Here is a 115,343-nt window from a genome sequence, read left to right on the forward strand (position 1 = left end):
GCCGAGACAGTTCGTAGCGCGTCATGTCGAACGTCCGGAAGTCCCGATTGGACACGTGGCGGTACTGCCACGCCGGGTCATCCCCGGGCTTGACACCCTCGGTGAAGCAATGGTGGCTGAAATGCACCCACACCGGATAGGTCACAGGTGGTTTGCCGTCCTTGCCGGGCTGCACGAAGTCGCACTCAAAGGGGTCCAGATGCCCCAGATCAAAGGTGGTTCCATCGTGTTCGAAAGCCCGCCAGCGCGTCACGCGCCTTACCATAGCGCGGGCTCTGCGAGAGCTGGAGAACCCACAGGCGGCTTGTGGTGAGGACGCGCTGGGGCTGCTGCTCCAGCCGAGCCTCACGTTGCGGTAGGGCTTATGTGCCTGAACACACCTGGACCACCTCGGCCGTCCTCTCCCCTTTTTATCTTGGTCGAAGCGCCATAGTCCTCTGTTGTATATATTCAGATGTGGACCTCTCCTCTCTTCTTCGGCGGACACTGGGGCGCGGGGATATCGAAGCGTTTCTGGATTTGATCGCGGATCACCTTCCAGGACAGCCCGGCAATGCCACCCGCAAGAACTACCTCTCCAGCCTGAGGGTCTATCTGCGCTGGGCGGCGGCGGAAGGTCGCCCGGTGCTGCGGGCAGGGCCAGCCGACGCACAAGCGTACCGAGCCGTGCTGCTTCAAAAGCACCCCGCGACCCCGGCAACGGTTCACAATCACCTCGCGCGAGTGCGCACGCTCTATGACGTGCTGGCAGCGCAGGGTGCCCACCCTGGGCCGAATCCCTTCCTGGGCCTCCTGCTCCCCAGCAACAAGCCCGAGGAGCACCGTGACCTCTACACCCCGGCGGAAATCAATCGCCTCCTGGCCCACGGCAACACGCAGGAGCGGGCGCTCGTGCTGTTGGGTGCCCATGCCGGGCTAACGGGGCCGCAGACCGTCAACCTGCGCTGGGAGCACCTCGACCTCACGCGGGGAGAGCTGCGGGTTGGGGGACGAAGCCTAGAGCTCAGCTCGGAGCTGGGGGACGCGCTGCACGCCTACGGGCGGGAACAGGGGCAAACGGAACTGTTCAGAACTCCAGGGCCCATGTTTAGGCTGGAAAACGACCATCAGCTGCGGGCCGTGATCTACGCCCTCTGCCGGCAGGCCAATGTTCCCTACAAGGCGTGGCGCGCCCTTCGAAACGCCGCTGGGCTGCGCCTCCTGCTGCAAACCGGGAACCCGCAGGTGGTGGCCGACCGGCTAGGCCTCACCACCCTCAAGGCGGTCGAGGTCTGGCAGAAGCTGGCGGCGGACCGACCTCCGCAAACATGACTGAACCCTTCACGGCGCCGTCAGCCCCAGCTGCGGGGCAGCGCGCAGACTGGAGCCATGAACCGAGTTCTGGCTCTGCTGCTGGGCGCACTGCTCGTGGGCTGCAGCTCCCCGACGCCGAAGACACCCACCTACACCATTCGCGGACACGTGCTGCTGCCCGGTGACACGCGCGCGGTGACCCTCGACACGGCGGCGCTGTGGGAGCTGCCCCATGTGCCGGGAGAGGTGTTGCTGGAGACCCCGCCAGCGGACAGGCTGAGTGCTCAGGCGCTCGGGCTTCTCTCCAAGGTGCAGCGGCAAGCGGTGCCGGGCACCAACCTGGCCCTGGCACGGACGCCTGCCGGGCAAACAGACGCGGCCTTCGCGCAGCGGCTGAGGGCCACAGGTGTGCGCGCACAACCCAACCTGATCTACCAGGCGCTGTCCGTGCCCAACGATCCGGGGTTCCCCGGTGCGGAGCGGCCGGGTGTGGTGGTGCGGGGGGTGGCCTACGATCAGGACTACCTCACGCGCATCCGGGCGCTGGAGGGCTGGAACCGGCTGGAGGCGCTGGGCAAACCCGTCGATGGCGCCCTGACGGCAGTGCTTGATACAGGGGTGGACGCCGGTCATCCCGAGCTGCTGGGGCGTTTGCACCCGGGCACTGACTTCTGCTCGCGGCTTGTAGGCCAGAGTTGCCAGGGCACGGACACGGACCCGGACGAGGTCACCGCCGGCGACGTGGGACACGGCACCAGCACGGCAGGGCTGATTGTGGCCCAGACCCATAACGGCGAGGGGCTGGCCAGCCTGACTTGGCGGGGGACTGTCCTTCCCGTCAAGGTGTTTGGGACGAATGGCTCCATCTCCGGCGCAACCAGTGCGAGTGTGATCGCGGGTCTACGGTACGCGCAGGCCCAGGGCGCCAAGGTGGTGAACCTGAGTCTAGGCTTTCGGGGCAGCAGGGGGCAGGCGGCGCCGGCTGACCCCGCGCTGGCAGCCGCCATCGCAGACGTTGCAGCCGCCGATATCGTGCTCGTGGCGGCGGCGGGCAACACCCCGGATGAGGGGCTGTACTATCCGGCCAGCGACCCCAACGTGCTGGCGGTAGGAGCAGTGGCCCGTGAGGACCAAGCGCTTGCGCCCTACAGTGCGCGGCCCCTGCCCGGTCAAAAGCCCCTGGACCTCGTGGCGCCGGGAGGAGTCAGCGGCAGCAGCCCAGACGATATCCTGACGCTCGCGCCCCGCGCCCAGGGCGGGTACACCCTGCGAGCAGGAACAAGCGAGGCAGCTCCCCTGGTCAGTGGCACGGCAGCACTGCTGCGCGCCGCCTTTCCGCAGCTGAGGGCAAGTCAGATTCGGCAAGCCTTGAAGGAGGGAGCCACCCCCACCGCCGCGGGAGCACTCCTCAACGTCGAGGGGGCAGTCAACCGCGCCGCCAGCCTGCCCCTTCCCCCACCGTACACGCTCAAGGTCGAAGCCTGGCGCAGCGGACGGGCGGTCACCAGCACCACATTCACGGGAACCCTTGACCCCGAGCAGGCTGCCGTCCCCTACACCTTGGGTGGACTGCCTGCCGGAACGTACGAACTGCGCGCCACCCTGCAACGCGCCGGGGAGATCCTGAGCGGCAGCGCGGCCGCCACCGTTCCTGGGAGTGACGGCACAGACGCTGTGCAAGACATCCAGACCCACCGCTGACCCCATAGACCTGGGCAAGCAGGATGTGAATGGGGTGAAGCCGGCTTCAGCGCTTTCATGAACAAGCGTCATCCTCAGCGCAGGAGCGTTCACAGTTCTTTGGGGGCAAACGGCAGAGCTGGACAGGAGAATCTGGTCGCCCAACGGCACGAGCATCTGCTGGGGGGCAAACAGCAGGAAACGTGAGCGACGAGCGTTTCCGGGGAGGAAAGAGCATGACAACCACCAGCAAGAGCACGGCGCGGCGCGGCTTTGCCGCAATGGATCCAGCCCGGCAGCGGGAAATTGCCCGACTGGGAGGCCAGGCGGCACACCGCAGCGGCAACGCCCACCGATTCACGTCGGAAGAGGCCCGGGAAGCGGGGCGCAAGGGCGGCCGGGCCGCTCGCGGCTCCACCCGGCAAAGCCGCGAGCAGTAAGGTCCCCACGTGCCCCTACCGGGGCGCTTTTCCAGCGGAAGCCTAGCACTCGGCCAGCCGGAAAGGAGAATTCATGAAAAGCGCGCCCGCCTTGCTTGTGTTGTCCCACCTGAGATGGGACTTTGTCTTCCAGCGGCCGCAGCACCTGATGACGCGGGCAGCGCGGTCACGGCGGGTGTACTACATCGAGGAGCCGGTGTACGGGGCACCGTCTGACCAGCTGGCGGTGCGCCGTGACGCCAGTGGCGTCACGGTCATCACGCCCCAGCTTCAGCAGGGCCGCAGCGCCGACGAGGGCCGCGCGAGCACCGCGCGGCTGCTGGCCTCCTGGGTCCAGGCCGAACACCTCCACGTGTACGACCTGTGGGTGTACACCCCGATGGAGTTGCCCGTCACCGCTGGCCTCACGCCCCGCGTGACGATCTACGACTGCATGGACGAACTCGCCAACTTCAAGGGCGCTCCCCCCGAGCTGCGCGCTCGTGAAGCCGCCCTGTTTCGCCGTGCCGACGTCGTCTTTACCGGCGGCTACCGCCTGTACGAGGCCAAGCGCGACCAGCACCCCAACGTGCACTGCTTTCCCTCCAGCGTCGATACCGCCCACTTCGCCCAGGCCCGCCAGGCTCTGCCTGATCCCGCAGACCAAGAGCCGCTTCCCCGTCCCCGCCTGGGCTTTTACGGCGTGATCGACGAGCGCTTTGACATCGCGCTGCTCGGCGAGCTTGCTCGCCGCCGTCCGGCGTGGCACTTCGTGCTGCTGGGTCCGGTTGTCAAGATCGATCCCGCTTCCCTGCCGCGGGGCGAGAACCTGCACTACCTGGGCATGAAGCGGTATACCGAGCTCCCGGCCTACCTGGCCCACTGGGACGTAGCGCTGCTGCCCTTTGCGCGCAATGCGGCAACCGAATTCATCAGCCCGACCAAGACGCCCGAGTACCTGGCGGCCGGGGTGCCGGTCGTGTCGACCGGCATCCGTGACGTGGTGCGGCCCTACGGCGAACGGAACCTGGTGCGCATCGCCGACGGTGTAGATGCCTTTGAGGCCGCCTGCGCCGCGGCGCTGGACGAACGCGACACCCCGGCCGGCGAGGCGCGCCGTCAGCGGGCGGATGCCTTCCTTGCCACCCTCTCCTGGGACCACACCTGGGCTGAAATGAGCGCCCTGATCGAGCAGGCGGCTACGAGCGTCTCCGCCGCCGCAGACTGAAGGGGACCTTGCCGGAGCTTTAGCCAACTCACGACAAAGCCGCCCTCTGCCCCCCGAAACTCGGCTCTGGGAGGACCACGTGAACCTCAAACCCCTGAACGAGCAGGTTATGGTGATTACGGGCGCGTCGAGCGGCATCGGCCTGAGCACCGCGCGGCTGGCGGCGCGAGCTGGTGCACGGCTGGTGCTGGCCGCACGCAGCGAGCAGGCCCTGCGGCGGCTCACCCAGGAACTCACGGACGCGGGCGGGCACGTTGTCTTTGCGGTGGCCGACGTGAGCCGCGAGGAGGACGTGGCGCGGGTCGCTGAGCTGGCACAGGAGACCTTTGGCGGGTTCGACACCTGGGTGAACAACGCGGGTGTCGGTATGTACGGAGAGCTGATGGCGTCGGACGTGGCGGACATGCGCCGCGTCTTCGACATCAACTTCTGGGGCGTGGTGTACGGCTCACGGGTGGCGGTGAGGCACCTGCGGGAACGGGGAGGAGCGCTGATCAACCTGGGCAGCGTAGCTTCCGAGCAGGCCATTCCGCTGCAAGCGCTGTACTCCGCCTCCAAGCACGCTGTCAAAGCCTTTACAGACGGCCTGCGGATGGAACTCGCTCATGAGGGCGCGCCCATCTCCGTCACGCTGATAAAGCCCGGCCCCATCGACACGCCCTGGCCGCTGAACGCGCGCAGCGTTCTGGAGGACGAACCGCAGCATGTGCCGCCCGTCTATGCGCCGCAGGCCGTCGCACGGGCGATTGTGCACGCTGCGACGACTCCTACCCGCGAGGTGTATGTCGGCGCAGGCGCCAAATGGATGGCGGCGTCCGGGCAGTGGGCTCCCGGGCTGACCGAACGGCTGATGGCCGCCCTGGTGATCCCCCGCACCCACAGCCGCCGCCCGCCGCAGCCTCCCGGACAGGATATTCTCAACCACCCTTCCGAGCGCCTGGCAGAACGGGGCGACTATCCCGGGGTGGTGCAGCCCGTGAGCGTCTACACCGAAGCTGTCCTGCACGGCAAGTGGCTGGCGGCGGGGCTGTTGGGAGCGGGATGGGCTGCGGCTCTTTGGAACCGCCGACGGCGAGCGGCCACAGGTCGCCCCTCTTAACCCTTTGTTGAGGTAAGGGGGACAGCTTCCCCACACGGGCCCAAGCGGTGTAATCTTCCGCGAAGGCGTGAACCGAGACCCTTCCCTTGTTCCTCCACTCGACGCCCTGGCTCTGCTCGACGGGCTGCTTGATCCATTTTTTATCGCCGATGGGGAGGGCCGCTGGACGTACGTCAATGGGCCTGCCGCCGCCCTGCTGGGAACCACACCGCCAGAGTTGCTGGGCCGTCCCCTGCTGGAGGGTTTTCCAGGGACGATAGGGGCAGCTCTGCACGAGGTGTGCCGCTTGGTCTTCCAGACCGGGCAGGAGCGGCGCTTCGAGGTGGGTTGTTCCCAGACGGGCCTGTGGGTGGAGGGCCAGGCCCGCCCCTATGCGGATAGCGTGGCCGTTCAGTTGAGGGACGTCACCGAACGCCGACGAACCGAGGAACGGCGGGAGGCACTCCTGGCGATCACGCGTGCGCTGGCGGCGGCCGGCTCCCCGGCACAAGCTCTACAGGCGACGCTGGAGCTTATCCGTGAGGCCCTGGGGGCAGCGGGCGGGGTGTTTTGGCCCCTGCCCCAGGAGGGCAAGGGAACCCTCCCGGTCCAGCGGGTAGGCCTCAACCTGCAACTGGCAGACGCGGTGCTCACCGCGCTCGTGCAGGAGGCAGGAGAGGGGCCGGACGGCCTGTTTCTGCGGCAGGAGGACGCGGCTGCCCTCGCTCCGAAACCGTCCGTACAGGCCCTGGCGGTTCTCCCGTTGGGACCGGAGGGGGAAAGGCGGGGGGGCCTCATCCTGCACTTCTCCCAAGACCGTTCCTTCACGGCGAGCGAACAGGAGTTTCTGCGCTTTCTGGCGGGACAACTTACCCAAACCCTGCGGCGCCTCGAGGCTATCGAGGCGAGCGAGCGGGTGAGGCAGGCACTCGACCAGGAACGGGCCCGGCTATGGGCCATTCTCGATCAGATGCCCGTTGCCATCTGGATCGCGGAGATGCCCACTGGCCGCCTGATCGCGGGAAACCGGGCCATCGAGCGCATCCTGCGCCATCCCTTCCGAGCGAGCCAGGACACCGAACACTACAGCGAATACGTGGGCTTTCACCCAGACGGCCGGCGGTACGAGAGCAGCGAGTGGCCGCTGGCCCGCACCGTTCGTACCGGCGAGCGTGTCGAGTGCGAGGAAATCGAGATGGAGCGGGGAGACGGCACGCGCGGCTTCGTGCAGTACGCGTCCACCCTGATCGAGGACGAGCACGGGAACGGCCCTGCCCTCGCAGTGGTGACCGGCGTGGACGTGACCGAACAGCGGGAACTCAGCGCCACGCTGGAGCAGCGGGTGACCGAGCGGACCCGTGACCTGCTGCGCCGCAACGAGGAGCTGGCCGCCGAGACTGCCGCCCTCCAGGCTTTTGCCCGCTTCACCGAACTCACGGGCCACGAGACCAACCTGGAGGTGCTCACCCAGGCTGCGGCCCAGCTGCTGCACCGGGCGCTGGGAGACGGCAGCACCGGGTACTACGAACTTCAGGGAAACCTCTGGAAGCAGGGGCCCTGGGACGGCGATATGGAACCCGCGACCCTGAACGCCGCGCAGGCGGGGTTCCCGGCGGATCTTCCGCTTTTTGCCCAGCCCGCCGCGACCCGTGAGCCGCTGTTTGTGGACGAGTGGCGGCAATCAGAGCACGCGCTTGCCGCGCACACGCCCGAGTATGGGGCGCTGGCTGTCTACCCGGTCACGGTGGGCGGAAAGACCATCGGACAACTGGCGGCGGGCCTGCGCGGAAAAACCCGCTGGAGCGAGCGCGACAGGGCGGTGTTTCGGGCGGTGGGCCGGGCGCTGAGCCTGGCGGCGGAGCGAGCGGACCTGACCCGCACCCTCAACGCGCAGAAAGAAGAGCTCGCGGCCCGCTCCCGCACGCTGGAGGCGTTCGCGGAACTGGGCCGCGACCTGCGAGATCCTGAGCTGCAAGCCGATCCGCTGTGGCTGGTGCGGCGCGCGCAGGAGATTCTGCTCGCCACGCTGCCCGAAGGATACGTGGTCTATGCCGAACCCGAAGACGGCCTGTGGCGCTTCAAGGTGCAGGTGGGTGACCTGCGGAATTCTGAACTCCAGGCGGCGGTCGAAGCCGGACTGCCCTTTGAAAGCACCCGAAACCTCTGGTTGCCTTGGCACACCCAGCAGCCCTTCTACCAGGACAGCTACGACACGGGTACCGACGGGCTGGAGCAGCTCACGGGGCACATCAGCGCTACGGCGACCCTTCCCGTGCTCGTCAACGGTGCACCACGCGGGGTGCTCGCGGTCGCCCTCTTTGGGTCGCCCAACGGAACGCCGCGCCACTGGTCGGGCACAGACCGAGTGGTGTTGGAGACGGTCGTGCGCAGCCTCGGCTTGGCTCTAGAGCGCAGCGAGGGCGCGCAGGCGCTCGCGGCCAAGCAACGGGAGCTGGAGCAGGCCAACCGCGACCTAGAGGCCTTCTCGTACAGCGTCTCGCACGATCTGCGCGCGCCCGTACGGCACATCAGCAGCTTTGCGGGCCTGCTGCGCCGGGCGGTCGCGGATCAGCCCCGCGCCCTGAAGTACGCGGATGTGATCGAGGCCAGCGCCGCCAGGATGAATACCCTGATCGACGGCCTGCTGACCTTGGCCCGTCTAGGGAGCGGTGAGGTGCGAAAGACCGAGGTCGCCCTGGGTGACCTGGTGGAGGCTGTACGGGTCGAGCTCGCTCCCGAAGCCGGCGAACGGCAGATTGAGTGGCAAGTCGCTGACCTGCCGACCGTCCGCGGGGACCCTACGCTGCTGCGCCAGGTCCTTCAGAATCTGCTGGGCAATGCGCTGAAGTATTCCCGGCCGCGGGACGTGACCCGCATCGAAGTCTGGGCCGAGCGGACAGGGCACGAGCACGTCATCCACGTTCGTGACAACGGGGTGGGTTTCGACCCCGCCGGAGAGAGCAAGCTTTTCGAGGTCTTTCAGCGCCTGCACACCCCGCAGGAATTCGAGGGGGACGGCATAGGGCTAGCCAGTGTGCAGCGCATTGTCAGCCGGCATGGGGGGCGCGTCTGGGCAGAGGGCCGCCTCGGGGAGGGCGCCACCTTCAGCTTCACGCTGCCGGCCTAGCTATCCGCCCAGAGCGCTGCGGGCCAGGTTGCGAAAGCGCAGGAGTTCCTTGCTGGAGGGGTCAGTCTTCAGGGCCAGCTGCGCGAATTTCAGCGTCTTGTCGTGCTGACCTGCTTGCGTCCACGCCTCAAAGGCTTCCTGCCGGTACAGAAAGTACAGGGTTGGGACCCCTAGAGCCACCGCGCGGTCAAAGTTTGCGGCAGCCGCCTGTACGTTACCCAGCCGCAGATTCGCCTTGCCCAGGCCCCACCAGTTGTAGGGGTCGTTGGGCCGGGCCTTGACGCTACGCTCGCCGATCCGTTTGAGCTTCTGCCAGTTCGCAGCTGCTCGGAAGTCTTCGCCCAGGGCGGCCCGGACCTCACCCTCCTTGGCGGGTGGGTAGGCGATCAGGTACTCGCCATTGTAGTAGTGCCACAGGTCCATCAGCTCGGCGGTGCTCAGCCACAGCCTGGGACCACGCAGGGGATCACTGGTCAGGAAGTCGCTGCCGCGGTAGCCGTACACCGTGCGAAAGTGCGCGACCGAGCTCCCCGCGCGCAGCCGCTGCTGCACCACGACCGGGATACCGCGGGCGAGCAGGTCACGCAGCAGCTCCGGCGTTCCGGCGTAGCGAATGACCGTGCGCAGGCCAAAGCGGTCGAGGTAGCGGGCGAGCTCCACGCTGGACACCTGCGGGTCACGCGGCGAGTCCTTGAGGGCCTGCGCCGCCTGCGCCTGGGTCACCCGCGTGCCGTAGTACCCCAGGATCGTCAGCGCCGTCACGGGTCCGCAGTTATCCGGTCCCTGCGGCTCATGGCGAATGTTCTTCAGCGTGATGCTCGGCGGCAGCGCCGCTGCGCCGGACAGCAGCAGGAGCGCCAGAGGAAGGACCAAGGGGAGCGCCATACCGCAGGGTAGGCTCCCGGCCCCCTGCCTCGGAAAGGGGGGGATAAAGAAACCATGATGTCCGCTTCTGGTTGGATTTGCCAGACGCCGGCAGCAGAGCTCTAGCGGCTCCCTTCCACAGACACGCGGGGGGGTGCCGTCAGTTCTGCCCCCAGCCAGGCGGCCGCCCGGTCGAGCAGCGCGGCGGCGGCGGGCGAGAGAGCCGTCATGTTGGCAAAGCCGTGGATCATGCCGGGACCAGGGAGGTGTTCGGCACGAACACCCGCCTGCCGGAGCGCCTCGGCGTACGCTGCCCCCTCGTCGCGCAGGGGGTCAAACTCAGCGGTCATCACAAGGGCGGGGGGCAGACCGTGGAGCTCGGCGGCATGGAGCGGGGACACGTGCGGATGGGCCGCGTGGGCCGGATCAGCGAGGTACATCTGCCCAAAAAACCGCATGCGTTCCTCGGTGAGGAAGAAGCCCTCGGCGTTCTCGCGGCGGCTGGGGTAACGGTCCACGTTCACGAAGTCGGCGGCGGGGTAGATCAGCAGCTGCGCGCGAAGCGGAGGACCGCCCTCGTCACGGGCGCGCAGGGTGCAGGCCATCGCCAGGCTGGCCCCCGCGCTGTCCCCGGCCACCGCCAGACGGCTGGTGTCTGCGCCGAGTGCCTCACCGTTCGCGGCGGCCCAGCACAAAGCGGCGTAGGCATCCTCCACAGCCGCCGGAAAGCGGTGTTCGGGGGCAAGACGGTACTCCACGCTGAGAACGGCGCTCCGGGCTCCCGCGCACAGCTCACGGCACACGCTGTCATGGGTCTCGATGGAGTACGCGACAAAGCCGCCCCCGTGGAAGTAGACGGTGAGGGGATGCGGCCCCTCCCCTTCCGGCGTGTACAGCCGTGCGGGCAGGTCGGCCGCCGGACCGGGAAGGGTGAGGTCCCGCGTTCCAGCGATGCGCACCGGGCGCTTCGGCATGCGAGCGGCGTTGGCGATCACGGCGGCGCGCATCTCCTCCAGGCTGCTGGGCTGGGGCGCTGCGGCCAACTGAAGCAGGATTTCTTTGAGGTGGGGATCGAGGGAGGGCATACGTTCTCCTTTCTCCTTTACCGCCAAGACGAGAGTTCCCCGGGCAGATGGGCCGTCTCGTTGAAGCTGTCGAGGCTGGCCCGCCCGCGGCCGTAGGTCAGGCGGGTGATGCTGCCATTTTTGACGCGCCAATTCAGGGTCAGGGCCGTCTCATCGGGGGCGCCCAGCACGGCGGCCACCGTCACGCCAATCACGCCGCCGGACGTAAAGGCCAGGACGGTGCGGCCCGCAGGCCCTGCGAGCAGCTCCCCCAACAAGGCGTGAACGCGGGTGCGAAAGTCCGCCCAGGCTTCCACCTCCGCGTGGGTGACCTCGCCACGTAGGTAGGCCGCCGCCAGGGGCTCGAGCATTCGCTGGAGGTGCCGGTTCCGCTCGGGGCCGTGTCGCTCCTCCTCCCAGGCGCGCAGCAGAGCGTCAAAGCGGGCGTCGCGGGCCGCGAGCAGCGGCGCGAGCGTGCGAATCAGGCCGTCGCCGTCGTACTCGGCCAGGCGGGCGTCCGTGACGGGCTCCGGCCAGGTGCCGCCCGCCGCTTCCGAGGCGAGGCGGGCGCTCTCGCGCTGACGCACCAGCGGCCCGCACAGCACGTCGGTCGGCTCTCGCCCGGCCTCCGCCAGGAAGCGCCCCACCGCGCGGGCCTGCGTCTCCCCCAATGCGGAAAGGCGGTCGGTATCGGCCTCAAAGGGCGTGGCCTGCCCGTGGCGCACGAGGATGAGTTCACTCATGTGCCGGGGCGTCCTGAATTCGCCGCCACGCCTCCCCGATCAGCCAGGCGGCCTGCTCCCCCAGCGGCGCAAAGCGCGGGTCTTTCGTCTGCCCCGCGCGGTAACGGGCATAGATCTGCTGAACGATCACGGCGAGCTTGAAGTGTCCCAGCACCTCGTACCACGCCACACCCCCCACGTCCCGTCCGCTGCGCGCCGCATAGCGGGCCAGAAAGTCCTCGCGCGACAGAAAGCCCGGCGCGTTCGCCCCGATGCGGTTTTCGGCGCCTCCCGGCTGCTGCGGCATCGTCCAGTACGTCAGGGTGAGGCCCAGGTCTACCAAGGGGTCACCGACCGTTGTCATCTCCCAGTCGAGGAGGGCCACCACCCTGGAGGGGTCCTGCGGGTCCAGCATCAGATTGTCGAGCTTGAAGTCGTTGTGAACGAGCGTGTGCGCCGACTCGTGGGGGGTGTGCTCGCTCAGCCAGGCGATCACGTCCTCGTCGTGCAGGGCACCGGGGGGAGGCAGGTCGTCGGTGCGGGCACGGCGCCACCGTTCGGCCCAGCCCTCCACCTGGCGGGTGTTGAAGCCCTCGGGCTTGCCGATGGCCCGCAGCCCCGTCGCGTCAATATCCACCCCGTGCAGGTCCGCAAGGGTGTCAGCCAGCGCCTCCGAGAGCTGGCGGGGGGCACCAGGCAGGGCAGCGTACTCCGGGGGCAGCCGCGTCCGCACCACCGTGCCGCGCCGCCGCTCCATCAGGTAGAAGGGCGCGCCGATCACAGAGGGATCCTCCACCAGCAGGACGGGCTCGGGTGCGACGGACAGCACCGGATGCACTTTTTGCAAAAGCCGGTACTCGCGCGGCATATCGTGGGCCCCGCGCGCCACCGGGCCGAGGGGTGCGCGGCGCAGCACGTACTCCTGCTCGCCCAGCCGCAGCAGGTAGGTCAGGTTGGAAAATCCTCCGGGGAACTGCTCGACCGTCAGGGCGTCCACGTTGCCGGCGACCTTTCCACGCAGAGCCTCTTTCAGCGCGTCCAGCGGCAGCTCCTCGCCGGGACGGACGGGGGCGGTGTCGGGGCCGGTCACGCCTGACTCCCCTCACGCGGGGTGCCCAAGGCCTGCCGTTCCGCCAGGAGCGCCATCGCCTTTTCGCGCAGGCGGCGCATTCCGGCAATCCAGCCGTCGTAGTCGGCGGCCTTTTTCTGGAAAGACGGGAGGGTGGTGGGGTGCGTGGTGATGAGAAAGCCGTCACGCCGCAGCACCTCTAGCGTCTTTTCCACCAGCTCATCCGTCGTGATGGCCGTCTGCTGGAGGATGGGCGCGTTCTGGATCATGGGCGTCCACACCCCTTCGGGGCAGAGGGCCGACACCCGGATGCCCCGGTCCGCGTAGGTGATCGCCAGCCACTCCGCAAAAGCCAGCGCCGCGTGTTTGGTCACCGCGTAGGGCGCGGAGTGCAGTTCGGTAAGGAGACCCGCGGCCGACGCCGTGTTCAGGAAGTAACCCTCGCCGCGCGCGAGAAAATGCGGGAGCAGGTGCCGAGCGGCCCAGACGTGGCTCATCACGTTGACCCGCTGAATCAGGTCCCACTGCGAATCCGGCGTCTCCGGTCCCGCGCCGATGGCGATGCCCGCATTCGAGCAGAAGAGGTCGATGCGGCCTTCTTCGCGCAGCACGTCGGCAATCAGGGCCTGGATGTCCTCTTCTTTCGCGACATTGGCGGGCACGAAGCGCGCGCCGATCTCAGCGGCCTTCTGTGCCCCGGTCTCGGCGTTGAGGTCAGAGGCGATGACGGTTGCGCCTTCCCGCACGAAACGCGTGGCGAGCGCAAGACCGATTCCGGAGGCGGCTCCGGTCACGACGATGATCTTGTTGGGGAAGTCCATGAGAGCACTCCTGTTGGACGGTCAAAACGTCCCGTTTCGTGAACATCATTGCCCGCGTCCGTCCACCCCCTGCCGCCGCAGTTCCTCCTTGGCCACCGTCTCGACGTGGACGATGTCGGGGCCGTCTGCAAGGCGCAGGGTACGGGCCTGGGCGTACATCATGGCGAGGGGCGTGTCCTGGCTGACGCCTGCCCCACCAAAAACCTGGATGGCGCGGTCGATCACCCGCAGGGCGACATTGGGCGCGACCACCTTGATGGCGGCGATCTGCCCGCGCGCGGCCTTGTTGCCCACGGTGTCCATCATGTGGGCGGCCTGCATGGTCAGCAGCCTCGCCTGGTCGATCTCCATCCGGCTCTGGGCGATCAGTTCGCGGACATGCTGGTGCCCGGCGAGCGGCTTGCCAAAAGCCACCCGCTGGCTGCTGCGCTCCACCATCAGCTCCAGCGCCCGCTCGGCCTGCCCGATCAGCCGCATGCAGTGGTGAATCCGGCCTGGCCCCAGCCTCCCCTGCGCGATCTCGAAGCCCCGGCCCTCGCCCAACAGGATGTTGCCAGCGGGAACGCGCACGTTCTCAAAGGTCATCTCGGCGTGACCGTGCGGCGCGTCGTCGTAGCCGAAGACGGTCAGCATGCGCTCCGTCTTCACGCCCGGCGTGTCCAGCGGCACCAGGATCATGGACTGCTGGCGGTGGCGCTCGGCCTGCGGATCCGTCTTGCCCATCAAGATGCTGACCTTGCAACGCGGGTCGCCCGCCCCGCTCGTCCACCACTTGCGCCCGTTCACGACGTACTCGTCGCCGTCGCGAACGATGCTGGACTCGATGTTGGTGGCGTCGCTCGAGGCCACCTCCGGCTCGGTCATGGAAAAGGCAGAGCGGATCTCGCCGTTCAGGAGGGGGATAAGCCAGCGTTCCTGCTGTTCGGGCGTGCCGTAGCGGGCAAGCACCTCCATGTTGCCGGTGTCGGGGGCCGAGCAGTTAAAGACTTCAGGGGCCCACCACACCCGGCCCATCACCTCGCACAGCGGCGCGTACTCCAGGTTGGTGAGGCCCGCACCGAAGCGGCCCTGGGGATCGGAGGCCGGTGGCAGGAAGAGGTTCCACAGGCCCGCAGCCCGCGCCCTCGGCTTGAGGTCCTCGATCAGCTGTACGGGCGCCCAGCGGTTCCCCTCATTCACCTGGCGGTGAAACTCGGCTTCACGGGGGTAGATGTGTTCCTCCATAAAGCGGATCAGACGGCTGTGCAGGTCTCGGGTCCGCGGCGAAACGTCAAAGAGGGTCATAGGATCTCCTTGGGGTCACGCTGGACCCCATACCTGCGCGGCGCGCAACCCGGGCGAGGGTTGGACCGCGCAGCGACTCAGGTTCTCTCCTGCGGGGAGCACCGGGATGATGTCGCTGGAGCTGGCCGGGGCGCACCCGCGTGGGCGCGAACAGCAAAGCCGCAGGTTCATCCGTGGCCTCCCGCCGGGGGCACGTCCGCCGTGACGATGGTGCCCAGGGCCGTGGCGACCAGCTTTTCCTCACCGGCCTGCACGGCGAAGATGTCGCAGCGGGTCACCGCCTGCCGCTTCCCGGCACTCACGATGCTCCCGCGGGCGACGAGGGTTTCTCCTCCGCTGGGCCGCAGGAAGTTGATTTTGAATTCAGAGGTGAGCACGCGTGGTCCCAGCGCAACCGCGCCCACAAAGGTGAGGGCGATATCCGCGAGCGCCGCCTGTACACCCCCATGGGCGAACCCGTGGTGCTGGGTAAGCTCCGGCCGGAAGGGCACCCGCACGACCACCCCCGCGGGCGACAGCGCCTCCACCCGCGCCCCCAGCAGCACGCTAAAGGGCTGGGCGTCAAGGACGCTTTGGGCAACCTCTACTCCGGGCACCGTCACAGGTACACTCGCATGACCGTCTCGGCGGTCGCGGCGGGCTTGTCGCCGCCCTCCAGCTCGATGGTGTTGGCCACCGTGAGCTGCACATATCCCGGCCCGTCCTCGAGGGCCAGGAGCACGGCACGGTTGCGCAAGCGGCTCCCTACCGGCACCGGCGAGATGAAGCGCACCCGGTTGAGGCCGTAGTTCACGACCATGCGGGCTCCTTCCAGCCGGGGGCCCCCTCCCGCCGTCATCAGGCGCCCGGCAAGCAGCGCAAGCGTCAGGAAGCCGTGCGCGACTGGGCCGCCGAAAGGCGTCTGTGCGGCCCGCACGGGGTCGACGTGAATGAACTGGTGGTCGCCGGTGGCGTCGGCAAACCCATTCACCATCTCCTGCGTGACCGTCACCCAGTCTGAGAGGGCAAGTTCCTGGCCGGTTCGGGCGCGCAGGTCGGAAAGGGAGGTTGGAGTCATGGGGCTCCTTTCGGAAAGGGCACGTCTCAGATCGCCGTGATGCCGCCGTCCACCGCGATGTTTTGTCCGGTCATGTAGGCCGAAGCGTCCGAGGCGAGCAGCAGGGCGAGGCCCTTGAGGTCTTCGGGTCCACCCAGGCGGCCCAGGGGGGTCGCGGCCCGGATCGTTTCCTCGGCGTAGGCGAGGGTGCCCCGCGTCATTTTCGTGGGAAAGTAGCCGGGGCAAATCGAATTCACGGTGATTCCGTACTTGGCCCACTCGGCCGCGAGCGCGCGGGTAAAATTCACGTCGGCCCCCTTGGCGGTGTTGTAGGCCAGCGTCCCCATCATGCGCGGGTGATTTCCCTTGAGCCCCGCGACCGAGGCGACGTTGATGATGCGGCCTGACCGAGCAGGGATCATGCAGCGCCGCCCCACCGCCTGGGTCAGCAAAAACATGCCGTTTACATTGAGGTTGATCACCTTGAGCCAGGCGTCGAAGGGGTGCTCCTCGGCGGGGGCGCCCCAGGTGGCTCCCGCGTTGTTCACCAGGATGTGAATGGGGCCGACCTCGTTATGAATTCGCTCGACGAGAGGATCAATCGTCTCGAACTGCGAAAGGTCATGGGCATACACGTGCGCGGTGACGCCCAGCGCCGCGAGATGAGCCCGCGCCGCGTCCAGCTCGTTCTGCTTGCGAGCGGTCAGCACGACGGTCGCGCCGTACTCGCCCAAAGCTTCAGCGATCTGGAGGCCTAGGCCGCGCGAGCCTCCGGTGATGAGGGCGACTTTGCCGGTTAGGTCAAAGAGTTCTTTGAGTGCCATGGTGCCTCCCGGTGGGTTGTGGAGCTCTCCCTTACCATAGGGAAACTGTACGTGTGCGTCAATTTTGAACGTGTGGGGATACTCAGCTCTGCTGCTTCAGAAAGCCGCGCAGGTCGTGCAGGAACCGCTCTGGGCGCTCCAGATGGGGCAGGTGGCCGGTGGCGGGATAGACGCGCAGCTCGGCCCCCGGAATTCCCCGTGCGAGCCGCTCGGCGTTCGGCAGTGGAATGAGGTCGTCCCGCTCGCCGTGCAGCACCAGGGTGGGCACGGTGATCTGTCCGAGCTCGGCGCTTGTGTCGTGGGCGCGGATGGCACGAAACTGCCGCTTGAAGCTCTCGGCGCCCATGGGGTGACGGGCGGCGTTTGCGGCCGCTCCGTCCAGGGCCTCGGGGTGCGCTTCGGGAAAGCCCTCGTGTGTCATCAGCGTGAGGGCCTGCCGGGCCCGTTCCTGCGGCTCCATATCGGCGGGGAGGAACAGGGCCGCGCGTCCGCGTTCGGTCGCGGGGGTGGACGCTGCACCACCCGGCGTGGTGGCGACGAGCACCAGCCCGCGCACGAGTTCAGGATGCCGCAGCGCGAGATGCTGCGCGACCATCCCGCCCATGCTGAGGCCCACGACGAAGGCGGGGGCAGCGTCCACGGCCCGCAGAAACGCAGCGGCGTCGTCCGCGAGGTCGGGCAGCAGGTAAGGATCCGTGAACGCCTCGGAATCCCCGGTGTCGCGGTGGTCGGGGGCAAGGGCGCGGTACTCGTCACCGATGGCCTCCACCACCGGCTGCCACCCCAGCCGCGAGCCCCCCAGCCAGGCGAGGAACAGGACGTTGGCGCGCGGCTCGTTCGGAGACACCTCACTGTAGGCCAGCGTCCGGCCTCCGGCCTCCACACGCCGGAACTCTTCTGCTGACGGCTGGGCGCGAGAAGGTGGCCGCCCCATCAAAACCACGCGTCCTGCATATCGAAGGTGGTGCGGTCCGCGCTCGCGAGAAGGTCCGCGTGGAACTGGACTTTGGGCAGCTCGTAGCGGGCGAAAAAGCGTGCTGCCTGCAACTTGCCCCGGTAGAAGTCGGCGTCGCCGCCGCGCGCTGCGGGGAGCCTGCGGGCCGCTGCTGCTGCCTGCCGCAGCCACATCCAACCGATCACGGTATGCCCCAGCATTTCCAGGGCGCTGTTCGCGTTGGCAAGGAAGAGGTCGGGGCCGAGTTCGGGCGCCCGAGCGAGGAGGGCTTGCAGGGCCGCCCCGCTTTGGGTGACGGCAGTTTGGAGAGCCGAACGGATCTCGGTGAGCCCTTCTAGCTCCTCCGCCGCCTTCAGGTCGGCCCGTATGCGCGCGAGCAGCACCAGCAGCGCGCGGCCGCCCGCCTGCGTGACCTTGCGCCCGAGCAGGTCGTTGCCCTGAATGCCTTCCGTGCCCTCGTGAATGGGATTCAGGCGGTTGTCACGGTAGTACATCTCGACCGGGTAGTCGCGGGTGTACCCGGCCCCGCCCATCACCTGAATCGCGTCGCTGAGCGCCTCCTGGCTGTACCGGCTCGGCCAGCTTTTCACGATGGGCGTCAGGAGGTCAAGGAGGAGCGCGTTGTCCTCGCGGTCCGCTTCCGGACCAGTTTCGATCTCATCTTCAAGGTGCGCGGCGTAGAGGCCCAGCGCCAAGCCTCCTTCCACGATGCTCTTTTGCCGCAGCAGAAGGCGCCGCACGTCCGCGTGTTCGATGATGCGAACGGGCTCGCTGTGCGGGTCCTTGTTGCCCGCGTGCCGCCCCTGCCGCCGCTCGCGGGCGTATTCCAGGCTGGCGAGGTAGCCCGCGTAGCCCAGCATCACCGCCCCCATGCCGACGCCGATGCGAGCGCTATTCATCATGTGGAACATGTACGAAAGGCCGCGGCCCGGTTCCCCGATCAGTTCCCCGATCGTCTCGCCGCCCTCCCCGAAATTCAGCAGCGTGTTCGTGGTGCCCCGGTAGCCCATCTTGTGGTTCAGGCCCGCCAGAACGACGTTGTTGGGCTCACCGAGGCTGCCGTCCTCATGAACGCGGTATCTGGGCACGATGAAGAGAGAGATGCCCTTCACCCCCGCCGGTGCCCCCTTAATCCGCGCCAGAACGAGGTGAACGATGTTTTCCGAGAGTTCGTGTTCGCCCGCCGAGATCCACATCTTGGTCCCGGTGATGCTGTAGGTGCCGTCCCCTCGGGGCGTGGCGGTCGTGGTGATGTCCGCCAGCCCCGACCCCGCGTGCGGCTCGGAGAGGGCCATCGTGCCGAACCAGCGGCCCTCGAGCAGGGGAAGCATATATTTGCGCTGCTGCTCGGGTGAGGCGAACACCCGTTGTAGGTTCGCGTTCCCGATGGTGAGGAAGGGGTAACTGCTCGTGCCGATGTTGGCGGCCTTGAAGTGCGCGTGCACCGCCTGCGCGACCACGTGGGGGAGTTGCAGGCCGCCGAGCGCCTCATCGGCGTGGGCACTGAAAAACCCAGCCTCGCGGAAGGCTTTCATCGCCTCGGCAGCGGCAGGGACGAGCCGCACCCGGCCGCCCTCGATGTGCGGCTCGTTCAGGTCGGCCTCGCGGGCGTGGTTGGCAAAGTACCGCTCGGCAATGGTGTACGCGAGGTTCAGAATGTCGTCGTACACCTCGCGGCTGTGTTCCGCGAAGCGCGGGCGCTGCGGGAGGGCGGCGGTATTCAGCACCTCGTAGAGCTGGAATTGCAGGTCACGGCGGGACAGAAAGGGGGCCATGGCGTCTCCTTAGCAGGGAAGTTGTGGTCAGCTTAGGCCGCCCGTCCGTGAACGTCAATTTTGTACGCGAGCGTTCATGTCGACTAAGATGGACCCCTCACCCAGGAGGTTTCCTATGCGCGCTCTGATCTGCACGGCCTTTGACCAACCCGAAACCCTGCGTGTTCAGACGGTCCCCGATCCGACGCCCGGGCCCGGTGAGGTGGTGCTGGACGTCGCGGCGGCAGGCGTGAACTACCCCGACGCCCTGATGGTGCTGGGGCAGTATCAGGTGAAACCTCCCCTGCCCTTCACGCCGGGCGCGGAGGCCGCCGGGGTGATCTCGGCGGTGGGCGAGGGCGTCACCCATCTGCGGCCCGGTCAGCGAGCGGTGGCCTTTACCGGCACGGGGGCCTTTGCAGAACGGCTCCTCGCCCCCGCCACGGCGGTGCTGCCGCTGCCGGACGGCCTGGAACTGGAGGTGGCGGCGGGCCTGCCGCTCGCCTACGGCACCTCGATGCACGCCCTGGCGGACCGGGCGGGGCTCAAAGAGGGCGAGACGCTCCTCGTGCTGGGGGCGGCGGGCGGCGTGGGCCTGGCCGCAGTGATGATTGGCCGTGCGCTTGGGGCGCGGGTGATCGCGGCGGCGAGCAGCGAGGAGAAGCTGGAGCTCTGCCGCGAGCACGGGGCGCACGAGACGCTCAACTACACGGCCGAGAACCTGCGCGAACGCCTGAAAACGCTGACGGGGGGCCAGGGACCCGACGTGATCTTTGACCCGGTGGGGGGCGACCTCGCGGAACCCGCCTTCCGCTCGATCGGCTGGGGCGGGCGCTATCTGGTGGTGGGCTTCGCGGGCGGAGAGATCCCGAGGCTGCCGCTGAATCTGCCGCTGCTGAAGGGCGCCTCGCTGGTGGGGGTGTTCTGGGGCGAGTTCGCGCGGCGTGACCCCCGCGCCAACGCGCGGAACATGGCGCGGCTGCTCGGTTGGGTGGCCGGCGGCACCCTCAAGCCGCTTGTCAGCGAGCGCTATTCGCTGGAGCGCGCCCCCGAGGCCCTGCGCGCGCTGCTCGACCGCCGCGTGACCGGAAAGGTGGTGGTCACGCCTTGACCTCCCCGCCCGTCACCTTCTACACCACCGCCGAACTCGCGCGGGAGGCGGGGGTCACCCGGCGCACCGTGATGCACTACGCCGAACTGGGCCTGCTGACCCCCGATCAGGTCACCGCGTCGGGCCGCGCCCTGTATGGTCCGTACGCGCTGCGGCTGCTGCGAGACGTGATGGACCTGCGCGCCCTGGGTGTGCCGCTCGACGAGGTGCGCGACATGGTGATTCTGCGCCGCGCAACGCACACGCTCGACGGCACCTACCGCCGCGACTGGACCCGCGCGGACATTCCTCTCAGTGACGAGCGGCTGCGGGTGATTCACGCCCGGTTGCGGCTGCTGCTGGGCGCCTACGAACGGCAGGCGGAGGGCCTCGCTCGCTTTGACCGCTGGCTGACCAAGCGCTTTACGGGGGGCGATGTGGAGCCGCTCGTCCTAGAAGACGGGGAGGGGTAGGGCCGCCGCACCCCGTCACTCCGGGACCTTCCTGCCCACCGGGAAGCGCTCCGAAAGGAGCCGGGCCGCAACCGCGTTCCCCTTTCGGGTACGGGCGGCTTACACTCGGCGGGTGACGCGCGACTCGGCGGCCTCTCTCCCCTGCCCCGGCACGCCCGGGGAGCTCGCGGCCCTGGTGCGGCTGGCGGGGCCAGTGGTGGTGTCGCAGTTTGCCGCAAACGCCCTGACGCTGGTGAGCACAGCGGTGATCGGGCGGTTGGGCGCGGCAGAGCTGGCCGCAGCAGCCTACGCGAACGCCACCTATTACCTGCTCTTCATCGTGCTCACGGGCGTGATGCTGGCGGTGGGGCCGCGGGCGGCGCAGGCGCACGGGGCGGGGGACGCGGCCGGTGTAGCGCGGGCCCTGCGGGGCGGGCTGTGGCTGGCGCTGGGGCTGACGCTGCTCGCCCTGCCGCTGATGGAGGGTGTGGCGGCGGCGCTGCCTACCCTGGCCCCGGCGGGCGTTCGGGGGGACCTGGCCGCCACCTACCTGCGGGTCTACGCGCTGGGCATGCTCCCGGTCCTGAGCTTCGTGGCCCTGCGCGGCACGCTGGAGGGCACCGAACGGCCCCACACGGTGACGGCGGTGGCGCTGGGCGGCGTGGCGCTGGTGTCCCTCCTCAGCCCGGCGCTCGCCTTTGGATGGGGGCCACTCCCCGCGCTGGGCCTAACGGGTGCGGCGGCAGCGAGCGTGCTGACCTCATGGGTGACGGCGCTGACGCTGTTTCCCGTCGCGCTGCGCCGCGCTCCCCGGGTGCCCGGCATGGGCAGCGTCCGCAGGGAGATGGCCGCGCTGCTGGCGCTGGGCTGGCCCATCGGCCTCACGCTGGGGGCAGAGGGCGGCATGTTCAGCCTGACGGCACTCCTGATGGCCCGCTTTGGCCCTGAGGCTCTTGCCGCCCACAACGTCGCCCTTCAGGTCATCACGGCGGTCTTTATGCTGCCGCTGGGGCTGGCGACGGCGACGGGCATCCGAGTCGCCCACGCGGCGGGCGCGGGAGACCAGGCCGGAGCGCGTCGCGCGGGCCTCACCGGGATCGGCCTCGCGGCGGGCGTGATGCTGGCCTTCGCGGGGCTGGAACTGCTCGCGCCGCGGCTGGTGCTGGGCGTGTTCGTTCCTGTGGAGGACCCCCGCAACGTGGCCCTGGTCGCCACCGCCACCACGCTGCTGAGAATCGCCGCGCTGTTTCAGACGGTGGACGGCGTGCAGGTCACGGCCAACGCGGCCCTGCGCGGCCTGCACGACACCCGCTGGCCGCTGCTGATCTCGCTGGCGGCCTACTGGCTCGTAGGGCTGGGGGTGGGGGCGCTGCTCGCCTTTGGGCTGCATGTGGGCCCGCGCGGCCTGTGGTTCGGCCTGACCGCGGGGCTCTTCACAGCGGCGGGCGCACTGCTCACGCGCTTCCTGCGGCGAACGGCGGCGGCCTGAGCCTCACTCCCGCGGGCGCAGGTCCGTCACCCGCTTGAGCTTGCCGCCCTCGCTGCGGGGAAGGCTGCCGGGCACACACAGCTCGCAGCGCACGGTCACGCCAACCTGGGCCTTGATCTGCCGCTCGATCTCGTCCCGCAGCGCGGCGCTTTCGCTTGCGGTCTCCACCCGCAGCGTCAGGTCATCGCGGGTGCCGGTGCGGGTCAGGACGATGTGGTAGTGCGGGCTGACCTGCCCCATCCCCACGAGCACGGCCTCCAGTTGCGTGGGGTACACGTTCACGCCGCGCAGGATGATCAGGTCGTCCGCCCGCCCACGCACGGCGTCCATCCGCCGGAGGGTGCGCCCGGTCGCGTTTGCCTCGGGCATAAGCCGGGTGATATCCCCGGTCCAGTACCGCAGAACCGGCAGGGCGGTTCTTGTCATGGACGAGAGAACCAGCACGCCGTACTCGCCGTCGGGGAGCACCTCGCCCGTCTCGGGATGGACGATCTCGGGGTAGAAGTGGTCTTCCCAGAGATAACTGCCCTGCTGTTCGGTCGCGTCCTCGTTGCTGACACCGGGGCCGATGATTTCCGACAGGCCGTAGATGTTGGTAGCGGTGACGCCCAGGCGGGCTTCCACCTCGTGGCGGGTCTTCTCGGTCCAGGGTTCGGCGCCCAGCACGGCGTACCGCAGCGAGAGGTCTTCCGGGCGCAGGCCCAGGCGCGCAAAGGCGTCGGCCAGCACCAGGGCGTAGCTGGGTGTGCAGGCGATCACTTCCGGCTCCAGGTCGAGGATGAGGGCCACCTGCCGCTCGGTTCCGCCGCCCGATACCGGCACGGTGCACAGGCCGAGCCGCTCGGCCCCGCCGTGCAGGCCGAGTCCGCCGGTAAAGAGGCCGTACCCGTAGGCGTTATGAAAGGTCATGCCGGGCCGCGCGCCCGCAGCGTAGAGGCTGCGCGCGACCACCTCCGCAAACACGTCCAGGTCATTCTCGTCGTAGGCGACGACCGTGGGTTTGCCGGTGGTGCCGCTGCTGGCATGCAGTCGGCGCAGCCTCTCACGGGGCACGGCGGTCAGCCCCAGGGGGTAGTGGTCACGCAGGTCGCTCTTGCGCGTCAGGGGAAAGCGGGCGAGGTCGTCCAGCGTTCGCAGATCATCCGGCGTGACGCCCGCCGCCTCGAACTTCGCGCGGTAGGCGGGGACGTGTTCGAACTGGCGGGCGACCATCGCCTGAAGCTGCGCGAGTTGCAGGGCCCGCAGCTCGGCAAAGGGCATCGCTTCACGTTCGGGTTGGAACATCTTGACTCCAATCGGGGAGGCTTAGGGGGTCACCGACCACTTTGCCGGGGTTCAGGAGATTCAGGGGATCAAAGAGGGCCTTCACGTCCCGCATCACGTCGAGCGCGGCCCCGTGTTCGGCACGCAGGTAGGGGCGCTTGCGCAGGCCCACCCCATGCTCACCCGTGCAGGTGCCGCCTGCGGCGATGGCCTGGGTGGCGAGCTCATGCAGGACGCGTTCGATGCGCGCCCAGGTCTCAGTGTCGTCGGGCGGGGCGTGCATGAGCAGGTGCAGATTGCCGTCCCCGATGTGACCCACCAGAGGGGCGGTGAGCCCGTGTTTGGCGAGCAACCGCTGCGCGAGGGCCACGGTGCTTGCCAGCGCGGGAAGGGGCACGCACACGTCCCCGATCCGGGTGGCGTGGCCGGGCCAGGCGGCACGCAGCGCGTCATAGACGCCGTGACGAGCGGCCCACAGCGCGCCCTGCGCCTCGGGCGTACGGGCCTCACCCACCGTCACGCCACCGTGCAGCGCCGCCGCCTCCCGGAGCAGGGCGAGTTGCGTGTCCACGTCCGCCGCGTCCCGTCCCGCGACCTCGGCCCAGAGGGTGGGCGCCTCGGGGTCGTGGCGGTCGCGGTGGCGGTTCACGGCCCGCACGGTTGCGGCATCCACGAACTCCAGCCGCTCGGGCGTGACACCCAGGCCGCGCGCCGTCACGCTGGCGAGCACGGCGGACGCCACGTCGGGAAAGGCGAGCTGCACGCTGGCGGTCGCGGGTGGAAGCGGGTGCAGCCGCAGGGTGAGGGCCGTGATCACGCCCAGGGTGCCCTCTGAGCCGAGAAAGAGGTGCTTGAGGGCGTACCCACTGCTGCTCTTGCGCGCGGCGCTGCCCAGCGACAGAACGCGTCCGTCGAGCAGCGCCACCCGCAGGCTCAGCACGTTCTCACGCATGCCGCCGTAACGGACCGTGGTCGTGCCGCTCGCATGGGTGGCTGCCATGCCACCTAGGCTCGCGTCCGCACCGGGATCCACCGGGAAGAACAGGCCGTGCGAACGCAGACGGCGGTTCAGAGCGACCCGGCGCACCCCCGGCCCCACCGTCACCGTAAAGCCCAGCGGGTCCACCTCACCCACCGTATCCAGGCCGCTGAGGTCGAGGGAAATGGCACCCGGCAGCGGCAGGGCCGCACCTTCCAGGCTGGTGCCCGCCCCCCAGGGCGTGACCGGGACGCGGTGGTCACGCGCGACGGCGAGGGTGGCGAGCACGTCCGCCTCCGACTGGGCAAACACCACCGCGCCGGGAATGCAGGTGTACGGCGTCCCCTCGTCACGTGCGTGGGCCTGGAGGTCGCCGGGCAGAACGCTGACCCGTTCCCCCAGGCGCTCACGCAGCACTGCTCGCCAGCCGTTGGCCGTCAACGCTGCCCCCGCGGCTACTTGAGCAGTGTCCAGGTGCCGTTTTGCACCGTCACCATCACTCGGGAACGCTGGTCAAGGCCGAGGTGGTCCGTTTTGCTCATGTTAAAGATGCCGTGGGTGCCGATCACGTTCTTGGTGTTTTCCAGCGCGTCACGCAGAGCGGCACGGAACTCCGGCGTGCCGGGCTTGGCTTTTTTCAGCGCGACGGGAATGGCCTTTTGCATCAGCAGGCCGGCATCCCACATATGCGCGCCAAAGGTGCTGACGGAGTTCTGGCCGTACTTGGCCTCGTAGCGGCCCGTGTAGTCTAGGCCCACCTTCTTCAGCGGATTACTCGCGGGAAGCTGGTCGGCGACCAGCACCGGCCCGGCAGGAAGGATCGCTCCCTCCACGTCCTTGCCGCCCACCCGCAGGAAATCGGCGTTGGCGACCCCGTGCGTCTGGTAGATCTTGCCCGCAAAGCCGCGGTCCCGCAGGGTCTTCTGCGGCAGCACGGCGGGTACCCCGGAGGCCCCGATCAGCACGGCGTCGGGCTTGGCGGCCATGATCTTGAGGATCTGGCCGGTCACGCTCGTGTCACTGCGCCCGTAGCGTTCGGTGGCCACCACCCGGATGCCGCGCGCGGCGGCACTCTTCTGGAACTCGTTGAGCCAGCCTTCCCCATAGGCGTCGTTGAAGCCGATGTAGCCCACGGTCTTCACGCCGTTTTGCTGCATGTGTCCCGCGATGGCAGCGGCCATAATCGCGTCGGTCTGCGGGGTCTTAAAGACCCAGCGGCGTTTGTCATCCACCGGCTTGATGATCGCCTCGGACGCCGCGAGGCTGATCATGGGCACCTTGGCCTCCGCCACCACGTCGATCATCGCCAGCGAAGCGGGCGTGGTCGTGGTGCCCACAATGAGGTCTACCCGGCCGTCCTGAATGAGCTTGCGCGCGGCGGTGACCGCAGCCGTGGTGTCCGAAGCGTCGTCGAGGATGGTGTACACGACCTTCTGGCCGCCGATGGTCTGCGGCAGCAGCGCGACGGTGTTCTTCTCGGGAATGCCCAGGCTGGCGGCTGGCCCGGTCGAGGAGACGATCACGCCAACCCGCACCTCTGCGAGCGCGAGGGACGAGGCGGCGAGCACGGCCGTCAGGAGCAGGTGGGCTGAACGCTTCATGGTAAACCTCCACGGGGCGCCGCTCCGAAGACTGCGGAGGGCGAGGGATGCCGAAGTGTGCTTGCGCGGATGGTAGCAGAAAGCGGCCCAAACAAACGAACGTTCGGCACTCGGGTCACCTTGAGGGCTCTCCTGCAGGGGGCTGGAGCAGTGCCCGCGCCGTGTTCTCGTCGGTCACAAGGGTATTCAGCAGGCGGCCCGCCAGCGCGGCGCGCAGGGCCTCCACCTTGCCCAGACCGCTCGCGACGCAGATCGCGTGCGGAACCCGCTGCATCAGGCTGAGGTCGGGGCCACTCGCGCGGGCGTTGAGAGAAAGAGAACGGTAGCTGCCGTCCGCTCGGTAGAAGACGGTCGCGATATCCCCCACCACGCCCTCGGCGTCAAGGAGGGTCAAGTCTGCGGGGTCAAGCGCGCCAGAGACGTAGACGTGGCTGGGGTGATGGGCGGTGCGGCTCCCGACCGAGTACAGCAGCACCTCGGCGCGGGCCTGAAGGTCCAGGACATGCCGCACACTGCGCTCGCGCCACATCGCCTCTTTGGTGGCCGGGTCGTCAAAGAAGGTGGGCACCGGAAAGAGGTGGGCCCGCCCCGCGTAGTTGCGCGCAAAGCGGGTGATGGTATCCGTCACAAAGCCGCTCATAAAATCCAGGGCGCTCGCGCTGCCGTTGAGCTGCACGAAGTCCAGGTTGCTGATGCGCCGCGGCTGGAGCGCGCGTGACACCGCGTCCAGCGTGTTCCCCCAAGCCAGGCCGACCGTCTGCCCGGGCCGCAGCACACCCCCCAGCAGGCTGGCGGTGGCCACGGCGACACGCTCCAGCCAGGTGTCCTCTGGGCTGCCGACCGGAACGCCCACCACGTGCGCCCGCAAAAAGGGATAGCGCTCCCGGAGCTGCGCCTCTAGGCTCTGTGGGTGGGCCTGGGGGTCGTGAATTCGGATCTCGACCAGCCCGCTGCGCCGCGCAAGCGTGAGTAGGCGGCTCACCTTAGGCCGTGACAGGTTCAGCTCGCGCGCGATCGCGTCGGTGGTCAGGCCCTGGTGGTAGTACAGCCGGGCCACCTGAACAGCCTGCGCCGTCTGATCATCGGTCATGCCCTCGGTCACGCTCCCAGGATACGGGCTCCCATCTGCCGCCCTTCCCCCTGAACATCTGTTCATACCCCCTTGACAAATGTTCAATCCCTCTGGAAGATGAACGAATCTACAGTTTGGTGCGCTCTGGTCCTGCCTGTGGTTTGCCCCGGTGCAGAGGCCGCCGCTGCACCGGGGAGGGGGAAGATGAAGTTCACACTCGCGCAGGAATGTATGGCGGAACTGCTCGGCACGATGGTGCTGATCCTCTTTGGGGTGGGGGTGGTGGCGATGGTGGTGCTCTTTGCCAGTACCAACCCACCGATTCCCGGCCAGATCGTCAACGGCGGCTACACCAACGTCACGCTGGGTTGGGGCTTTGGGGTGCTGATGGGCATCCTGATCTCGGGCACCATCAGCGGGGCGCACCTCAATCCCGCCGTCACCCTCGCTCTGGCCGTGACGGGCCGCTTTCCCTGGGCGAAGGTGGTCCCGTACATCGCCGCGCAGTTCATCGGGGCCTTTTTGGGCGCAGCGATTGTGTTTGCCGTCTACCACGCCAAGTGGATCGGCTTCGATCCCGAGCTTGCCCGAACGGCCAGCGTCTTCAGCACCTTCCCCGCCGTGCCCGGCTTCTGGCCCGGGTTCATCGACCAGGTGGTCGGGACGGCCCTGCTGATGGGCCTGATTCTGGCCATCGGCGACAAGCTCAACAACCCTGCCGGCGCCTCCTGGGGCGCGCTCGCTGTCGCCTTTGTGGTGATGGCGATCGGCATGAGCTTCGGCGGAATGCACGGGTACGCGATCAACCCCGCCCGCGACCTGGGACCGCGCCTGTTTAGCGTTGTCGCTGGCTTTCAGAATAACGGCCTGACCGACGGCAGCGGCGTTTGGCTGGTGCCGGTGATCGGCCCCATCGTCGGGGCCATCCTGGGCGCTTTGATCTATGACTTCGTGATCGGCAGGCCGCTTGCCCGTGCCGGGGCGGCGGTGCGGGGTGAACAGGGCGTAGACCCCGCCTTTAACGTCGAAACGCGCTGAGAGCTCTGCCGCCCAGGAGACGCGCGGCGCTCTCTGACAAGTCCCCAGCAAAGGAGAAAGCATGCCCCAGTTCATCCTTGCCCTCGACCAGGGCACCACCAGCAGCCGCGCCATCGTCTTTGACCAGGGCGGCAACATCCGCTCCGTCGCCCAAAAGGAATTCAAGCAGCACTTCCCCCGACCGGGCTGGGTCGAGCACGACGCCCTGGAGATCTGGAGCACGCAAAGCGGCGTCGCCCAGGAGGCGATCACGCGGGCCGGGCTGCGCGCCGGAGACATCGCCGCGATCGGCATCACCAACCAGCGGGAGACCACCCTGCTCTGGGATCGCCAGACCGGACAGCCCATCGCCCCCGCGATCGTCTGGCAAGACCGCCGCACCGCCGCCTGGTGCGATCACCTGCGGGCGCAGGGGCTGGAGGCGACCTTCCAGGAGAAGACGGGCCTCATCATCGACGCGTACTTCAGCGGCACCAAGGTGCGCTGGCTCCTCGACCATGTCCCCGGCGCACGCGAGCGGGCCGAGCGGGGCGAACTCGCCTTTGGGACCATCGATTCCTGGTTGGTCTACAACCTGACGGGCGGGGCCCTCCACATCACCGACGCGACCAACGCCAGCCGCACCCTGCTCTACAACATCCACACCGGTGACTGGGACGACGAGCTGCTCTCGCTGCTGGAGGTGCCGCGCGCCGTCCTGCCCCAGGTGCGCAGCAGCAGCGAGGTGTACGGCGAGACGGCCGAGGGCCTTTTCGGCAGCCGCATTCCCATCGCGGGCATCGCCGGAGACCAGCAGGCGGCCACCTTCGGGCAAGCCTGCCTGGAGCGGGGCATGGCCAAAAACACCTACGGCACCGGCTGCTTCATGCTGATGAATACGGCCGAAGAAGCGGTGCCCAGCCACAACAAGCTGCTTACGACGGTGGCCTGGCAGCTCGACGGGCAGCGGACCTACGCGCTGGAGGGCAGCGTGTTCGTCGCGGGGGCGGTCGTGCAGTGGCTGCGCGACGGCCTGAAGATCATCCGCTCGAGCAGCGAGGTGGAGGCGCTCGCGAGCAGCGTGGCGTCTACCGAAGGCGTGTTTCTGGTGCCCGCCTTTGTGGGCCTGGGGGCGCCGTACTGGGACAGCTACGCACGCGGAACACTGGTGGGCCTCACACGCGGCACGACCCATGCGCACATCGCCCGCGCAGCGCTGGAATCGGTCGCGTACCAGTCGGCGGAACTGCTTCAGGCCATGCAGCAAGACAGCGGCGCTCCCCTCCGGGAACTGCGGGTGGACGGCGGGGCGAGCAACAACAACCTGATGATGCAGTTCCAGGCGGACATCCTGGGCGTACCGGTGGTGCGGCCCCGCATCACTGAGACGACCGCCCTGGGCGCCGCCTACCTGGCAGGCCTGGCCGTGGGCTACTGGCAGGGAACCGCGGATATCGCCCAGCAGTGGCAGGTGGACCGCGTCTTTGAACCCCAGATGCAGGCTGACGAGCGCGAGTGGCGCATGAGCCGCTGGCGCCGGGCCGTGGAGCGCAGCCGCGCCTGGGAGGAGACGGAACCGGCCGAGGCCTAAGCCCCGCCCTCCCCCAGCGGGCGCGTCCCCCTTCGGCGCCTTCGGGTCATCTCTCCTTTTGAACATCTGTTCAAGGTATGAGAACATATGTTCAGGAGCTTCGAGCCCGTCTCGCTCAGAAAGGACACGTCATGCCGCAAGATCCCCGTTTTGCCGTCCTCGCTGCCGCCACTGCCCCGGAGCCCTGGGATGTTCTCGTGATCGGAGGCGGAGCGTCGGGGCTGGGAACGGCGGTGGAGGCCGCGACCCGCGGGCACCGCACCCTGCTGCTCGAAGGGCACGACTATGCCAAGGGCACGAGCAGCCGCTCTACCAAACTCGTTCATGGGGGCGTACGTTACCTCGCGCAGGGCAACATTTCCCTGGTGCGTGAGGCGCTGCACGAACGCGGCCTGCTGCGGAAAAATGCTCCGCACCTCGTCCGTGACCTGGGCTTTGTGGTACCCGCCTACGACTGGTGGGCCGGGCCCTTCTACGGGGTCGGCCTGAAGCTGTACGACATCCTGGCAGGAAAACTCAACCTGGGCAGCAGCAAGTACCTCGACAAGGAAGCGGCCCTGGCCCGTACGCCCACCCTGCGGGCGGAAGGGCTCAGGGGCGGCATTCTGTACTTCGACGGGCAGTTCGACGACGCCCGGCTGGCGATCACGCTCCTGCGGACGCTGGAAGACCACGGCGGTGTAGCGCTGAACTACGCGCCCGTGGTGGGCCTGCTGCAGGAGGGCGGCAGGGTGGTCGGTGCGCGCTTCCGTGACCTGGAGACGGGACAGGAACACGCCGTCCGCGCCCGCGCCGTGGTGAATGCCACCGGCGTGTGGGTGGACGACATCCGCCGCATGGAGCAGCCGAACGCGGAGCCCCTGCTCTCCCCGAGTCAGGGCGTGCACGTCGTGGTCGACAAGCGCTTTCTGCCGGGAGACAGCGCGATCATGATTCCCCGCACGGACGACGGCCGAGTGATGTTTGCCGTGCCCTGGCATGACCGTGTGGTGATCGGCACGACCGACACACCCGTTCCCGAGGCCAGCTTCGAGCCGCGCGCCCTTGAAGAGGAGATCTCTTTCATCCTGAATACGGCCGGGCGCTACCTGAACCCTGCCCCCACCCGTGCCGACGTTCGGAGCGTGTACGTTGGCCTGCGTCCCCTGGTCAGGGGCGAGAACACCGACGGCGCCGGCTCCACGGCGGCCCTCTCCCGCGATCACGTCATTCGCGTCTCAGCCGGTGGCCTGATCACCCTGACGGGGGGCAAGTGGACCACCTACCGCCGCATGGGTGAAGACACCATCAACCGCGCCGAACAGCTCGCGGGCCTGCCGCAGCGCCTCACCGTCACCCCTGGCCTGCACCTGCACGGCTGGTCCGTAGAACCCCGCGAGGACCACTGGAAGGTCTACGGCAGCGACGCCGAGCGGGTTCAGGCCCTGCCGGGCGCGACCACCCGCCTGCACCCTGACCTGCCCTACAGCGAGGCGGAACTGCGCTGGGGGATTCGCCATGAGAGCGCCCGCACCGTCGAGGACCTGCTCGCCCGGCGAACCCGCGCCCTGCTCCTGAACGCCCGCGCGAGTCAAGAGGCCGCCCCCCGCGCCGCGGCCATCCTCGCCGAGGAACTCGGCCGGGACGCAGCATGGGCGCAGGCGCAAGCGCAGGCGTATCAGGAATTGGCGCGAGGGTATCAGCTCTGAGAGGGGGGCATCTGAGGGCAGCCTGCGGCGGCCACCCCTCTCCTGCACGGGGAGAGGGAGTCGCCGCCTTCCTACACGCTCTCCCCTGCCCAGTCGCGTCCATTCCCATCTTTGAAAACCGGGTCAGTCGGCGACCAGGCAGGAACACGGGCGCGGCAGGCAAGCCTTCCAGCATCCGGGACGACTCTTGCCCAGCGCAGCGCCGCTCCTCCTGCCCCCTCTGGGGGTGGGGGCAAACCGAGCCGAGCCACCCAGCAGCGAACACGAGCCCAACCCCGGACCCCTTCAGCGGGGCGGCAGGAACTCGAAGACATGCCCCTCGGGGTCCCGCACGGCCAGCCGCCCCCCCTCCAGCACGTGGGGCAGCCCCTCGGTCCGCACCCTTGCCAGCACCTCTTCCACGTTCGCGTAGAACTGCACGAGCGCGTGATCTCCCCCGAACATGTCCGCCAGGCCGACCTGCGGGTCCCAGGCGTACAGCCAGCGGCGGGGAGTGCCGTTCCCGTCCGGCTCGGGGTGTGGCCCCAGGGTAAACTGCGCGAAGTCGCGGTCCTCCTGTTCCTTGGCGTAGGCGAAGCCGTAGGCGCGGGGCAGCCGGGCTTTCATGGCGGCGTAGTCCCCAAAGGCGAGCGCCACCTCACGCAGGCCCATCACGGGAAGGGCGTGGGGGGGACGCTCAACCAGAACAGGTGGGTAGGCGGGTTGCCGCGCGTCCTCCAGATCCACGCCGCGCAGCTCCAGACCGTGCCCGAAGGGGTCGAAGAAGTACACCGTGGGATCAGGCCGCTCGGGGGTTCCCAGGTCGATCTCGGTCCAGGAGAGGCCGTGCTCGTCGAGGATGGCCTTGCTGCGTGCCAGGTCCTCGGGGCGAATCTGCCAGGCGTAGTGCAGGTGCGAGGCGCCGCGGGCACGCAAGGGCGCGAGGCGGGAATCATTGGCCTGCCGGGTCACAGGCTTCCAAAGGGTGAGGGTCTGCGCCCCGTTGATCCGAAAGCGGGCGGTCTGGCGAGCCTCGTCGTGGTCCAGCAGGTCCAGGCCCAGCACCTGTTCGTAAAAGCGGCGGGCCCGCGGCAGGTGGTTCACTTCGAGCGTGATCCCGGCGAGGTCAAGGATGGGAGAAGGCATAGGGTCAGGGTAACGGCCCCCTTCCCGGCTCCGCCTTGAGCCGGGGTAAAGCTGGCGGCGTTCCGCTACTCTGCCCGGTATGACCGAACACCACGCTCCAGACCACGACGCCCCGGAGCGGGCACAGCTGGATTTTACGCGGCGGCTGAGTTACGGCGACTATCTGCAACTCGATACCCTGCTCAGCGCGCACCGGCCCATCACACCGGCCCATGACGAACACCTCTTTCTGACGGTGCATCACGTGTCCGAGCTGTGGCTGGACCTGATCGTCCGGGAGCTGCGGGCGGCGATGAGGCTCCTCGCTGCAGGCGTGACGGACGCGCCCCTCAAGGGGCTGACGCGCGTGGTGCGCGCCCAAGAGCAGCTCACGGCGGCCTGGGCCGTCCTAAAGACGATGACGCCCGCCGATTATCTGCAATTTCGGGGCGCCTTCGGGGAGGCGTCCGGCTTCCAATCCGCGAATTACCGCATGGTCGAGATCCTGCTGGGGAACCGCAATCCCACGCTGCTGCGCCCGCACGCGCACCGCCCGGACCTGCACGGTGCCCTCCAAGACGCGCTCCATGCCCCCAGCGTCTACGACCTCACGCTGCGACTTCTCGCGGCGCGGGGCCTCCCCATCCCGCCGGAGGTCCTGGAACGCGACTTCACCGAGCCGCCCGCCGAGAACCCCGCCGTCCTCGAAGCCTGGCTGACCGTCTACCGCGACACCGAACGCTACTGGGATCTCTATGAGCTCGCGGAAAAGCTGCTGGACGTGGAGGATAATTTCCGGGCCTGGCGTTTTCACCACCTCACCACGGTAGAACGCACCATCGGCTTCAAGCCGGGAACCGGCGGCACCAGCGGCGCGGGGTACCTGCGCCGGGCGCTGAGCGTGGTGCTGTTTCCAGAACTCTGGCAGGTGCGAACGTCACTCTGAGGGGCCGCCGGGACGCTGAGCGTCTCCAGTCTTCACCAGCGCTCTACGCTTGCTCTTCAAGGGGGTGGCGAGCCGTGCGTTTGGTGTTCTGATAGTGCTCGGTCGCACGGGCGATCAGGCTGGCCGTGACGCCCAGCGTTCGCTCCTCGTTGAGCGCCGTCCAGTTGACGTTGTCCCCGCAGGGTCCCAGGCGTTCGCGCACAAGCTCGACAAGGTGGCCCTCTCCAGCAAGCGCCTTGGGGACCGCCTCACGGATGAGGGCCTTGGCCTCCTCTTTGGACACCACCGCTGTCAGGGCAAAGCTCAGGGCCTCGGCCAACATCAGGCCGTGGGACGCCCGGACGTTTTCGCGCATCCGGTCCACTTGAACTTCTAGTCCCGCTAGCAGGCGGCGACTATGGGCGAGGGCTGCACCGGTCAGACCCAGCATCTGCGGGACGGTGAGCCACTCCACCTGCCAGCCGTGGGTGCCGCGCTCGTGCTCCTGAACGCCGCTGCGAGCCGCCGCCGCCAGCAGCCCGGCATTCGCGCTGGCAGCCGCAAGAATCACCTCCGAGGTGATGGGGTTCTGCTTCTGGGGCATGGTGCTGGACCCACCGCCCCCGCCACCCTCGCGCACCTCCGCTACCTCGCTCTGCGTGAGCAGGATCACGTCTTGGGCCAGTTTTCCTAGGCTGGTCCCGACACCCGCCAGCCAGGCAGCCAGTTCGAACACAGTGTCGCGCTGGGTGTGCCAGGGTGTGGGGGGAAGAGAGAGCTTGAGTTCGGCGGCCAGGGCTTCCGCCACGTCCAGCCCCCGGTCCCCCAGCGCGGCGAGGGTTCCTGCAGCACCTCCAAAACTCACCACGAACAGCCGGGGTTCGAGCTCGTCGAGGCGTTGGAGGTGACGGGTGAGGGAAGTGAGCCACCCGGCTGCCTTGAGACCAAAGGTGACGGGCAGCGCCTGTTGTGCGTGGGTACGGCCCGGCATCAGGGTGGCGGCGTGCTCCTGGGCGAGCACCACCAACTGGTCACCCACCGCCAGCAGGTCACGGCGCAGGATGGTCAGAGCTTCGCGGGCGGCCAGGACGAAGGCCGTGTCCACGATGTCCTGGGTGGTTGCGCCGAAGTGCAGATGGTCCCGTGCGGCGGGAGGCAGCACGGGGCGCAGCTGGGCCAGCAGAGCGCTGACCGGCACCCCGTCGGCCAGGAGGCCTTCCCGCAGGGCGTTCAGGTCAGGGGTGAAGGTGCGGGTCAGGTCGAGAATGGCCTGGGCAGACGTCTGCGGAATGAGGCCTAGGCGGCCCTGCACCGCAGCCAGCCCCCCCTCCACCCGCAACAGTCTGCCCACATAAGCCTCATCGCTCAACAGCGCAGCCACTTCCGGCTGGGCGAACATAGAGCCGAACAGGGCGGAATCGGCGGGCGTTAGGGGCATGGTGGGAACCTCATGGAGCGAAGAACACCGTCTCGTCCTGGCCCTGCATTCGGAAGTCAAAGCGGTACACGGGGCCATCCGGCGTCTCCTCGCGCCGCGCGATCAAGGTATGGCGGCGCTCCGGTGGAACCAGGGCCAGCACGGGGTCTGCGCTGTTGTCCTCGTCACTGAAGTACACGGCGGTGATCAGGTGCGTGAGGAGCCCCCGCATCCCCAACCACACGTTCAGCCGGGGAGCCAACCCCGGACCGGCCGAACCGGGCTTGATGGTGCGGATGGTGTAGACATTGCCCTCGGTACGGGTGTGGGTCCGGCTGTACCCGTGAAAGGGGGCAGCGTCGTCGCTCGCGTAGCGTCCACTCGCATCTGCCTGCCACACCTCGATCAGGGCGTCCTCAACCGGCACACCGTCCCCGTCCAGCACCCGGCCCAGCAGGGTGATGCGCTCCCCAGGAACACTGCTGCCCGGTTGTACGGCGACGTTCCCCACCGCGCTGCGGAGTCCCTGGAAATGATCTGCCAACCCCTGATGGAAGTACGGGCCAACGGTCTGGCTGGGTGAAGGACCAAACAGAGCCTTGGGGATATTCGAGCCAGCAGCGGTCAGGGGCGTGCGGTGTTCAGTGGTCATGGTCCGGCTCCTCAAAGGGCGTCTGCGCGTCGCCCCCCAACACGATGTCGAAGCGGTACCCCAACGCCCACTGCGGTTGGGTGAGGTCCAGGTCAAAGCGGCTGACCAACCGCTGGCGTCCCTTCTCGTCGGGAATCGCCTGATAGATCGGGTCGTAGGCCAGCAGCGGGTCACCCGGGAAGTACATCTGGCTCACCAACCGCTGGGTGAAGTTGGTTCCGAAGATGCTGAAGTGGATGTGGGCAGGGCGCCAGGCGTTGGGGTGGTTGCGCCAGGGGTACGCACCGGGCTTGATGGTCACCAGGGTGTACTCTCCATACTCATCCGTGAGCATTCGGGCCGTGCCAGTGAAGTTGGGGTCTAGCGGCGCGTCGTGCTGGTCGCGTTGATGAATGTACCGCCCAGCGGCGTTGGCCTGCCATGTCTCGATCAGCGCGCCGCGAACGGGCCGGCCACGGCTGTCTAGCACCCTTCCGCGCACGAGGATACGCTCGCCCAGGGGTTCACCGTTCACGCGTCCGTTTCGAGTGGTGTCGTTATCGTCAGGGCGGAGGCGGCCTTCCCCGAAGACGGGCCCTTGCAGGTCGCGCAGCGCGTCGGGTAGGGGAATCAAGAGTTCGTGCGGGGCGCGCCGCACGCTGCTGGTGTACGCCGGGAAGAGGTGGGGGGGGTGGACGCTGGGGGCGGCCGGGGACTGCTCTACTGGAGGCCGGGTCATGCATCGCTCCTTTCGACAAGAACCTGTTTGGCGATCTGGAAAGCGCGGTTGGCGACGGGAACACCCGCATAGACGGCGACGTGTAAAAACACCTCACGCAAGTCTTCTTCAGTCACGCCTGTGTTCAGGGTGGCCCGTAGATGCATGGCGAGTTCATGCTCACGGGACAGGGCCGTGAGAACGGCCAGGGTGAGCAGATGGCGGGTACGAAGGTCGAGATGCGGGCGGGACCAGGGGCCCCCCCAGGCGTATTCGGTGATAAAGGTCTGAAAGTCGCGGTCGAGATCCGTGGCGGCCCGTGTGGCCCTGTTCACATGCGCCTCCCCCAACACCCGGCGGCGCATAGCCAGGCCCCGCCTGTAGGGGTCTTCATCCGGTCGAGCCAGAAAGGCGCGAATATGGGCGGCCACCTCACCTGGCCGCTCCACCATCGGCAGGTGAGCGGCGCCCGGAATGACCTCAAAGCGGGCACCGAGCTGCTCCGCCAGGGCAGAGCAGGCGTCCGGTGGGGTGCTGACGTCATGCTCACCGCATAGAACCAGCGTGGGGAGCCGGAGGGCCTGAACCTGCCCCGTGAGGTCTGCGTCCCGCAGGGCAGCACAACTCCCGAGGTATCCGGCTTGGGGGCTGCGGGCGAGCAGGGTGGTGTACCCGTGCGCGGCGAGAGGCTGCTGGGTGAAGAAGGCAGGCGCGAACCACCGCTTGACCAGCGTTGGCGCCAAGGCAGCCAGGCTGCGCACCCGCACGCTGTGTATACGCTCCTGCCAACTGTCAGGGGTGCCGATGCGCGGCAGGGTATCGAGGAGCACCAGATGCGAGACTCGCTCTGGGAACGCGAGAGCGAATGCCTGCGCGATCAGCCCACCCAGAGAACAGCCCACCAGCGCGACCTGGGACAGGCTCAGGGCATCCAGCAGACCCTGAAGATCCGCCACGTGGTCTGCTAGGGCATATTCGCCCTCGGGCGCGTCTGACAAGCCCTGTCCACGCAGGTCGTACTGCACCGCACGGAAGAAGGGGACAAGTTCACAGGCGGCTTCATTCCAAACGCGTAGGTCGCTGCCGATAGGGTTCAAAAACACCAGTGCGGGCGCGGGTTCAGCACCGCGAAGTTGGGCGTGCAGCGTCAGGGAACCTGGGTTCAGAAACGTCAATGAAAGAGCTCCTTCCGGACGTGGAGGGCGGAAAGCAGGTGCAGGATTCCCCTGTAGCTTCGCGGGTGCGGGTGACCATGGCAAGCCAAATGTTCCGGTATTCGGAATGAGCTGACCGCGTGCTGTTTCCAGCATCAAGCCAGCAGAAGGACGAGAATTCAGCGAGTACCCCAGAGGAAGGTTCCGAATACCGGAACAATTCCCTTGCTCCTTCCAGGGTCCTCCGGCACAGTAGAGGCGTTCTCTGCTTCCATCCGGTTCAGCACCCACCGTCTTCAGCACGGCGGCGTTTTTCTAGGAGCCCCATGATCGTACGTTCCCCACGCACCCAGGTCGGTATCATCGGTGCCGGACCCGCCGGCCTCTTTCTCGCCCTGCTTCTGCACCGGCAGGGCATTCAAAGCGTGATCTTGGAGAGGCGCACGCGGGAGGAGATCGAGAGCACCATCCGGGCGGGCGTGCTGGAGCATTGGACCGTAGACCTGATGGACGAACTCGGGGTGGGCGAGCGGATGCACCGGGAGGGGCACTTTCATCGCGGCATTACCCTGCGCTTCAACGGTGAAAGCCACCACATCGACATGGCGGAGCTGACCGGAGGCAAAAGGGTGACGGTGTATGCGCAGCACGAGGTTCTGCGCGACCTGATTGCCGCACACCTCGAGCGCGGTGGCGAGATTCTCTTCGGCGTACAGGACGTGGAGATTCACGGCATCGAAACCGATGGGCCCCGCCTCACCTTTCGCCGTAAGGCGGGTGGCGCCGCCGAAGAACTGCGCTGTGACTTCGTGGCGGGTTGCGACGGCTCACAGGGCCGGGCGCGGCAGCTTCTCACTGGGCGCACCGAATACCACAAAGTGTACCCCTTCGGCTGGTTGGGCATCCTGGTTGAAGCGCCGCCCTCGTACCACGAGCTGATCTACGCCAACCACCAGCGTGGTTTTGCGCTGCTCAGCACGCGCTCGCCCCAGGTGCAGCGGATGTACATCCAGTGTGAGCCAGACGCCGACATCCAAGACTACCCCGACGAGCGCATCTGGGAAGAGTTGCACACCAGGCTTGAAACGGTGGACGGCTGGACGCTCACCGAAGGGCGCATTTTTCAAAAAAACATCGTAGGGCTGCGGAGTTTTGTCTGTGACACGATGCAGCATGGGCGGCTCTTCATTGCTGGGGACGCCGCGCACATCGTCCCGCCGACAGGCGCGAAGGGGCTCAACCTCGCCGTGGCGGACGTGATGGTCCTGGCACGGGGAATGGAGCAGTACTACCGGAGCGGCGACGAGTCGTACCTGCGCAGCTACTCACAACGCGCTTTGCGCCGCGTCTGGCGGGCCGAGCGTTTCTCCTGGTACATGACGACGATGCTGCACCGCAATCCTGAGGAGTCCCCCTTCGAGCGGCGCATCCACCTGGCCGAGCTCGATCACGTGACTTCCTCACGAGCTGCCGCCACAGCGCTGGCCGAAAACTACGTAGGACTGCCGCTGGAACTGTGAGCTGTCCCCTAGAGCGGCAGCACAAGCTCGGCACGAGCATGGAGTGTGAGGCACGAATGCTGAGCACAGTGGAAAAGGCTGGAAAGGTTCTGCGGCTTTTCACGGCCGCCAGTCCCGAATGGGGGGTGACGGAGGTCGCTCGCGCCCTGAACATCTCCAAGACGAGTGCCCATGACGCGCTGACCACCCTGACCCACATTGGCCTCGTTCACCGGATGGTGACCGGCCGCTACCGGTTGGGCTTTATGGTCGTCTCGCTCCACGCTGTCCTGATGGCACAAACGCCCTGGCGTCACGTCGCGCGTGAGGAAATGGAACGCTTGGCCGCCAGCCTCACGGAGAATGTGCACCTCATCGCCTTCGACGGCGGGCAGGCCATCTGCATCGAGGTGGTGAACGGCGGCTCAGCGCCCTCATCGGTAAGCGTTGGAGACGTGCTGCCTCCCCATGCCTCCGCCTCCGGCAAGGTCGTCCTGGCTTACCGTTCGGACGAGGAGGTCCAGCGGGCCTGCGAACAGATGCAGCCTCTGACCCCCAACACCATCATCAGTTACGACGAGTTCCACTCTGAGTTGGCCCGAGTTCGCGAACGCGGCTACGCCCTTGATATCGAGGAACTCAATCTCGGGCGCTGTGCGGTCGCCGCCCCCGTTCGCAACGCCAATGGCGAAATCATTGCTGCACTCACCATCTCGGCAGCCACTGCTCACTTCGAGCGCCACAAGGCCCTCTGGCTCGCGGAGTTGCCGCAAGCAGCCAAGGTGATTTCGGAGCGTCTCGGGTACCAGCCGAGCCTGATGGCAGAAGGGCTGCGCTGGTACCTGATCCGGGGCGAGGAGAAATTGACACGAACTTAAGGCGACCTTGTCAACCGGCCCGCCCACACCGACGTTTCCCTTGGGCGAGCATCAAACGCCCATCAACTCGTGCACGAGTGCGCGGTTCTCCGCGAGGTGCGCGGCGTCCCCCTCAAAGGCTACAGTACCGTGGTCGAGGACGTACACCCGGTCAGCCACCGCCAGCGCGAGGTCCAGGTTCTGTTCGGCCAGCAGGATGGTCTCACCGCTCTCCCGCAGGGTGAGCAGTACGTCGCGAACCACAGTCACCATCAGGGGGCTGAGGCCCTCCGTGGGTTCGTCAAGAAGCATGACGCTGGGGTTTTGCAGGAGGGCGCGGCCGATGGCAACCATCTGCTGCTCGCCACCAGAGAGGGTGGTGCTGAGACTGCTGCGGCGCTCCAGCAGGCGTGGAAATGTCTCGTACACCCTGGCCAGGGTCCACTTGCCGGGACGGACAGCAAGACGCAGCTCCTCGTCCACAGTGAGTTCCGCCAGCATGCGGCGTCCCTGGGGAACCAGGGCCAAACCCCGTGCCGACAGGCCGGAGGGCCGCAGGGCCGTCACGTCCTGGCCGTTCAGCGTGACCTTCCCGCCCGTGGGCCTGCGCCAGCCCATCAGGGTGGTCAGCAGGGTCGTCTTGCCCATGCCGTTGCGCCCCAGAACAGTGACCACCTCGCCGGGACGCACGACCAGCGAGACGTTCTCCAGGGCCGCGGCGCTGCCGTACCCCGCACTGAGGCTTTGGGCCGTGAGGACAGGGGGCTGGGCCCAGGCCACCTCACTCCGCTCACGCCCTTGCCGCTTCAAGGCCGAGCCGACGTACACCGCCTGTACAGCCTCGTTCGCGCGGATCGCATCGGGCGTACCGGTCGCGAGCCGTTCACCATTACTCAGCACTGTGATCCGGTCTGCAAAAGCCAGGCAGAAGGGCAGGTCGTGTTCGATCAGCACGGTGGTGAGCTCACGCGGCAACCCCTTGATGAGGTTCTGAACGTGCTCACGCTCGTGCGCGCTGAGGCCTGCCAGCGGTTCATCCAGCAGCAACAACCGGGGTTCCTGCGCGAGGACCATCGCGAGTTCGAGTTGCCGCTGTTCCCCGTGCGAGAGCGCAGCGGCAGGTAGGTCGGCCTGCGCGAGCAGGTCCATCCGTTCCAACGCGGCATCGGCCCGCCGAACCGCCTCGCGGTGCGCGCGTAGGGGCCGCCACAGGTCTCGCCGTGCAGGCAGGTGAGCCATCACAGCCAGGATCACGTTCTCGCGCACGCTGTCTTGGGGAAAGAGGCTACTCGTCTGGAAGGAGCGTGCCACACCCAGTGCTGCCACGCGGTCGGGTGAGAGGCCATTCACACTGCGACCGTCCAGGCGAACCGTACCTGCGCTGGGCGGATACTCGCCGCTCACCACGCGGAAGAGGGTGCTCTTGCCCGCACCGTTGGGGCCTATCACGGCGTGGCGCTCGCTGGGCGCCACGTCCAGGCTGATATCCTTTAGGGCGGTCACGCCCCCAAAGCGCCGGGTCACGTTGTGGACCTGCAGGGCCATGCCCGTCCTGATCTGGGTGGTCATGCCTTCCTCCGGTGTAGGATCGCCCACAAGCCGCCGCGGCCCGTCAGCACGAGCAGGATCAGCAGGACGCCGACCAGCCCTGCCCACAGATTGGTCTGTGAGCTGACCACCGCCTGCAACACGGTGTACAGCACAGCTCCGATCACGGGGCCCCACAGCGATCGGGCTCCGCCCAGCAGCACCATGATCAGCAGGATGGCACTCTGGAGCCAGAACAGGTCACCCGGCGTGACAATCCCGCGGTGATACGCCCCGAGAGCCCCGGCCAACCCGATCAAGGCCGACGCGATGAGCACCGCGCCGTACTTGTAGAGGAACACTGGATAGCCCAGCGCGCGAGCACGGTTCTCGTTCTGGCGGATTGCCTCCAGCACCCGCCCAAAGGGCGAGCGGGTCAGGCGGGTGAGCAACAACAGCGTGAGGGCCAGCACACCGAGCGTGAGCAGGTACAGCGTGGTATTGTCCAAGCCCGGCTCGAAGGTGAGGCCATCCGTGCCGCCTGTCAAGGCACTCCACTTGTCCACCAGGGACTGGAGCATCTGTGCAAAGGCCAAGGTGACCATCAGGAAGAAGATGCCCCCCGCGCGCAGGGCCAGCGGCGCGGTCAGGGCCGAGTAGAGCGTGGCGAGCAGCGCGGCGGCGCCCAGCACCAGTGGCAGCGGCACCCCTGCGCGGGTAAGGAGCGCCGCCGTGTACCCACCCAGCCCCCACATGGCGATGTGCCCGAGCGGCGTGAGGCCCAGGTAGCCCACCAGCAGGTCCAGCGCGGCCGCGGCCATCGCCCAGCACAGCGCCTCGGTAGCGAGGTAGAGGGGATAGCCGCCCACCAGGAGTGGCACGGCCAGGAGAACCGCCAGCCCCACAAGCAGCGCGGCCCAGGTGAGGCCGGGGCGTGCGGCAGAAACAGCTTGCATGGTCATGCGTTCCCCAGCTTCCGACCCAAGAGGCCCTGCGGACGGACGGCGATCACCAGGATCATCAGCGCAAAGACCGCGATCTGCGCGAAGGTGGGAAAATACACTGCGCCGAAACCGTTGACCAGTCCTACCAGAAGGGCGGCCAGAAAGGCCCCCTCGATGCTGCCCAGCCCGCCGATCACCACCACGATCAGGGCGAAGAGCGTCATGGTGGAATCGAGCGTTGGCGTGAGGGCCAGCTGTGGGCTCCCCACCGCGCCCCCGAAGGCGGCCAAGCCGATGCCCGCCGCAAAAGTCAGCATAGAGATACGCAGGACGGGCAGACCCAGCGTCCCGCTCATCTGCTGGTCGGCAGTCACCGCACGGATCTTGGCTCCCGCCAACGTGCTCCTCAGAATCCAGCGCATCAGCCCGAACACCACCACCCCCAGGACGATCAGCACGAAGGGGTAACTGGGAAAGACCAGACCGCCCAAGGTGATCGGCCCTTCAAAGGGCGCGGGGGGAGATACGCTCTTGATGTCCGCTCCCCAAAAGTGGCGCACCGCGTCCGAGATGACAAAGCTCAGACCGAGCGTCAGGAGCACCTGGCGGAGTTCATGCCCGTGCAGGCGCGAGATCAGCAGGCGGTCCACCGCAACGCCCAGCGCGGCACCCAGCAGAGTAGCGACCAGCACGCCGATCCAGAAATGACCGCTGAGCTGCGTCACCGTGTAGCCGATGTAGGCGCTGAGCACGTAAAAGGCCCCATGTGCGAGGTTCGCCACACGCGCCACCCCGAAGATCAGCGAGAAGCCCGCCGACAGCAGGAACAGCAGCATGCCGAAGGCGAGGCTGTTCACCAGTTGAAATAGAATGAGTTGCATGTCACTCCCTGGATGCCCGACATCCCCGAAAGAAGGACGAGGGGCCGCCTCCCCGCTAGGCTGGAAAAGCGGCCCCGTTTGCCCGGCCTACTTGCCCGGGTCCTTGAAAGTCCCCAGGGTGGCGACGCGCTTGTTGATCAACCCCTGTGGGGTCTTGACGACCTCGCGCACGTACATCGGATTGATCACATTCTGAGTGACTGGGTCGAAGCGGAAGGTGCCGCGCGGCGATGGAAAGTTCACACTGCGCAGGGCGGCGAGCAGCGCTGACTTGTTTGCGGTATTGCCGTTCGTCTTCTTCAGGGCTTCCACGATCACCCGGGCCGTGTCCCAGCCGCGCTGAGCAAACACGCCCGGCAACTCGCCTGGATATTTTTTCTTGTATGCGTCGGTGAAGACCTTATTCTGCGCGCCGGGCAGGTCCTGCGCCCAGGGCAGGGCGCTGATGGCCCCGACCACGCTGTCACCGACGGCATCGATGAACTTTTCGTCCGTCATGTCGCCAAACACCGCGAGCTTGATGGACTTATTCAGACCGAATTGCGCGAATTGTTTCATGAACAAAACAGCGTCGCTGCCCGACAACACCGCGTACACCGCCTGCGGCTTTGCAGCAGCGATACGTGCCAGATAGGGGCTAAAGTCGGTGCTGCCCAGTGGCGTGTACACTTCCCCAGCGATCTTCCCCCCAGCGTTGGTGTATGAAGCCTTGAAATCCGCCAGCGACTCTTTGCCAAAGGCATAGTCAGCGGCGACCAGGAAGGTGTTCTTGCTGACCTTATCCGCCACGTACCGGCCGAAGGGGTTGTTGTACTGCCAGGCATTTCCAGAGACGCGGAACACGTAGGGGTTTTTTCGACTGCGCGTCAGGTCGTTGCCCGCCGCATTAAAAACAATCAGCGGCACCTTCGCCTTTTCCACCACGTCACTCAGGGCATAGGCACTGGGCGTTAGGACAATCCCTGCGAGAATATCCACTTTGTCGCTGCCGATCAGCTTATTCGCCTTGCGCAGGGCGACTGAGGCGTCGGCCTCCTCGTCCTCACGAATCAGCTGGATAGGACGGCCCGCCACCCTGTTACCGATGGAGTCGAGGTACAGGGTAAAGCCCTTGTAGCCTTCCTCGCCCAGCTGCGCATACACACCGGAAAAGGGCATGATCACGCCGACCTTGATGGGATCGTTCTGGGCCCGTGCTCCCCAGAGGGCACCTATACCAAGGGCAGCTGTGAGAGCGGCCAGAATGCGTTTCTTCTTCATAGACACCTCCGGAGCCATCCAGCCAAAGGGTGCGGGACAGGCAGGAACGTAGGTTGTGCGTTAGGGCTCAGTGTAGCGGCGTGCTCTAGCGGAACCAGAGGTCTGTTCGTGATAAGCGAACGCACCGGAGTGGGAGACGGAAGACCTCTGGCGCAATAACAGCGCTGTCCTATGACTGTCTTCAGAACGTGAGCAGGTGGAGTCGGCTTGCCAGCGAAGGTGGACAATCCAGCGACACAGACCCACATCCTCCGTCCCCGAGAGGTTAAGCTCTTTGCTGTCCAGGAGCAGGAAAAGGGGGTCATGCCCGTCTCTCGCCCCTCTGAGAGCCAAGCAACCGTGCTTCTTGATGAGAAGACCGCCACTCCCCCACGCGGACCGTCCGGTCGAGCGCCAGGCTGAGGAGGCCAAACAGGCGGGAGAGGCGGTCCGGCTGGGTCATAGGAGCCTGGTCGAGGTTCAGCCCTCTCGTCTTCAGGGCGGAGAACGTGCATTCGATGCTCCACCTGAGCTGGTCGGTGCGCAAGGTGACCCAGAGGGGCAGGTCAGAGGCGACCACCTGCATCGGACTGCCATGGACCCAGATGCGCTCGAACACACCCCGAACGTCCCCAAGCTTCAGATTCTGGAAGTAGTTTCGCGCGGGTTCCTCGTCCAGCAACGTATCTTCCCGAAGGGTCACAAAGAGCCCCTCGCTCGGCCGACAGAGGGTATGACGGCGGTGAAGAGGCTGTCGTCTTTGAGGGACGCGGCGAATGTGTCCACCTGCGAGAGGGAGGCAGGGGGCTGAATCACACACCCTTTTGCTGCCCTTCCCTCTGCTGTTCTGCGTCCTGGTCGATATTTCTCTTGACCCGCCGGGTACCGAGGACTTCTATAGCATTAGAACGTCGTCTGGGACGCGCTTTTCCTCAGGCTGTCAGGTACTGAGCCCGATGGCCTTGAAGGAGCAAGCCCCCCATTCTGAACCGTCCCTCCATCAAATCCTGGCAAGTTCATCGTCCGACCGGCGTGTGAATGACCCTTGCCAGAAGCTGCGCGGCTGCACCACGCGCTGGAATGAAGGTACTGTCCGTGCGAACATGAAGACGAACGGGCGATGCGGAAGCATAGAGGTGATGTTGATGTTCCCCAAAGAAGGTCAGAGCAGGTTGAAGCAGCGGAGCACCTAGTCGGGTTAGCGCTCCACCCAGCACGATGTCACTGGGGTTAAGCGTGTGGTGTAGGTTCGTCAGTAACATTCCCAGCGCTTCACCGGCACGCCGCAGGGTGACCTGTACTTCTATGTCGTCCATCCGGTGCTGGAGGGCTGTCTCTAGGAGGACTCCGGGGGGGATGCCAAGTGCAGCTCGTATCGCCCATCCGCTCACCAGCGTTTCGGCACAGCCGCGGTTTCCGCAGTGGCAGTATGCCCCTCCCGGTTGCAACACCGAATGCCCAATTTCGCCAGCAAGCCCCTGAGCACCGCGCAACAGGTGAGGCACAGGAGTTCCTACCATCAGGCCGCTACCAATCCCCGTTCCCAGGCTGAGGTAGGCCAGCAATTCCGGCTTGGCTGTCTCGGAAAAGTAAACCTCACCAAATGCGGCCGCCTTCGCCTCATTTTCCAGCAGCCAGGGACCGGGGAGGTCTGGGAGGAATGGTTTTAGGACCGTTAAGAAGGGGATGTTGCGCCAGCCTAAGTTCGGGGCGAACACCAGGGTAGACTCATGAAGCGCCACTGGGCCAGGAACGGCCACACCCAGTCCCAGGATCTCCCGGCCTGCCAGTTCGGGAAGGGCCAGTACTTCCGTGAGCAAAATAGCCAGCTGTTGGGCCGTCGCTTCGGGCGTGGTCGAGGGGGTCAGCACAGCGCGCTGTCCGAGGCTACGCCCCGTCAGCGTGCAGGCCACCACCCGCAGTCCCTGAACACCTACTTCCGCACCCAGCAGAATGTGCCGCCCTTCGTTAAGGTAAAGAGCTCGCCCTGGACGTCCTACACTTCCTTGCTGTAGGCCACCCTCAACCAACCAGCCCTGATCCAGCAATTCCTGAACCATGGTGCCAACCGTGACCTTGGTCAGTTGTGTGCGCGCGGCCAGTTCTGCCCGGGAAATTCCGGGATCACGCCGAACTGCCTCCAGGATGGCTGAGCGATTAAGCTGCTTGAGAAACCCCTGGTCTCCGGCACGGATCTGGAGGAGCACTGAAGTCATACTCCCATCCTTTCAGGAGCATAAGAGCCATAGGGCGGAATGCACGAGTCAGGCTCAAATAAGTAAAAGCGTTTCACAAACATGAGCGAACCTCAGTGTATCCCTTGGCAGAAGCCACCTTGTCCTCCAGGGGCGGTGGAATTGGGGAACAGAAGTTAGAGCCAGCGTACTACGCGTTTTCGCCGCGAAGCAGGATCGGCATCCATGTCGCCTGTCCCTTTCCCACTCTTCCTCTTGACGCCGCCACCCGACCCGTTTAGACTCTTTTTAGTGTAAAACTCTTTCACGAATTGGCATAGGACTGTAGACATCCACTCCGTTCCCGTGCAGTTGATCAGTCTGTTTCCTACCCGTTGAAATCCGGGGAACCCAGGCTCGAGGAGAACCTATGAAACGCAGCAAGGCTCATCTCACCCTCGTGGGCTTCGGCCTGCTTTCGCTGATCAGCTCGTGTGGCCTGACCCAGCGCGAGCCCGAGCACAGTGGAGCGTTCTACACCGGGAAGTACCGCAATCTCTTCACCGAGTGGGACATTGCCACGAGCACAGAGGTACAGGCCAAACTCGACGCCTATTGGAACAGCCTATTTGCCAGCACAGACAACGAGCGTCGAGTCTACTACTCGGCAGGCAGCAACGAGAACGGACCCATGGCCTACATTGCGGATATTGGCAACAACGACGTTCGCAGCGAGGGCATGAGCTACGGCATGTGACGTGCCCCCCGTTTCCCGGTCCAGTCCGATTGCAAATCCAGTGGCAATCTGGGGGTCATATGAAGGGGAAACGGTACACCGAGCAGCAGATTCTGGACATCCTCGGCCAGGTTGAGGCTGGGGGAGCGATCAGTGAGGTCGCCAGGACGCATGGTTTGGCCATCACCACCCTGTACCGCTGGAAGGCGCGCTACGGGGGGATGACCAAAGACGAAACCAAGAGGTTTCGTCTGCTGGAGGAGGAAAACCGCCGCCTGAAGAAGCTAGTCGCGGACCTGGCACTGGACAATCAGATGCTCAAGGAGGTGGTGGGAAAAAAGTGGTGACGCCTGAGGCCACGCCCCAGGCGCAAACACCCGTCAAGAAGCAGATGGTGGGGTTCCTGCGCCGTGAATTCCAGGTCAGTGAGCGCCGGGCCTGCCAGGTACTGGGCTTCTGGCGTTCGACCCAGAGGCATAACAGCCCTAAAAAGGAGGGTGAACGAGTTCTGATTGACCGTCTGCGGGTCCTGGCGCAAGAACGTCCCCGCTTCGGATACCGGCGGCTCCATACGCTGCTCAGGCGCGAAGGGACACAGGTCAATCACAAGCGCGTATACCGCCTGTACCGAGCAGAGGGACTCGCAGTCCGGCAAAAGGGGCGCAAGAAGCTGACGGGAAGGCAGCGGGTGCAGAAACCTGAGGTTTCTGCACCCAATCAGCGATGGAGCATGGACTTCATGTCCGACCAGCTCGCCTCCGGACAGCGTTTTCGCGTCTTCAACGTCGTGGACGACTTCACTCGCGAGAACCTAGTCATGCACATCGGGACCTCGATCACCGGGGCGGATGTGGTGCGTCGCCTGACCGAGGTGGTGGCCGTGAGGGGTTGCCCGACGAGCATCACCACGGACAACGGCCCCGAATTCATCAGCAAGGCCTTGGATCAGTGGACCCATGAGTTGGGCATCGCCCACGTCTTCATCACACCGGGGAAACCCATGGAGAACGCTTACATCGAGAGTTTCAATGGGAGGGTGCGGGATGAGTGCCTGAATCTCCACTGGTTTCAAAGCCTTCCCGAGGCACGACTGGTCATTGCCGCCTGGCGCGAGGATTACAACCAAGTCAGACCGCATAGCAGTCTGGACGGCCAGTCACCGAACGAGTTCGCCCGCCTGCAAAAGGCGGGCTGAGGTACGCTAGTTGTTGCAAAAGGCCTGGACCGATAAATGGGGCACCCTCACATGATGATTGCAGTGCAGATGGACAAGCAGGCAGAGTTCAACGCCTTATGGAACTACGCCAAGAGCAGGATGCAGCATCAGTCCGGACCTCGCGCTGGGTATTTCGCGTGGCACACGGACTTCGAGGGCCATATCCTCGATGCCAATCCGGCCAGTGATGGCGAGGAATACTTTGCAACCGCATTGTTCTTCGCATCCCACCGTTGGGGGAATGGACAGGGCATCTACAACTACAGCGCAGAGGCCAATAACATCCTCAATGTTATGCTTCACAAAGAAGATATGAATGGTGGTGTGGTGGATGGCATCACCAACATGTTCAACCGGGAACACAAGCAGGTAGTGTTTGTTCCAGAGGGAGAAAATGCCGGCTTCACAGATCCCTCTTATCACTTGCCCGCCTTCTACGAGTTGTGGAGCCGCTGGGCAACCGGCTGGAATGGTCAGCAGACAGCAGACCGCAGGTTCTGGAGTGCGGCTGCCAAAGTTAGCCGCGAGTACTTCCAGAAGGCCACACATCCCGAGACTGGCCTAGTCCCCGATTACGCCGAGTTCGATGGCACGCCTAAAGGCCCTTCTTGGAATCCCGGTGCTGCCAATTTCCGTTTCGACGCCTGGCGGACTGCGGTCAACTGGTCTGTGGATCAGGCCTGGTGGGGCAAGGACAGCCGTGAGACCGCCCTCACGGACAAGCTGCAAAGTTTCTTTCAGAAGGAAGGTCTGGACAACTACGTCAACCAGTACACCCTAGACGGTACTCGGCTCTCGGCCGACCGCTCCAGCGGGCTGATCGCTAGCAATGGGGCAGCATCCCTAGCCACCAACACCGTACGTGCCCGACAGTTCACCCAAGAACTCTGGAAGCTTGAGCCGCCGACCGGCAAATGGCGGTACTACGACGGACTACTGACCTTCATGGCGCTGCTGCACGCTAGCGGAAACTTTCGGATTTACTGATCCCCCGATCCTGATAGTCTGACAGATTTAATAAGCTTATGGTCTGCCCCCCAAAAACTGGGCAAAACTGACTGGAGACCATCGGCTCGCCTCCCGACGGGGGACGGGGACTTCCCCTGATCCCCGCGAGAAAGCGAGGATGACCCATGAAGCAGAAGCGGTTCAGCGAGGAACGGATCATCAAGCTGCTCCAAGACGCTAAACAAGGCGAAAAGCCCATTGAAGAGTTGTGCCGGGGGCTGGGTGCAGCACGGCCTCCTTTTACGCCTGGAAAGCGAAATACGGCGATGCCAGCGTGGACGAAGCCCGGCGGCTTCGTTAGCTCGAACGTGAAAACGAGCGCCTGTTGAAGCTGGTGGGTCAGCAGCGCCTGGAGCTGGAGGGGATGAAGGAACTGCTTTCAAAAAAGCGCTAACGGCTCCCGAGCGCCGGGAGGCCGCACAGCACTTGGTCCGCAAAAATATTCGACAGCAGCGGGCGTGCGAGCTGGTCGGTCTGCCTCGTTCCTCGCTGTCCTACCGCCCACATCCCAAACATGATGAGCGGCTCATCAGAACGCTGGCCCGCGAGCATCCCCGCTGGGGATGCCGGCGGGTTCACGCCACGCTGCGCCGCGAAGGGGTGCAGGTCAACCGCAAGACCGTGCACCGTCTCTGGAAGAGCGAGGCCCTCGCTCTTCCCACCCGCCGGAAGACGAGAAAGATTTGCGCTGGGCAGCACATTCCTCTTCGGGCGGAGCAGCCGAACCAGGTGTGGACCTACGATTTCGTCTTCGACCAGACGCTGACCGGGCAACCCCTGAAAATCCTGACTTTGACCGACGAGTTCACCCGGCAATCGCTGGCCCTGCGCTGTGGGCCGGCTTTCACGTCGGTGGACGTGAAAGCCGGCCTGGTCAAGGTGATGCGCGAACGAGGTGTGCCGAGCTTCCTCCGCAGCGACAACGGCCCCGAGTTCATCGCCCATGATCTGAAGGTCTGGCTGGCGGTGCAGGAGGTGGGCACCCGCTACATCGACCCAGGACAACCCTGGCAAAACGGCGTGGCTGAGAGTTTCCACGTCCGTTTACGCGACGAGTTGCTGAACGCCGAGGTCTTCCACTTGGCCCAGCACGCTGTTGGACGGCTGGCGGACGTTCTACAACAGCGCCAGGCCGCATTCTTCTCTGGCCTACGTCCGACGAGTTCGCCCAGCGATGGGTCCAGCCCACTGCCCCGCCCGCCGTCGTACACTCCACCTGAGTCGAGTCTCCAGTCAGCTTCGTCCATAAATCTGGGCCAGTCCACTTATTTTATGAGTTCAAGCGAAAAACGAGCTTTCAGCACACCTGGAGGTGAGTAAGGGGGCAGAGCGCTTCATGGTCCCCGGTGGCTTGACGTCAGGGTCACACAGAAGGATCAGGGCCTACTGAACTACCCGCAGATCCAGTTTGAGGTCGCTCAATCCACACTGTCAGTGAGATCAATCCTCCACGGTTTCTCTGCTGTACGATGTGAAGCCCTTCCGGGACCAGCAACAGGGGGCGATGACCAGGACCACAATCAGTCCAAGGCTGGTGGCGTCACGGAATTTCAAGTGCTTCAGAAAGCCCTCCTCCTTAGAGGTCATCCGGAAATTTGACGCAGCAGGATGAGGATGCAGGCGAGCTGGACAAAGCCCAGGAAGTTCTGGGCTTTGCGCTCGTCACGGGTTCGGGCGCAGCGGGAGGATTGCAACCAGGCGATGGTCCGCTCGACCTTCCAGCGCCGCTTGTAGCGGCGCAGCGGGCGTCCATCTTGCATTTTCTGCGTCCGGTTCTTGCGGTTAGGCGCGATCATCTCCATCCCCAACGCAGCCAGCTCTGCATCCAGAGGGTCGCTGTCGTACGCCTTGTCCCCGATCAACCGCTTGGGAAAGTCCAGGCCGAAGGAAGCTTCCAAAGTAGCGTGGACCAGGGTGACTTCACCGGAGCTGGCCCAGTCGGTGTGGACGGTGAGCGGCAACCCGCTCGCGTCCACCATCAGCATGATTTTGGTGCCCTTGCCCTTCTTGGTGGGCCGACGTCCAAGCCTCCTTTTTCGCGGCACTGAAGGTGCCATCAATGAAGGCTTCCCGCAGGTCCAGCTGTTCTTGTTCCTCCAGCAGCTCGTAGAGCTGTCCCAGAACGTTCGGAAACACCGCGCGCTCATTCCACTCCTGAAAACGCTCGAAACAGGTGGACTTGGGCAGGTAGTCCAGTCGGGGGGGTAGCGGATTCAAGGTAATGACGCGTTGTAGCGGTGGATGAAGAGCCAGACGACGAGTTCGAGGTTGGCCTGCTAACGGCAGAACGAGAGTCTTTTGCAGACCAGGAAGGGCAATGTGGCGCGAAGAGTGGCATGGAAACGTTCGATGTGTTGGGTTCCCCCCATGCAGTGCAGTGCGCCAAAGACCACCGCTTTGTAGGCCGACAAGCGGTCTGTCCTACAGACCGCATCCAAGTAGGGTGTGGGGAGGCTCTGCCACAGCCCAAAGGCCCCTGCTGCGTCTCGTTGCCCGAAGAAGCAGCCGACGATCCGTCGGGAAGCTCAGTCCATCGCCAGCCAGATCCAGAGCCGACGGTCCCGACGACCAACGAACGTACATCACTCATCGCATTCCAGCACCAGCCCCGATGGTGCTGGAATGCTCAGGCTTTTTTGCTTGGCGCTGCTCCTGGGCTATGCCGTGCGGGACGGTGTTGTTGAGTTTCTTGAGGTGAAGACGGAACCAGGAACGACTGACCCCCGTGACGCGGCAAATGCCGCGGTGGGAGAGGCGTTCGGTCAGAAGGCGGTCCACTTCGGCCTCTGTTTCAGGAGAACTGCGGTGCCAGGTGGCCTCCGGGATGAACTGGTACCGGCATCCACGACAAAGGTAGCGCTGCTTGCCGGTGTGGGCATGTCCGTTTTTGACGATGCAAACGCTGTTGCACCTGGGGCAAACTGGGCCGTTCATTCTCCATGAAACCACCGTCATCCGCTGAAAGCCACTACCGTCGGGGGAGGCGCTCCCACTGCGCCCCGGTACGCAGGACCTACAGGATGCCTTCAAACAGCTCTTTGTCACCCCGCCGCGGTCTTCCGCGGCGGATCTGCTTTTCAGGGGAGGAAGGAGGGGGGCGAGGATGGCTCATTGCTCGTCCGTCAACCGCATCCCATCGGATTGCCAGCCACTCCCGCTCCTCTACCGTGACCATTTTCCGGATGACCTCTAGGTAACCTTCTGGCTCCTCGCTTGTCCCAGATTGATCCTGCTTGACAGCGCTTTCAAAACGTGTTTATGTTCTGCTTAAGCACGTATGAAACCTACTGTCACGCTCACGCAGGTGGCGCGTGCAGCCGGTGTTTCGGCCAGCACGGTGTCACGCATCCTAAACGGCTCAGCCAACGTCAGCGCCGAGAAGCGCGAGGCTGTGGAACGCACCCTTGCTCGGCTGAACTACCGGCCCAACGTGCTTGCCCGCGGCCTGGCCAGCGGCCGCACCATGAGTATCGGCGTTCTGACGCAAGACATCTCCAGTCCTTTTTATGGAGAAGCGCTGCGCGGCATTGAGCAAGGCCTTAAGGGTAGCAGCTACCTGCCCCTGTTTATGAGCGGCCACTGGCACGCGGAAGAGGAGACCGAGGCAATTGACCTCCTTCTCGCACGCAAGGTGGACGCCCTGCTCATACTGGGCAGTGTGATGCCGGACGAGCAGCTGCGGGAGGTGGCTTGCCGCGTACCACTGGTCGCTCTGGGGCGGTTTCTACCGGAGTTGGCAGGACAGTGCCTGCGGGTGGACAACCGTCAAGGTGCCTACTTAGCAACCCGACACCTCATCGAAATGGGACACCGCTCCATTGCGCACATCGCAGGCCTCGCCAGCCACCGGGACGCACAGGATCGCCTCTCGGGATACCGGGCGGCCTTGGAGGAAGCAGGGATTGGCTTCGACCCGGGCCTAGTGCTGGAAGGCGACTTCCTGGAGCATTCCGGATTTCTGGCTACTACACGGCTGGTTGAGGGTCGCCAGCTCTTCACCGCCATCTTTGCTGCCAACGACCAAATGGCGTACGGTGCCCGCCTCGCCCTGCACCGCAAGGGCCTGCGCGTACCCGAGGACATCTCGCTGGTGGGTTTCGATGATTTGGCAGGCTCGATGTATACCTCTCCTCCCCTGACTACCGTTCGGCAACCAATCCACGACATGGGATTCGCCGCTACCCAGTGTGTCCTGCGCATGCTCGCTGGCCAAGCCCCCTCACTCCCGCCGTTCCAGGTAGAACTCATCATTCGCGAGTCCACGGCGAGACGACGCACCAGTTAGGCACTCCACACCACCTGCACTTCAGACTAGCCGCCGCAACGGCATAGGAGGTTTCTAGGCAGTTCTCATGAAAGCGCTTTCTATCTCACATTCCTCTCCCCTCTCGTCTTCCGTACCTTCAGGAGATTTCTATGAAAAAGCATGTTCTGCTCATCGGTACGCTCCTCTTGAGCTCTAGCGCCCTTGCCCAGCCCAAAAAGATCATTACAGTCGGCGTCTTTCCAGATCTCGATACTGTCGTAAAAGCAGCCATTCCCGGGTTTCAGAAGAAGTACCCGAATATCGACGTCAAAGTTGTGGCTTTGCAATACGCGGACCATCACAACGCCCTGACGACTGCCCTTGCGACGGGCAGCGGTGCGAACGACGTCGTAGCCATCGACTTCGGGTACGTTGCGCGCTTTGCTGAGGGTGGTGGCCTAGAGGACCTCAGCAAGCCTCCCTACAACGCAGGTGATCTACGCAATCGCTTTGTGGCCTACACTTTCCCGCAGGCCACTTTCGAGGGTCGTATCGTCGCCATGCCTACCGACATTGGCCCGGGCGCCATGTTCTACCGCACTGACTTCCTGAAGAAGGCAGGCATCAAGCCCACAGACCTCAACAAGAGCTGGGACGCCTACATCGAGAACGGCAAGAAGGTGGTTGCTGCTAACCCCGGCACCTTCCTGATTCCCGACGCCACCGAGGTCGCGGAAATCTACATTCGCACCAATATCCCCACTGGGCAAGGCGTGTACTTCGACAAGAACAATCGCGTGCTCGTTAGCCCGGACAACCCTCGCTTCCTGAATGCCTGCACCTACGCTAGGCGTATTCGTGACGCAAAGCTCGACGCCCGCGCCGGCGGGGCTTTTTCTCCCGAGTGGACCACCGCCTTCCAAAAGGGCAATCTCGCCACCGAGTTCTCGGGCGCCTGGCTGACCGGGCACATGCAGAACTGGCTGGCCAAGGACTTTGCCGGCAAGTGGAACACCCAGCAGCTTCCAGGCGGAGCGTACGCCTCTTGGGGCGGGTCCTTCTATGCCATTCCCAAGCAGAGCAAGAACAAGGCCGAGGCATGGGAACTGATCAAGTACCTCACGACTGATAAAAACCAGCAGATCCTGGCTTTTAAGACGACTGGCGCCTTTCCCGCCTTGCGAGCCGCGCAGGATGCTCCCCTCTTCAACGAGGGCATACCCTACCTGGCTGGCCAAAAGGCCCGCATCCTGTGGCGACAGGCCGCCAACAGGATCAAGCCGCTCGACGTCAACCGGCTCGACCCGGTCGCCAGCGAGATCTGGCTGACGGAACTGGGCTCGGTGCTCGACGGCAGCAAGACCTGCCAGCAGGCCCTGACGGATGCGAAGAACCTGATCGAGCGCCGCGCGCGCCGCTGATCTGGCCCTCACCTGCCCGGGGGGCGCTCCTCCCCGGGCAGGCCTTTAGGAGTGACCTGTGCAAGCCCGCGTTCCTGTCTCCTCCGGTGACCGTCCTTCCCTCGCCCGGCGCTGGGATGACTTCCAACGCCACTATGCACCGTACATCTTTATTAGCCCCTTTTTTGTCCTATTCTTCGCCTTCGGGCTATTCCCGATTCTTTTCCTGGCATACCTCTCCTTTCAGGAGTGGACGCCTTCAGCTGGCCTGGGAACGATGAAATTCGTGGGGTGGCGCAATTATGCGGACAACCTCACAGACCCCGCCTTCTGGGACGCTCTGAGAAATACCCTGTCGCTGACGGTGCTCTCTGGCATTCCACAGCACCTCATCGCCATTCCGCTCGCCTTTGCGATCAACACGGGTCTGCGCTGCCTGCAGGGGCCGCTGACGGCGGTGTACTTCCTACCGTACATCACCTCGGTCGTGGCAATCTCAGTCACGTTCTTTACACTATTCAGCTGGCAGTACGGCGTGGTGAACGCCGCCCTCAGCGCCCTGCACGAGCTGCCGCTGATCGGGGGCCTCTTCCCCGCCGAGAAGATCAACTGGCTGGGCGAGCGGGAATTCGTCCAGCCCGCCATCGCCCTCGTCGTGATCTGGCGTTTTACCGGTTGGAACGTCGTTCTATACCTATCAGGACTACAGTCCATCCCAAAAGAGCTGTATGAGGCCGCCGCCGTGGACGGCGCCACCCGCTGGCAGCAGTTCCGCTTCATCACGCTGCCGCTGCTGCGCCCCATGATGTTCCTCGCCATCACGCTGACCCTGATCGGGAACCTGCAACTGCTCGAAGAACCCTTCATCCTCACCAACGGAACAGGCGGCGCCGGGCAAGAAGGCACGACTGCCGTTATGTATATGCTCCGCACGTACCAGGTGTACAGCGACGCGGGCTTGGCGGCCGCGATGGGCTGGCTGCTGTTCGTGGTAATCCTGGTGCTGACCTTCGTCAACAACCGCATCTTCGGCCGCAGCGGCCTCGCCGGGAGAGACTGAGATGACCACCCCCACGTCTGCCCCCACGTCCCGCCAGGGCCGCCGCCCGGCCGTGCGCCCCCTCACCCGGGGCGGCGCGTACCTGCTGCTGGCGCTGGGGGCCATCCTCACGCTGGCCCCCTTCTACTTCATGTTCGTATTCGCCACCCATGACCGCGCGGAGATCTTCCAGCTCCCGCCCCCACTGTGGTTCGGCGACGACGCGCCGCACAACTACGTCAGCCTGATCGAGCGCGTGCCCTTTTGGCGCAGCCTCTGGAACAGCCTCTACCTGGCCGTGATGACCACGGTAACCACCCTGTTCTTCTGCTCGCTGGCGGGCTTCGCCTTCGCGATGTACTCCTTCAAGGGCCGTGAACTCCTGTTCGGCATCGTGCTTGCCACGCTGCTGATTCCCACGGCGCTGAACATCGTGCCCTTCGCGCTGATCATGCAGGGCCTGGGGTGGATCGACACCCCGCGCGCGCTGTGGGTGCCGGGCATGGCGAACGCCTTCGGCATCTTCCTGATGCGGCAGTACATCGGCAGCGCCATTCCCCGCGAACTGATGGAAGCCGCTCGCATCGACGGTGCGACCGAGTTTGGCATCTACCGCCGGGTGATCCTGCCCCTCAGCGGCCCCGCGCTGGGCACGCTGGGCCTGATCACTTTCATCAACTCCTGGAACAGCTTCGTGGGGCCGCTGATCATCTTCCGCTCACCGAACACGTACACGGCGCCGCTGCTGCTGCGCAGCCTTCAGGCCGTGGCCAACACTGACTGGGGCGCGCTGATGGTCGGTGTGGCGCTGACCGTGATTCCGCTGCTGGTGATCTTCGCCTTCGCCTCGCGCCAGCTGATCGAGGGCCTCACCTCGGGGTCGCTGAAGGGCTAAGCGTGACGCGACTCCTGCTTCTGCTCGCACTGGGGATCGCCGGCGCAGCCCCCGCGACCCTAACTGTCTCCGGAAACGGCACGCCCATTCCCCCGCTCGCCGTGAACGGCTTCAACACGAGCTGGCAGATGCCGCTCGTCGAGGCGCTGGACGCGGTGCGGTCGGTCGCGCCCACCTCCCTGCGGTTTCCCGGGGGAAACGTGGGCGACGACGCCGACCTGAATGCCCAGAGCTTGAACTACTTCAGGTCGAGCCTGGGCCTCACGGGCACGAACACCGCCGCCATCGTTCAGACCCGGGTGTTCGCCACCCGCGAAGGTGCCCACAACCGCCCCGAGGACGCGGCGCAGGCCGCGCGGGACGCCCGGGCGGCGGGCCTGAAGGTGGCGTACTGGGAGATCGGCAACGAGCCGGACCTGTACGCCGCGAACCGTGGCGACCCCAGCTGGACCCCCGAGAAGTACTGCCACACGTTCCGTGCCCAGCGAGAGGCCATCCTGAAGGTCGACCCGCAGGCGAAGTTCGCCGGTCCGGCCGTGTCCAAGGGAACAGGCCCGGCCATGAATTACCTCGCTGCCTTTGTCCGTGCCTGTGGGGACGTGGTGGACCTGCTGACTTGGCACGAGTACCCGACCGACGGCACGGCGACGGACGAGGCGGCTCTCGCCACTGCCCGAGAGGTCACTGCACACGTGCAGAACATCCGGGCCCTCTGGCGTGACCCACAGCGCAACCCACTGGGCTATCACCGAAACATTGCGTTGGGCGTAACTGAATACAGCCTCTCATGGCGGTCCACGAGCGCCCGTCACCTTGCCGATCAGGTTGGGGCCCTATGGGGCGCCGAGACGGCGATGCGCCTTGCCGAGGCAGGCGTAGCTGTGTCAAGCTACTTCGCCATCATCGCCGCCGGAAATCATGGCCTGGTAGACCTTGCAGGTGTGCCGCGGCCCACCCTCTACGCCTTTCAGCAGCTGCGTCACTTCCGGGGCACGGCGTTGCCCGTATATAGCAGCGACCCGGCCCTGTGGCCCCACCTCGCCGAGAACGGTCCCCTACGCACCCTGCTGGTGACGAACACTGCGGCCGGGACGCGCCAGCTCGCCACTGGGATGCCCGGGTACACGCTCATCGGAGCCAAGACCTTCACCGAGAAGACCGTGCAGGACGAGGCATATTTCATTCGTCTGAAGCTTGGCCCGATTCTCGATCTTCCCGGGCGGTCCCTCACACGACTCGTCTACAAGCGTCTCCCCTGACTTCTTTTCTTTTTACGCGCCAAAGGACCCGCCCATGACCATCACCCGTAAAGACTTCCCTGACAACTTCACCTTCGGCGTGGCCACCTCCTCCTACCAGATCGAGGGGGCCGCCCACGAGGACGGGCGTGGCCCCTCCATCTGGGATACCTTCTGCCGCGAGCCAGGACGCATTCTCGACGGCACGAACGGCGACGTGGCCTGCGACCACTATCACCGCTGGCCGGATGACCTTGACCTGATCCGGAGCCTGGGCGCCGACGCGTACCGCTTTTCCGTCGCGTGGCCGCGCATTCAGGCAGACGGCCAAGGGCCCGTCAACCCCAAGGGCCTGGATTTCTATGAGCGGTTGGTCGACGGCATGTTGGAGCGCGGCCTGAAGCCCTACGCGACGCTGTACCACTGGGACCTGCCGCAGGCTCTGCAGGACGTAGGGGGCTGGGTCAACCGCGACACCGCCTTCCGTTTCGCGGAATACGCCCGGATCGTCGCTGAGCGCCTCGGGGACCGCGTGGCGAGCTACGCCACATTAAACGAGCCGTGGTGTTCTTCTCTCCTCAGCTACCAGCTCGGAGAGCACGCCCCAGGCCTACGGGACCGGCGACTCGCGCTGGCCGCCGCACATGGCCTGTTGCTGGGGCACGGCGAAGCCATCGCCGCGATGCGTGACGTGGTGCACAGCGCGCAGCTCGGCATCGTCCTCAACCTCCAACCTGCTTACCCCGCCTCAGAGCGACCCGAGGACATCACAGCCGCCCGGTTTGCAGACGGAACCTTCAACCGCTGGTTCCTTGATCCTATCTTGCGGGCCGAGTACCCAGCGGACATCTGGGAGGCGTACGGGGAGGACGTGCCGGAGGTGCAGCCTGCCGACCTTGCACGCATCGCGCAGCCCATTGACTTCATGGGTGTGAACTACTACAGCCGCAGTGTAAACGGCGCGGGAGGCAACGTGCGCCCCCCCGAGTCGAGCTACACCCATATGGGCTGGGAGGTTTATCCCCAGGGCCTAACGGATCTGCTCGTGCGGCTGAAGGAGGACTACGCCAACCTCCCGCCGCTCTTGATCACCGAGAACGGGGCGGCGTACCCCGATGAACCCCTTGGGAAGCGCGTGCAGGACCCAGAGCGCGTGCGGTACCTCCAGCTGCACCTAGAAGCCGTGGTGCAGGCCTTGAGGCAGGGCGTGGACGTACGCGGTTACTTCGCGTGGAGCCTCATGGACAACTTCGAGTGGGCCTACGGCTACAGCCGCCGCTTCGGGCTGGTGTACGTGGACTACGCAACGCAGGAGCGTATCCTCAAGGACAGCGCCCGCTGGTACCGAGATCTGCTGACCGGTCAGGCACAAGCTGCCCCACTCCCCTAAGGGGCTGACCTGTTCTCTGGAACCCACTTCTAGGGTAGTCTCCAGCCTGGTGCTGCCCTGCGCAGTCACCGCCGCTCTCCAGACTCCTGGGAGCCATTGACTGGTCACCGTTTCACCGGCAACAGACAAGGAGCTTTCCATGACCAGCATCCTGACCCTGAACCTCATGGGCTACGCCGAGAAGCACGGCGTGTGGGCGAAACGGCGCGGGCTGATCGAGCGCGCGCTGGCCGACACTCAGCCCGACATCATCGCGCTTCAGGCGGTGGCCCTCGACCCGGCTCAGCACCCGGACGATCAGGCCAGCCAACTGGCCGCCAGCCTGGGCTACCAGGCAGTCTTCGTCGCGGCCCAGACGCACGCAGACGGGCGGCAGGACGGCCTGGCCTTTCTGACGCGGGGGCCGCTTCCCGAGACACGCCGCTTCGACCTGAGCCTGCGCCCCGGCCTGGAAGACACCAGCCGCCGCGTCATGATCGGGGGACGCTTCGCGACGCCGCAGGGACCGCTCGATGTCTTCAACGCCCACTTCTCCTGGGTGCCCGAGCAGCAGGAGGACAACGTGCGTGAGGCGCTCTCGGCGCTGGAGGGCACAGCAGGGGCGGCTGCCGTCCTGGTCGGCGACTTCAACATGCAGCCGGATAGCCCGTACCTGGGTGGCCTGCGCGAGGCCGAGTGGATCGATGCCTGGGCCCTGCTGCACCCTCAAGAACAGGGCTTTACCTTCGTGGAAGACCGTGTCCCCAGCATCCGCATCGACTACGTTTGGACGCGCGGCATGCGGGCGCGGGAACTGACGGTGGTGCTCGCGGAGGGTGAGGGGGCCGCGCGCGCCTCCGACCATGCGGGCCTGCTGGCACGCCTGGAGCGAGCGGAGTGAAGTCAGGCTTCATCTTCGACCTGGATGGGGTGCTCACCGATACTGCCGAACTGCACTACCACTCCTGGCGGCGGTTGGCGGAGGAGGAAGACATGCCGTTTTCGCGCGAGGCCAACGCCGCCCTGCTGGGCCGAACCCGTGAGGACGCCCTGGACCTGTGGCTGGGGGGACGTTCCTGCTCGCCGGAGAAGCGCGACGAGTTGCTGCGGCGCAAGAACGCCTACTTTCTGGAGGCTCTGGAGAAACTGGGACCGGGAGACCTGCTGCCCGGCGTGGCGGACCTGCTCGCCGAGGCGCGGGCACGTGGCGTTCGTCTGGGACTGGCCTCGTCGAGCCGCAACGCACGCCGGGTCTGTGACCGTCTGGGGGTCACGGCCCTCTTTGACGCCTTTGCGGACGGCGCCAGCGTGGTCCATCCCAAGCCAGCGCCCGATATCTTCCTGTGGGTCGCCGGACGCTTGGGCCTGCACCCCGCCCGCTGCATCGTCTTCGAGGACTCGGAGGCGGGCGTGCGGGGGGCACGCGCGGGCGGCTTCCTGGTGGTCGGGCTGGGCGATCCAGCGCGGGTGGGCGGCGCAAACTGGGTCCGGCCCGACCTGAGGGGGGCAGCGGCGGAGGCGTTCCTCAAGCTGCTGAAGCCGCTGCCCGTCCTGTCCTGACGCCGGAGGTGAACCCTTGCCCGTCACCGATCTGCGCTTCGAGCGCATTGCCCAGATGGTCAGCGACCGAACTGCTGAGCTGCTGGCAGCCACGACGCTGGTGGTGAGCCCCGAGGGCCGGGTGGTGGCGTCGAGTCGGCACGAGTGGTGCGGCCTGCCGCTCACGGCGTTGGAGGCTATGGCGGACGCGCTGGCGGTACCTTTTCGCTTCGGAGGGCAGGAAAGCCGGGTGCTCATCCGGCCGGAGGGGGAAGAACCGCTCTCGCCACGGCTGGCGCACGGGGTGGTTGAACTGGTGCTGGGGCAGGCGCTGATGGTGGACCGTCTGCCGGGGCAGCAGGAGCTGAAAAACACCTTTATCCACGACCTGCTGCGCGGCCATCTCCAGGACGAGGAAACCCTGCTGCGGCAGGCGCGCATCCTGGGAATGGACCTGGGACCACCACGCGCCGTCATCCTGATCGATGCCTCCGCCTACCTGCTCGGACCAGGGCAGGACGCGGACCGCGTTCAGCAACGGGCCCAACTGGTGGTGGGCAGCGTGGTGGGCTTCTTCCGTCTGCCCAACGACAGCATCTGCGCCTATATCGGCGAAGGCGAAGTGGCGGTGCTCAAAGCGAGTGACACCCGCAATCTGAGCCTGTGGGCGGAGGACGGGGACGGAGACAGCTCCTCCTGGGCCAACCTCGCCGCCCTTAAACGAGCGGGAAACGCCCTCCTTACCCACCTGCATACTGACCTGGGCACGCCACTGACGATGGGCATCGGGCGGTACCACCGCGGGCTGGGTGGACTGGCCCGCTCGTACCGGGACGCGCGGGCCGCCCTCTCGCTGGGAAGCCGCCTCAGCGGAGAACACCGGGTGCATACCCTCGATGCTCTGGGCATAGCGGCCTTTGTGGGTCTGGCCGATGAGCCGACCAAGCTGGGGCTGGCCCAGCACCTCCTGAGCCCCCTCGACGGCGAGCCGGAGCTGCTGGGCACGCTGGAGGCCTTTTTTGCCGAAGACTGCCGTCCACTGGCCGCCGCTCGGCGCCTAGGCCTCCACCGCAACACCCTGAATTACCGCCTGGACAAGATCACCTCGCTGACCGGCCTCAATCCCCGTACCTTTGACCACGCGGTACAGATTCGGCTGGCGCTCCTGATCCGGCACCTGCAAGGCGAGGCCCGCCCTCCCCTGTGACCTTCGGGCGGCGCCCCTTACTTGGGCTCGTTCAGGATCACAATGCGGCCTTCGGGCTGGGCATCGACCGTAGGACGGGCCTTGAGGTAGTTGACCAGGATGTCGATATCCAGGGTGCCGGTATCGAGGCGGCGGCCCTTGGCCTTTTTGAAGACTTCAAACCCGTCGCCGCCATTCGCCGTAAAGGTGTTCATGGCGACCGTGTAGGTCTTGTTGTCGTCGAGGGGCTGACCGTTGAGGGTGACGGCAGTCACGCGGCTGCCCGCCGGCTTGGAGAGGTCGAAGGTGTAACTCATGCCCTTGGAGACATGCAGGAATTGACCCTTGTTCTCGCTCCAGGTGGCCACCCCGTGTTCCAGCGCCTGCTTGATCTCCGCGCCGGTCAGGTCGAGGATCGTCAGGGTGTTGCCAAAAGGCTGCACGGTGATGGCTTCCTCAAAGGTAATAGGCCCCGCGTCGATGCTGGAGCGCACGCCGCCGCCGTTGACAAAGGCGATCACCGCCCCAGCCCGCTGCCCGGCCTCCAGCGCGGCGTCAGCCAGGACGTTCGCCATGCCGCTCTCGCGCCTGCGAACGATCTCGCGGCTGCCGTTCAGCCCCCGCGTGGTGTTCCCGATCACCTGACGGCGCAGGTTGGCGATGGGCACGCTGAGGGTCTCGATCATGCGCTTGGCGGTGGGATCTTCCGGCAGATCGGCGGAGACGACGATGGGATTCCCCTCGAAGCTCTCCACGGCTCCAGCGTCGTTAAAGGTGACCTTGAGGCGCCCGAGCACCTTGCCCCACTCCCAGGCCGCGACCAGCAGCGTGCGGTTGCCGTCGGGATTCTGGACCACCGTCGGGTAGGGTCCCTCACTCTTCGGGAAATCCTTGTTGTCGAAGGTCCCCAGCAGGGTGTGGCTGTGGCCGCCCACGATCACGTCAATGCCGGGCACCGTCTTGGCGACTTCCTGTTCGAGCGGGTAGCCGAGGTGCGAGAGCAGGATGATCTTGTTGATGCCCTGGTCCTGGAGCGCCTTCACGCTGTTCTTCAGACTCTGCATCAGTTCCAGCATTCGCACGTTCTCGCCGGGAGAGCTGATCAGCGGCAGGTCGGGCGTCACCGCGCCGATCAGGCCGACCTTCTGGCCGCCCACGTTCAGGACCGCGTAGGGCTTGATCAGGTCCTTGAGAAGCGGTTCCTGGGTGAGGTCAAGATTGGCGGCCAGCAGGGGAAACTGCGCCTTTTGGGCAAAGCGGGCAAGCGCCTCGGGGCCGTTGTCGAACTCGTGGTTGCCCACGGCCATCGCCTGATAGCCCTGGTAGTTCATAAACAGCACGTCGGCCAAGCCCTGGTAGACGTTGTAGAACAGGGTGCCCTGGAAGGTATCGCCGCCGGAGAGAATCAGCGGGTTGGGATCGCGCTTGGCGTACTCGCGAACCAGCGCCGTTTGGCGAGCGTAGCCACCGTACATTCCCTCGCCCACCTTAACGGGATCGAGATGACCATGCAGATCGTCGGTGTGCAGGATGGTCACGGTGAGGGGAGCCGCGGCGGCCACGGAACCAAGGAGCGCGGCGCAAAGGAACCAGAGTTTCATAGCAGCTTCATGATAGGTGTTTTTGATCCGAATTTGCGGAGGCTGTGGTGAGCTGCCGCAGGAACAGGGCGACGAAGCGCGGGTTGTGCTTCGCGTAGCGTTTCCACAGGCGGCGCGGCTCCATCGCCAGGCGAAAGAGCCATTCCAGCCCCAGATTCTGCAGGAGGCGGGGAGCCTGCCGCACGTGGCCGGAGTGAAAATCAAAGGCGGCGCCCACCCCCAGGAGCACGGCGGGAATACGGCGGGTGTGCTCGGCCATCCACCGTTCCTGTTTGGGGCAGCCGATCCCCACAAAGACGATCCGCGCGCCGGAATCCACGATCTGCCGGGTATAGCGTTCGTCTTCTTCGGGCGTGAGGGGCCGAAAGGGCGGCGCGATCAGGCAGACCAGCCGGATTCCGGGGTACCGAGCGCGCAGCACGCGGGCAAACGTTTCCAGGTTTTCCGGGGTGCCGCCGTACAGGGCAATGGGCACACCCTCGCGGGCGGCGGCCTCGCACACGTGCAGCGTGAGGGTGGGGCCGTAGACCCGGCTGGCGTCGGCCACGCCCAGGGCTCGCAGCGCCCAGACGAGCGGCATGCCGTCCGGCGTGACGAGCGCGGCCCCGTTCACCACGTTCTGGAAGTCGCGGCTGTCGTGGGCTTCCATCGTCATGTGGACGTTGGCGACGCAGACGTAGCGGGCCTCCCCGGCCTGAGCCCAGGCCAGGATGCGGCGGGTGGCATCGGGATAGCTCGTCGCGTCAACGCGCATCCCCAGGATGTGACGGAAGGGAATGGGGGGCATGAGGCTCCTTTAGGTGGGAGAAACGGGCGAGGCAACCTGACGGCGGTACACTTCTAGGGCCGCCAGCCCGAAGCCGAACAGGCTCCAGAACCAGATGCCGCCCTGGGGGCCTTCAAGAAAAACATCAAAGGCAGCATTGACCAGAAAGGCCAGCCAGTAGGCGAGAATCCACAGGAACAGGTGAGACCACACGGTCTGCCCGGCGGCGCGGGCACGGAAGGAGGCACGCAGCAGGCTCAGCGCGAACGCAGCCTGGAGAAGCACCCAGGCCGTGAAGCCGGGCACGCCCGAGCGCGCGAGGAAGGTCAGGTGCCCGTTGTGCGGGCTGCGCAGCGAGCTGTCCTCCTCGACCTGGTAGCCGTCGGCGTCGGCGAGGTTGATGCCGTACCCCTTGCCGGTCCAGAAGTAGGGACCGTGCAGGGTGTAGCCGACGATATCGTTCCACCAGGCAAGGCGCCACTCGCGCGAGCCGTCGCGGGTGGACGTGCCGGTGTCCTCGGTGATGCTGCGGAGATTCAGGAGTAGACCCGGCACGGAGACTTCGCGGCCTACCCCGAGGTCGACCCGGACGTTCAGGGCTGTCATCAGCGTGAGGACCAGAACGCCCAGGTACAGCGGGCGGCCCCAGCGGCTGAGGGGCCGCAGCAGCAGCAGCACGGCTGCCGCCGCCGCGATGGTCAGTAGGGCCGCTCGCCCCGTAAAGACGCTGAGGCAGCCGATCAGCCACAGCAGCCACCACAGCCACTCGCGGCCAGGCCGCTCCGCAACCCTGGGCGGGGAGAAGTGTCGGTGCAGGCCCAGCAGCAAAAAGGCCAGGATTCCAGCCAGGTGCACGGCGATGTCACCGCCCTTGGGCTTCAGGAGGGGCACGTCACTGCCCGGCAGAACGGGAATCAGCCCTCCGGCCAGCCGGTAGAGGATCAGGCTGAGCGGCGCAAACAGCAGGAACCAGGGGATCAACCGCGCGTACTGCCGTACCGCACGCTCCACCCAACCCAGGTGCAGCCCCAGGCCCGCGACGATCAGCGCAAAGGCGGCGTACCCCCAGATCACAGCGTCCCGCAGGGCCGTGATGCCGTAGGTCCCCAGGTAGGGCAGCGTGTTCGCCAGCCCGATCAGCATGAAGAGGCCCAGCAGCACCACCAGGCCCCAGGTGTGGCGGGTCCCCAGCCGCCCCACTTTCAGCAGGGCCAGCAGGCCCGCTCCCAGCGCCAGTTCGCCCACGAAGAGGGGGGGCACGCCGAGGTAGGCGTACCCCTTGCCCAGGAAGGCGTACCCGACCAGCGACACGCCGATGAAGCCGAGGGCGAGCTGGGGCAGCCGGGCATGTACCCGCCAGAGGGTAGCGGCCAGCAGCACCAGCACGCACAGCGCCCCGGCCAGCAGCGGTTGCTGTACCCCCAGCAGGCCGGCGGCCAGTCCCCCCAGGAAGATCAGCCACCCGGGATACAGGCGAAGGAGAGGGGCAGGCCAGACGTTTTTCGGCAAAGGGCCGCTCATGGGTGACCTGCCACAGGAAGGGGGGCGCGTTCTCGTCTGACCTCCGACAAGAGCACGTGGGTCATCTGATCCGCGAACCGCTCCGGGGAGAACTGCTGGAGGCCGCGCTGCTCGCCCGCCTCGCCCAAACGGCGAGCAAGCTGCGGATCAGTGATGAGGCGCTCGAGCTGGCGTTCCAGGTCCTCCACGCTCTGGGGGGGAAAGAGCAGGCCGGTCACGCCGTCTTGTACGATTTCCGGCAAGCCCCCGCCTGCCGCCGCAACCACCGGCAGGCGCGCCAGCATCGCCTCGACCACCGCCAGGCCGAAGCCCTCCACATAGCAGGGGTGCACGTAGATGTCAGCCAGGCCCAACAGAGGCCGGGCATCCGCGCGAGGTCCCAGGAAGTGAATGCGGCCCCGGCTGGCGAGACTCGCGGCGAGCTCACGCATAGCCTCCAGGCCCACGCCCTGGCCGATCAGGACCAGTCGCAGGTGAGGGTGCCGGGTCCACAGCCGGTCGAAGGCTTGCAACAGGGTCCTATGATCCTTGTAGGACTCAAAGCTCGCCACGTACATCAGCACCAGATCATCCGGGGCGAGACCGAGACCAGCGCGAGCCTCCCGGCTGTAGGGCCGCCACTGTGCCACCTGAAAGGGGCTCTCCACGCCGTGGTGAATGACGTGGTGCCGCCCGGCATGGCGAGGGGGCAGGTTGGCCTGCCGCACGGCATCCGAGATGAAAATCAGCGTGTCCCGGTAGGAAAGCGCCCGGTAAAGTTGCGTCTTGAGGCGGCTGGCGCGGATCTCCGCGATCCCGTGCACCCAGAACAGGAGCCGAACGGGCAGGCCCGCGGCAGCCAGCTTGGCGATCAGGTACGACCGGAAGGAATTACACACGACGAGCTGCGTACTGGAGGCGCGCAGCACACGGCGCAGCGCCAGCGCAGACCGCAGGTACCCCTCGCCCAAGTGGTGAACCGGTACGCCGAGCCGTCCGAACTCGTCTCGCATCTCCGGCGAGGGGGGCTCCAGACTCCCGATCTCAAGCTGCACCTGCTCCGGCTGGACGCTGCGGGCGAGGTTCAGCAGCGCCTTGGTCACGCCACCGTGAAAATTCAGGCCGCGGTCCAGAAACAGGCTTCGTACAGGCAGGTTTCTTGCTGACATGCTTCTCCCGGGGATAGGGCCACGTGGCCCGATGCCAAAGCTAGTGGGGAGGCCGCTAACAAAAAATAAACGTGCAGCCCGCAGTAGCTGCACGCCGCCTCCCAGCAGGCTGATCAGGGAGCTCGAGGGGTCAACAGACCAACCCGAATGCCCGCTGCGCGTAGCTTGGCCTGCCAGCGCGCGTATTCCTGACGTTCCATGGTCTGCGTGATGGGGCTGGGCAGCACCCGGTTGCCACGGCACTGGCTCACGCCCTTCGGGTCACGAGGGCAGTCAGGGAACCAAAAGGGATTCTGGACGTATTTTCCCTTGAGGGGCTGGGCCCAACCCACCAGGTTGTCCCGCACCGAGATGTTGTAAAAGGTGCCCTTCTTCTTGTCACCGTGCATATCCCAGACGTACAGACCGACGTTCTGGGCCTTGATGGGTGCGCCGCTAGGCAGATAGCCACTGGAGATCACGCGGTTTTCGAAGACCTCGATGTTGTGGCCGGCCGAGACAGCAATGCCCACATTGGAAGTGTTCACGATCTGGTTGCGGTACACACGAATATAGGCTGCCGCTTCCTTGGCGGTCTGGGAACTGCCGTCGGCCGCGTTGATGCCGCCCCCACTGTACTCGTCGGTCCGAGGCCGGACAGCATAGGCCCCCTGAATGTAGTTGTCGTGAATCTTGATGCGACTTTCGGGAACGCCGCTGGAGCGGTACATGTTGATATTCTCCTCGGGGCGGCTCTTGCCCGGCTCGTTGATCACCTCATTCCAGGCGATTTCAGCCCCGCTGACGTGCCGCACCTGGTTGAACTGCACGAACTGCACGAGCCGCGCCTCCGTCGGGGAATACTGTCCTGGTCCAGTACTGTAGCGCCCATCGATGTTGATGGCCCTGTTCCGCAGAATCTTGATGGTCTGGCCCTTGCTGGCCTGCCCCAGGTACGAGCGCAGGTAGATCCCCGAGGTGCCGATCATCTCGTTGTTCTCCACAAGCAGGCTCTCGAACTCCTCCAGGTCGAGGAACCGACCGGGGAAACGGTATTCCTTGAGGGGACGCCCCGGGTTGAGGGCCACGCCGCGGGTATTGCGAATCACTATGTTGGCGCGGTCATACTGGGAGCGGATCAGCGGCCCCTTGCTCTGAATGTTGGAGTTCTGAATCACCACTTTTTGCCGAGTGGCGATCTCCACCGCCGCAACCCGGGGGTCCAGGCTCTGCCAGTTGCCCTGGTAGACCCCTCCCTTACGGATGACGATGGGTTTGCTGTACTGAATGGCTCCCGCGTGCTCCAGGAGAGAACACGTCAGCAGGGAAAAGACGAAGGACACCGTCCAAGGCAAGGAAGAAGACATGTAGGGGCAATATCAAGAGGCCACCCGTCCTCTATCGTGTTGCCGTGCACATTCACCCCCGATGATGAGACGGGGAGGAGCCTGGGACAAAGGCCACGCAGGCCCCGCCCCGAAGAATTCAGGGTTTAGGTCTCCAAAAGGGCGGGATGGTCGGGACGCGCGCGGGCCCGCGCCGCCTGGTAGATCTCCAGCAGCAGGCCGTGATTACGTTCCGCCGTATAGGCGGAAAGAAAGGTCTGGCGGGCCTGCATCCGCATCTGCTCCCGCTCGGCGGGGTGACTGTGCAGCCACCTGACCTGGGCCACCAGGTCGGCGGCATCATCCGGCCGGAAGTGAAGACCGTTGCGGCCGTGCTCCAGCAGCGTAGACATCGCGCCCAGCCTGCTGCCGACCACCGGGAGGCCCACGGCGAACGCCTCGACCAGGGTCATGGGAAAGCCCTCGTACCAGAGGGAGGGGAACACCAGTAGGCTGGCGTCCTGCATCAGCCGCAGCACCTCGCCGCGGTCCCGGCGGCCGAGCCAGGTCACACCGGGCAGGGTTCGGGCCGCTTCCGCGACCTGCGGGGCCAGGGGACCATCCCCCACGATCCGCAGGGGCAGGTCGCCACCCGCGCTGGCCCATGCCCGAAGCAGCGTCTCAACGCCTTTTTCTCGGGAAAGCCGTCCCACAAAGAGGGCGTAGCCGCCGTCCCCTGTCCCCAGCCCCGGATCCACGTCCAGAAAGTTGGGCTTGATGTGGAGCCGGTCCGCGGGCAGACCGCCAGCGATGAATGTTTCACGGGCGAACGCGGTGAGGGCGATGTAGGCATCCACTCCACGCCGGTAGGTGCCCGCCGCGCGGTGCGTGGTCTGCATGGCCGCCACCACCAGCGAGGCACTGCGGCTGCTGCGGTAGCAGGTGTGCGCCACCGCGGGCCAGGGCACCCTCAGCCCCAAACAGTCCTCGCAGACGTGGCCGTCGCGGAAGAAGAGCGCATTGGCACACAGCAGCCGGTAGTTGTGGAGCGTTTGTACGACCGCCGCTCCCCCCGCCCGGGCCCCCGCATAGGCAGCGGGCGAAAGGATGGGAAAGGTGTTATGAAAGTGCACCACGTCCACGCCCCGTTCCCGTACGAGGTCACGGAGGTCGCGCGCCGCCTGAGCGTTCCAGAGGGTGTGGGCAGCGGCCTGAAGGCGGGAAGTCTGCTCGATCTGGTCGTTGCTGACGGTGTAGGTGTGAACGTGGTGCCCGTAGCGTTTCAGCAGGGCGACCTCGGCGCGAAAAACTTCATCCTCGCCGCCGGCCTGCTGATAGAAGTTGTGGACCATCAGGATGTTCACAGGCTCACCAGAGCTGGGGGCGGCCCTTTCGTCAAGGTCAGGTAGACCTGACGGTAACCCTCCGCCATCGCCTGTAGGTTGAAGCGCCCAACGATGAAGGCGCGGTCACGGCGAACCCCTTCGGCGTACGAGCTGGCCTCATCTATCGCTCGGGCGAGGGTGCGGGCCAGTGCGGGTACGTCCTCCGCAGGCGCGAGCAGCGGATACCCCGGCGGGAACACCTCGGCCAGGCCAGGAACCTGCGTCGCCACCACTGGAGTTCCGGCGAGCAGCGCCTCGATGGCGACCAGGGCCAGCCCCTCGAAACGTGACGGCATAAGCAGCACGTCGTACTCTGCCAGGCGCGTGGACAGGTCCGGGACAGGCGGAGCCAGCACGGTCCTCCAGGGGGTCTGCTGGGCCTGCACCCAGGACCGCAGCTCCCTTTCCAGCGAGCCGTGGCCGAGCAGCGTCACCTCAACGGCACGGCCCGTCAGCTCCGACGCGGCCGTTAGAATATCAGGCAGCAGATCTGCCCCCTTCTGCGGCTCCAAACGGCCAGCAAACAACACCCGAACCGGTCGGCCTTGCGCTCCCGCACGAACGCCCAGGACTGCACGGTCTGAAGGGTCAGCCACGCCGTTATAGATCACCCGGGACCGGGACGGCGGTGTCTGGGGCAGGCCCTGTTCGCTCTGGAAACGCCACAAGCCCTCGAGGGCCGCCTGCGAGACGGCGGCGACCTCCGCCCCGCGCAGCTGCCCCTCGACCCAGCGGCCGATGCGCTGCCAGGCCGGCCACAGCTGGGTGTTGTGCACGGTGCGCAGGACACGCAGGTCTGTGGGCAGGCCGAGCCGTGCGGCGCAGGCCAAGGTGGCTTCGGGGATCTCGGTGTGAACATGCACCACGGCGGGCCGCGTCCGGCGGATCAGCCTGTTCAGCCGCAGACCCGCCTGCACCAGGCCGCCTGCTTTGATCTCCAAGCGGGTGCCGCTGACGACGGGTACAGCAAGCGCCCGCAAGCGCCGTAGCATGGCCTCTCCCACCGCATTGTCCGCCACCCCCCCCACGGCGAAAAAGGTGAAGTCGAACTCCGGGTGCAGTGCCTCTGCCACGGTGAGGGCGACCTGCTCCGCTCCCCCCATATTCAGATGGGACACGACCTGCAGCACCCTGGGCCTGTTCGTCTTGTTGTTCTGCACGGCGGTCACCTTGCTTCCTCTCTCAGTACGCGCCCGAGCCGCGCAGGACCACGCCCACGGTTCGCATCAGAATCACCAGGTCGAGCCAGATGGACCAGTTGCGCACGTAGTAGGGATCCCAACGTTCCATGCCGACGTTGCCCGCCTCGGAACGGCCGGACACCTGCCAGAGCCCCGTCATACCGGGCCGTACCCGCAGCCGTAGCCGCTGCGCCTGTGGGGACAGTTGTTCCTGGTGGTAGGGGGGCAAAGGGCGCGGTCCGACCAGCGACATCTGTCCCAGCAGCACATTCACCAGTTGCGGCAGCTCATCCAGGCTGGTCTTCCGCAGGAGGCCTCCCATCCGCGTGACACGGGGATCACAGCGCAGCTTGTAGTGGGTCTCCCATTCCAGACGAAGCTGAGGATGTTCAGCCAGGCGGCGGCGCAGCACCTCCTCGGCGTTCGGCACCATGGTGCGAAACTTCCAGGTGGTGAAAAGCTGGCCATGTCGACCCACCCGGCGCTGAAAGAAGATGGGGGAATGGCGGTCCTCCAGCCAGATCAGCAGGGCCAGCAGACCGCACACCGGAACCCATACCGGCACGCTCAGAAGCACCGCCAACAGATCAAAGGCCCGCTTGCCGGCCTGCGCGAGTGGGTCAAGCAGATTGCGCGCCACCTCCAGCCCCAGCATGCCGCCGAAGTCACGGGTCTGAACCCATAACGACTCGATCTCGAACAGGTCCGGCACGATCACCACCTTGGGGTAAACCGCGAGGGGACCGTCAAGCAGATGCACCAGCCGCTGACGGCCCAAGCCGGGCATGGCGACAATGGCAATGGGGGCCTGCGGCAGCACCTGTGCCGTAGGGCCCAGGACGGGAACATTCAGGACAGCGGTACCGTGCAGCCGTTGGTCGTCGTCAAACGCAGCGACCGGCACGTACCCGTAGCCAGGGTTCTCACGCAGGGCGCGAATCATCAGGGTGCCGGTGAGGCCGGCCCCGTACACCACCGTGGGCACCCCCCACAGCCGCGCGCGCAGCAGCAGGTGCTTAACTGCTCCGCGCACCCCCAGGATGAGCGGCCAAGCCAACACCAGGCCAAAGATCAGCGAGAAGCGGCTGACCGCATCGGCCTGCTGGGTCACGAAGAGCGCGGCGGCCGTGCTGCCAAAGACCCCGAGCAGCAGCTCAGTGATGCGTTTGACCTCGGTCGTTGGGGCCATGCCCCAGCTCGGGAGTAACCGCAGGAAAAAGGCCCCAAAAAGCCAGGTCGCCAGCACAAACCAAGCCCAAGCCGGAAAGTCGGCCTCGCCCAGCAGGCCCTGCCGCAGCAGGGCAGCCAGCAGCAGCGCGGTCGTGAGCGCTGCCACATCACCCAGGGCCAGCAGGACAGCGTTCAGCAGACGTCGCCCCAGGAAGAGACGGACCCTCCCGCGCGCGGGGACACCGAATGACGGGGGCACTTGCGGCTCGCGGATGGCTTGCAAAGGGTCACTCCTTGGGAAAGACAGGGGGCGAAGGGAACGGAGGCGCTGCCGAAGTAGGGACAGCTCGAACGTCATCCCTAAGATGACGACCGGGTCGCTAAATGAACGTAAATGCCAGGTCCCTTCCCCCCGCACCCCAGGAGGACGCCGGTCGTCCTGAAGCAGGACAAGGTTTGACCCCCTTCTTGCGCTGCGGGGCAGCGAACCGCCGAGCGGCTCGACTGCCCCTATGTCGCCCCAGCCGCCGCTTAGGGCGCTCGCGACTCCAACCCAGCCGCTTCGCGATTCAGGTGGCGACGTTGCCCTTCGGACGGCAGGCTGTACGGTTCTGCCCCCCGGCCCCCGCGCCGCCGCAGGCTGTCGAGCAGCACGGCTCCGCCGGAGGCCACCAGCAGGGCCAGCAGCGCCGCAATCAGGGCGGTGCGCCGCGGCCGGGGTGCAATCGGGGCAGAGGGGGGCACGGCTTCGGCGACCACGTCCAGCGTCCCGGTGATTCCCCGCCGCGCAGCCCCCGCCAGGGCCAGGTCACGCACCAGTTGTGAGCGCACCTGAAAACTCGCGCTGTCATCGTACAGCTCTCCACGCTCAACGGCCCGGTCCAGCGCGGCAAGCTGCTGCTGCAGACTGGCACGGGCCAGTTCCAGGCGGCGCTGGGCACGCCGCACGTCCCATTCTTGCAAGGCCGCGACGCCGGCATTGGCCAGCGCACTGGCCAGCTCGGGCGTATTGGCCACGGCGTGCAGGGTAAAGACACCCTCTGACCGGCTCCCATCCCCGGCTTCCACCCACAGCTTCCGGATGCTGCCGCTCTTCAGTTCGTTGTAGAGCGCACTGTTGATGCGCGCCACATCCTCAGCGGGTACGTCCGCTGCCCTCAGCTGTGCCGCAATCCTGTTGATGACCGCCGGGCTTCGCAACGCCTGCTGCAAGGCACCGGGCGGGAGCGGCGAGGGGGTCAGGACACTGTCACTCAGGACGCCGCTTCCGCCCCGATCGGCGATCAGGCTACTGCTCGCCTCGTAAAAGCGCGGCTGACTGTCGGCCAAGAGGTAAGCACCCGTACCGGCCAGCACACTTGCGCCCAGAATGGGAAGGGCAAAGCGGCGGAGGGCACTCAGCACCTGAGAAAAGTCCGTTTCGGTGGTGGGCTGTGGAGGAGGGGAGTGCGGGGAGGATAGGGTCATGCGTTGGTCCTTTCGGGCACCGTGAGAAGTGCCCGGCTGACGCTCAGGGCGTACTCGGCGCCGCGCGCCAGCCGCTGGCGGACGAGTTGCCGCCAGTGAAGAAGAAGTTGTTGCCGATGCCGCCTGCTACACCCGACACGCGGGCTTCGGGCAGCGGCGTGAGGGCCGTCCAGCTGTTCGTGGATGGGTCGTAGGCGATCACGTCGCGGATAGCCTGGTCGTGCGAGGTTTCACCTCCCGCCACCACGATGCGCCCACCCAGCACAAAGGTGGAGTTGCTGATGTGGCTGCGGGCTCGGGGCAGCGGGGCCAAGGCGCGCCAGGTGTCTGTGGCTGGATCGTAGGCATGGACAGCAGCCTGGGTCACGAGGTTGGCGTCGTGCCCAGTCTGCCCCCCGATCGCATAGATCAGGCCACCCAGCACCGCCGAACCCATATGCTGCCGGGGCTGCGGCAGGGGTGCCGCCACTGTCCAGGAGGACGCTCCAGAGGCCAGATCAAGCACGTAGTGGTCTCCCAGGTCACGGGTACGGTCGGGCGTCGTGCCGCCGAAATAGTGCAGCCTGCCGCCCAGGTACTCCAGCTGACCGGCCGCACTGGTCGCCGGTAGATCGGGCAGACGGGTATAGGTGCGGGAGGCGACGTTGTAACGCCAAACCGCCCGCGTACCGAACACCTGCCCGGTCCACGAGCTGTTCGCCACGTACCCACCCGCGTAGTAGATGTCTGTCCCGTCGGTCGTCATGCCCGCGTGTGTGGCGCCGCGGCCAGGCATAACCGGCAGAGCTGACCAGGTGTTGCTTGCAGGATCGTACACGTTGACGCGATCGGTGGGCGTGCAGCAGGCCTTGAGACTATCGAAGCCACCAAACACATACAGCTTGCCGCCCACCGCTTCTCCCTGCGCTTCGGAGACGCCGTAGGGCTGTCTGGCGATGGATGTGTACGTGTAGGTCGTCGGCGCCGGGGAAGCTCCCGAACACGTGACCTTGGCGTCGGCCCAATCGGCGTGGTCGTAGTCGATGTTGTCGCCGCCATCCGTGACGACGAGGCGCAGTTCCTGTTTGCCGCTGACGTCCACCTGAACGGCTTGGGTGGGACTGGCGCCGGTGAGCAGCGGGCTCTGGTAGGCCAGGGTACCGTCGGTGTAGACCTGGAAGATCACGCTGCCGCGTGATCCAACCTCATCGTCCACCCCCACGCTGGCGGTGAAGGCAGTGCAGTTGCCGCCCAGGGCATACCTCAGGCTGCTGTGGGCATGAACACCCAAGCCCTTGGTGTAGGTCTGGCCGTTCAGGGTGAGGGGTCGGCCGTCGCCGGAGAGTTGCTCACCGTTGCTGCGGTCCTTTTCAAAAGGACCCCAACCGTTGGAGGCCGCGAGGGTGCCCAGGTCGCTGAGAAAGCTGGTGGTGCTGGGGGGAGGCGGGGGGGCACAGGAAACCTTGGCGTCGGCCCAGTCGGCGTGGTCGTAGTCGATGTTGTCGCCGCCATCCGTAACGACAAGGCGAAGGGTCCCCACGCCGCTGAGGTCGACCTGAACGGCTTGGGTGGGACTGGCGCCGGTGAGGCGGCCACTGTCATAGAGCAGGCGGCCATCGCCGTAGACCTGGAAGATCACGCTGCCGCGTGATCCAACCTCGTCGTCCACGCCCACGCTGGCGGTGAAGGCGGTGCAGGGGGTGGTGAGGGTGTAGACCAACTCGCTGTGGGCATGAACGCCCAGGCCCTTGGTGTAGGTCTGGCCGTTCAGAGTGAGGGGCCGGCCGTCGCCGGCCCCTTGTTCACCGTTGCTGCGGTCTTTCTCGATGGGGCCCCAGCTGTTGGTGGCGGAGGTGTAGGTGACGTCGGAGAGGTAGTTGTCTCCACCGGGGACCGCCTGCGGTCCCAGGACAGAGGCGGCGCGTACGCCCTGCCAGGCGTACTGCCGACCGTTGGCATAGGGGTTGGAGCCCGGGGGATCCAGGCGGTCTTGCCACGGGTAACTCACGCCCCCCGCGTACGGTCCGCGCTCTTCCCCCACCTGGTTACAGGCCCCCAGCCCCACCATCACCACCAGCGCCGCCATGCCGCGTAGGGCTTTGCTTGTTTGATCGCCTCTTCGGATCATGAGGTTCAGTTCCTCCAAGGATCACGGCGCGACATGCCTGCGCCGTAGCTTCAGGCACTCAGCGAAGAATCTCTATTCCTGCGATGGAGGGGTAATCCACCGAAGCGGTCAACGTGAGGTTAAGGGCGCCGCCCGTGACCCGTACGTCCAGCGGCACCACCAGCGCCGTGTTGCCACCCCCAGCACGCGCCACGATATCCAGCCCCGATACCATGACCTGACCCTCGGCCATCACGTCGAATACCCGCTTGCCGGGCACGTTCCAGGCCAGATCTGCAAAGTGCAGCTTCACCTGGTAGGTGCCGTCGTTGAGGGGGATGGTGTAGCTGATCGAGCGGGGGGTGGTGCTTCCCACATTGCCGCGGTAGGTGCGGTATAGGGCGTCATTTTCGGTTCCGCGGATATCCACCGTGGAAGCCGTCGCCGGTTCGTTGATGGCGTTGGTGGGCGTGAAGAGCGGATAATTGTTCTTGTCGCGGTCAGAGAACCAGACGTTCCCCTCGGGGTCGGTCAACTGCGCGCCCGCCGCCGTCCCCGTGTCGATCAGAATGGGTGCGGGGCGGATGTTGCGGATCAGATAAACGTTGTCGTTGTAGTCGTAGTTGATGCCGGAATAGTCCATTCCCAGCAGGTAGGTATCGGGGATACTCTGGCCGTTACGGTCCTTGACAGCAAAGAAGCGGAGGTGCTGCCCACAGGGCTGGGTGCAACCGTTGTTCAGGTCATCGCTCTGCTGATTCAGAACAGGATCACTCCACTCGCCATCCACCTTGAAGCCGAAGGTGGGCGTGGGTGTAAAGGTCGCCGCCGCCAGATTGTTCGACCCGTTCAAGCGCGGGAGCACGGTCTGACCATCAACGCCCGCATGGGTCATGATGGTGTTGAGGGTACTGCTGCCTTTGGCATGCCAGCGTAGCGTCGCTGTGCTTCCCTGAGTGTGGTAGGCGGCCAGCTGATACACCGTCACCGGCTGCGCAGCATCGGCCCTTTGCCAGTAGGCTGAGATCACCTCGTCGCCCTGCGGCGCAACGCGGCCATTCTGGTTGATATTGCTGGGAAATACGGTCTGATAGCCGAAGCCGTTACGGACGATGGTTGTCAGCAGGGGTTCTTTGTTGTTCTCGGACTCGATCTGCCACAGCCCTGCGAGCTGCACCACGCGGCTGGGGGCATCGGGATCATTGGAGACGACCGTCAGCGTACCGCTGTTGATCTGGGTCGTTTCCGCTCGGAAGCGCAGGCGTACGTCCAGGAAGCCCCCTGCGGGGACCTCAACGGGCAGAGTCGGCCTGGGCTCCAGCACCCAGGGTCCGGTCACGGGCAGGTCGGTGATTTGGAGGGGCCCAGTGCCCGTGTTCCTCACCCGGACCGTAGATACGTCGTGAACGCCGTTGCTGGGCGGCGCAGCAAGCGAACCGATACGGCTAAACACCAACCGGTCGGGGAAAGGCACCCGGTCGAGGTTCTCCAGCTCCAGCCGCGGCCGGGCTGTGGTGCTCGGCCGCGCTGCGTTTGCGGTAGCAGGCGCCGACACGTTCCCACTTTTGTCCACCGCCACCACCTGGTAGTAGGACACGGTTCCCTGTGGGGCTGCAGTATCCGTATAGAAGGAGCTGCTGAGCAGTTGTGGCGTCAGAACGGTGAAAGGCCCTTGAGCACTCGCGGACCGCAACACACGGTAGCCTGCCAGGTCATTCTCACTGTTGTCGTTCCAGTCGAGTGTGATGCCGCCCGTGCTCCCCGTTGCACTCAGGGCTGTAGGCGCCGCTGGCGGTGTGGTATCCGCCGCACCACACGTGACCTTGGCGTCGGCCCAATCGGCGTGGTCGTAGTCGATGTTGTCGCCGCCATCCGTGACGACGAGGCGCAGTTCCTGTTTGCCGCTGACGTCCACCTGAACGGCTTGGGTGGGACTGGCGCCGGTGAGCAGCGGGCTCTGGTAGGCCAGGGTACCGTCGGTGTAGACCTGGAAGATCACGCTGCCGCGTGATCCAACCTCATCGTCCACCCCCACGCTGGCGGTGAAGGCAGTGCAGTTGCCGCCCAGGGCATACCTCAGGCTGCTGTGGGCATGAACACCCAAGCCCTTGGTGTAGGTCTGGCCGTTCAGGGTGAGGGGTCGGCCGTCGCCGGAGAGTTGCTCACCGTTGCTGCGGTCCTTTTCAAAAGGACCCCAACCGTTGGAGGCCGCGAGGGTGCCCAGGTCGCTGAGAAAGCTGGTGGTGCTGGGGGGAGGCGGGGGGGCACAGGAAACCTTGGCGTCGGCCCAGTCGGCGTGGTCGTAGTCGATGTTGTCGCCGCCATCCGTAACGACGAGGCGAAGGGTCCCCACGCCGCTGAGGTCGACCTGAACGGCTTGGGTGGGACTGGCGCCGGTGAGGCGGCCACTGTCATAGAGCAGGCGGCCATCGCCGTAGACCTGGAAGATCACGCTGCCGCGTGATCCAACCTCGTCGTCCACGCCCACGCTGGCGGTGAAGGCGGTGCAGGGGGTGGTGAGGGTGTAGACCAACTCGCTGTGGGCATGAACGCCCAGGCCCTTGGTGTAGGTCTGGCCGTTCAGAGTGAGGGGCCGGCCGTCGCCGGCCCCTTGTTCACCGTTGCTGCGGTCTTTCTCGATGGGGCCCCAGCTGTTGGTGGCGGAGGTGTAGGTGACGTCGGAGAGGTAGTTGTCTCCACCGGGGACCGCCTGCGGTCCCAGGACAGAGGCGGCGCGCACGCCCTGCCAGGCGTACTGCCGACCGTTGGCATAGGGGTTGGGGCCCGGGGGATCCAGGCGGTCTTGCCACGGGTAACTCACGCCCCCCGCGTACGGTCCGCGCTCTTCCCCCACCTGGTTACACGCCCCCAGCCCCACCATCACCACCAGCGCCGCCACAATTCGTCCTGCTCCCCGTCTGCCCTTCAAGTGCTTCACCATGACGTTCCCCTCTCCCATTCACAATGGCGACGGAAGCGTAAATGATTCGTTGCACGGGACAAGCGGGCGGCACAGGACCGGCAGGACGGCGAGGGGAGGGAACCCCTCGCCGTCCTGCCGGCTCTTTGTGTTACAGACCGACTAACGCGCTCCTACCGTCACCCCCGCTGCCTCTCGGGCGCTCTCCCAGGCGAGGCGGGCCTCCGCAAGGCGCAGCGGGTCCACCGGCCCCGGGGCGAGGAGGGTGTTGTTCAGGGTGGTCGTCCCGCTCCGGAGGCTGAGGTCCCAGCGCCCATTCGGGTTGGTCTCCGTGGGGCTGCCCCAGGCGACGACATTGCCGCTCACCACGTTCGTGGAGGCGTCCGGTGAGAGCCCGCAGTAGTCACGCACGTAGATGCCCGCGTCCGTATCCGCGTCCAGCAGCGTGCCGTCCGAAAGCCGCCCCGTCCCCAGCACGGTGTTTCCCCGAATCACCTGATGGTGCCCGTTCGCCACGGCAATCCCGTAGTTCGAGGTCTCCAGTACCACGTTGTCGGAGGCCTCGCTGTAGGCGCTGTTCGTGCAGCCGTCCCCCAGCATGATGCCGCCCCCGGAGTAGGAGGCGCTAGGCGGCGAACCGTAGGCCCCGTCAATCAGGTTGTGATGAACGCGAATGGGGCTTCCGGGCACCCCCGACGACGAGGAGAGGTTGATCACGTCCTCGATGTGGCCCTTCCCCGGCTCATTCACCACCCGGTTCCAGGCGATCTCCGCCCCGGGGATATTCGCCACCCGGTTGAGCTGCACCCACTGCACCCGGTAGAAGCTCCCCGTGTAGCCCCCCTGCCCGTCACTCAGCAGGCCGCTGATGTTGCGGGCGTCATTCCCCACGATGCGAATCGTCTCTCCGGGCTCTCCCACCCAGCCGTTCACGTAGATGCCGCTGGTCCCCCGCACGGTGGAGCGCTCGACGAGGAGGCTTCTCACCCCCTCGGCGCTGATAAAGCGGCCCTGAAAGCGTCCGGGGACGTTGGGGTTGAGGCCCTCGGCGGTCACCCCACGCACGGTGAGGCGGGCCCAGGCCCAGGGGGCAGAAATCCCCACGCCCCGACTGCGAATGCGGCTGTTCTCGATGACGACGGGCTCAGAGGTCTTCACCGTGACGGCGGGAACATCGGGATTGAGGCTCTCCCAGTTGCCGGAGTAGGTGCCGCCCCGGGTGATCGTGATCGGGGGCGAGTACACCGGCTCCGGGGCAACCTGGGGAGCGACGGTGAGGCTGACACGGCCCTGTTTGGTCGCATCATAGGTGCTTGTGGCCGTAATCGTGGCGTTCCCCGCGGCGACCGCCGTCACCTTCCCGCTTGCGTCCACCGTCGCCACAGCCACGTTGCTGCTCGACCATGTGACGCTGGACGGTGCGCCACCCGTGGCCTCCACCGCCGCTGTGAGCTGGCTACTGCCGCCTGCCGTCAAGTTCAGCGTGCTCGGTGTGACCGTCACGCTGCTCACCGCTGGAGGAGTGACGCCCGCCGCCACCGCGGTACAACCGCTCAGCGTCGCTTGCGCCCAGTCGGCGTGGTCATAGGCCGCCCCGTTCCCCGCATCCGTCACGACGAGCCGTAGGATGCGGCGACCCATGATGTTCACCTTGATGTTCTTGGTGGCGCTGACGCCCGTCATCACTCCACTGTCGTAGAGCTTGGTGTTGTCACCGTAGACTTGGAAGATCACGCTGCCCGCCGAACCCACCTCATCGTCAACACCAATACTCGCCGTGAAGGTGGTACAGGAAGCCGCGTTGTTAAAGCTCAGGGAAGAATGGGCATGCACCCCTAGCCCATGGCTGTATGTCTTGCCGTTCAGGGTGAGGGTCCGTCCGTCACCCGCCCCCTGCTCGCCGTTACTCCTGTTCCGTTCGGCGGGGCCCCAACCATTGGTCGCCGCTGTCCAAGGCTCTTGGCCCAGGAGAAGACTTCCCCCGGCGAGAGCAAGAGCAGCAGCGGTTGCCTCGTCCTCGACCGGTGCTTCAGTGTCTATCGGTGCTCCAGTGTCTACCGGTGCTCCGGCTGTGACCGACTCGGCAGGGGTACGAGGAACTGATGAACAAGCCGCCAGGCTCAGGGCTGCTGTACACAGGAGCCACAGTTGAGGACGAAGGAAGAGGAGCCGGGAAGAGGGTCGTGTCGACATGAGAATTCTCCTGATAGGGTGTGATGGACGAGGGAAGCTCTGGCGACAGAGACGGACGACCCCAGCCGCCGTGCCTCGGAGAGAGGGGAAGCGGCAGGAAAGGAGAAGGAACGGGCCTCGTGAGCTCGTACCAGAGGTTTCCCTCGGTTGGGCACACCCTAACTCAGGTCAAGTTCAAGGTTCTATGAAGTATTCCTGAATGCAAAGCAAAGACTGATTAATTTCTCACAACTCTCCCCCGCAGAGAGTCGACAAAACATGAGGGCCGAACCCCAGGCCCGGCCCCAACCACGAATAAATTGCAACTAACTACACTTTTAGCGAGGACCAATGGTCAGTCCGGCGGAACGGACCTTGTCTCTCCAGAGCTCAAACTCCTGGCGCTCGGTGTCGAGGGTAACGGCAGTGGGCCAAGGTCGGTTGTTGTAGCACAGGCTCGTGCAGTTGGGGAACCACGTATTGTTCAGCCAGGTACTGCCATCGGACCGAATGCGGGCCCAGCCAACCAGGTTGTCGTGCACCGAATTGTCCGACCAGATACCACTTGCCTGGGCACCAAACATATCCCAGACGTACAGTCCGACGTTCTGTGCCAAGTTGATCGAACCGTCTGGCAAACGACCGCTGGAGAGTACGCGGTTGTCATACACATTCTGGTGATGACCACCCGCGATGCCGATCCCCTGATTAGAGGTGCTCACAATTTGGTTGCGGAAGACCTCCACGTACCCACCTGCTACGTTGAGGTTGTCCTGGCTCCCGTCCCCCAACATGATCCCACCGCCCGAGTAGGCACTGTCGGTCGCCGGGAAGATGGCATAGGCCCCCTGGATGTAGTTGTTGTGGATCTTGATCGGGCTCTCGGGCGTCCCGCTACTGGAGTATAGGTTGATGTTCTCCTCCAGCGAGCTCTTGCCTGGCTCATTGATCACCTCGTTCCAGGCAATCTCCACCTCTGGTAGCTGGCGAACCTTGGACAGTTGGACAAACTGCACCAGGTAGCGGTCGTTGAGGTAGCCCCCCTTGCCGTCACTCTTGCGGCCATCGATGTTCTTGACACGATTGCGCAGAATCTTGACGGTCTGTCCGTTCGCGGCCTTCCCCTGAAAGATGTTGACGTAGATGCCCGTCGTGCCTTCCAAATAATTGTTCTCCACCCGCAGGTTCAAGACGTCCTCGGCGGAGATGAAGCGGCCGGTATGACGGCCATAGACATTGGGGTTCAGGCCGTAGCCGTTGGTGTTGCGCACGGTGAGATTGACCCAATAGCCGCGAATCAGATCGCCACGACCACGGATGTTGGCGTTCTCGATGACGACGGGTTCTGCGGTTTTGATGGACACGGCGGGAACGTTGGGGTCCAGGCTCTCCCAGTTGCCGGAGTAGGTGCCGCCCCGGGTGATCGTGATCGGTCCGCTGTAGGCGATTGGGCTTGTCGGCGTAGAGGGTGCCGTTGTCGTTGTCACTACACAATCACGCAGCATAGCGTTCGCCCAATCCGCGTGGTCGTAATGAATGTTGTCCCCAGCATTAGTCACAACGAGCTTCAGCTCTCTGCGGCCTGCAATATTGACATTAACACTTTTGGTCGTGCTTGCACCCGTCATGATGCCGCTGTCGTAGAGCTTCACGCCGTCCGCATACACCTGAAAAACCACGCTGCCAAGACTTCCAACCTCATCGTCAACGCCGATATCAGCCGTGAAGCTCGTACATTTGCCTCCAACATCAAAGCTTAGAGAAGAGTCGGAATGAACGCCGAACCCATTCCCATAGGTCTTCCCATTCAGGGTGAGGGTGCGCCCGTCGCCCGTTCCCTTCTCACCATTACTCCTGTTCCGTTCGGCGGGGCCCCAGCCGTTGGTGGCGGCCGTCCAAGGCTCATTACTCAGCGTATTATCGCCCGGGTCGATCGCCTGAGTCTGGAGCAGGTTCAAACCACCATCTTGAGCGGTCCACGAGTGGTCAGTCCCGTCATAGACGAAGTTTGGTAGGTTCTCTTGGCTTTGAGCCCTACCCTGAGCTGGACTTTGCGGAACACTGGACTGCGAGCAGGCAGCGAGCGTCAGAGCCAAGGCCAGGGCAGCCCACTGGGGAGCAGCACTTCGGAGGGATCGAGGGAGATGGGTCATGGCAAGGTTCCTCTTGTATAGGGGCGCGAAACGAAGCTGTGGAGATACAGACGAAGCAAGGGGACCGCCCGCCGTAAGGGGACAGAGGCCCTTTACAGCAAGGTCAGCTGTTCTGAGGCTCTAAAAGCCGCCGAACAGGTCACCACCTGAAAAAGGTGAGGGCAAAACCAAAATGTGAACGGGGTTCATCTCCGGACACCTTAAGAAACTCTTATTAGAACCTTCTTTAAAGTCTTCTTAAGATCCGCCCCCACCTTCAGCGCTCTCAGGCATCGCTGGCGTCTTTCTCTCGTAGACCATTCAGGTGATTAAGACCCTGGCGAAGGGCCATGCAAGACTTTTTGCGTGTCTACGACGGTTTTATTCCCGGCTTCATTCGCTTGTTTGAGGCACTCTCTGCCCCTCCGAGAGGTCAATAAGTAGATGAGAATAAGATGGGTTTGCTAAGTATTCCCTTCACGGAGTGGAGGGAGGAGCACCGCATGTGGGGGAATAAGGAGCGAACGAGCCACCTTCCCTCGCTCTCCCCTCCAGCTCTTTGGAGTCCCTAACCTTGTGAGTCTCCCCTTCTGGAGAAGAACCGGCACCCGTGCCGTGCAGGTGAGGGAATGGGCTCAAGCGCCTTCTCCCTCATCAAGGCGCTTCTCGCTTATCTGGCCTCGTCAAAGTGCACCCCTAGGGATTTCGGTTGAATAGGGATGCCATTCCTGTGACTCCCAACGGGCGGCAGAAGGAAAAAGGACGGATTCCAGAGGGGTGTTCGCCTTCGGCGCTTTCCCGAAGGCGAAGGGCTGGAGCCAGGAGCCGTATCAGGAGCAGATTGATGAGCTTCCCACTCCAGCCCTAGGCTTGATCGGCGACAGGACAGACCGGTCCGAGAGGAAGGCGGTTGCTGGTGGGCCAAGTGTGAGGGTTGGATGGGGTGGGCAGAGCCGCAGGCGTCAGAGGCGTCACCCTCTCTAGAAGCGGCTCTGCTTCTCCATCAAGCGACACTTCCCACCGCTCACCCTTGAGGGTCCGCAGCAGGATGGAACACCCGAGGGCTACCACGAGCAACAATGCGACCACACTCGGCAGCGCCACGAGTAACAACAGGACCATGTGAACAGTATGAACGTTTACCCCTCACAGGTCTATGACAAATCTCAAAAACTGCAGAGGCGCTCGTGCGGTCGAGCTGTGGGTGGATGTGCATCAGAAAAGCGTCATGAAAAGGGCACGTTAGATTTCTCACATTTTAGGGCTACAGTGGCAACGAGGTAACCCTATGTACAGTTCTCTGAGAATCCCGGTTCTCAGTGCTGCTCTCCTGGTGGGGGGTGGGCTGACCATCTCAGCTCTCGCGCAGAGCTCAAGCAAAATGCCGGGAGCCGCTGAGATCGCCTACAGCGGACCGATCACGATCACCCGGGGCGGCACCTACTCCGGCAACTGGGAGAGCCTGGACCCCAACGTTCCCGCCGTGTCCATCAAAACCGCAGAACCCGTCGTCATCGAGAACGCCAACATCCGTGGTCGTGGCGATCTGATTCGCGGCTATTGGGTCAATCTCACCGTGCGCAACACCAACGGCTACGGCCTGAACCCCAATGTCTATGGCCGTCATACCGGCCGCTTCATCTCTGCCGAGGACGTCTTGAACCTGCGGGTGGAGAACAATTATTTGGAAGGCACCGGCGGCATCTATGTCAATGTCTTCCAGGGGAAGGCCGCGAACGGACAGACCGTCAAGATTCTACGCAATCGTGTCAAGAACGTCGATGGCCGCAAGAGTGACGGCAAGGGGGGCTACCTCAACGAGCGCTACTACCTCCAGTCCGTGCAGTTCAATAGCGTCAGACACATTCGTCATGCCGAAATCGCCTGGAACGAGGTGATCAATGAGCCGGGCAAGAGCTCCACTGAAGAAATTATCAATATCTTCCAAAGTAGCGGGACGCCCGAGAGCCCGATCAAGATCCACAACAACTACATCCAGGGGGCCTATGCCCTCAACCCCACTCAGGACAAGGTGTACTCGGGCGGCGGGATCATGATCGGTGACGGGAGACAGGACAGCTTGGAGATAGTTGGCGGGTACGTGGAGGTCTTCCACAACCAAATTGTGAGCACCTCTAATCAGGGGATCGGCATCGCTGGGGGGCACAACCAGCACGTCTACGAGAACCGCATCCTTTCAAGCGGCCGCCTGCCGGACGGGACCATCATCGCCAGCACCAACGTCGGCATGTACATGTGGGATATGCAGAAGGGGGCTGAAAAGTCACCCAAAACTTTCTTCAACAACTCGCTGCGCGACAATCTGGTCGGCTGGGTGCGGTTCGGGAAGGACGGCAAGCCACACTTTAACAACCTCTGGACGCCCAGTTGTACCAAGGCCACGGGCAGCACCTGCAAGAACAACCGAAGCTGGCCCGGTGCCGTCACCCTTCAGACTGAACGCCAAGAATTCGAGCGTTGGCAGAAGAAGCTCCGCGAGGCGAACGTGGTGATTGGCCCGGTGACCTCTGCGGGCAAAGCGGCCTACTGAAGCCAGGGCGCTCGAGCTCAAACAGCAGGCCAGTGGTGACGCCCGACGTCACTGCTGGCCTTGCCTGGAGCTGCAGGGGTCCCCACACTCCGCATGCTGCCTCCTCCCCAACAAGGGGCGTCAGTCCGCCTCACTGCCCTGCAAGGCGTTGCCACCTTCCTCGGCCAGCCGTTCTAGGACAGGGGTCAGGTCCTCGCACCACAGCAGCACCAGTTCGGCCGCCCCATCTGAACTGACAAGCCGCCGGGCATTCAGCTTGATGGCGCGTTTGCCCTCACCCGGCAAGTCCATCTCCAGCAAGAAATCACGCAGCTCGGCTGCACCGAGCGCCACCTCACGCAGGCGGGTCACCAGGTCCGGCTGATCGAACTGGCCGCTTCCCAGGTCATAGACCCGCTCGCCCTGCACGTCTGCCGGGTCGGCACCCAGGAGGGTAAGAAGCGCCGTGTTGAAGGAGACGACACGCAGGTTGTGGTCCAGCACCAGGATAGGGTCAGTGATGGTATTCAGAATCGCCTCGCTGTAGAGCAGGGCTTCGCGCAACTGTCCCTCCAGCCGCTTGAGGGGATCGATATTGGTAAAGACAACCACCACCCCATCGATGAAGTTGTCGAAGGTGCGGTAGGGCGAGATGCGCATCAGGAACCACTGGCCTTCCCGGGTCTGTACGGCAGTTTCGAAGGAGGCGAGGGTCTGGAGGACGCGGCGGATATCCTCCTCCAGCGTGTCATGGCGCAGGTTGGAGGCGATGTCGGTCAGCGGGCGGCCCACATCGACCGGCATCAGGTTGATGACCTGGGTGATCTTGGGCGTGAAGCGCTTGATGCGCAGCTCGTTGTCAAGAAACACGGTCGCGATGCCAACCGAGTCCATCAGGTTCTTCATGTCGTCGTTGGCCTGTTGCAGGTCCGAGATAATGACCTGATGCTCCGCGTTGATGGTGATGAGTTCCTCGTTGAGGGACTGGAGTTCCTCCTTGGAGGTCATCAGTTCCTCATTGCTGCTCTGAAGTTCCTCATTGGCAGTCTGGAGTTCCTCGTTGGTGCTTTTGCGTTCCTCCAGCGCCACCTCCATCTCTTCGATGGTGGCCTGCAGATACTCCTTGGTGTACTTGAGTTCGCGCTCCAACTCCGCGACGCGGTCACTCGCCTCGGGGGCCACTCCACGTTGGGCCCGCGGCCCCTGCACCCCACCCCGGTCCAGAAAGACGATCAGGTAGAGGCTCCCCGTTTGACCGGGCAGACGCAGCGGCCGCACGCTCAGTTCAATCTGACGCAGCTCGCCGTTGACCGGCACTGTGAGGGCCAGGGAACGCGCCTCCTGCCCGGTTGACCCTGCCTCGCGCAGCGCGCCGCTGAGCTCGTAGCGCAAGGCGGGCAGCGCCATATCCACCACGTTCATGTTGGGCGTACCGGGCGGCAACTCGAGGTAGGCACCGGTGCGGCCGCTCACGTACAGCACGTTCCCCTGCGCGTCCACCATCACCGCAGGCGGAGCCAGCTCGGTCAGCAGCAGATTCTGCACCGCTCCCGGCAGCCCCACCTCCTTTCCGCTGGGCACCGCGCGGCGCAGCTCCGGGCGAGGCAGGTGGGGCCCCGGCAGCCCCACCTCCTTTCCGCTGGGCACCGCGCGGCGCAGCTCCGGGCGAGGCAGGTGGGGCCGCTCCAGGGACGGCTGCCCGAGGTGTCCTAGGGGGAGCACGCCGCTGGCCCGAGCCGGGTCCCGCCGGTAGAGCTTCCAGCGGTTATCCAGCGGGGCAAAGAGGTCACGAGCTGAGCCCAGCGTCTCGGACGGCCCCAGGAACAGCAGGCCGCCGGGCTTGAGCGCATAGTGAAAGAGCGGGAGGATCTGCTTTTGCAGCTCGGCACCGAAGTAAATGAGCATATTGCGGCACGAGAGCAGGTCCAGGCGGGTAAAGGGCGGGTCGCCAAAGGTGTTGTGCCGCGCAAAGACGATCATCTCCCGCAGATCGCTTCTGACCTGGTAGCCGCCGTCCCGCGGAATGAAGAAGCGCTCCAGCCGCGCTGGGGAAATTCCCGCCACGCCCTGCACGGAGTACAGGCCCAACCGCGCCACGTCGATCGCCTCCTGATCGAGGTCCGTCGCAAAAATCTGTACCTGGACATACCGCTCACCCCCGAACTCGTCCAGCACTTCGCTGAGCAGCATGGCGATGGAGTACGCTTCCTCACCCGTCGAGCAGCCCGGCACCCAGGCCCGGAAGGTGCTCAGGTCCTCGTGCTCGCGCAGGTAGGTCCGCAGATGGGCTCCCAGCGCCTCAAAGGCAAGGGGGTCCCGGAAGAAGCTGGTGACGTTGATCAAAAGATCTTTGAAAAGGGCGTCTACCTCGGCCGGGTTCTCGGCGAGGTACCGAGCGTAGTGGCTCAGCTCCGCGATCTGATGGCTTTTCATCCGCCGGTCAATACGGCGAACCAGCGTGTTCTGCTTGTAGAGGGAAAAGTCATGACCGGTGCGGGCCCGCACGTGCAGCAGGATCTTTTGCAGCGCGGCATTGGGGCGGCCCTCCGTGCCCTCCTGCACACGCAGCCACTCGGTGTGGGTGACCTGTGCGTACAGCTCGGCGGCAAGCTCCTCGGCGGGCAGCACCTGGTCCGCCACGCCGCTGGCGAGCGCACTCCGCGGCATGCTGGGGTACTGTGCGCTGGCCGGGTCCTGCACGAACACCCGCCCCAGGTTCTCCTTGACGGCCCGCACCCCCAGGCTGCCGTCGGTGCCCATCCCCGAGAGCACCACCGCCACCGCGCGTTCCCCCTGGTCGGCGGCAAGGCTCTGGAAAAACCCATCGATGGGCCGGTAGGGCTGGGGATCGGGCGTGAGCAGCAGGGTGCCGTGCAGCAGCGCCAGCGTGTGGCCCGGCGGAGCGACATACACGTGGTCGGGCTGCACCTCCAGACCGTCCGTGACCTCCAGCACGGGCAGCGGCGTGCAGCGCGCCAGGAGTTCGGGCATCAGGCCGCCCCCGCTGGGATCCAGATGCGCGAGCACCACAAAAGCCATGCCTCCACCACCCGGCAACGCCGTGAAGAAGCGTTCGTAGCCGTCGAGCGCCCCGGCAGAGCCCCCGATCCCCACCACAGCAGCGGGCGGGAAAGGCGCAGTGGCTTCGGTGGTGTCGGAGGGCGCACCTTCGGGGATGTGGGAGTGTTCAGGCATAGAGCAGGCTCCAGGGGTCGCGCGCCCACGGCCCAGGCCGCAGGACAGCAGGGGGCAGGAGGCGTAGCCGGATCATGGTAGCGCGCCGCTTCTCGCAAACTTGGGTGTACGCGACAAAGTGTGACCGTGACGCCGCACCCCGGTGAAGCAAGCCTCGGGGGCGTAGAGTCACCTTCCGCTGCGCGGCTGGTGTACGCTTTTGGGCTGCGGAAGGCGCGGGCAGGATGGGTGCCCTCCTGACAGCCGCCCGTGTTCCCGGTATTCCCAGGGGCGGTTGTCCATCTTCTGGTCGGGCGCAGGAGGCTGGAGCGCTATACTGCCCGCAGAACTTCCCCGACTTCCGCCCCCCGGGCGACGTACGCCCTTTTGCCACAGTCCCTTCCGACTGCGAAGCCTTTTTTGCCTCCGCGCCGCCTGGAGTTCCAAGAGACCGTATGAGCCACGACGCCTCCTCCCCCACCGGTAAGAACGCGCCTAGAGAGACGCTGCGCGAGCGGGCGGAACGTGAGTTGCAGATATCTGGACCCCCACCCGCACCGGCCACACAGGATCCCGCCACTCTGCTGCACGAACTGCAAGTCCACCAGATCGAGCTCGAACACCAGAACGAGGAACTGCGCCGGGCGCTGCTGGAGGCCGAGGAGGCGCGCAGCAAGTACCTAGACCTCTTTGATTTCGCGCCCATAGGGTACTTCACCTTTGACGAGCAGGGCCTGATTCAGGAGGCAAACCTCACCGGCTGCACGCTGCTGGGGGTGCCCCGTGAACGCCTGATCGGTCGCCGCTTTCCGCTGTTTGTAGATCCCGGCTGGCGGGGCCACTTCACGGCGCTGCTGAAGCGGGTGTTCGACGGCCCAGGCAAGCGGGTGGCCGAGCTGAAGCTGGTCCGGCAGGACGGGACTGGCTTTTGGGGGCAGGTGGAGGCCGTTGCGGTGGATCCCGCGTCCAGGTCCGGCCCCCACTGCCGCGCGGCGGTGATCGATATCACCGCGCAAAAGGAAGCGCAGGAGGAGGTGTTGCGCCTGAACCAGACGCTGGAGCAGCGAGTAGAGCAGCGCAGCGCCCGCGTCCGCGAGCTGGCTGAGGAGCTTGAACGCTTCACCTACGACGTGGCCAACGACCTGCAGGGGCCGCTGCGCCACATTCAGAGCTTCACGGAGCTGCTGAACGAGCGCTTTCCTCCTCCTGACGAGCAAAGCCGGCGGTACCTGGAACACATCGGCGCCTCGGCGCGGCGGATGCAGGGCCTGATCTCCGCGCTGCTTGACTTCTCACGGGCCAGTCGAATGCGCATGCGCCTCTCGCGCGTGCCGCTTGATCAGGTGCTCAGGGAAGTTCGCAAGAAACTCGAGCCCGAGCTCGCCAACCGGCAGGTGCAGCTCAGCGCCGACCCTCTACCGGTGGTCCAGGCCGACAGCGGCGCGATGCAGCTCGTGTTTCGCCACCTCCTGAGTAACGCCTTGAAGTTTACCCGCGCGCAGCCACAACCACGCATCCGCGTCTTTGCGCAGGAGACGGGGCGCGAGTACGTGCTGGCGGTGCAGGATAACGGTGCGGGCTTTAATATGCGCTACCGCGACCGCCTCTTTCACGTCTTTCAACGCCTCCACAGCGACCGGGAATACGAGGGCGCCGGGGTGGGGCTCGCCATCGTGCGCCGGGTCATGTCGCGCTACGGGGGCCGGGTGTGGGCCGAGGGCAAAGTTGGGGAGGGCGCCACCTTCTACGTGGCCCTGCCCAAGCAACCTGTGGACCTGGACTGAGGGCAGAAACATAAAGGCGAGCGGCCTTCCCTTCATGTTCCTGCATGCCCCAATGCAGGAGCCGGGCCCACAATGCGGGATATGGCACCCCAGCGTCTCGTTGTGATCGGTGCGTCGGCCGGAGGCGTAGAGAGCCTGATCGATCTGGCCGCCGCGCTGCCTCCCGACTTTCCAGCTCCCGTGCTGGTGGTGGTGCATATTCCTGCGGGGACACGCAGCCTGCTCCCGCAGATCCTGCGCCGGGCTGGCCCCCTTCCGGCGATTCATCCCCAGGACGGGGAGCCGCTGATGGCGGGCCGCATCTACGTGGCGCTGCCCGACCATCACCTGCTGGTGGAGCAGGGACGGGTCGCCGTCACCAAAGGGCCCAAGGAAAACCGCTTCCGGCCTGCGATAGACGCCCTCTTTCGCTCGGCGGCCTACGTGTACGGTTCGGCGGTGATCGGCGTCATTCTCTCGGGCACGCTGGATGACGGCGTCTCGGGCCTGTGGACGATCAAGCGGCGGGGAGGCGTCGCCGTGGTGCAGCAGCCAGACGACGCCCTCTACAGCGAGATGCCGGTGAATGCCCTGCAACAGGTGGACGTGGATTACGTGGTGCCGCTGGCAGAACTGGGCGAGCTGCTCACGCGGCTGGTCACACAAAGCTCGCAGGATGGAGAGGACCAGATGAATGAGGAGGAACGGCGTCGTCTGGAAACGGAGGTGCGGATCGCCGCCGAAGACGGGGCACTGGAACAGGGCATCCTGGAGATGGGTGAGCTCTCCGCCATCGCCTGTCCCGACTGTCACGGAGCGCTGGTGCGGCTGCAGGAAGGAGGACACGTCCGCTACCGCTGTCACACCGGGCACGCCTTTAGCGCGAGCGCCCTGCTTGCCGGAGTGAACGAATCGGTTGAAGATAGCCTGTGGAGTGCGGTCCGGGCACTGGAAGAAAGCACCATTCTGCTGCGCCAACTCGGCGAGCACCACGCGGACGCTGGCAACGTGCGAACCGCAGAACTCTTTTTTGATCAGGCGCACGCCGCCGAGGAACGTTCCCGCCGGGTGCGGGATGTCCTGATCCAGGAAAATCCCCTGGACGACCCGGTGATTCGCGAGGGCAGCCAGGTCAGCCACGACCCCAACCTGCCCTGAGCGGAGCAGGGGCGCGCGCAGCAGAATGGAGAGGTCATGACTCGACAACCCATCGTGGTGATTGGCGCTTCCGCCGGGGGTGTGGAAGCCCTTCAGGCGCTTGCATCGCGGCTCCCCACGGACTTTCCGGCACCCGTCTTGATGGTCTTGCATATCGCGCCCTACAGCCCGAGCGTCCTCCCCGACATCCTCAACCGCTGCTGTGCACTGCCCGCCCAGCACGCGCAGGACGGCGAGACAGCGCAGCCGGGCCGCATCTACGTGGCGCCGCCCGACCATCACCTGCTTGTCGAGAATGGCGAGCTGGCTGTGACCAAAGGCCCCCGGGAAAACCGGATGCGGCCCGCGATAGACACCCTCTTTCGCTCGGCAGCGTACACGCACGGGCCGGACGTGACCGGGGTGATTCTCTCGGGCCTGCTGGACGACGGGACCTCGGGCCTGTGGACGATCAAGCGCCTGGGGGGCCAGGCCATCGTGCAGGACCCGGGGGACGCGCGGTTCGACGCTATGCCCCGCAGCGCCATTCAGCACGTTGCTGTGGACGCCGTGCTGTCCGCAGCGCAGATCGGCGAGCAGCTCTCCCAGCTCGTTCGTCAACCGCGCCAGAGCCTCGCCGTTCAGCTGGAGCCACACGAGCACAAGCGCCTGCGGGCTGAGGTGCGGATCGCCGCGCAGGACAGCGGATACGAGCTCGGCATCATGAACTGCGGCAAACCCTCCCTCCTCACCTGCCCCGAGTGCCACGGCACGCTGACGCAGATCCAGGAGGGTACCCTGACGCGCTACCGCTGTCACACCGGGCACGCCTACACCGCAAGCAGTCTGCTGGCCGACATCACCTCGGACATCGAGGAAAAGGCCTACCAGGTGCTCCGCGCCCTGGAAGAGAGCGCCATTCTGCTGCGGCAGCTCGGCGGCCAGTGCGAGCAGAGCGGGAACCTACGGGCCGCGCAGGCGTTCCTGGTTCAGGCCCACGAGGCTGAGGAGCACGCCCAAACCGTCCACAACCTGATCATCCATAACAAGCAGCTCAGCAGCGCCAAGGTGGAGGAGGCTGCGCCGCGGGAGTAGCGGAGCGCCTCCCAAAGACTTGTCCACCGTTGATGCACGCGAATGGGGGGGCAGGTCCAGCGTCTACAGATCCCGAACCCGCCCGTCTCCACCTGTGGTCCCCCAGGCTGACCCCAGGCTGGTTCCAGGAGTGGCCCACACCCACGGCGGGCCTGGAACCGGGTGGCTTCAGTGTGCACCGGCTGGCGCGGGCCGACCTTTAGCCTCCCTTGAGGAGGAAAACTTCTTCAGGGGGGCCCGGCACACCGCATGATGGGTGGGTGGCACACCCCACGGCTTCTTCTCGCGTTCCCCGCGTGTTCCTGCCCGTTCTCGCCCTGGTGGGCTGCGGCGCGTTTCTCAATGTGTACAGCACCCAGGCCCTGCTGCCGGAGCTCGCGCGCGAGTTTTCGGCGTCCAGGGTGGCGACGTCCCTCACGGTGAGTGCCACCACCCTAGCGATGGCCCTCTGTGCCCCGCTGGTGGGCCTCCTGGCAGACGCGCTGGGGCGTAAACGCCTGCTGGTAGGAGCTCTGCTGCTGCTCGCCGTGCCCTGCCTCTTGATCGCCCGGGCTGATTCGCTCGGCCACCTCATCCTCTGGCGCTTCGTACAGGGCGTCCTGATTCCCGGCGTCATGGTCGTCACCACGGCGTACGTCGCGGAGGAACTCCCCACCCCACGCGTTCCGGCAGCGCTTGCCATGTACATCACGGGCACGGTCGTCGGAGGCTTCGGGGGGCGCTTTTTGAGTGGCGTCGTCGCAGAAGCAGCGAGCTGGCGGGAGGCATTCCACGTGATCGCCGCATCCAACCTCCTGATTGGGCTGATCGCCTGGGCCGTCCTTCCCCGGGCGAGGAATTTCGTGCCCCAGCGGGCCGGGCAGGCCCTCCCGACTCTGGGAAGCCACCTGCGCAATCCGCCGCTTCTCGCCGCGTGCGCGGTGGGGTTTGCCCTGCTGTTCGCGTTGGTGGCCGCCTTCACCTATGTGAATTACCACCTGGCGGACCCGCCCTACCGGCTGACGTCCGCAGGCCTTGGGACAGTCTTTACCGTGTACCTGCTGGGCGTGGTCGTCACGCCACCCTCGGGCCGCCTGGTGGCGCGCTTCGGTCACCGGCGGGTACTGCTGGGCGCACTCGCGCTGGCGGCGCTGGGTTTCACAGTCACGCTGGCCGCACCCCTGCCGCTCATCATCCTGGGTCTGGCGATCGGTTCGAGCGGCGTCTTTGTCGCTCAGGCCACCACGACGGGGTACGTTGCCGCGAGCGTAACGCAGGGGCGGTCGCTCGCCTCCGGCCTCTACAACCTCGCGTACTACACGGGGGGCGCGCTCGGGGCAGTTCTGCCCGGGGTGGCCTACGCCCGCTTCGGCTGGAGCGGAGCCGTTGCGGCTGGGCTCGCGGCCCTGGCGCTTGCAGCCGCCCTTGCCGCCCTCGCGTGGCCGCGAACGTCAGGCCCGTAGACCCGGGGGCACTCCTCCTTCCCCGGCTTGCAATGAAGCCTTTTACATGTAACACTCATTTCGTTCCACAGTTTGTGTCTGGCTGGAAGCCCTACGTTCACCCGAAGGGAGGCTCCCTACGTGCTTCAACCTGTTGCCAGGGACCGCGTTGTCGACGTGGTGCGGGAACGGCTGCGCGCAGCCATCCTGGCGGGGGAACTCGCCCCCGGCACCCGCCTGAGCGTACCGGAACTCGCCCGTCATCTTCAGGTCAGCCGCTCGCCCGTGCGCGAGGCGGTGCTGCTCCTCGTGGGAGAAGGGCTGGCGGTCGAGCATTCGCGGCGGGGCGTGGAGGTGGCGCGGCTGGACCTGGGCGACCTGCTCGAACTGTACGAGCTGCGCGCGGCCCTCGAAGGCCTGGCCGCGGGTCTGGCGGCCGAGCGGATGAGCAGCACCGACCTCGCGGCGCTGCGGGGGGTGCTGGACGCGCAGGGCGCTGCAGCACTGGGGGAGGCGGGCCGCTTCCGCGACCTCGACGCCCGGTTTCACCAGATCGTCGTCCAGACCTGCGGCAATGCCCGGCTGGCGCGGCACGCCGAGCTGCTCGCACGGGAGATGCGCCTGGCGGGTCCCCTTCTGCTGAACACCCCCGCGCACCTGCGCCGCAGCCACGAGGAGCACCGGGCCATCGAGCGTGCGCTGCGGCAACGCGACGGCCCCGCCGCCGAGGCCGCCATGCGCGCTCACCTCACCCGCGTCGCGCAGGCCGTTCGTATCCACCACACCCAGCCCTGATTTCCCGGAGGAGAACCCCATGCGTAAGACCCTGACCCTCGGCCTCATCCTCAGCCTCTCCACCCTGTCTGCCGCTCAGGCGCAGGGCACGATCAAGATCGGCGCGATCACGTCCATCACCGGGCGCTTTGCCGAGTTCGGCAAGATGCAGCTCGCGGGCTTCAAGGTCGGCGTAGACGAGGTGAACCGCCGGGGCGGTGTCCTTGGGCGCCGCATCGAACTCGTGATCGAGGACAACGCCAGCGACGTCAACAAGGGCCTGGCCGCCGCCGAGCGGCTGGTGAACGCGGGCGTGCCGCTGGTGCTCAACGAGTACTCGTCCAGCCTGGTCAAGGCGCAGGCGCAGTACCTCGCCCGCCAAAAGGTCCCGGCGCTCGTCTTCAGCTCCAGCGGCGACGACATCACCAAGCCCGGCAGCGACTACATCTTCCGCCTCAACCAGCCCGCGACCGAGTACGCCCGCGTGATCCTCAACATCTTCCGCGCCAACAAGTTCCGGAACATGGCGATCATCGCGGGAACCGGGGCCTTTGAGAAAAGCGTTGCCGACGCTGCCCAGGACTTCGCCAAGGAATACGGCATCACCGTGGTCGAGGACCAGCGGTACGACAAGGGCCTCACCGACTTCCGACCGGTCTTGAACCGCATCAAGGCCAAGAACCCCGACGGCATCCTGATGGTGTCCTACGCCGAAGACAGCGTGGCTCTGATGCGCCAGGCACGCGAGGTCGGCGTCAAGCCACGCCTCTTTGCCGGGGGTGCGGCGGGCTTTGCGCTGCCGGAATTCGTCAAGGACGCCGGAAGCGCCGCCGAGAACGTGGTCACGGCAACCGCCTGGATTCCCCAGCTCCGCTACCCCGGCACCCAGAAGCTGAACGTCGAGCTGAAAAAGGCGCTGGGCGGACAGGACCCGAGCTACCACGCGGCTCAGGCCTACGCCGCCGTTTTGGTCGCGGCCGAGGCGATTCGCCGCGCGGGAAGCACCGACCGAGAAAAGGTAAAGGCGGCCCTCAACACCCTCAACATGCAGACCGCGTTTGGCCCCATTCAGTTCAAGGACTACAGCGGCTTCCGCAACCAGAACCCGCTCACGATGATCGCGCAGCAGGTTCAAAACGGCGCCTTTGTGCCCGTCTACCCCAAGAGCGTCGTGCCCCGTGCGCTCAAGTTCGAGCGCTAAAAGCCGTCTCCTTTCCCAGCCGCCGACCGGGGGCGGAACGAGCCAAGGCTTGGCCCGCCCCCCACAGGAGTTCATATGGATCAAGCCGCCCTCACGGCGCTTCTTCAAACGCTGGTGCAGGGCCTCCTCACCGGGGGGCTCTACGCCCTGATCGGCACCGGCCTGAGCCTGATCTTCGGCGTGATGCGGGTCATCAACTTCGCGCACGGCGACTTTCTTGCCATCGGGATGTTCATCACGCTGGCCCTCTTTCGCACCTTTGAGCTCGACCCCTATCTCAGCCTGCTTGTGGCCGCGCCGTTTGGCTTCGCGCTGGGCTTTGTCCTGCAGCGCCTGGTGCTCGCGCGGCTGGGAGACCGGCTCAGCGAGGGCAGCATGCTCGCCACGCTGGGCCTGGGGCTCATCATCAGCAATACGCTGCTGCTGACCTTTGGCGCGCAGCCGCAGAGCATCAACGTGCCCTACGCGACGAGCACCTTTCAGCTCGGCGGCGTGCAGGTCAGCATTCCGCTCCTGATTGCGGGGGTGGGTACCGCCGGGGCCATCGCGGGACTGAACCTGCTGCTCTACCGCACTGAGCTGGGCCGGGCCATTCGTGCCACGGCCCAAAATCCCTTGGGGGCCGAGCTGCAGGGCGTGAAGACCGGCCATATCCAGGCCATCGTCTTTGGGCTGGGCGTGGCCTTTGCGGCCATCGCAGGCGTGCTGCTGATGCCGCTGCTGTACGCTTTCCCGACCGTGGGCGAGAACTACACCACCAAGGCGTTTATCGTGACGGTGCTGGGGGGCCTGGGCAACCTTCCGGGGGCCATCGCGGGTGGGCTGGTGCTGGGCGTGATCGAGTCCCTCGGGGCCTTTTATATCAGCAACAACTACCGCGATGCCTACGGGCTGATCGCCTTCCTGCTGGTGCTGCTGCTGCGCCCAGAAGGCCTCTTTGGAAGGACAGTGAAACGGGTATGAAAGAATCAGCGGTTTTTCCGCATTTCTTCCAAGCGAACGCGAGTGGACAGGGCAGCGGCCTCCGGGAATGGGAGGGACTGACGGTGTTCTCCCGGCAGGCTCGGAAATGGACGGGAGCCGCGTGACCACGGCTGCACCGCTGCCCGCCGCCCGGCCCCGCGCCCTCACCTTCGGGAATGTCTGGCTCAGCCTGGCGCTGCTGGCCGTTATGCTCGTCTATCCCTTCGTCTTCGGTAGGGCGCTGAATTTTGGCGTCGCTACCCTGATCTTCGCGGGCTTTGCCATGAGCTGGAACGTCCTGGGCGGCTGGGCCGGGCAGCTCAGCCTGGGGCACGCGGCCTTTGTGGGCGTCGGGGCCTATACCCTGACGCTGCTTGCTATGCCGGAACGCGTCCCGGCTTTTTTCGGCGGTCCGGTCGCCCCGTGGTGGGGAGCCCTGATCGGCATGGGGCTGGCCGCGCTGCTGGCCGCCGTGTGGGGAGGGCTCACCTTTCGCCTCCGTGGAAGCTACTTTGTGCTGTCCACCATCGCCGTGGCGCTGGTGCTGCGGTTGGTGGCGATCAACAGCGCCTGGACCGGCGGGGCGGAGGGCCTTTTTATGCCGGAACTCCCCACCCTCTTCGGTCTGGACCTGTTTGACCGCCGGGTGGAGTACGGCCTGGCCCTCGGCTTCGTGACGCTCACGCTGCTGGTGACGCACCTGCTGCGCCGCTCACGCCTGGGCTACGCCCTTCAGGCGGTCCGCGAGGACGAGGACGGGGCGCGGGCGCTGGGGATCGACCCGGCCCGGATGAAGGTGATCGCCTTTATGCTCAGCGCGGCCCTGACGGCCCTGGGCGGCAGCCTCTACGCGATCTACCTGCAGGCCTTTGAGCCTCACACGCTGCTCGAACTGCCGCTCAGCGTGCAGATCGCGCTGATGGCGATTATCGGCGGGCGCGCGAGCATCCAGGGCCCAATCATCGGAGCTGTCCTGCTCAGCGTGTTCGGCGAGGTGTTTCGCACGGTCTTCGCCAGCGCCAACCTCCTGATCTACGGCGTCCTGATTCTCGTCGTCACGCTGTTTGCCCCGGACGGCATCATGGGCCTTTTCGGGCGCCGCGGGCGCAAGCTGGGGACCGCACGATGACCACGCCCAACCTCCCCGAACTCACCGAGTTCCCCGGCCAGCGCGTGCACGCCCCCCCCGGACCACCCCTCCTCAGGGCCGAGGGCATCACCGTGCGCTTCGGCGGCGTGACCGCCGTGAAAAACATCAGCCTAGCGGTGCGCCCCGGCGAGATCCTAGGCCTGATCGGGCCGAACGGAGCCGGGAAGACCACCCTGTTTAACGCGCTGACCGGCTTTGTCCGCCCCAGTGCGGGCCGGGTCATCTTTGACGGGCGCGACGTGACCCATGTGCCGCCGCAGGGGCGGGCACGGCTGGGCATGGCCCGCACCTTCCAGGTCGAGCGGCCCTTCGAGGACCTCAGCGTGCTGGAAAACGTGCTGGTCGCGAGCTTCCTGCACCATCGGGGCCGAGCGGCGGAGGACCGCGCCTATGCCGTGCTCGAGCGCGTGGGGTTGGCCGACCGAGCCACCCAGCCCGCCGCCGAGCTGAACCTGGCCCGCCGCCGCCGCCTGGAACTCGCCAAGGCACTCGCCCTCGAACCCCGCCTGCTCTTCCTCGACGAGAGCATCGCGGGCCTGAACCCCCCCGCCCAACAGGAGATGGTGGCCCTCATCCGCACGCTGGCGGGGTCAGGCCTCGGGATCGTGATGGTCGAGCACATCATGCACGTGATCATGACCCTCTCGGACCACGTGATCTGCATGGCGTTCGGCGAGCTCCTCGCGGAGGGCGAGCCGCAGACGGTCGCCACCCACCCCGACGTGATCCGCGCCTATCTGGGAGACGAGAATGACTAGCGTCCAGCCGCAAGCTGCCCCCCTCCCCATTCGTGACCGAGTGCTCAACGCGGAGGGCCTGGAGGTCGCCTACGGTGAGGTGCAGGTGGTGTTCGGCGTCTCGCTGCACGTGGACAAGGGCGAACTGGTCGGCCTGGTCGGCGGGAACGGCAGCGGCAAAAGCACCATCCTGCGGGTGCTGTCGGGGATGTTAAAAGCCCGAGCGGGCACCGCAACCTACCGCGGCCATAACCTCAACGGGGTGCCTCCGCACCGCATCACTGATCTGGGCGTCGCTCACGTGCCCATGGGCCGCCAGCTTTTCGGGCAGATGTCGGTCGAAGAGAACCTGCTGATGGGGGCGTACCTCCCACGGACCCGCGCACACCGCGCCGCCAACCTCCAGAAGGTCTACGACTTCTTCCCGCGCCTCACGGAAAAACGCCTGACGCCCGCGGCGGCCCTCTCCGGCGGCGAGCAGCAGATGGTCGCCATCGGGCGGGCACTCATGAGCGAGCCAGAAGTTCTTCTGATGGACGAGCCCTCTCTCGGCCTCGCACCGCTGGTCGTCTCCGAGGTGATGCGGGTGATCGCCTCCCTGCGCGAGCTCGGCCTGACCGTCCTGCTGGTTGAGCAAAACGTTCGGCAGGTGCTTAAGGTCACCGACCGCACCTACGTTCTAGAGCTCGGCAGGCTGGTCAAGGAGGGACCGAGCCGCGAGCTGATGGGTGACCCGGACATCATCCGGGCCTATCTGGGTGTATGAGGGGAGAAACCGCCCGAGCCTCAGCGGTGTTCCCGGGCCCACAAGGCCGTGCGGCGCAGACCCTCTTCGAGGCCCAGCGGCTCACCCAGCACCTCCTGGAAGCGCGAAGGGTCAAGAACCGAACGCTCCAGGTCACCCGGGCGGGGAGGAGCGGGGCGCAAATCCGCCTGCACGTTCAGGGCCGCCGCGAGCTGTTCGGCGAGTTCCCGGGTGCTCGTTCCCACCCCGGTCCCGATGTTGAGGAGCCGGGGCGTCTCTCCCCGCGCCGCCGCCAGGTTCGCGCGCGCAACGTCACTCACATAGACGTAGTCGCGGACGCAGCCGCCGTCCCCCGGCTCGCGCATCGCGTTGATCTGCACGGGTTGCCCGGCCAGCATTCGGTCCGCGAAGATCGCCACCACCCCGGCTTCTCCGTGCGGGTTCTGACGCGGCCCATACACATTGCCGTAGCGCAGAATCACGAACTCCAGCCCGTACTGCTGCCGAAAGGTTTCCAGGTAGTGCTCGAAACTCAGCTTGCTGGTGGCATACGGGCTATAGGGCCGCGGGGGCGTCTCCTCGCTGGCTGCTCCGCTGGGCACCTCACCGTAGATGGCTCCCCCGGTCGAGGCAAAGACCACCCGCTCCACGCCCTGCGCGCGCGCGGCCAACAACACGTTCAGGCCCCCGATGACGTTCACCTCAGCGTCGAACACCGGTTCGCGGACGCTGACACTCACGCTGGCCTGCGCCGCCTGGTGGCTGACCACGCTGGGCCGGAAGTCCTGAAAGGCCGCCTCCACCGCCGGTACGTCCCGCACATCCACCTCGAACAGGTGCACGCCTTCGGGGAGGTTTTCGCGCTGGCCGGAAGAGAGGTCATCGAGTGCCGCGACCTCCCAACCTGCCTCCAGCGCCGCCTCAACCACGTGGCTGCCGATAAAGCCTGCGCCACCCGTCACCAACATTCGCCTGCTCGTCATGGGCCTGAGCTTATACCCATTCCGCTCGAAAGGTGTTGATGGGCTCGGCTGAACAGGCGCAGATCATGCACCGCCTTAAAGCAGTGCGCTTCAAACCAGCGCCGTGCCTGAGGGTCGCACGATCCCAGGCGAGGGAAGTGATGCGGCGGGCAGTCCTACCGTGCTCCCGTACGGCTGATCCACAGTAGGAACTCAGCACTTCACACAGCGGATGGGGGCATCTTCGGGGCTCAGGGCCAGACAGGCAGCAGGAAGTGGTACGGCTCGTCGTCTACATCGCTGGGGAAGCATGCCTCATCATCCCTTCATGATGATAGCGACGGAGCCATCCCCTTCAACTTGCAACCCCTGTTGACTAGCCTAAAACGGCATATTACCTTGGGCTCAACCACCTGCCACTACAAAAGGTGGGGGACGAAGAGCATACCCTTTGTCCCCCACGAGTACCCTCACCTACATATTCACATTCCAAGAGGCTGGTATGAAAAAAGCTCTCCGTTCGGTTCTCCTCATATCGGCACTCATGTGCAGCAACGTCGCCCTCGCCAGCGGTGACGTCCAAGCCCAGGGTGGGTGCTGGTCGCTCAGCCTCGGGCCCATCTTTATCACCAACTGCTTCTGAGGAGACCCATGAACAAGAACTTGAGAACTGCTCTGGCGGTGCTGGCCATGACCGTCCCCACGCTTGCCCTCGCGCGGGGAGACGTCACCCCGCAGGAGGTCGGCTGCGTCAAGATCTTCACCATCACCATCTGCTGGTTCTGACCGGAGCGACCCGTGGCACTTTCGATCAGGCGTAACGTTGTCCGGGACGATCCTACGAGTCCCCGGCTGTGGACGGTGCTGACCAGTAGGCCCCTCGCCCGCCGCTGGATTGGCCGGCCCGCTCCGGCCGCCCCGGGCCTGATCCTCAGCACCGAGCGGCCCACGCTGCTGTACTTCCGAACGCGGGGCTGCACAGTGTGTGACCTGGTGGACATGCAGGTTGCGCAGGCCTGTCGTCAGGCTTCGGTGGAGCTGGTGATCATCGACCGGTACGCGAAGTCCGACGACCCCGCGGACCGGGCCATCTACGACCAGCCCGGCAACCTGCTGGACAAGGGCGGCGTGATCAACGAGCAGTACGCCGTGGGCGTGTACCCGACGTTCGTCCTCGTGAACCCGGACCACCGCATCGTGCTCAAGGACGTGGGAGCAAAAGCCAAACCGGAGGCTTTCAAAGCATACTTGGATGAGCAGTTCCAACGGGCGCTCAGTACCTGACAACTTAAGGTAAAAGGCGTTCCCACTGACTTCTTTGGCTTCTTGGAGCGTGTTTTAAACGTTCGGCGTCACCGATCAGAGCCGTTGCCACGGGCAGCCCACCTTGAAGCGGCGAAAAGCGTCAGGTCGTGCATGAAGCCGAAGGAGAAGGCGACGCCCCTGATCATCTGGATCGCCACGTTGACCAGCAGTTGCATCTTCAGGGCGTTTTTTCTTGCCGCTGTACCGGCGGCGCTGTTTTTTTGGAGCACTCACACGGCATTTCCGAGACGCCGAGAGCAATGATGCTGTAGACCGTCCCGCTGGCCCCCAGGACTTTTTTCCCGAGCAACCTGATGCTCGCTGGCCATGAGGGCGACCACCTTTCTTCTTCTGCGCCTCGCGCCCTCTGAGCACCGCTTCCATCTCCGCGCGCCCGCTCCAGTCGCTCGTGTTCCACCCGACCCGCTTGGCCTTCTGCGTTCCCAAGAGGTCTGATCGACTTCTCCGCTGAGCTATAGTGTCGCAATATTTCTTATCCGAGGTGCCCAATGACTCGCCCCACCGATTTGCCCCCCGAAGGCCCCCAGCTCGCCGACCTGCTGGCGGCGGTGCAGGCCTGGCAGCAGAGCCAAGCGCCTCGCGAGGTGCTGATCGGGCTGCTCACCCACCTCGATGACCAGCAGGGCGGGATGGTGCAGGAGCTGATCGAGCAGCTCGCCGGTCAGGGCCGCGCGCAGGCGCCGAGCCGCCAGACAGACGAGTGGCGGGCAGAACTGATGGCCTCACGGGCCAGGGCGTGGGCCTCGCCGAACAGTGCTGGCCTCCTGGTCGGCCCCACAGTCCTCATTCTGAGTGATGGCCGGCGGGGGGTTGTGCTGAGCGAACGCGGTACGCGGCCGCTGGGAAGCAGCGTCGCTGCCTCCCTGCTGCTGCTGGCGCAGACGATCGTGCTGGCTGACCACGCCCTGGACTCCCGGGAGGTGAGCGAGTTGCGGCAGCAACGGATCGAGTCCAGCTCCACGTCACTTTCTGAGATCAAGCCAGTGTCTTGAGCACACCGGGAGGCACAGCTACTCGCCCATCAACCAGATGTAGCGCGCCAGCAGCAGGGCCGCCACCACGTACAGGATGGGACTGACACGGCGGGCCTGGCCACTGAAGAGCTTGATGGCGCAGTAGCTGATGACCCCCAGGCTGACGCCGTTGGCGATAGAAAAGGTGAGCGGCATGGCGATGATTGTCAGGAAGGCGGGGAGGCCCTCGCTGATGTCGTCCCAGTCCACGTGCCGGATGCCTTCCATCATCAGGGCACCCACCAGAATTAGGGCGGGAGCGGTGGCCGCACCGGGAATCGCCGCGGCAAGCGGCCACAGGAACATGGCCAGCAGGAACAGCACGCCGACCGTGACCGCAGTGAGGCCGGTGCGCCCGCCCTCACCGATGCCCGCGGCACTTTCCACATAGGCCGTGGTGGTGGAGGTGCCCATCCACGCTCCAAACATCGCCGCCAGACCGTCCATGGCAAAGAGGCGGCGGGCACGGGGCATGTTGCCGTTCTTGTCCAGGAAGCCAGCGCGCTGTGAGAGCCCCGTCAGGGTGCCGGTCGCGTCGAAAAAGTCCACGAAGAAAAAGGTGAAGACGACACTGAGCAGACCCAGGCCGAGCGCTCCGGCAATATCGAGCTGGCCCACCAGCGACGCAGGCCACACCGGCGCGCCGAAAATGCCCAGAAAGCTGCCCTCGAAGCCGGGAAAGGGCCGCAGGGCGCCGTTTGGCCCACCCGGATACACCGCCGCACCCGTGACGATGGCGATCAGGGTGGTGGCCAGAATGCCCCACAGAATGGCACCGGTGACCCGGCGGGTCATCAGCACGGCGGTGATCATCAGGCCCAGCAGCGCCAGCCACACCGGCGCCGCCGTCAATGACCCTAGGCCCACCAGCGTCGCGGGGTTGGCGACCACGATTCCGGCGTTCTTCAGGCCCAAAAAGGCCAAAAAGGCCCCGATGCCGCCCGTGATAGCGAACTTCAGCGCGTTCGGGATGGCCTGCACGATCGCCTGCCGCGCCCCCAGGACACTGAGCAGCACAAACAGCACGCCGCTGAGAAACACCGCTCCCAAGGCGGTCTGCCACGGCACGCCCATGCCCTGCACCACCGTATAGGCAAAAAAGGCGTTCAGGCCCATGCCGGGGGCCTGCGCGTAGGGGTATTTGGCCACCAGCCCCATCACAAAGGACCCAAACGCTGCCGCGATGGCCGTGGTCATCAGCAGCTGCACAAAGGCATTGGGCACCTGGATGGCCGCCGAAAGCACCTGCGGATTCACGAAGAGGATGTAACTCATCGTGAGGAAGGTGGTGATTCCCGCCCGAACCTCGCGCGAGAGGGTGGAACCGTGCGCGCTGAGGCCAAAGAAGCGGTCGAGGCTGGAGGTAGGAAGGGCACGAGCCGGAGGAGCGTCAGACATGCAGGACTCCTGAAGGGGAACACGGAAGCGGGCGGAAGAGAAACACCAAACTCAACTGCGAATTGTTCTATAGACCACTCTTCTGACACCGAAGTTATCTAGGGTGGGGTGCCAGAGGGGCTCTTCAGGACCTCACCTCCTGTGAAGCGGCTTGGGCCCGGAACACAGCCTCTCCCGCCACCCACACGCCAGCCACGTCCTGTGCAGTGCCCAGGGTGAAGAGGGCAGCCAGGGCCCGCTCGGGCGTGGCGGCGTGGCGCCACGCGATGTCGAGGGGAGTGCCCTCCGGGGGACGCAGATAGACAGCGTCAAAGGCTTTGCCCACGCTGAAGTCTCCGGTGAGTTCGTGCAGGTCGAGCGCCTGGGCACCCGCGCGGGTGGCGAGGTACAGGAGCCTCTCGGGGCCCAGGGGCACCCCCGCCGCGCCGAGGAGCTGCTGCATGAAGTAGGCCTGGAGGCCTTCTTTGAGCATCGAGAAGCCGGTTCCACCCGCCACATCGGTGCCCAGCGCGACGTGTACGCCTGCTTCCAGGTGGCGGCGCAGCGGAAACAGGCCGCTTCCCAGAGCCGCATTGCTGCACGGGCAGTGCGCGACCGCGCAGCGGTGAGCGGCCATGGCCGCCAGCTCGCGGCCTGTGGGGTGGACGTTATGGGCGAGCACGCTGCGGCGGCCAATGAGCCCAGCACGTTCGTAGGGGTCGAGGTAGTCGCGGGCGCTGGGGAACAGTGCCAACACCGTCTCGACCTCGCGCGGATTCTCGTTGATATGGCTGGTCAGGCGCACCCCCTCAAACTCGCCCATCAGCGCCCCGCAGGCGTCGAGGAGGCCCTCGCTGGCCGAGAGGGCAAAGCGCGGCGTAACCGCATAGAGGATTCGGCCCACACCGTGCCAGCGCTCGATCAGGGCCTTGCCCTCGGCATAGGCGTGCTCGGGCGTGGTGTGCAGTTCGGGTCGCAGCAAACGGTCAGCGACGACCTGCCCGGCCACCACCCGCAGGCCTGTCCGGGCAGCCTCCTCAAAAAACACGTCCATCGCGCAGGCGTAGTGACTGCCAAACACAAGCGCAGTGGTTGTGCCGTTCGCAGCCAGCGCGGACAGGAACTCGCGGGCGACCGCGCGGGCGTAGGCCGGGTCAGAGAGCCGCGCCTCCTCGGGCAGCGTATTCTGGTCGAGCCATTCGAGCAGCTCCATGCCCAGGCCGCCCAGCACCCGCACCTGCGGGTAGTGCACGTGGGTATCGATGAAGCCGGGCAGCAGGATGCCGCCGCGCAGGTCGACCACCTCGGCACGGGGCTGGAGCACTCGCACCTCGGCATAGGAACCGCTGGCGAGAATGCGGCCCTCTTCGACGAGCAGGGCTCCGTCCTCCTGAACCCGCAAGGCGTCCGGGGTGCTGAAGGGGTTTTCGGGCGTGTGCATGAAGGTGGCGCGGTAGAGCGTCATGGGGTCCTCTGAGGGGCGGGAGAGAAGGCGGCGGACTCGAGCACCTGCCCAAGCTGCGCGGCCACACTGAGGGCGATGATGGCTGGGCTCTTGCCGCGCAGGCCGGGGATACCGATGGGTGTGGTGATGCGCGCGAGGTCCGCCTCCGAGTGACCCAGAGCCCGAAGCTGCTCGCGGAAGCGCGCCCACTTCACCCGCGACCCGATCAGCCCGATAAAGCCCAGGTCAGAGCGGCGCAGGGCAGCGTCACACAGGGCAGCGTCCTCGGCGTGGTCGTGGGTCAGGATGACGATGTGGCTGCCAGCGGGCAGCTCGGCCAGCGCGAGCTCGGGAATGGGCGCGTGCTGGACGTGCAGGCGAGCGGCTCCCGTACCCAGCTCGGCCAGGCGCTCGGGAGCAAGCAGCGCCGCCCGCGAGTCAATCAGATGCAGGTTCACCTCCAAGCGCGCGAGAAGATGCGCGAGTTCAAACCCTACGTGTCCCACGCCGAAAAGCGCAAGGTGCGGGCGGACTGTTCGCAGGGGCTCCAGCAGGAGGGTCACCTCCCCACCGCAGCACTGGCGACCGTACTCGTTCGCGGCGCGGTCGGTGAGACGCAGGGTGAGCAGCTCGGGTGCGTTTGCCCCGCAAGCGAGCAGGGCGCGGGCACGCTCGACGGCGGTCGCCTCCAGATTGCCGCCGCCCACGCTGCTCCAGGTAGCGGTGCGGCTCACAACCATCTTGGCCCCCGCCTCCCGCGGGGCGTGGCCGCGTACCGCCGCGACGGTGACGAGAACGCCCGCCTCTCCCCTTTCCGTCAGCGCCTGCACGGCGTCCAGCCAGGTCACGTCAGCCCCGCCACTTGCGTTCGGGCCGCGTTCTGACGGGCCGCAGCGAGCGCCCAGAACACCGCCTCGGGCGTGGCTGGGCTGGGAAGTTCCGTCGTGCGCCCCTCCGGCCCAAAGGCCGCCGCCGCCTGCCGCAGCGCCTCGCGCACGCTGATGGCCAGCATCAGTGGCGGCTCGCCCACTGCCTTGGAGCCGTACACCACGCCGCTCTCTGTGGCCCGTTCGAGCAGGGCCACGTTGAAGACTTCGGGCATCTCCGAAAGGCTCGGCAGCTTGTAGGTGCTCGCCGCCTGGGTGGCGAGGCGACCGCGTTGGGGGCCCGGCGAGGTGTCCCAGCGCAGGTCTTCGAGGGTCAGCCAGCCCGCGCCCTGCACAAAGCCGCCCTCCACCTGCCCCAGGTCGATCAGGGGCGAAAGGCTATCACCCACGTCGTGCAGGATGTCCACCCGGCGCAGGCGGTAAGCCCCGGTGAAGCCGTCCACCTCCACCTCGCTCACAGAAGCCCCGTAGGCGAAATACTTGAAGGGCTCGCCCTGCATCCGCTCGCGGTCCCAGTGCAGGCCGGGGGTGCGGTAGTAGCCCGCCGCCCACAGTTGCGTTCGGGCATGGTAGGCGTCATGGACGAGCTGCGCAAAGCTCATTCCCCGCTCGGGGTGGCCCAGGGGAAAGACCCAGCCCTTTTCGAAACGCACGTCCTGCGGATGAACGTATACGCCAAAGCGCCCCGCCGCCACCGCGGCAAGCCGCGCCTTGATCTGCTCGCAGGCGTCCTTGATCGCCCCACCGTTGAGGTCAGCTCCGCTTGAGGCCGCCGTTGCCGAGGTGTTGGGCACCTTGTCGGTCCGGGTGGGCGCCAGCCGCACGCAGCTCAGGGGCACGCCCAGCGCCGTCGCGGCCACCTGGAGCATCTTGGTGTGCAGCCCCTGGCCCATCTCGGTGCCGCCGTGGTTGATCAGCACCGAACCATCCTTGTACACGTGGACGAGGGCCCCCGCCTGGTTGTAGGCCGTGAAATTAAAGGAGATGCCGAACTTGACCGGCGTGATCGCCAGACCCCGCTTGACGTGCGGGTGCGCAGCGTTAAAGGCCCGCACCTCCGCCTGCCGCGCGGCAAAGTCAGAGGTCTGCAGCAGCCTGTCCCACACCTCGTGCAGGCGCTCGGCGTGACGCACCGGCTGGCCGTAGGGGGTGCTCTCGCCGGGCTGGTAGAAGTTGCGGCGGCGCAGCTCGTGGGGTTCGAGGCCGAGCAGCGGCGCGCAGCGGCCCAGGATATCCTCGATCACCAGCATGCCCTGCGGCCCGCCGAAGCCGCGAAAGGCGGTTTGTGAGGTCTTGTTCGTCTTGGCGATTTGCCCGTGCACCTCGACGTGCGGAATGTGGTAGGCGTTGTCGATGTGGCACAGGGCGCGGGCCATCACCGGCTCGGAGAGGTCAAGGCTCCAGCCGCCATCGGAGGTGAGGGTCGCCTGGAGGGCGAGCAGCCGGCCACTCGCGTCGAAACCCACCTTCCAGCGGGCGTGGAAGGGGTGGCGCTTGCCGGTCAGGGTGATGTCCTGAGTGCGGCTGAGGCGCAGGCGGACCGGGCGGCCCGTGAGCACCGCACCGAGGGCCGCCACCGCCGCGTAGCCGTGCGGCTGCATCTCCTTGCCACCAAAGCCGCCCCCCATCCGCAGGCACTGCACCGTGACCTCGTGGCTGGCGCGCCCCAGCACGTGGGCCACGATCTCTTGCGTCTCCGTGGGGTGCTGGGTGGAGCTGTGGACGAACACCTGTCCCCCCTCGTCCACGTAGGCGAGCGCCGCGTTCGTCTCCAGGTAGAAGTGCTCCTGGCCGCCCATCTCGAATTCGCCCTCAAAGAGATGGGCCGCTTCTGCAAAGCCTAGAGTCACGTCACCGCGGCGCAGGGTGGACGAGTGGCCCTGGAAGGATTGGGCGGCGATGGCCTCCTGCACCGTCACGATGGCGGGAAGGGCTTCATACTCCACCTCGATCGCCAGGGCGCCCAACCGCGCGGCCTCCAGCGTCTCGGCCAGCACCCAGCAGACCGCGTGACCGTGGTACATCACCTCGGTCGGGAAAAGGGGCTCGTCGTGCTTGACTCCCGCGTCGTTCACACCGGGCACGTCCCCTGCGGTGAGCACGCGAACGACGCCCGGCACCGCGAGGGCGGGCGCCACGTTCAGACGGGTCACACGAGCATGGGCGTGGGGTGCCTGAAGCGGCCAGGCGTGCAGCACGTCTTTGAAGCGCCCGGTGAGGTCGTCGGTGTAGAGGGCCTGCCCCGTCACGTGCAGCTCGGCACTCTCGTGCGGCAGGGGCTCGCCCACCGCACCGACCGGAGGACGTTCATGCAGGCTGGCCGCTGTGTGGTTGGTCATAGGGTCACCTCCTGGGCTGCTCCCTCGAAGAAGAATTTCAGGAGCGTCTGTTCCAGCATCGCCGCGCGGTAGGCTGCCGAGGCGCGGTGGTCGTCGAGGGGGGTCCCCTCGCCGCGCAAAAGGCGGGCAGCCTCACGCACCGCCTTTTCGTTCCAGGGCTGGCCGGTCAGGGCCTCCTCGGTGGCACGGGCGCGCAGCGGCGTCGCTGCCACGCCGCCCAGCCCGATCCGGACGGAGCGCACCACGTCGCCCTCGAGGTCCAGCGCGATGGCGACCGCCACGCTGGAAATGTCGTCAAAGCGGCGCTTGGCGATCTTGTAGAATCCCGTGAGGGGCGCGAGGGGCCGCGGAATCCGAACGGCGCGGATCAGTTCATCCGGGCGGCGCTGCGTCTGGCGGTAGCCGGTGAAGTAGCCTTCGAGGGGCACCTCACGCTCACCCGCCGCCGAGGCCAGCACCACCCGTGCCCCCAGCGCGAGAAGCACGGGGGCGCTGTCCCCGATCGGGCTGGCCGTGCCCAGGTTGCCGCCCAGGGTGGCGCTGTTCCGAATCAGGCGCGAGGCGAAGAGGGGGAAAAGTTCGCCAAGCAGAGGAATTTGCCCTGCCAGCCGCCGCTCGAGCTCCGAGAGAGGAAGAGCCGCCCCGATCTCCACATGGTCGTCCCGCCAGGTCAGGGTTTGCAGCTCGGGCAGCCGGTCGATGGCGATGGTGACGCGCGCGCGGCTGTGGCGAAGATTCACCTCCACGCCCCAGTCCGTACCGCCCGCGAGGAGCAGCGCACCGGGGAAGGCAGCGAGCAGGTCCAGCGCTCCGGCGAGCGTGGTGGGGCGGTAGAACTCGCCGTCAGGCGTCGTCAGATGGGTGGCCTGTGGGGAGGGCGCGGGCTCCTTGCGGCGCTGGGCGAAGGGGTCATGCTCAGCCACGCCGCCCAGGGCATTTGCCGCGTCCGCAATCGGGCGGTAGCCGGTGCAGCGGCACAGGTTGCCGCTCAGGGCGTGAAGGTCAAACTCCCCCGCGGGCCGGTCCTCGCGGTAGTACTCCGCGGCCATGCTGATCACGAAGCCGGGGGTGCAGTAACCGCACTGCGAGCCGCCGCGGAACGCCAGTTCGCGCTGAACCGGGTGCAGGGCGCCGGGTGCCCCCAGCCCCTCGGCGGTGATGACCTCCTGGCCGTTCAGGGTGGCGAGGAGCACGAGGCAGGCGTTCACCGCCGTCAGGCGCGTCCCGCCGTCTTCCGTAGGGCGGGCGAGCAAGACTGCACACGCGCCGCATTCGCCTTCGGCACAGCCCTCCTTGCAGCCGGTCAGGCCCTGATCGCGCAGCCAGTTGAGCAGTGTCAGGTGGGGGCGCACGTCACGGGCCTGCCGCGGCACGCCGTTTACGGTGAGGGTGATGCTGTCCATATCGTCTCCTTTGCGGCGGGGGCGGCTGATCACCCCACACACCGAACGGAAAGCGGTCCGTCCCGCGTCCCCACACCCGACCGTATGGGTCAGGCGCATGGTTGACGCACGAGGCGGACCGCTGGTTATCCATGCAGAACAGTGGTCTGGATTGTTGTTGGGTGAATGGTAGCCCCAAAGTTGTCCCTTGACAAGTAGGGCGCCGTGGTTTAGGGGCCAAGTTCTAGCTGCCGCGGTAGGTGGCGTAGGACCAGGGGGTCATCACCAGCGGCACGTGGTAGTGCCCGGAGGCGTCCCCCACCGTAAAGCGCAGCGTGACCAGGTCCAGAAAGGGAACGCTGGGGGCGGCCTCAAAGCCTTCGAAGTAGGGGGCGACGTGGAACACCAGCTCATAGGTCCCCGGGTGCAGGCTCCCGCGCTCGATGAGGGGTGTGTCGGTGCGCCCGTCGCGGTTCGTCACCGCCTCGGTCAGCTTGCGGCGTTCTGCGCCGTCCACGGCATAGAGCTCCACCCGGACTCCCTGGGCGGGGCGGCCCCGGGCTGTATCGAGCACGTGTGTCGTGAGGCCCGCATGCCCGCTCATCCGGCGCGCTCCACCCAGGCTTCCATCAGGCCGTAGGGCTCGGGGTCGACGTGGAAGATCTCCAGGTTGTTGGAGAGGCCGAAGCGCTCCAGGTTGTACTGCAGGTGATGCTTGTTGGGCATTTGCAGCCAGATGCGCGAGATCTCGGGGCAGCGGGTGAGGACCGCCTGACCCATCCGGAACAGGGTGTTTTGGAGGCTGGGCGAGTAGTGGTCGGTGAAGGTCTCTTGGAGCTGACGGTAGACCCGCTGCCACACCGCGTCGTAGTCCGCCTGACTTTCGTTATATTCCCACCTCGCCGTCACAAAGGTGGCCATCAAGCGCTCGTGCGTCTCGGGCAGGGTGGTGAAGCGCTCATTCAAGAGGTAGTTCGCCCAGCCGCTTTCGGTGGTCTTGAGGACGTAGAGGTTTTCCAGGCCCGAGGTGACCCGAAAGGTCTGCCCGTCTTCACTCTCCACCCGGCCCGTGCGCCTGGGCATCTGGCGCACAAAGGCGTGGTTGTGACCCTCGCCGCCGACCTGGAGACGTTCCCAGAGGTACTCGGTGAACTCCATGAAGCCGCCCGTCACCTTGGGTCCAGTCCGCACGAAGTGGGCGATCAGCTCCTTGCCGAACTCCTCAGGGCTGCTCCCAAACCCTTCCTTGGCCAGGCCGTAGATGGTGTTGCGTACGGTGTCGGTGGCGATCAGGTCGGTGTTGTCTCCCCGAGTATGGGCCGCGTCGAAGTCGCCCGTCATCGCCACCCGTACCTGGAGCTCGCGGACCTCATGACGCGGGGTGTCCCGCCTTACCTTCATCAGGTTGACTTCGGCTTTTCCGTAGTTGTTCGCGCCGAGACGGGCGCTGACCGTGGGCTGGGTCTGCGTCATATTCCTGCTCCTTATGCCTCCTGGCGCACCAGGTCGAGAACTCTGAGCCGTGCGATCTTGCCGATTTCCCGCAGGGCGGTTTCCCGCTCTGCTGACGGGCTGTTTTGAAGGCGCGAGGCTGCCCCACGCAGGATGGTGTCCTTGGTGTTCTCGCGCACGCAGACGACAAACGGCATACCAAACTTGGCGTGGTAGGCCGCGTTGATGCGGTGAAACTCGGCGTATTCCTCGTCGGAAAGGCGGTCTAGACCAGCAGAGGCCTGCTCGGCGGCAGATTCGGCGGTGACTTCTCCGGCCCGAGCGGCCTTACCGGCGAGGTCGGGGTGAGCGCGAATCAGCGCGAGCTGCTCTGCGGGCGTGTCCTCTAGGACAACCTGGGCAAAGGCCGCGGCGAGTGCCTCCACGCTCCCGAAGGGACGCCTTGCGCCCACCCGCTCGGCGTAGCGCGGGCTGTGTTCCAGCACGCTGCCAAAGTGGCGCACGAAGTCCTTGAGGGAGAGGGCATTCACCTCGGCCAGGGTGAGTGGGCGATTCAATGGATGTCCCCCAGTTCTGGAGCGTGGGCCGCCACATCAGCGGTGGACGAGCGGCGTTCGCTGCCGGTGCTGACGATGTTGAAGAGGATATTCAGCACGGTGGCAGACAGAGCGGCGGCAGTGATGCCGCTTTCCAAAAAGAGGCCGGCCCAGCTCGGCAGCTTCTCGTAGAGGGTGGGCACGGTGGCCGGAATCACCCCCAGGGCGATGCTGACCGCCACGATGGTGAGGTTGCGGGTGTCGGCCATGTTCACGCGGGAGAGGATCTGAATTCCGGCCGCAGCCACCGTGCCGAAGAGAACCAGCCCCGCCCCGCCCAGCACCGGCAGCGGAATGGAGGCCACCAGTGCCCCCAACTTGGGAAAGAAGCCCAACAGGAGCAGAATGACACCCGCAGTGGCCACCACGAAGCGGCTCTTCACCCCAGTAAAGCGCACCAGACCGACGTTTTGCGCAAAGGCCGTGAAGGGGAACACGTTGAACACGCCACCCAGCGCGGTCGAGAGGCCGTCGGCCCGCAGGCCATCCGCGACGACCTGAGCAGTCACGGGCCGCTCCGTGATTTCGCCGATGGCAAGCAGGTCGGCCGTCGTTTCGACCATCACGACCAGCATGACCAGGACCATGGACAGGATGGGAACCAGGAGGAAGGTGGGCGTCCCGAAAAAGAAGGGCGGCGTGAAGCCCACGGCGGCAGCAGTTCCTACGGTGGCAAAGGACGCCTGACCAAACAGCGCCGCGGCGGCAGTGCCGAACACCAGGCCCAGCAGCACCGCGATACGGCCCCAAAAGCCCCTAGAAAAGCGGGTGACCAGCAGCACGAACAGCAGGGTCAGCGCCGCCAGGCCCAGGTTGACCGGGGCACCAAAGGTCTCGGCCGCCGGATTGCCGCCCCCCGCCCAACGGATCGCGACCGGCATCAGCGACACGCCGATCACGGTGATGACCGTTCCGGCGACCACCGGCGGAAAGAAGCGCAGCAGGCGAGAAAAAAAGGGGGCGACGATCACGGTGAAGATCCCCGCCGCGATCACCGAGCCGTAGATGGCGGGCAGACCGTACTGCTGACCGATCAGGATCATGCTCGCGAGCGCCGCGAACGTCGTGCCCTGCACGATGGGTAACCGCGCTCCAAAGCCGGGGAAGCCGATGGTCTGGATCAGGGTGGCGACGCCGCACATAAAGAAGCTGGCGTTGACGATCCGCACAATTTGATCCGGCTGAAGGCCAATGGCCGAGGCCAGCACCAAGGGCACCGCGATGATCCCGGCGTACATGCTCAGCACATGCTGGAGGCCAAAAGCGACCATCCGCCCCGGGGGCAGCACTTCGTCAACGGGGTGGGGGGAGGACCCAACAGGCACGGTTCCTCGGGGCATGCTGACCTCCTGAGAGGGGTGGCGCGGCTTGTGCACGCCAGAGAGACGGGGCGGTCAATGCGGCCAACGGTCCAACTCCTTCGACTTCTATGTATTTGAGTGGACCCATCGTAGGAAGCAGCACGCTTTCTGTCAAGCTGTGAAGATGTTTTTTATCTTGTAAAAAGAGTAGAGAACGGCCCACCGGCAGCGGGCGGAGCCCTTCCCACCGTGCTACGCTCAGGCCGCTTCCCCACGACCACCATGCCTTCTTCCAAGACTCCCGACTTCCTGAAGCGTATTCGCCGTGACTGGGCGCAGGTCGCTCCTGGCCTGGACATCCATCCCATGCTGCTGATGGTCACCCTCAGCCGCCTGCATTCCGCTCTCAGCCGGCAGATCGAGCGCACCCACCTGCCGTCGGGCATCAATGCCGCGAGTTGGGACCTGCTGGTCACGCTCTACCGCTCGGCACCGCCGCCGGGCCTCACCCCCAAGCAGCTCACCGAACTCACGGCCATCACCGGCCCCTCCATGACCAACCGCATTGACCGCCTGCTGGCCAAAGGGCTGGTCGAGCGGCAGGCCTGCCCCGACGACCGCCGTTCCTTTCGAGTGCGGCTCACTGCGGCGGGCCGTACCCTCGTCGAGGCTCTCCTGACCCCGCACCTCGCGAACGAACGGCATATCCTGTCGGTCCTGACGCCCGAAGAAACGCAGGAGCTCGAGCGCCTCGCTCTCAAGCTGCTGGTCCATCTAGAGAGCGCCGCTTTTCGGGAAGTTGCCCCTGCGAGGACGGATTTCAGATAAGTTGCCGCGCCACCTACTCGCGTGGCCCCTCCACTTCCGCCTTCCATTGCGTCAGGTTGAGTTCTTGCTTGCGTTCAGCGAGCAACTGCTCGAAGACCGACAGAACCTGTGAGGCGTCGTCCTGAAGGAAGGACGGGTCGTCGAGCATGCTGGAAGGGCGAGGAGCAGACCCTGGGCGAGTCAACTCGGGCAGCACATCAAGCGCGATCGAGACAACCCGGGGATCAAACTGGGCGCCGGCCTGCCTCTGCAGTTCCCGCAAAGCCTCCTCGTGCGTCCAGGCGCGCTTGTAGGGTCGAGTTTGGGTCAGGGCGTCATAGACGTCCGCGACCGCCACAATCCGCCCGCTGAGGGGAATCGTCTCACCCTGAAGGCCCTGCGGGTACCCCTGGCCGTCCCAACGCTCGTGGTGCGTGAGGGCAATCTCCTCGGCGAGCCGCAGCAGCTCCGAGCGCCCCCCCGAAAGGATGCGGGCACCTATCAGGGTATGC

At 65.8% G+C, this 115,343-nt stretch carries 97 protein-coding genes and 3 pseudogenes (2 of these 100 cut by a window edge); 45 read left to right on the plus strand and 55 right to left on the minus strand.

Annotated features, from left to right (window positions below; translation table 11 throughout):
* A protein-coding gene (locus tag EI73_RS13990; protein WP_156103616.1) for a hypothetical protein crosses the window boundary here: on the minus strand, positions 1–253 show its beginning. The gene continues 278 nt to the left of window position 1, outside the view; the window shows 253 of its 531 coding nt (coding positions 1–253); it begins with the start codon at positions 251–253; its stop codon lies beyond the left edge, outside the window.
* Positions 254–456: 203 nt separating this feature from the next.
* On the opposite strand from EI73_RS13990, the gene EI73_RS13995 reads away from it, so the two are divergent.
* The 6 genes from EI73_RS13995 to EI73_RS15720 all read left to right on the plus strand — a co-directional run bounded on the left by EI73_RS13995 (position 457) and on the right by EI73_RS15720 (position 8,825).
* On the plus strand, positions 457–1,311 hold the full coding sequence (locus EI73_RS13995) for a site-specific integrase (protein ID WP_034388677.1): 855 nt from the start codon (positions 457–459) through the stop codon (positions 1,309–1,311).
* 57 nt (positions 1,312–1,368) lie between these two features.
* Positions 1,369–2,994, plus strand: a complete 1,626-nt coding sequence (locus tag EI73_RS14000) for a S8 family serine peptidase (protein WP_051935645.1) — start codon at positions 1,369–1,371, stop codon at positions 2,992–2,994.
* Between the two features lie 215 nt (positions 2,995–3,209).
* Positions 3,210–3,413 carry a KGG domain-containing protein gene (locus tag EI73_RS14005; RefSeq protein ID WP_034389103.1) on the plus strand — a complete coding sequence of 68 codons (204 nt, stop codon included), beginning with the start codon at positions 3,210–3,212 and terminating at the stop codon, positions 3,411–3,413.
* Positions 3,414–3,486: 73 nt separating this feature from the next.
* Positions 3,487–4,620, plus strand: coding sequence for a glycosyltransferase family 1 protein (locus EI73_RS14010; RefSeq protein ID WP_034388679.1), 1,134 nt, complete (start codon positions 3,487–3,489; stop codon positions 4,618–4,620).
* Between the two features lie 79 nt (positions 4,621–4,699).
* Positions 4,700–5,719: an SDR family oxidoreductase gene (locus EI73_RS14015; RefSeq protein ID WP_034388682.1), complete on the plus strand. Its 1,020-nt coding sequence runs from the start codon at positions 4,700–4,702 to the stop codon at positions 5,717–5,719.
* Between the two features lie 67 nt (positions 5,720–5,786).
* Entirely contained in the window at positions 5,787–8,825 is a 3,039-nt protein-coding gene (locus tag EI73_RS15720) for an ATP-binding protein (RefSeq protein WP_051935646.1), read from the plus strand.
* Here the strand turns inward: EI73_RS15720 and EI73_RS14025 are convergent, their stop codons facing one another.
* From EI73_RS14025 to EI73_RS14075, 11 genes are all read right to left on the minus strand, one after another.
* Positions 8,826–9,710, minus strand: coding sequence for a C39 family peptidase (locus EI73_RS14025; RefSeq protein WP_034388685.1), 885 nt, complete (start codon positions 9,708–9,710; stop codon positions 8,826–8,828).
* A 101-nt stretch (positions 9,711–9,811) separates the two neighbouring features.
* Entirely contained in the window at positions 9,812–10,774 is a 963-nt protein-coding gene (locus EI73_RS14030) for an alpha/beta hydrolase (protein WP_034388687.1), read from the minus strand.
* A gap of 17 nt (positions 10,775–10,791) precedes the next feature.
* Complete coding sequence (locus EI73_RS14035; RefSeq protein ID WP_034388690.1) at positions 10,792–11,496, minus strand: histidine phosphatase family protein; 705 nt, start codon at positions 11,494–11,496, stop codon at positions 10,792–10,794.
* Complete coding sequence (locus tag EI73_RS14040; RefSeq protein ID WP_034388693.1) at positions 11,489–12,565, minus strand: phosphotransferase family protein; 1,077 nt, start codon at positions 12,563–12,565, stop codon at positions 11,489–11,491. Before EI73_RS14040 ends, EI73_RS14035 begins: the two co-directional genes overlap by 8 nt.
* Positions 12,562–13,365: an SDR family oxidoreductase gene (locus EI73_RS14045; protein WP_034388695.1), complete on the minus strand. Its 804-nt coding sequence runs from the start codon at positions 13,363–13,365 to the stop codon at positions 12,562–12,564. The genes EI73_RS14040 and EI73_RS14045 overlap by 4 nt, the downstream gene beginning before the upstream one ends.
* 45 nt (positions 13,366–13,410) lie before the next feature.
* Positions 13,411–14,649 carry an acyl-CoA dehydrogenase family protein gene (locus tag EI73_RS14050; RefSeq protein WP_034388698.1) on the minus strand — a complete coding sequence of 413 codons (1,239 nt, stop codon included), beginning with the start codon at positions 14,647–14,649 and terminating at the stop codon, positions 13,411–13,413.
* Positions 14,650–14,816: 167 nt separating this feature from the next.
* Positions 14,817–15,251: a PaaI family thioesterase gene (locus EI73_RS14055; protein ID WP_034388701.1), complete on the minus strand. Its 435-nt coding sequence runs from the start codon at positions 15,249–15,251 to the stop codon at positions 14,817–14,819.
* Complete coding sequence (locus EI73_RS14060; protein ID WP_034388704.1) at positions 15,248–15,706, minus strand: MaoC family dehydratase; 459 nt, start codon at positions 15,704–15,706, stop codon at positions 15,248–15,250. The genes EI73_RS14055 and EI73_RS14060 overlap by 4 nt, the downstream gene beginning before the upstream one ends.
* Before the next feature lie 26 nt (positions 15,707–15,732).
* Positions 15,733–16,509, minus strand: coding sequence for an SDR family oxidoreductase (locus EI73_RS14065; RefSeq protein WP_034388707.1), 777 nt, complete (start codon positions 16,507–16,509; stop codon positions 15,733–15,735).
* Positions 16,510–16,591: 82 nt separating this feature from the next.
* On the minus strand, positions 16,592–17,392 hold the full coding sequence (locus EI73_RS14070) for an alpha/beta hydrolase (RefSeq protein WP_051935647.1): 801 nt from the start codon (positions 17,390–17,392) through the stop codon (positions 16,592–16,594).
* Positions 17,393–17,442: 50 nt separating this feature from the next.
* On the minus strand, positions 17,443–19,239 hold the full coding sequence (locus tag EI73_RS14075) for an acyl-CoA dehydrogenase (RefSeq protein ID WP_034388709.1): 1,797 nt from the start codon (positions 19,237–19,239) through the stop codon (positions 17,443–17,445).
* A gap of 115 nt (positions 19,240–19,354) precedes the next feature.
* Here EI73_RS14075 and EI73_RS14080 point away from each other — a divergent pair, with 115 nt between their 5' ends.
* The 3 genes from EI73_RS14080 to EI73_RS14090 all read left to right on the plus strand — a co-directional run bounded on the left by EI73_RS14080 (position 19,355) and on the right by EI73_RS14090 (position 22,249).
* Positions 19,355–20,329 (plus strand): NADPH:quinone oxidoreductase family protein, encoded by a 975-nt coding sequence (locus EI73_RS14080; RefSeq protein WP_034388712.1) that lies wholly within the window; start codon positions 19,355–19,357, stop codon positions 20,327–20,329.
* Positions 20,326–20,781 (plus strand): MerR family transcriptional regulator, encoded by a 456-nt coding sequence (locus EI73_RS14085; RefSeq protein WP_034388715.1) that lies wholly within the window; start codon positions 20,326–20,328, stop codon positions 20,779–20,781. Before EI73_RS14080 ends, EI73_RS14085 begins: the two co-directional genes overlap by 4 nt.
* 112 nt (positions 20,782–20,893) lie before the next feature.
* Positions 20,894–22,249 carry an MATE family efflux transporter gene (locus EI73_RS14090; RefSeq protein WP_231557367.1) on the plus strand — a complete coding sequence of 452 codons (1,356 nt, stop codon included), beginning with the start codon at positions 20,894–20,896 and terminating at the stop codon, positions 22,247–22,249.
* Between the two features lie 3 nt (positions 22,250–22,252).
* Here EI73_RS14090 and paaK read toward each other — a convergent pair whose 3' ends face one another.
* The 4 genes from paaK to EI73_RS14110 all read right to left on the minus strand — a co-directional run bounded on the left by paaK (position 22,253) and on the right by EI73_RS14110 (position 27,269).
* Positions 22,253–23,533: a phenylacetate--CoA ligase PaaK gene (paaK, locus tag EI73_RS14095; RefSeq protein ID WP_034388718.1), complete on the minus strand. Its 1,281-nt coding sequence runs from the start codon at positions 23,531–23,533 to the stop codon at positions 22,253–22,255.
* The gene (locus tag EI73_RS14100; RefSeq protein ID WP_034388721.1) at positions 23,514–24,932 is read right to left on the minus strand and encodes an FAD-binding oxidoreductase; all 1,419 of its coding nucleotides are present in this window, start codon (positions 24,930–24,932) and stop codon (positions 23,514–23,516) included. Before EI73_RS14100 ends, paaK begins: the two co-directional genes overlap by 20 nt.
* Positions 24,933–24,946: 14 nt before the next feature.
* Entirely contained in the window at positions 24,947–26,092 is a 1,146-nt protein-coding gene (locus EI73_RS14105; RefSeq protein WP_034388724.1) for an ABC transporter substrate-binding protein, read from the minus strand.
* Positions 26,093–26,207: 115 nt separating this feature from the next.
* Complete coding sequence (locus EI73_RS14110; protein ID WP_369699474.1) at positions 26,208–27,269, minus strand: sugar-binding transcriptional regulator; 1,062 nt, start codon at positions 27,267–27,269, stop codon at positions 26,208–26,210.
* 99 nt (positions 27,270–27,368) lie between these two features.
* On the opposite strand from EI73_RS14110, the gene EI73_RS14115 reads away from it, so the two are divergent.
* The 3 genes from EI73_RS14115 to EI73_RS14125 all read left to right on the plus strand — a co-directional run bounded on the left by EI73_RS14115 (position 27,369) and on the right by EI73_RS14125 (position 31,460).
* Complete coding sequence (locus EI73_RS14115; RefSeq protein WP_034388727.1) at positions 27,369–28,202, plus strand: MIP/aquaporin family protein; 834 nt, start codon at positions 27,369–27,371, stop codon at positions 28,200–28,202.
* Positions 28,203–28,263: 61 nt separating this feature from the next.
* A complete protein-coding gene (gene glpK, locus EI73_RS14120) occupies positions 28,264–29,772 on the plus strand; it encodes a glycerol kinase GlpK (protein ID WP_034388730.1) in 1,509 nt (502 codons plus the stop codon).
* 131 nt (positions 29,773–29,903) lie between these two features.
* Positions 29,904–31,460, plus strand: coding sequence for a glycerol-3-phosphate dehydrogenase/oxidase (locus tag EI73_RS14125; protein ID WP_034388733.1), 1,557 nt, complete (start codon positions 29,904–29,906; stop codon positions 31,458–31,460).
* A 285-nt stretch (positions 31,461–31,745) separates the two neighbouring features.
* Here EI73_RS14125 and EI73_RS14130 read toward each other — a convergent pair whose 3' ends face one another.
* A complete protein-coding gene (locus EI73_RS14130) occupies positions 31,746–32,585 on the minus strand; it encodes a VOC family protein (protein ID WP_034388736.1) in 840 nt (279 codons plus the stop codon).
* A 79-nt stretch (positions 32,586–32,664) separates the two neighbouring features.
* Between EI73_RS14130 and EI73_RS14135 the strand changes: the two genes are divergently transcribed.
* Complete coding sequence (locus EI73_RS14135) at positions 32,665–33,510, plus strand: tryptophan 2,3-dioxygenase (RefSeq protein WP_034388738.1); 846 nt, start codon at positions 32,665–32,667, stop codon at positions 33,508–33,510.
* Positions 33,511–33,553: 43 nt separating this feature from the next.
* On the opposite strand, the gene pcaB is transcribed toward EI73_RS14135, so the two are convergent.
* From pcaB to pcaC, 4 genes are read right to left on the minus strand one after another with little or no spacing between them, the layout of a single operon-like run.
* Complete coding sequence (pcaB, locus tag EI73_RS14140) at positions 33,554–34,927, minus strand: 3-carboxy-cis,cis-muconate cycloisomerase (RefSeq protein ID WP_051935648.1); 1,374 nt, start codon at positions 34,925–34,927, stop codon at positions 33,554–33,556.
* A gap of 10 nt (positions 34,928–34,937) precedes the next feature.
* Positions 34,938–35,558: a protocatechuate 3,4-dioxygenase subunit alpha gene (gene pcaG, locus EI73_RS14145; protein WP_051935649.1), complete on the minus strand. Its 621-nt coding sequence runs from the start codon at positions 35,556–35,558 to the stop codon at positions 34,938–34,940.
* Positions 35,548–36,276, minus strand: coding sequence for a protocatechuate 3,4-dioxygenase subunit beta (gene pcaH / locus EI73_RS14150; protein WP_034388740.1), 729 nt, complete (start codon positions 36,274–36,276; stop codon positions 35,548–35,550). The genes pcaG and pcaH overlap by 11 nt, the downstream gene beginning before the upstream one ends.
* Complete coding sequence (gene pcaC, locus EI73_RS14155; RefSeq protein ID WP_034388742.1) at positions 36,273–37,430, minus strand: 4-carboxymuconolactone decarboxylase; 1,158 nt, start codon at positions 37,428–37,430, stop codon at positions 36,273–36,275. The genes pcaH and pcaC overlap by 4 nt, the downstream gene beginning before the upstream one ends.
* Positions 37,431–37,735: 305 nt before the next feature.
* On the opposite strand from pcaC, the gene EI73_RS14160 reads away from it, so the two are divergent.
* Positions 37,736–38,929 carry a 4-hydroxybenzoate 3-monooxygenase gene (locus EI73_RS14160; protein ID WP_034388745.1) on the plus strand — a complete coding sequence of 398 codons (1,194 nt, stop codon included), beginning with the start codon at positions 37,736–37,738 and terminating at the stop codon, positions 38,927–38,929.
* Positions 38,930–38,985: 56 nt separating this feature from the next.
* Entirely contained in the window at positions 38,986–39,786 is an 801-nt protein-coding gene (locus EI73_RS14165; RefSeq protein ID WP_051935650.1) for an IclR family transcriptional regulator, read from the plus strand.
* A 51-nt stretch (positions 39,787–39,837) separates the two neighbouring features.
* Here EI73_RS14165 and EI73_RS14170 read toward each other — a convergent pair whose 3' ends face one another.
* The 6 genes and pseudogenes from EI73_RS14170 to EI73_RS16065 all read right to left on the minus strand — a co-directional run bounded on the left by EI73_RS14170 (position 39,838) and on the right by EI73_RS16065 (position 46,572).
* Positions 39,838–41,334 (minus strand): ATP-binding cassette domain-containing protein, encoded by a 1,497-nt coding sequence (locus EI73_RS14170; RefSeq protein ID WP_197050792.1) that lies wholly within the window; start codon positions 41,332–41,334, stop codon positions 39,838–39,840.
* The gene (locus tag EI73_RS14175; protein ID WP_051935651.1) at positions 41,331–42,254 is read right to left on the minus strand and encodes a branched-chain amino acid ABC transporter permease; all 924 of its coding nucleotides are present in this window, start codon (positions 42,252–42,254) and stop codon (positions 41,331–41,333) included. The genes EI73_RS14170 and EI73_RS14175 overlap by 4 nt, the downstream gene beginning before the upstream one ends.
* Positions 42,251–43,117, minus strand: a complete 867-nt coding sequence (locus EI73_RS14180; RefSeq protein ID WP_034388747.1) for a branched-chain amino acid ABC transporter permease — start codon at positions 43,115–43,117, stop codon at positions 42,251–42,253. Before EI73_RS14180 ends, EI73_RS14175 begins: the two co-directional genes overlap by 4 nt.
* Before the next feature lie 87 nt (positions 43,118–43,204).
* Positions 43,205–44,377 (minus strand): ABC transporter substrate-binding protein, encoded by a 1,173-nt coding sequence (locus tag EI73_RS14185; RefSeq protein ID WP_034388750.1) that lies wholly within the window; start codon positions 44,375–44,377, stop codon positions 43,205–43,207.
* Positions 44,378–44,723: 346 nt separating this feature from the next.
* Positions 44,724–45,059: pseudogene (locus tag EI73_RS14190) on the minus strand (IS4 family transposase); the annotation flags it as partial.
* A 313-nt stretch (positions 45,060–45,372) separates the two neighbouring features.
* Positions 45,373–46,572: an ROK family transcriptional regulator gene (locus EI73_RS16065; RefSeq protein WP_081909099.1), complete on the minus strand. Its 1,200-nt coding sequence runs from the start codon at positions 46,570–46,572 to the stop codon at positions 45,373–45,375.
* Between the two features lie 388 nt (positions 46,573–46,960).
* Between EI73_RS16065 and EI73_RS14200 the strand changes: the two genes are divergently transcribed.
* From EI73_RS14200 to EI73_RS14220, 5 genes and pseudogenes are all read left to right on the plus strand, one after another.
* Entirely contained in the window at positions 46,961–47,287 is a 327-nt protein-coding gene (locus EI73_RS14200) for a hypothetical protein (RefSeq protein WP_034388753.1), read from the plus strand.
* A 59-nt stretch (positions 47,288–47,346) separates the two neighbouring features.
* A protein-coding gene (locus tag EI73_RS16070; protein WP_156103433.1) for an IS3 family transposase occupies positions 47,347–48,461 on the plus strand; the annotation gives its coding sequence in 2 pieces (ribosomal slippage) (positions 47,347–47,596 and positions 47,596–48,461; 1,116 coding nt in all).
* A gap of 54 nt (positions 48,462–48,515) precedes the next feature.
* Positions 48,516–49,469, plus strand: a complete 954-nt coding sequence (locus tag EI73_RS14215; protein WP_197050793.1) for a glycosyl hydrolase family 8 — start codon at positions 48,516–48,518, stop codon at positions 49,467–49,469.
* Positions 49,470–49,615: 146 nt separating this feature from the next.
* Positions 49,616–49,819 carry a hypothetical protein gene (locus tag EI73_RS16410; protein ID WP_156103618.1) on the plus strand — a complete coding sequence of 68 codons (204 nt, stop codon included), beginning with the start codon at positions 49,616–49,618 and terminating at the stop codon, positions 49,817–49,819.
* Between the two features lie 70 nt (positions 49,820–49,889).
* Positions 49,890–50,810, plus strand: a pseudogene (locus EI73_RS14220) (IS3 family transposase); the annotation flags it as partial.
* Positions 50,811–51,073: 263 nt separating this feature from the next.
* Here EI73_RS14220 and EI73_RS16075 read toward each other — a convergent pair.
* Positions 51,074–51,637 carry an IS5 family transposase gene (locus EI73_RS16075; RefSeq protein WP_231557368.1) on the minus strand — a complete coding sequence of 188 codons (564 nt, stop codon included), beginning with the start codon at positions 51,635–51,637 and terminating at the stop codon, positions 51,074–51,076.
* A 493-nt stretch (positions 51,638–52,130) separates the two neighbouring features.
* Here EI73_RS16075 and EI73_RS16420 point away from each other — a divergent pair, with 493 nt between their 5' ends.
* From EI73_RS16420 to EI73_RS14275, 10 genes are all read left to right on the plus strand, one after another.
* Entirely contained in the window at positions 52,131–52,433 is a 303-nt protein-coding gene (locus EI73_RS16420) for a hypothetical protein (protein ID WP_156103621.1), read from the plus strand.
* 334 nt (positions 52,434–52,767) lie between these two features.
* The gene (locus tag EI73_RS14235; RefSeq protein ID WP_034388759.1) at positions 52,768–53,775 is read left to right on the plus strand and encodes a LacI family DNA-binding transcriptional regulator; all 1,008 of its coding nucleotides are present in this window, start codon (positions 52,768–52,770) and stop codon (positions 53,773–53,775) included.
* 131 nt (positions 53,776–53,906) lie between these two features.
* On the plus strand, positions 53,907–55,157 hold the full coding sequence (locus EI73_RS14240; protein WP_034388761.1) for an ABC transporter substrate-binding protein: 1,251 nt from the start codon (positions 53,907–53,909) through the stop codon (positions 55,155–55,157).
* 58 nt (positions 55,158–55,215) lie between these two features.
* Positions 55,216–56,196 carry a carbohydrate ABC transporter permease gene (locus tag EI73_RS14245; RefSeq protein WP_034388762.1) on the plus strand — a complete coding sequence of 327 codons (981 nt, stop codon included), beginning with the start codon at positions 55,216–55,218 and terminating at the stop codon, positions 56,194–56,196.
* A 1-nt stretch (position 56,197) separates the two neighbouring features.
* Positions 56,198–57,070 (plus strand): carbohydrate ABC transporter permease, encoded by an 873-nt coding sequence (locus EI73_RS14250; protein ID WP_034388763.1) that lies wholly within the window; start codon positions 56,198–56,200, stop codon positions 57,068–57,070.
* A gap of 2 nt (positions 57,071–57,072) precedes the next feature.
* On the plus strand, positions 57,073–58,329 hold the full coding sequence (locus EI73_RS14255; protein ID WP_034388764.1) for a hypothetical protein: 1,257 nt from the start codon (positions 57,073–57,075) through the stop codon (positions 58,327–58,329).
* A gap of 34 nt (positions 58,330–58,363) precedes the next feature.
* Positions 58,364–59,698, plus strand: coding sequence for a GH1 family beta-glucosidase (locus EI73_RS14260; RefSeq protein WP_034388765.1), 1,335 nt, complete (start codon positions 58,364–58,366; stop codon positions 59,696–59,698).
* A 139-nt stretch (positions 59,699–59,837) separates the two neighbouring features.
* On the plus strand, positions 59,838–60,578 hold the full coding sequence (locus EI73_RS14265; RefSeq protein WP_034388766.1) for an endonuclease/exonuclease/phosphatase family protein: 741 nt from the start codon (positions 59,838–59,840) through the stop codon (positions 60,576–60,578).
* Entirely contained in the window at positions 60,575–61,237 is a 663-nt protein-coding gene (gene pgmB / locus EI73_RS14270) for a beta-phosphoglucomutase (protein ID WP_034388767.1), read from the plus strand. The genes EI73_RS14265 and pgmB overlap by 4 nt, the downstream gene beginning before the upstream one ends.
* Before the next feature lie 16 nt (positions 61,238–61,253).
* Positions 61,254–62,423, plus strand: coding sequence for a CdaR family transcriptional regulator (locus EI73_RS14275; protein ID WP_034388768.1), 1,170 nt, complete (start codon positions 61,254–61,256; stop codon positions 62,421–62,423).
* A 17-nt stretch (positions 62,424–62,440) separates the two neighbouring features.
* Here the strand turns inward: EI73_RS14275 and EI73_RS14280 are convergent, their stop codons facing one another.
* The 13 genes from EI73_RS14280 to EI73_RS14340 form a co-directional block, all read right to left on the minus strand.
* Positions 62,441–64,003 carry a bifunctional UDP-sugar hydrolase/5'-nucleotidase gene (locus EI73_RS14280; protein WP_034388769.1) on the minus strand — a complete coding sequence of 521 codons (1,563 nt, stop codon included), beginning with the start codon at positions 64,001–64,003 and terminating at the stop codon, positions 62,441–62,443.
* Between the two features lie 7 nt (positions 64,004–64,010).
* A complete protein-coding gene (locus EI73_RS14285) occupies positions 64,011–64,790 on the minus strand; it encodes a WecB/TagA/CpsF family glycosyltransferase (protein ID WP_034388770.1) in 780 nt (259 codons plus the stop codon).
* 9 nt (positions 64,791–64,799) lie between these two features.
* Positions 64,800–66,290: an O-antigen ligase family protein gene (locus EI73_RS14290; protein ID WP_081909102.1), complete on the minus strand. Its 1,491-nt coding sequence runs from the start codon at positions 66,288–66,290 to the stop codon at positions 64,800–64,802.
* Positions 66,287–67,438 (minus strand): glycosyltransferase family 4 protein, encoded by a 1,152-nt coding sequence (locus tag EI73_RS15725; RefSeq protein WP_051935653.1) that lies wholly within the window; start codon positions 67,436–67,438, stop codon positions 66,287–66,289. Before EI73_RS15725 ends, EI73_RS14290 begins: the two co-directional genes overlap by 4 nt.
* Positions 67,439–67,551: 113 nt before the next feature.
* Positions 67,552–68,784: a hypothetical protein gene (locus EI73_RS14300; RefSeq protein ID WP_034388771.1), complete on the minus strand. Its 1,233-nt coding sequence runs from the start codon at positions 68,782–68,784 to the stop codon at positions 67,552–67,554.
* Positions 68,785–68,909: 125 nt separating this feature from the next.
* Positions 68,910–70,106, minus strand: coding sequence for a glycosyltransferase family 4 protein (locus EI73_RS14305; protein WP_034388772.1), 1,197 nt, complete (start codon positions 70,104–70,106; stop codon positions 68,910–68,912).
* Positions 70,103–71,296, minus strand: coding sequence for a glycosyltransferase (locus EI73_RS14310; RefSeq protein ID WP_231557369.1), 1,194 nt, complete (start codon positions 71,294–71,296; stop codon positions 70,103–70,105). The genes EI73_RS14305 and EI73_RS14310 overlap by 4 nt, the downstream gene beginning before the upstream one ends.
* Positions 71,297–71,309: 13 nt before the next feature.
* The gene (gene wbaP / locus EI73_RS14315) at positions 71,310–72,761 is read right to left on the minus strand and encodes an undecaprenyl-phosphate galactose phosphotransferase WbaP (RefSeq protein WP_231557370.1); all 1,452 of its coding nucleotides are present in this window, start codon (positions 72,759–72,761) and stop codon (positions 71,310–71,312) included.
* Between the two features lie 248 nt (positions 72,762–73,009).
* Positions 73,010–73,945 (minus strand): hypothetical protein, encoded by a 936-nt coding sequence (locus EI73_RS14320; RefSeq protein WP_034388774.1) that lies wholly within the window; start codon positions 73,943–73,945, stop codon positions 73,010–73,012.
* A 43-nt stretch (positions 73,946–73,988) separates the two neighbouring features.
* The gene (locus EI73_RS14325; protein ID WP_034389125.1) at positions 73,989–76,052 is read right to left on the minus strand and encodes an NPCBM/NEW2 domain-containing protein; all 2,064 of its coding nucleotides are present in this window, start codon (positions 76,050–76,052) and stop codon (positions 73,989–73,991) included.
* 58 nt (positions 76,053–76,110) lie between these two features.
* Positions 76,111–78,972 carry an NPCBM/NEW2 domain-containing protein gene (locus EI73_RS14330; protein ID WP_034388775.1) on the minus strand — a complete coding sequence of 954 codons (2,862 nt, stop codon included), beginning with the start codon at positions 78,970–78,972 and terminating at the stop codon, positions 76,111–76,113.
* Positions 78,973–79,113: 141 nt separating this feature from the next.
* A complete protein-coding gene (locus tag EI73_RS15730; protein WP_081909104.1) occupies positions 79,114–81,144 on the minus strand; it encodes an NPCBM/NEW2 domain-containing protein in 2,031 nt (676 codons plus the stop codon).
* Between the two features lie 317 nt (positions 81,145–81,461).
* Positions 81,462–83,081, minus strand: coding sequence for an NPCBM/NEW2 domain-containing protein (locus EI73_RS14340; protein WP_231557371.1), 1,620 nt, complete (start codon positions 83,079–83,081; stop codon positions 81,462–81,464).
* A gap of 1,462 nt (positions 83,082–84,543) precedes the next feature.
* Here EI73_RS14340 and EI73_RS16770 point away from each other — a divergent pair.
* Positions 84,544–85,806, plus strand: coding sequence for a hypothetical protein (locus tag EI73_RS16770; protein WP_034388777.1), 1,263 nt, complete (start codon positions 84,544–84,546; stop codon positions 85,804–85,806).
* A 120-nt stretch (positions 85,807–85,926) separates the two neighbouring features.
* Here EI73_RS16770 and EI73_RS14350 read toward each other — a convergent pair whose 3' ends face one another.
* A complete protein-coding gene (locus EI73_RS14350) occupies positions 85,927–88,980 on the minus strand; it encodes a CheR family methyltransferase (RefSeq protein ID WP_034388778.1) in 3,054 nt (1,017 codons plus the stop codon).
* Between the two features lie 434 nt (positions 88,981–89,414).
* On the opposite strand from EI73_RS14350, the gene EI73_RS14355 reads away from it, so the two are divergent.
* The 10 genes from EI73_RS14355 (at position 89,415) to EI73_RS14400 (ending at position 99,966) form a co-directional block, all read left to right on the plus strand.
* Positions 89,415–90,743 (plus strand): ATP-binding protein, encoded by a 1,329-nt coding sequence (locus EI73_RS14355; protein ID WP_051935655.1) that lies wholly within the window; start codon positions 89,415–89,417, stop codon positions 90,741–90,743.
* A gap of 81 nt (positions 90,744–90,824) precedes the next feature.
* Positions 90,825–91,880 carry a chemotaxis protein CheB gene (locus EI73_RS14360; protein ID WP_081909105.1) on the plus strand — a complete coding sequence of 352 codons (1,056 nt, stop codon included), beginning with the start codon at positions 90,825–90,827 and terminating at the stop codon, positions 91,878–91,880.
* A gap of 36 nt (positions 91,881–91,916) precedes the next feature.
* On the plus strand, positions 91,917–92,954 hold the full coding sequence (locus tag EI73_RS14365) for a chemotaxis protein CheB (protein ID WP_034388779.1): 1,038 nt from the start codon (positions 91,917–91,919) through the stop codon (positions 92,952–92,954).
* Positions 92,955–93,214: 260 nt separating this feature from the next.
* Positions 93,215–94,396: an MFS transporter gene (locus EI73_RS14370; RefSeq protein WP_197050794.1), complete on the plus strand. Its 1,182-nt coding sequence runs from the start codon at positions 93,215–93,217 to the stop codon at positions 94,394–94,396.
* A gap of 120 nt (positions 94,397–94,516) precedes the next feature.
* Positions 94,517–95,170 carry a GntR family transcriptional regulator gene (locus EI73_RS14375; protein WP_034388781.1) on the plus strand — a complete coding sequence of 218 codons (654 nt, stop codon included), beginning with the start codon at positions 94,517–94,519 and terminating at the stop codon, positions 95,168–95,170.
* Positions 95,171–95,189: 19 nt separating this feature from the next.
* Positions 95,190–96,350 (plus strand): ABC transporter substrate-binding protein, encoded by a 1,161-nt coding sequence (locus tag EI73_RS14380; RefSeq protein ID WP_034388782.1) that lies wholly within the window; start codon positions 95,190–95,192, stop codon positions 96,348–96,350.
* A gap of 75 nt (positions 96,351–96,425) precedes the next feature.
* The gene (locus EI73_RS14385) at positions 96,426–97,313 is read left to right on the plus strand and encodes a branched-chain amino acid ABC transporter permease (RefSeq protein WP_034388783.1); all 888 of its coding nucleotides are present in this window, start codon (positions 96,426–96,428) and stop codon (positions 97,311–97,313) included.
* Positions 97,314–97,434: 121 nt separating this feature from the next.
* The gene (locus EI73_RS14390; RefSeq protein WP_231557372.1) at positions 97,435–98,442 is read left to right on the plus strand and encodes a branched-chain amino acid ABC transporter permease; all 1,008 of its coding nucleotides are present in this window, start codon (positions 97,435–97,437) and stop codon (positions 98,440–98,442) included.
* On the plus strand, positions 98,439–99,221 hold the full coding sequence (locus EI73_RS14395) for an ABC transporter ATP-binding protein (RefSeq protein ID WP_081909108.1): 783 nt from the start codon (positions 98,439–98,441) through the stop codon (positions 99,219–99,221). The genes EI73_RS14390 and EI73_RS14395 overlap by 4 nt, the downstream gene beginning before the upstream one ends.
* A complete protein-coding gene (locus EI73_RS14400; RefSeq protein WP_051935656.1) occupies positions 99,214–99,966 on the plus strand; it encodes an ABC transporter ATP-binding protein in 753 nt (250 codons plus the stop codon). The genes EI73_RS14395 and EI73_RS14400 overlap by 8 nt, the downstream gene beginning before the upstream one ends.
* A 20-nt stretch (positions 99,967–99,986) precedes the next feature.
* Here EI73_RS14400 and EI73_RS14405 read toward each other — a convergent pair whose 3' ends face one another.
* Positions 99,987–100,928: an NAD-dependent epimerase/dehydratase family protein gene (locus EI73_RS14405; RefSeq protein ID WP_034388785.1), complete on the minus strand. Its 942-nt coding sequence runs from the start codon at positions 100,926–100,928 to the stop codon at positions 99,987–99,989.
* 35 nt (positions 100,929–100,963) lie between these two features.
* Positions 100,964–101,179: pseudogene (locus tag EI73_RS16775) on the minus strand (IS5/IS1182 family transposase); the annotation flags it as partial.
* Between the two features lie 379 nt (positions 101,180–101,558).
* On the opposite strand from EI73_RS16775, the gene EI73_RS16870 reads away from it, so the two are divergent.
* Together EI73_RS16870 and EI73_RS14415 are read left to right on the plus strand one after the other, a co-directional pair.
* Positions 101,559–101,693, plus strand: coding sequence for a hypothetical protein (locus tag EI73_RS16870; protein WP_255344512.1), 135 nt, complete (start codon positions 101,559–101,561; stop codon positions 101,691–101,693).
* A gap of 12 nt (positions 101,694–101,705) precedes the next feature.
* Positions 101,706–102,191, plus strand: a complete 486-nt coding sequence (locus EI73_RS14415; RefSeq protein ID WP_156103622.1) for a hypothetical protein — start codon at positions 101,706–101,708, stop codon at positions 102,189–102,191.
* 68 nt (positions 102,192–102,259) lie between these two features.
* Here EI73_RS14415 and EI73_RS16425 read toward each other — a convergent pair whose 3' ends face one another.
* Positions 102,260–102,442 carry a hypothetical protein gene (locus tag EI73_RS16425; protein ID WP_156103623.1) on the minus strand — a complete coding sequence of 61 codons (183 nt, stop codon included), beginning with the start codon at positions 102,440–102,442 and terminating at the stop codon, positions 102,260–102,262.
* 279 nt (positions 102,443–102,721) lie between these two features.
* On the opposite strand from EI73_RS16425, the gene EI73_RS14420 reads away from it, so the two are divergent.
* Positions 102,722–103,225, plus strand: a complete 504-nt coding sequence (locus tag EI73_RS14420; protein WP_034388790.1) for a hypothetical protein — start codon at positions 102,722–102,724, stop codon at positions 103,223–103,225.
* An 18-nt stretch (positions 103,226–103,243) separates the two neighbouring features.
* On the opposite strand, the gene EI73_RS14425 is transcribed toward EI73_RS14420, so the two are convergent.
* The 9 genes from EI73_RS14425 to EI73_RS14465 all read right to left on the minus strand — a co-directional run bounded on the left by EI73_RS14425 (position 103,244) and on the right by EI73_RS14465 (position 114,063).
* The gene (locus tag EI73_RS14425; protein ID WP_034388792.1) at positions 103,244–104,644 is read right to left on the minus strand and encodes an NCS2 family permease; all 1,401 of its coding nucleotides are present in this window, start codon (positions 104,642–104,644) and stop codon (positions 103,244–103,246) included.
* Positions 104,645–104,768: 124 nt separating this feature from the next.
* Positions 104,769–106,088, minus strand: a complete 1,320-nt coding sequence (gene guaD, locus EI73_RS14430) for a guanine deaminase (protein WP_034388793.1) — start codon at positions 106,086–106,088, stop codon at positions 104,769–104,771.
* On the minus strand, positions 106,085–106,915 hold the full coding sequence (gene xdhC / locus EI73_RS14435) for a xanthine dehydrogenase accessory protein XdhC (RefSeq protein WP_034388795.1): 831 nt from the start codon (positions 106,913–106,915) through the stop codon (positions 106,085–106,087). Before xdhC ends, guaD begins: the two co-directional genes overlap by 4 nt.
* Positions 106,912–109,293, minus strand: coding sequence for a xanthine dehydrogenase molybdopterin binding subunit (gene xdhB / locus EI73_RS14440; protein WP_034388797.1), 2,382 nt, complete (start codon positions 109,291–109,293; stop codon positions 106,912–106,914). Before xdhB ends, xdhC begins: the two co-directional genes overlap by 4 nt.
* Positions 109,290–110,696: a xanthine dehydrogenase small subunit gene (locus EI73_RS14445; protein ID WP_034388798.1), complete on the minus strand. Its 1,407-nt coding sequence runs from the start codon at positions 110,694–110,696 to the stop codon at positions 109,290–109,292. The genes xdhB and EI73_RS14445 overlap by 4 nt, the downstream gene beginning before the upstream one ends.
* A 223-nt stretch (positions 110,697–110,919) precedes the next feature.
* Positions 110,920–111,279 (minus strand): hydroxyisourate hydrolase, encoded by a 360-nt coding sequence (gene uraH / locus EI73_RS14450; RefSeq protein WP_034388800.1) that lies wholly within the window; start codon positions 111,277–111,279, stop codon positions 110,920–110,922.
* Positions 111,276–112,148 (minus strand): factor-independent urate hydroxylase, encoded by an 873-nt coding sequence (gene pucL / locus EI73_RS14455; protein WP_034388802.1) that lies wholly within the window; start codon positions 112,146–112,148, stop codon positions 111,276–111,278. Before pucL ends, uraH begins: the two co-directional genes overlap by 4 nt.
* An 11-nt stretch (positions 112,149–112,159) precedes the next feature.
* Entirely contained in the window at positions 112,160–112,684 is a 525-nt protein-coding gene (uraD, locus tag EI73_RS14460) for a 2-oxo-4-hydroxy-4-carboxy-5-ureidoimidazoline decarboxylase (RefSeq protein WP_034388804.1), read from the minus strand.
* Positions 112,681–114,063, minus strand: coding sequence for a nucleobase:cation symporter-2 family protein (locus EI73_RS14465; RefSeq protein WP_051935657.1), 1,383 nt, complete (start codon positions 114,061–114,063; stop codon positions 112,681–112,683). The genes uraD and EI73_RS14465 overlap by 4 nt, the downstream gene beginning before the upstream one ends.
* A 243-nt stretch (positions 114,064–114,306) precedes the next feature.
* Between EI73_RS14465 and EI73_RS14470 the strand changes: the two genes are divergently transcribed.
* Positions 114,307–114,852 carry a MarR family winged helix-turn-helix transcriptional regulator gene (locus EI73_RS14470; protein WP_034388806.1) on the plus strand — a complete coding sequence of 182 codons (546 nt, stop codon included), beginning with the start codon at positions 114,307–114,309 and terminating at the stop codon, positions 114,850–114,852.
* A gap of 13 nt (positions 114,853–114,865) precedes the next feature.
* Here the strand turns inward: EI73_RS14470 and EI73_RS16085 are convergent, their stop codons facing one another.
* Positions 114,866–115,343, minus strand: partial view of an HD domain-containing phosphohydrolase gene (locus EI73_RS16085; RefSeq protein ID WP_081909110.1) — the end only. 1,613 nt of this gene lie beyond the right edge of the window; only the last 478 of its 2,091 coding nucleotides appear in the window; its start codon lies beyond the right edge, outside the window; it ends in the stop codon at positions 114,866–114,868.

The organism is Deinococcus sp. YIM 77859, from assembly GCF_000745175.1.
GTDB lineage: Bacteria > Deinococcota > Deinococci > Deinococcales > Deinococcaceae > Deinococcus.

Excerpts from the sequence above, each read along its gene's own strand:
- EI73_RS14000 (WP_051935645.1), top strand. The coding sequence starts at position 1,369 with ATGAACCGAGTTCTGGCTCTGCTGCTGGGCGCACTGCTCGTGGGCTGC.
- EI73_RS14005 (WP_034389103.1), top strand. The coding sequence starts at position 3,210 with ATGACAACCACCAGCAAGAGCACGGCGCGGCGCGGCTTTGCCGCAATG.
- EI73_RS14010 (WP_034388679.1), top strand. The coding sequence starts at position 3,487 with ATGAAAAGCGCGCCCGCCTTGCTTGTGTTGTCCCACCTGAGATGGGAC.
- EI73_RS14025 (WP_034388685.1), bottom strand. The coding sequence starts at position 9,710 with ATGGCGCTCCCCTTGGTCCTTCCTCTGGCGCTCCTGCTGCTGTCCGGC.
- EI73_RS14030 (WP_034388687.1), bottom strand. The coding sequence starts at position 10,774 with ATGCCCTCCCTCGATCCCCACCTCAAAGAAATCCTGCTTCAGTTGGCC.
- EI73_RS14035 (WP_034388690.1), bottom strand. The coding sequence starts at position 11,496 with ATGAGTGAACTCATCCTCGTGCGCCACGGGCAGGCCACGCCCTTTGAG.
- EI73_RS14045 (WP_034388695.1), bottom strand. The coding sequence starts at position 13,365 with ATGGACTTCCCCAACAAGATCATCGTCGTGACCGGAGCCGCCTCCGGA.
- EI73_RS14050 (WP_034388698.1), bottom strand. The coding sequence starts at position 14,649 with ATGACCCTCTTTGACGTTTCGCCGCGGACCCGAGACCTGCACAGCCGT.
- EI73_RS14060 (WP_034388704.1), bottom strand. The coding sequence starts at position 15,706 with ATGACTCCAACCTCCCTTTCCGACCTGCGCGCCCGAACCGGCCAGGAA.
- EI73_RS14065 (WP_034388707.1), bottom strand. The coding sequence starts at position 16,509 with ATGGCACTCAAAGAACTCTTTGACCTAACCGGCAAAGTCGCCCTCATC.
- EI73_RS14075 (WP_034388709.1), bottom strand. The coding sequence starts at position 19,239 with ATGGCCCCCTTTCTGTCCCGCCGTGACCTGCAATTCCAGCTCTACGAG.
- EI73_RS14080 (WP_034388712.1), top strand. The coding sequence starts at position 19,355 with ATGCGCGCTCTGATCTGCACGGCCTTTGACCAACCCGAAACCCTGCGT.
- paaK (WP_034388718.1), bottom strand. The coding sequence starts at position 23,533 with ATGTTCCAACCCGAACGTGAAGCGATGCCCTTTGCCGAGCTGCGGGCC.
- EI73_RS14105 (WP_034388724.1), bottom strand. The coding sequence starts at position 26,092 with ATGAAGCGTTCAGCCCACCTGCTCCTGACGGCCGTGCTCGCCGCCTCG.
- EI73_RS14115 (WP_034388727.1), top strand. The coding sequence starts at position 27,369 with ATGAAGTTCACACTCGCGCAGGAATGTATGGCGGAACTGCTCGGCACG.
- glpK (WP_034388730.1), top strand. The coding sequence starts at position 28,264 with ATGCCCCAGTTCATCCTTGCCCTCGACCAGGGCACCACCAGCAGCCGC.
- EI73_RS14125 (WP_034388733.1), top strand. The coding sequence starts at position 29,904 with ATGCCGCAAGATCCCCGTTTTGCCGTCCTCGCTGCCGCCACTGCCCCG.
- EI73_RS14130 (WP_034388736.1), bottom strand. The coding sequence starts at position 32,585 with ATGCCTTCTCCCATCCTTGACCTCGCCGGGATCACGCTCGAAGTGAAC.
- EI73_RS14135 (WP_034388738.1), top strand. The coding sequence starts at position 32,665 with ATGACCGAACACCACGCTCCAGACCACGACGCCCCGGAGCGGGCACAG.
- pcaB (WP_051935648.1), bottom strand. The coding sequence starts at position 34,927 with ATGCCCCTAACGCCCGCCGATTCCGCCCTGTTCGGCTCTATGTTCGCC.
- pcaG (WP_051935649.1), bottom strand. The coding sequence starts at position 35,558 with ATGACCACTGAACACCGCACGCCCCTGACCGCTGCTGGCTCGAATATC.
- pcaH (WP_034388740.1), bottom strand. The coding sequence starts at position 36,276 with ATGACCCGGCCTCCAGTAGAGCAGTCCCCGGCCGCCCCCAGCGTCCAC.
- EI73_RS14160 (WP_034388745.1), top strand. The coding sequence starts at position 37,736 with ATGATCGTACGTTCCCCACGCACCCAGGTCGGTATCATCGGTGCCGGA.
- EI73_RS14165 (WP_051935650.1), top strand. The coding sequence starts at position 38,986 with ATGCTGAGCACAGTGGAAAAGGCTGGAAAGGTTCTGCGGCTTTTCACG.
- EI73_RS14170 (WP_197050792.1), bottom strand. The coding sequence starts at position 41,334 with ATGACCACCCAGATCAGGACGGGCATGGCCCTGCAGGTCCACAACGTG.
- EI73_RS14175 (WP_051935651.1), bottom strand. The coding sequence starts at position 42,254 with ATGACCATGCAAGCTGTTTCTGCCGCACGCCCCGGCCTCACCTGGGCC.
- EI73_RS14180 (WP_034388747.1), bottom strand. The coding sequence starts at position 43,117 with ATGCAACTCATTCTATTTCAACTGGTGAACAGCCTCGCCTTCGGCATG.
- EI73_RS14185 (WP_034388750.1), bottom strand. The coding sequence starts at position 44,377 with ATGAAGAAGAAACGCATTCTGGCCGCTCTCACAGCTGCCCTTGGTATA.
- EI73_RS16065 (WP_081909099.1), bottom strand. The coding sequence starts at position 46,572 with ATGACTTCAGTGCTCCTCCAGATCCGTGCCGGAGACCAGGGGTTTCTC.
- EI73_RS14200 (WP_034388753.1), top strand. The coding sequence starts at position 46,961 with ATGAAACGCAGCAAGGCTCATCTCACCCTCGTGGGCTTCGGCCTGCTT.
- EI73_RS14215 (WP_197050793.1), top strand. The coding sequence starts at position 48,516 with ATGATTGCAGTGCAGATGGACAAGCAGGCAGAGTTCAACGCCTTATGG.
- EI73_RS16410 (WP_156103618.1), top strand. The coding sequence starts at position 49,616 with ATGAAGCAGAAGCGGTTCAGCGAGGAACGGATCATCAAGCTGCTCCAA.
- EI73_RS16075 (WP_231557368.1), bottom strand. The coding sequence starts at position 51,637 with ATGAGCGCGCGGTGTTTCCGAACGTTCTGGGACAGCTCTACGAGCTGC.
- EI73_RS14235 (WP_034388759.1), top strand. The coding sequence starts at position 52,768 with ATGAAACCTACTGTCACGCTCACGCAGGTGGCGCGTGCAGCCGGTGTT.
- EI73_RS14240 (WP_034388761.1), top strand. The coding sequence starts at position 53,907 with ATGAAAAAGCATGTTCTGCTCATCGGTACGCTCCTCTTGAGCTCTAGC.
- EI73_RS14250 (WP_034388763.1), top strand. The coding sequence starts at position 56,198 with ATGACCACCCCCACGTCTGCCCCCACGTCCCGCCAGGGCCGCCGCCCG.
- EI73_RS14260 (WP_034388765.1), top strand. The coding sequence starts at position 58,364 with ATGACCATCACCCGTAAAGACTTCCCTGACAACTTCACCTTCGGCGTG.
- EI73_RS14265 (WP_034388766.1), top strand. The coding sequence starts at position 59,838 with ATGACCAGCATCCTGACCCTGAACCTCATGGGCTACGCCGAGAAGCAC.
- EI73_RS14280 (WP_034388769.1), bottom strand. The coding sequence starts at position 64,003 with ATGAAACTCTGGTTCCTTTGCGCCGCGCTCCTTGGTTCCGTGGCCGCC.
- EI73_RS14285 (WP_034388770.1), bottom strand. The coding sequence starts at position 64,790 with ATGCCCCCCATTCCCTTCCGTCACATCCTGGGGATGCGCGTTGACGCG.
- EI73_RS14290 (WP_081909102.1), bottom strand. The coding sequence starts at position 66,290 with ATGAGCGGCCCTTTGCCGAAAAACGTCTGGCCTGCCCCTCTCCTTCGC.
- EI73_RS15725 (WP_051935653.1), bottom strand. The coding sequence starts at position 67,438 with ATGTCAGCAAGAAACCTGCCTGTACGAAGCCTGTTTCTGGACCGCGGC.
- EI73_RS14300 (WP_034388771.1), bottom strand. The coding sequence starts at position 68,784 with ATGTCTTCTTCCTTGCCTTGGACGGTGTCCTTCGTCTTTTCCCTGCTG.
- EI73_RS14320 (WP_034388774.1), bottom strand. The coding sequence starts at position 73,945 with ATGACCCTATCCTCCCCGCACTCCCCTCCTCCACAGCCCACCACCGAA.
- EI73_RS14325 (WP_034389125.1), bottom strand. The coding sequence starts at position 76,052 with ATGATCCGAAGAGGCGATCAAACAAGCAAAGCCCTACGCGGCATGGCG.
- EI73_RS14330 (WP_034388775.1), bottom strand. The coding sequence starts at position 78,972 with ATGGTGAAGCACTTGAAGGGCAGACGGGGAGCAGGACGAATTGTGGCG.
- EI73_RS15730 (WP_081909104.1), bottom strand. The coding sequence starts at position 81,144 with ATGTCGACACGACCCTCTTCCCGGCTCCTCTTCCTTCGTCCTCAACTG.
- EI73_RS16770 (WP_034388777.1), top strand. The coding sequence starts at position 84,544 with ATGTACAGTTCTCTGAGAATCCCGGTTCTCAGTGCTGCTCTCCTGGTG.
- EI73_RS14350 (WP_034388778.1), bottom strand. The coding sequence starts at position 88,980 with ATGCCTGAACACTCCCACATCCCCGAAGGTGCGCCCTCCGACACCACC.
- EI73_RS14355 (WP_051935655.1), top strand. The coding sequence starts at position 89,415 with ATGAGCCACGACGCCTCCTCCCCCACCGGTAAGAACGCGCCTAGAGAG.
- EI73_RS14360 (WP_081909105.1), top strand. The coding sequence starts at position 90,825 with ATGGCACCCCAGCGTCTCGTTGTGATCGGTGCGTCGGCCGGAGGCGTA.
- EI73_RS14365 (WP_034388779.1), top strand. The coding sequence starts at position 91,917 with ATGACTCGACAACCCATCGTGGTGATTGGCGCTTCCGCCGGGGGTGTG.
- EI73_RS14380 (WP_034388782.1), top strand. The coding sequence starts at position 95,190 with ATGCGTAAGACCCTGACCCTCGGCCTCATCCTCAGCCTCTCCACCCTG.
- EI73_RS14385 (WP_034388783.1), top strand. The coding sequence starts at position 96,426 with ATGGATCAAGCCGCCCTCACGGCGCTTCTTCAAACGCTGGTGCAGGGC.
- EI73_RS14395 (WP_081909108.1), top strand. The coding sequence starts at position 98,439 with ATGACCACGCCCAACCTCCCCGAACTCACCGAGTTCCCCGGCCAGCGC.
- EI73_RS14400 (WP_051935656.1), top strand. The coding sequence starts at position 99,214 with ATGACTAGCGTCCAGCCGCAAGCTGCCCCCCTCCCCATTCGTGACCGA.
- EI73_RS14405 (WP_034388785.1), bottom strand. The coding sequence starts at position 100,928 with ATGACGAGCAGGCGAATGTTGGTGACGGGTGGCGCAGGCTTTATCGGC.
- EI73_RS16870 (WP_255344512.1), top strand. The coding sequence starts at position 101,559 with ATGAACAAGAACTTGAGAACTGCTCTGGCGGTGCTGGCCATGACCGTC.
- EI73_RS14420 (WP_034388790.1), top strand. The coding sequence starts at position 102,722 with ATGACTCGCCCCACCGATTTGCCCCCCGAAGGCCCCCAGCTCGCCGAC.
- EI73_RS14425 (WP_034388792.1), bottom strand. The coding sequence starts at position 104,644 with ATGTCTGACGCTCCTCCGGCTCGTGCCCTTCCTACCTCCAGCCTCGAC.
- guaD (WP_034388793.1), bottom strand. The coding sequence starts at position 106,088 with ATGACGCTCTACCGCGCCACCTTCATGCACACGCCCGAAAACCCCTTC.
- xdhB (WP_034388797.1), bottom strand. The coding sequence starts at position 109,293 with ATGACCAACCACACAGCGGCCAGCCTGCATGAACGTCCTCCGGTCGGT.
- EI73_RS14445 (WP_034388798.1), bottom strand. The coding sequence starts at position 110,696 with ATGGACAGCATCACCCTCACCGTAAACGGCGTGCCGCGGCAGGCCCGT.
- uraH (WP_034388800.1), bottom strand. The coding sequence starts at position 111,279 with ATGAGCGGGCATGCGGGCCTCACGACACACGTGCTCGATACAGCCCGG.
- pucL (WP_034388802.1), bottom strand. The coding sequence starts at position 112,148 with ATGACGCAGACCCAGCCCACGGTCAGCGCCCGTCTCGGCGCGAACAAC.
- EI73_RS14465 (WP_051935657.1), bottom strand. The coding sequence starts at position 114,063 with ATGCCCCGAGGAACCGTGCCTGTTGGGTCCTCCCCCCACCCCGTTGAC.
- EI73_RS14470 (WP_034388806.1), top strand. The coding sequence starts at position 114,307 with ATGCCTTCTTCCAAGACTCCCGACTTCCTGAAGCGTATTCGCCGTGAC.